Origin of the sequence: Micromonospora sp. WMMD737 (genome assembly GCF_049179055.1) — a bacterium.
Classification (GTDB): domain Bacteria; phylum Actinomycetota; class Actinomycetes; order Mycobacteriales; family Micromonosporaceae; genus Micromonospora; species Micromonospora reichwaldensis.
This window is the reverse complement of sequence record NZ_JBMHMH010000001.1, coordinates 2,601,762-2,714,596: the sequence shown is the minus strand read 5'-3', so window position 1 is coordinate 2,714,596 and position 112,835 is coordinate 2,601,762. Positions and strand designations below refer to the sequence as shown.

At 73.5% G+C, this 112,835-nt stretch carries 111 protein-coding genes, 1 tRNA gene and 2 pseudogenes (2 of these 114 cut by a window edge); 77 read left to right on the top strand and 37 right to left on the bottom strand.

The features are described from left to right. The 19 genes from ACN27A_RS10895 to ACN27A_RS10805 all read left to right on the top strand — a co-directional run. Positions 1 to 307, top strand: partial view of a UDP-N-acetylmuramoyl-tripeptide--D-alanyl-D-alanine ligase gene (locus ACN27A_RS10895; RefSeq protein ID WP_421452109.1) — the final stretch only. It extends 1,118 nt beyond the left edge of the window; 307 of the gene's 1,425 nt are visible here — the last part of the coding sequence; its start codon lies off the left edge, out of view; the stop codon is at positions 305 to 307. Next, positions 304 to 1,431 (top strand): phospho-N-acetylmuramoyl-pentapeptide-transferase, encoded by a 1,128-nt coding sequence (mraY, locus tag ACN27A_RS10890; protein WP_132236299.1) that lies wholly within the window; start codon positions 304 to 306, stop codon positions 1,429 to 1,431. The genes ACN27A_RS10895 and mraY overlap by 4 nt, the downstream gene beginning before the upstream one ends. Before the next feature lie 278 nt (positions 1,432 to 1,709). Then, positions 1,710 to 3,152, top strand: a complete 1,443-nt coding sequence (locus ACN27A_RS10885; RefSeq protein WP_421458435.1) for an FtsW/RodA/SpoVE family cell cycle protein — start codon at positions 1,710 to 1,712, stop codon at positions 3,150 to 3,152. Further along, positions 3,152 to 4,258 (top strand): undecaprenyldiphospho-muramoylpentapeptide beta-N-acetylglucosaminyltransferase, encoded by a 1,107-nt coding sequence (gene murG / locus ACN27A_RS10880; protein ID WP_132236301.1) that lies wholly within the window; start codon positions 3,152 to 3,154, stop codon positions 4,256 to 4,258. Before ACN27A_RS10885 ends, murG begins: the two co-directional genes overlap by 1 nt. A 199-nt stretch (positions 4,259 to 4,457) precedes the next feature. After that, positions 4,458 to 6,011: a UDP-N-acetylmuramate--L-alanine ligase gene (gene murC / locus ACN27A_RS10875; protein ID WP_421452106.1), complete on the top strand. Its 1,554-nt coding sequence runs from the start codon at positions 4,458 to 4,460 to the stop codon at positions 6,009 to 6,011. Next, positions 6,008 to 6,823, top strand: coding sequence for a cell division protein FtsQ/DivIB (locus ACN27A_RS10870; protein ID WP_421452104.1), 816 nt, complete (start codon positions 6,008 to 6,010; stop codon positions 6,821 to 6,823). The genes murC and ACN27A_RS10870 overlap by 4 nt, the downstream gene beginning before the upstream one ends. A 246-nt stretch (positions 6,824 to 7,069) precedes the next feature. After that, a complete protein-coding gene (gene ftsZ / locus ACN27A_RS10865; RefSeq protein ID WP_132236307.1) occupies positions 7,070 to 8,185 on the top strand; it encodes a cell division protein FtsZ in 1,116 nt (371 codons plus the stop codon). Between the two features lie 9 nt (positions 8,186 to 8,194). Continuing rightward, a complete protein-coding gene (locus tag ACN27A_RS10860; protein ID WP_421452100.1) occupies positions 8,195 to 8,941 on the top strand; it encodes a YggS family pyridoxal phosphate-dependent enzyme in 747 nt (248 codons plus the stop codon). A gap of 190 nt (positions 8,942 to 9,131) precedes the next feature. After that, on the top strand, positions 9,132 to 9,827 hold the full coding sequence (locus tag ACN27A_RS10855) for a cell division protein SepF (RefSeq protein ID WP_421452097.1): 696 nt from the start codon (positions 9,132 to 9,134) through the stop codon (positions 9,825 to 9,827). Positions 9,828 to 9,857: 30 nt separating this feature from the next. Then, on the top strand, positions 9,858 to 10,163 hold the full coding sequence (locus ACN27A_RS10850; RefSeq protein WP_088999245.1) for a YggT family protein: 306 nt from the start codon (positions 9,858 to 9,860) through the stop codon (positions 10,161 to 10,163). A gap of 44 nt (positions 10,164 to 10,207) precedes the next feature. Beyond that, positions 10,208 to 11,020 (top strand): DivIVA domain-containing protein, encoded by an 813-nt coding sequence (locus ACN27A_RS10845; protein WP_311411629.1) that lies wholly within the window; start codon positions 10,208 to 10,210, stop codon positions 11,018 to 11,020. Positions 11,021 to 11,096: 76 nt separating this feature from the next. Continuing rightward, complete coding sequence (locus tag ACN27A_RS10840) at positions 11,097 to 11,756, top strand: hypothetical protein (protein WP_421452094.1); 660 nt, start codon at positions 11,097 to 11,099, stop codon at positions 11,754 to 11,756. Between the two features lie 18 nt (positions 11,757 to 11,774). Further along, positions 11,775 to 12,074, top strand: coding sequence for a DUF167 domain-containing protein (locus ACN27A_RS10835; protein WP_421452091.1), 300 nt, complete (start codon positions 11,775 to 11,777; stop codon positions 12,072 to 12,074). 22 nt (positions 12,075 to 12,096) lie between these two features. Continuing rightward, complete coding sequence (locus ACN27A_RS10830; RefSeq protein WP_421458434.1) at positions 12,097 to 13,596, top strand: potassium/proton antiporter; 1,500 nt, start codon at positions 12,097 to 12,099, stop codon at positions 13,594 to 13,596. 222 nt (positions 13,597 to 13,818) lie between these two features. After that, positions 13,819 to 14,238 (top strand): TraR/DksA family transcriptional regulator, encoded by a 420-nt coding sequence (locus tag ACN27A_RS10825; protein WP_121400566.1) that lies wholly within the window; start codon positions 13,819 to 13,821, stop codon positions 14,236 to 14,238. A gap of 66 nt (positions 14,239 to 14,304) precedes the next feature. Continuing rightward, positions 14,305 to 14,940, top strand: coding sequence for a signal peptidase II (lspA, locus tag ACN27A_RS10820; protein ID WP_421452088.1), 636 nt, complete (start codon positions 14,305 to 14,307; stop codon positions 14,938 to 14,940). Beyond that, the gene (locus tag ACN27A_RS10815) at positions 14,937 to 15,881 is read left to right on the top strand and encodes an RluA family pseudouridine synthase (RefSeq protein ID WP_311411633.1); all 945 of its coding nucleotides are present in this window, start codon (positions 14,937 to 14,939) and stop codon (positions 15,879 to 15,881) included. The genes lspA and ACN27A_RS10815 overlap by 4 nt, the downstream gene beginning before the upstream one ends. Before the next feature lie 290 nt (positions 15,882 to 16,171). Beyond that, on the top strand, positions 16,172 to 17,971 hold the full coding sequence (locus ACN27A_RS10810; protein WP_421452085.1) for an AAA family ATPase: 1,800 nt from the start codon (positions 16,172 to 16,174) through the stop codon (positions 17,969 to 17,971). A 57-nt stretch (positions 17,972 to 18,028) separates the two neighbouring features. After that, on the top strand, positions 18,029 to 19,018 hold the full coding sequence (locus tag ACN27A_RS10805) for a DUF2567 domain-containing protein (RefSeq protein ID WP_421452084.1): 990 nt from the start codon (positions 18,029 to 18,031) through the stop codon (positions 19,016 to 19,018). On the opposite strand, the gene ACN27A_RS10800 is transcribed toward ACN27A_RS10805, so the two are convergent. Next, positions 18,933 to 19,637 carry an LON peptidase substrate-binding domain-containing protein gene (locus tag ACN27A_RS10800; RefSeq protein WP_421452082.1) on the bottom strand — a complete coding sequence of 235 codons (705 nt, stop codon included), beginning with the start codon at positions 19,635 to 19,637 and terminating at the stop codon, positions 18,933 to 18,935. The genes ACN27A_RS10805 and ACN27A_RS10800 overlap by 86 nt on opposite strands. 106 nt (positions 19,638 to 19,743) lie before the next feature. Between ACN27A_RS10800 and hisD the strand changes: the two genes are divergently transcribed. The 12 genes from hisD (at position 19,744) to hisF (ending at position 28,120) form a co-directional block, all read left to right on the top strand. Continuing rightward, positions 19,744 to 21,066: a histidinol dehydrogenase gene (gene hisD, locus ACN27A_RS10795; RefSeq protein ID WP_421452079.1), complete on the top strand. Its 1,323-nt coding sequence runs from the start codon at positions 19,744 to 19,746 to the stop codon at positions 21,064 to 21,066. A gap of 67 nt (positions 21,067 to 21,133) precedes the next feature. After that, positions 21,134 to 22,204, top strand: a complete 1,071-nt coding sequence (locus tag ACN27A_RS10790) for a histidinol-phosphate transaminase (protein WP_421452077.1) — start codon at positions 21,134 to 21,136, stop codon at positions 22,202 to 22,204. Beyond that, on the top strand, positions 22,204 to 22,815 hold the full coding sequence (gene hisB, locus ACN27A_RS10785) for an imidazoleglycerol-phosphate dehydratase HisB (RefSeq protein ID WP_132236332.1): 612 nt from the start codon (positions 22,204 to 22,206) through the stop codon (positions 22,813 to 22,815). The genes ACN27A_RS10790 and hisB overlap by 1 nt, the downstream gene beginning before the upstream one ends. A 120-nt stretch (positions 22,816 to 22,935) precedes the next feature. Beyond that, positions 22,936 to 23,109, top strand: coding sequence for a hypothetical protein (locus ACN27A_RS10780; RefSeq protein ID WP_421452075.1), 174 nt, complete (start codon positions 22,936 to 22,938; stop codon positions 23,107 to 23,109). Beyond that, the gene (gene hisH / locus ACN27A_RS10775) at positions 23,106 to 23,738 is read left to right on the top strand and encodes an imidazole glycerol phosphate synthase subunit HisH (RefSeq protein ID WP_421452072.1); all 633 of its coding nucleotides are present in this window, start codon (positions 23,106 to 23,108) and stop codon (positions 23,736 to 23,738) included. Before ACN27A_RS10780 ends, hisH begins: the two co-directional genes overlap by 4 nt. A 99-nt stretch (positions 23,739 to 23,837) precedes the next feature. Then, on the top strand, positions 23,838 to 24,161 hold the full coding sequence (locus ACN27A_RS10770) for a hypothetical protein (protein ID WP_421452070.1): 324 nt from the start codon (positions 23,838 to 23,840) through the stop codon (positions 24,159 to 24,161). Positions 24,162 to 24,178: 17 nt separating this feature from the next. After that, positions 24,179 to 24,904, top strand: a complete 726-nt coding sequence (gene priA, locus ACN27A_RS10765; protein ID WP_121400575.1) for a bifunctional 1-(5-phosphoribosyl)-5-((5-phosphoribosylamino)methylideneamino)imidazole-4-carboxamide isomerase/phosphoribosylanthranilate isomerase PriA — start codon at positions 24,179 to 24,181, stop codon at positions 24,902 to 24,904. Further along, positions 24,901 to 25,290, top strand: a complete 390-nt coding sequence (locus ACN27A_RS10760; RefSeq protein ID WP_132236340.1) for a RidA family protein — start codon at positions 24,901 to 24,903, stop codon at positions 25,288 to 25,290. Before priA ends, ACN27A_RS10760 begins: the two co-directional genes overlap by 4 nt. Before the next feature lie 83 nt (positions 25,291 to 25,373). Next, the gene (locus tag ACN27A_RS10755) at positions 25,374 to 25,817 is read left to right on the top strand and encodes a MarR family winged helix-turn-helix transcriptional regulator (RefSeq protein WP_421452067.1); all 444 of its coding nucleotides are present in this window, start codon (positions 25,374 to 25,376) and stop codon (positions 25,815 to 25,817) included. A 5-nt stretch (positions 25,818 to 25,822) separates the two neighbouring features. Next, positions 25,823 to 26,248, top strand: a complete 426-nt coding sequence (locus ACN27A_RS10750; protein WP_421458433.1) for an organic hydroperoxide resistance protein — start codon at positions 25,823 to 25,825, stop codon at positions 26,246 to 26,248. Continuing rightward, positions 26,245 to 27,246, top strand: coding sequence for an NADP-dependent oxidoreductase (locus tag ACN27A_RS10745; protein ID WP_421452065.1), 1,002 nt, complete (start codon positions 26,245 to 26,247; stop codon positions 27,244 to 27,246). The genes ACN27A_RS10750 and ACN27A_RS10745 overlap by 4 nt, the downstream gene beginning before the upstream one ends. A gap of 106 nt (positions 27,247 to 27,352) precedes the next feature. Further along, positions 27,353 to 28,120 carry an imidazole glycerol phosphate synthase subunit HisF gene (hisF, locus tag ACN27A_RS10740; RefSeq protein ID WP_421452062.1) on the top strand — a complete coding sequence of 256 codons (768 nt, stop codon included), beginning with the start codon at positions 27,353 to 27,355 and terminating at the stop codon, positions 28,118 to 28,120. A gap of 84 nt (positions 28,121 to 28,204) precedes the next feature. Here the strand turns inward: hisF and ACN27A_RS10735 are convergent, their stop codons facing one another. Together ACN27A_RS10735 and ACN27A_RS10730 are read right to left on the bottom strand one after the other, a co-directional pair. Then, positions 28,205 to 28,666 carry a hypothetical protein gene (locus ACN27A_RS10735; RefSeq protein WP_421452059.1) on the bottom strand — a complete coding sequence of 154 codons (462 nt, stop codon included), beginning with the start codon at positions 28,664 to 28,666 and terminating at the stop codon, positions 28,205 to 28,207. 55 nt (positions 28,667 to 28,721) lie between these two features. Then, positions 28,722 to 29,375, bottom strand: coding sequence for a YczE/YyaS/YitT family protein (locus ACN27A_RS10730; RefSeq protein WP_132236350.1), 654 nt, complete (start codon positions 29,373 to 29,375; stop codon positions 28,722 to 28,724). Between the two features lie 58 nt (positions 29,376 to 29,433). Between ACN27A_RS10730 and ACN27A_RS10725 the strand changes: the two genes are divergently transcribed. Both ACN27A_RS10725 and ACN27A_RS10720 read left to right on the top strand, forming a co-directional pair. Beyond that, positions 29,434 to 30,891: a PLP-dependent aminotransferase family protein gene (locus ACN27A_RS10725; protein WP_421452056.1), complete on the top strand. Its 1,458-nt coding sequence runs from the start codon at positions 29,434 to 29,436 to the stop codon at positions 30,889 to 30,891. 64 nt (positions 30,892 to 30,955) lie between these two features. Then, entirely contained in the window at positions 30,956 to 32,290 is a 1,335-nt protein-coding gene (locus ACN27A_RS10720) for a low temperature requirement protein A (protein ID WP_421452054.1), read from the top strand. Between the two features lie 66 nt (positions 32,291 to 32,356). On the opposite strand, the gene ACN27A_RS10715 is transcribed toward ACN27A_RS10720, so the two are convergent. The 3 genes from ACN27A_RS10715 to ACN27A_RS10705 form a co-directional block, all read right to left on the bottom strand. Next, positions 32,357 to 34,183: an AMP-dependent synthetase/ligase gene (locus ACN27A_RS10715; protein WP_421452051.1), complete on the bottom strand. Its 1,827-nt coding sequence runs from the start codon at positions 34,181 to 34,183 to the stop codon at positions 32,357 to 32,359. Positions 34,184 to 34,321: 138 nt separating this feature from the next. Then, the gene (locus ACN27A_RS10710) at positions 34,322 to 35,281 is read right to left on the bottom strand and encodes a terpene synthase family protein (protein ID WP_421452048.1); all 960 of its coding nucleotides are present in this window, start codon (positions 35,279 to 35,281) and stop codon (positions 34,322 to 34,324) included. 126 nt (positions 35,282 to 35,407) lie between these two features. Continuing rightward, a complete protein-coding gene (locus ACN27A_RS10705; RefSeq protein WP_421452047.1) occupies positions 35,408 to 36,037 on the bottom strand; it encodes a TIGR03085 family metal-binding protein in 630 nt (209 codons plus the stop codon). A gap of 145 nt (positions 36,038 to 36,182) precedes the next feature. Here ACN27A_RS10705 and ACN27A_RS10700 point away from each other — a divergent pair, with 145 nt between their 5' ends. Next, positions 36,183 to 38,063 (top strand): ABC transporter ATP-binding protein, encoded by a 1,881-nt coding sequence (locus ACN27A_RS10700; protein WP_421458432.1) that lies wholly within the window; start codon positions 36,183 to 36,185, stop codon positions 38,061 to 38,063. Positions 38,064 to 38,202: 139 nt separating this feature from the next. After that, positions 38,203 to 39,930, top strand: coding sequence for an ABC transporter ATP-binding protein (locus tag ACN27A_RS10695; protein WP_421458431.1), 1,728 nt, complete (start codon positions 38,203 to 38,205; stop codon positions 39,928 to 39,930). 93 nt (positions 39,931 to 40,023) lie between these two features. Here the strand turns inward: ACN27A_RS10695 and rpsD are convergent, their stop codons facing one another. Then, positions 40,024 to 40,635, bottom strand: a complete 612-nt coding sequence (rpsD, locus tag ACN27A_RS10690) for a 30S ribosomal protein S4 (protein WP_421452044.1) — start codon at positions 40,633 to 40,635, stop codon at positions 40,024 to 40,026. A 68-nt stretch (positions 40,636 to 40,703) separates the two neighbouring features. On the opposite strand from rpsD, the gene ACN27A_RS10685 reads away from it, so the two are divergent. Next, the gene (locus ACN27A_RS10685) at positions 40,704 to 41,462 is read left to right on the top strand and encodes a DUF2470 domain-containing protein (protein WP_421452041.1); all 759 of its coding nucleotides are present in this window, start codon (positions 40,704 to 40,706) and stop codon (positions 41,460 to 41,462) included. Between the two features lie 27 nt (positions 41,463 to 41,489). On the opposite strand, the gene ACN27A_RS10680 is transcribed toward ACN27A_RS10685, so the two are convergent. From ACN27A_RS10680 to ACN27A_RS10670, 3 genes are all read right to left on the bottom strand, one after another. Then, entirely contained in the window at positions 41,490 to 42,098 is a 609-nt protein-coding gene (locus tag ACN27A_RS10680; protein ID WP_421452038.1) for a TetR family transcriptional regulator, read from the bottom strand. A gap of 70 nt (positions 42,099 to 42,168) precedes the next feature. After that, positions 42,169 to 42,924, bottom strand: a complete 756-nt coding sequence (locus ACN27A_RS10675; protein WP_421452035.1) for an ABC transporter permease — start codon at positions 42,922 to 42,924, stop codon at positions 42,169 to 42,171. Next, complete coding sequence (locus tag ACN27A_RS10670) at positions 42,921 to 43,649, bottom strand: ABC transporter ATP-binding protein (protein ID WP_421452032.1); 729 nt, start codon at positions 43,647 to 43,649, stop codon at positions 42,921 to 42,923. Before ACN27A_RS10670 ends, ACN27A_RS10675 begins: the two co-directional genes overlap by 4 nt. A 308-nt stretch (positions 43,650 to 43,957) precedes the next feature. Between ACN27A_RS10670 and ACN27A_RS10665 the strand changes: the two are divergent. The 4 genes and pseudogenes from ACN27A_RS10665 to ACN27A_RS10650 form a co-directional block, all read left to right on the top strand. After that, a pseudogene (locus ACN27A_RS10665) lies at positions 43,958 to 44,554 on the top strand (phosphoribosyl-AMP cyclohydrolase); the annotation flags it as partial. Between the two features lie 180 nt (positions 44,555 to 44,734). Then, entirely contained in the window at positions 44,735 to 45,172 is a 438-nt protein-coding gene (hisI, locus tag ACN27A_RS10660; protein WP_421458430.1) for a phosphoribosyl-AMP cyclohydrolase, read from the top strand. Further along, positions 45,169 to 46,755, top strand: a complete 1,587-nt coding sequence (locus tag ACN27A_RS10655) for an anthranilate synthase component I (protein ID WP_421452030.1) — start codon at positions 45,169 to 45,171, stop codon at positions 46,753 to 46,755. The genes hisI and ACN27A_RS10655 overlap by 4 nt, the downstream gene beginning before the upstream one ends. Beyond that, positions 46,752 to 47,366 carry a Trp biosynthesis-associated membrane protein gene (locus tag ACN27A_RS10650; protein ID WP_421452027.1) on the top strand — a complete coding sequence of 205 codons (615 nt, stop codon included), beginning with the start codon at positions 46,752 to 46,754 and terminating at the stop codon, positions 47,364 to 47,366. Before ACN27A_RS10655 ends, ACN27A_RS10650 begins: the two co-directional genes overlap by 4 nt. Here the strand turns inward: ACN27A_RS10650 and ACN27A_RS10645 are convergent. Beyond that, the gene (locus ACN27A_RS10645) at positions 47,359 to 47,616 is read right to left on the bottom strand and encodes a hypothetical protein (protein ID WP_151454286.1); all 258 of its coding nucleotides are present in this window, start codon (positions 47,614 to 47,616) and stop codon (positions 47,359 to 47,361) included. The genes ACN27A_RS10650 and ACN27A_RS10645 overlap by 8 nt on opposite strands. Positions 47,617 to 48,105: 489 nt before the next feature. Here ACN27A_RS10645 and trpC point away from each other — a divergent pair, with 489 nt between their 5' ends. The 3 genes from trpC to trpA are packed head-to-tail and all read left to right on the top strand — an operon-like array spanning position 48,106 to position 50,993. Beyond that, a complete protein-coding gene (trpC, locus tag ACN27A_RS10640) occupies positions 48,106 to 48,909 on the top strand; it encodes an indole-3-glycerol phosphate synthase TrpC (protein WP_192581374.1) in 804 nt (267 codons plus the stop codon). Between the two features lie 37 nt (positions 48,910 to 48,946). Continuing rightward, a complete protein-coding gene (trpB, locus tag ACN27A_RS10635; RefSeq protein ID WP_421452024.1) occupies positions 48,947 to 50,185 on the top strand; it encodes a tryptophan synthase subunit beta in 1,239 nt (412 codons plus the stop codon). A gap of 4 nt (positions 50,186 to 50,189) precedes the next feature. Then, complete coding sequence (gene trpA / locus ACN27A_RS10630) at positions 50,190 to 50,993, top strand: tryptophan synthase subunit alpha (protein ID WP_421452021.1); 804 nt, start codon at positions 50,190 to 50,192, stop codon at positions 50,991 to 50,993. A 150-nt stretch (positions 50,994 to 51,143) separates the two neighbouring features. Here trpA and ACN27A_RS10625 read toward each other — a convergent pair whose 3' ends face one another. Then, positions 51,144 to 51,692 (bottom strand): NUDIX hydrolase, encoded by a 549-nt coding sequence (locus ACN27A_RS10625; RefSeq protein WP_421452018.1) that lies wholly within the window; start codon positions 51,690 to 51,692, stop codon positions 51,144 to 51,146. Positions 51,693 to 51,793: 101 nt separating this feature from the next. On the opposite strand from ACN27A_RS10625, the gene lgt reads away from it, so the two are divergent. Next, complete coding sequence (gene lgt, locus ACN27A_RS10620) at positions 51,794 to 52,981, top strand: prolipoprotein diacylglyceryl transferase (protein ID WP_421452016.1); 1,188 nt, start codon at positions 51,794 to 51,796, stop codon at positions 52,979 to 52,981. 13 nt (positions 52,982 to 52,994) lie between these two features. Then, a complete protein-coding gene (locus ACN27A_RS10615) occupies positions 52,995 to 54,182 on the top strand; it encodes an FAD-dependent oxidoreductase (protein WP_151456314.1) in 1,188 nt (395 codons plus the stop codon). 153 nt (positions 54,183 to 54,335) lie between these two features. Here the strand turns inward: ACN27A_RS10615 and ACN27A_RS10610 are convergent, their stop codons facing one another. Beyond that, a complete protein-coding gene (locus ACN27A_RS10610) occupies positions 54,336 to 55,181 on the bottom strand; it encodes a GNAT family N-acetyltransferase (protein WP_421452012.1) in 846 nt (281 codons plus the stop codon). 146 nt (positions 55,182 to 55,327) lie between these two features. Here ACN27A_RS10610 and gltB point away from each other — a divergent pair, with 146 nt between their 5' ends. Next, entirely contained in the window at positions 55,328 to 60,022 is a 4,695-nt protein-coding gene (gene gltB / locus ACN27A_RS10605; protein WP_421452009.1) for a glutamate synthase large subunit, read from the top strand. Next, on the top strand, positions 60,015 to 61,523 hold the full coding sequence (locus tag ACN27A_RS10600; RefSeq protein ID WP_421452007.1) for a glutamate synthase subunit beta: 1,509 nt from the start codon (positions 60,015 to 60,017) through the stop codon (positions 61,521 to 61,523). The genes gltB and ACN27A_RS10600 overlap by 8 nt, the downstream gene beginning before the upstream one ends. Before the next feature lie 60 nt (positions 61,524 to 61,583). On the opposite strand, the gene ACN27A_RS10595 is transcribed toward ACN27A_RS10600, so the two are convergent. Continuing rightward, complete coding sequence (locus ACN27A_RS10595) at positions 61,584 to 63,116, bottom strand: M1 family metallopeptidase (RefSeq protein ID WP_421452004.1); 1,533 nt, start codon at positions 63,114 to 63,116, stop codon at positions 61,584 to 61,586. Between the two features lie 198 nt (positions 63,117 to 63,314). Here ACN27A_RS10595 and ACN27A_RS10590 point away from each other — a divergent pair, with 198 nt between their 5' ends. The 7 genes from ACN27A_RS10590 (at position 63,315) to ACN27A_RS10560 (ending at position 70,039) form a co-directional block, all read left to right on the top strand. Further along, positions 63,315 to 64,115, top strand: coding sequence for an SGNH/GDSL hydrolase family protein (locus ACN27A_RS10590; protein WP_132236391.1), 801 nt, complete (start codon positions 63,315 to 63,317; stop codon positions 64,113 to 64,115). Between the two features lie 163 nt (positions 64,116 to 64,278). Next, on the top strand, positions 64,279 to 66,876 hold the full coding sequence (locus tag ACN27A_RS10585) for an FtsK/SpoIIIE domain-containing protein (protein WP_421452001.1): 2,598 nt from the start codon (positions 64,279 to 64,281) through the stop codon (positions 66,874 to 66,876). Beyond that, entirely contained in the window at positions 66,877 to 67,860 is a 984-nt protein-coding gene (locus ACN27A_RS10580; RefSeq protein ID WP_421451999.1) for a hypothetical protein, read from the top strand. It abuts the gene before it with no gap. Between the two features lie 247 nt (positions 67,861 to 68,107). After that, on the top strand, positions 68,108 to 68,326 hold the full coding sequence (locus tag ACN27A_RS10575; protein ID WP_421458429.1) for a GntR family transcriptional regulator: 219 nt from the start codon (positions 68,108 to 68,110) through the stop codon (positions 68,324 to 68,326). 241 nt (positions 68,327 to 68,567) lie between these two features. Next, positions 68,568 to 68,831, top strand: coding sequence for a DUF6244 family protein (locus tag ACN27A_RS10570; protein WP_091076450.1), 264 nt, complete (start codon positions 68,568 to 68,570; stop codon positions 68,829 to 68,831). A 306-nt stretch (positions 68,832 to 69,137) separates the two neighbouring features. Further along, a complete protein-coding gene (locus tag ACN27A_RS10565) occupies positions 69,138 to 69,584 on the top strand; it encodes a hypothetical protein (RefSeq protein ID WP_421451997.1) in 447 nt (148 codons plus the stop codon). Next, a complete protein-coding gene (locus ACN27A_RS10560) occupies positions 69,581 to 70,039 on the top strand; it encodes a hypothetical protein (RefSeq protein ID WP_421451995.1) in 459 nt (152 codons plus the stop codon). Before ACN27A_RS10565 ends, ACN27A_RS10560 begins: the two co-directional genes overlap by 4 nt. Before the next feature lie 108 nt (positions 70,040 to 70,147). Here the strand turns inward: ACN27A_RS10560 and ACN27A_RS10555 are convergent, their stop codons facing one another. The 7 genes from ACN27A_RS10555 to ACN27A_RS10525 all read right to left on the bottom strand — a co-directional run bounded on the left by ACN27A_RS10555 (position 70,148) and on the right by ACN27A_RS10525 (position 75,465). Then, positions 70,148 to 71,311 carry an RICIN domain-containing protein gene (locus tag ACN27A_RS10555; RefSeq protein WP_421451993.1) on the bottom strand — a complete coding sequence of 388 codons (1,164 nt, stop codon included), beginning with the start codon at positions 71,309 to 71,311 and terminating at the stop codon, positions 70,148 to 70,150. 35 nt (positions 71,312 to 71,346) lie between these two features. Further along, positions 71,347 to 72,246, bottom strand: a complete 900-nt coding sequence (locus ACN27A_RS10550) for an IS3 family transposase (RefSeq protein WP_421448771.1) — start codon at positions 72,244 to 72,246, stop codon at positions 71,347 to 71,349. Between the two features lie 11 nt (positions 72,247 to 72,257). After that, positions 72,258 to 72,551, bottom strand: a complete 294-nt coding sequence (locus ACN27A_RS10545) for a transposase (protein ID WP_013289208.1) — start codon at positions 72,549 to 72,551, stop codon at positions 72,258 to 72,260. Positions 72,552 to 72,612: 61 nt separating this feature from the next. Continuing rightward, positions 72,613 to 72,909 (bottom strand): RICIN domain-containing protein, encoded by a 297-nt coding sequence (locus tag ACN27A_RS10540; protein WP_421451991.1) that lies wholly within the window; start codon positions 72,907 to 72,909, stop codon positions 72,613 to 72,615. Positions 72,910 to 72,962: 53 nt separating this feature from the next. Beyond that, entirely contained in the window at positions 72,963 to 74,420 is a 1,458-nt protein-coding gene (locus ACN27A_RS10535; RefSeq protein WP_421451988.1) for a pectinesterase family protein, read from the bottom strand. Positions 74,421 to 74,851: 431 nt separating this feature from the next. Further along, positions 74,852 to 75,109 carry a flavin reductase gene (locus tag ACN27A_RS10530; RefSeq protein WP_421451987.1) on the bottom strand — a complete coding sequence of 86 codons (258 nt, stop codon included), beginning with the start codon at positions 75,107 to 75,109 and terminating at the stop codon, positions 74,852 to 74,854. After that, positions 75,106 to 75,465, bottom strand: coding sequence for a hypothetical protein (locus tag ACN27A_RS10525; RefSeq protein WP_421451985.1), 360 nt, complete (start codon positions 75,463 to 75,465; stop codon positions 75,106 to 75,108). Before ACN27A_RS10525 ends, ACN27A_RS10530 begins: the two co-directional genes overlap by 4 nt. A gap of 233 nt (positions 75,466 to 75,698) precedes the next feature. On the opposite strand from ACN27A_RS10525, the gene ACN27A_RS10520 reads away from it, so the two are divergent. Continuing rightward, positions 75,699 to 76,508, top strand: coding sequence for a helix-turn-helix domain-containing protein (locus ACN27A_RS10520; protein WP_421451983.1), 810 nt, complete (start codon positions 75,699 to 75,701; stop codon positions 76,506 to 76,508). After that, positions 76,496 to 76,690, top strand: coding sequence for a DUF397 domain-containing protein (locus tag ACN27A_RS10515; protein ID WP_421451981.1), 195 nt, complete (start codon positions 76,496 to 76,498; stop codon positions 76,688 to 76,690). Before ACN27A_RS10520 ends, ACN27A_RS10515 begins: the two co-directional genes overlap by 13 nt. 123 nt (positions 76,691 to 76,813) lie before the next feature. Here the strand turns inward: ACN27A_RS10515 and ACN27A_RS10510 are convergent, their stop codons facing one another. From ACN27A_RS10510 to ACN27A_RS10500, 3 genes are all read right to left on the bottom strand, one after another. Further along, a complete protein-coding gene (locus ACN27A_RS10510; RefSeq protein ID WP_421451978.1) occupies positions 76,814 to 77,530 on the bottom strand; it encodes a class I SAM-dependent methyltransferase in 717 nt (238 codons plus the stop codon). 73 nt (positions 77,531 to 77,603) lie between these two features. Beyond that, positions 77,604 to 78,032, bottom strand: a complete 429-nt coding sequence (locus ACN27A_RS10505; RefSeq protein ID WP_421451976.1) for a nitroreductase family deazaflavin-dependent oxidoreductase — start codon at positions 78,030 to 78,032, stop codon at positions 77,604 to 77,606. 52 nt (positions 78,033 to 78,084) lie between these two features. After that, the gene (locus ACN27A_RS10500) at positions 78,085 to 79,437 is read right to left on the bottom strand and encodes a pentapeptide repeat-containing protein (RefSeq protein WP_421451973.1); all 1,353 of its coding nucleotides are present in this window, start codon (positions 79,435 to 79,437) and stop codon (positions 78,085 to 78,087) included. Positions 79,438 to 79,628: 191 nt separating this feature from the next. Between ACN27A_RS10500 and ACN27A_RS10495 the strand changes: the two genes are divergently transcribed. After that, positions 79,629 to 80,417, top strand: a complete 789-nt coding sequence (locus ACN27A_RS10495) for a TerC family protein (RefSeq protein WP_421451970.1) — start codon at positions 79,629 to 79,631, stop codon at positions 80,415 to 80,417. A gap of 229 nt (positions 80,418 to 80,646) precedes the next feature. Continuing rightward, positions 80,647 to 81,477, top strand: a complete 831-nt coding sequence (locus ACN27A_RS10490; RefSeq protein ID WP_421451969.1) for an alpha/beta fold hydrolase — start codon at positions 80,647 to 80,649, stop codon at positions 81,475 to 81,477. A gap of 48 nt (positions 81,478 to 81,525) precedes the next feature. On the opposite strand, the gene ACN27A_RS10485 is transcribed toward ACN27A_RS10490, so the two are convergent. Both ACN27A_RS10485 and ACN27A_RS10480 read right to left on the bottom strand, forming a co-directional pair. Further along, positions 81,526 to 82,398, bottom strand: coding sequence for an aldo/keto reductase (locus ACN27A_RS10485; protein WP_421451966.1), 873 nt, complete (start codon positions 82,396 to 82,398; stop codon positions 81,526 to 81,528). Positions 82,399 to 82,511: 113 nt separating this feature from the next. Beyond that, entirely contained in the window at positions 82,512 to 83,144 is a 633-nt protein-coding gene (locus ACN27A_RS10480) for a hypothetical protein (protein ID WP_421451963.1), read from the bottom strand. Positions 83,145 to 83,439: 295 nt separating this feature from the next. Here ACN27A_RS10480 and ACN27A_RS10475 point away from each other — a divergent pair, with 295 nt between their 5' ends. From ACN27A_RS10475 to ACN27A_RS10455, 5 genes are all read left to right on the top strand, one after another. Continuing rightward, entirely contained in the window at positions 83,440 to 83,805 is a 366-nt protein-coding gene (locus ACN27A_RS10475) for a YciI family protein (RefSeq protein ID WP_151456957.1), read from the top strand. A gap of 770 nt (positions 83,806 to 84,575) precedes the next feature. After that, the gene (gene pyk / locus ACN27A_RS10470) at positions 84,576 to 86,024 is read left to right on the top strand and encodes a pyruvate kinase (protein ID WP_421451960.1); all 1,449 of its coding nucleotides are present in this window, start codon (positions 84,576 to 84,578) and stop codon (positions 86,022 to 86,024) included. Further along, positions 86,021 to 86,905 carry an acyl-CoA thioesterase gene (locus tag ACN27A_RS10465; RefSeq protein WP_132236419.1) on the top strand — a complete coding sequence of 295 codons (885 nt, stop codon included), beginning with the start codon at positions 86,021 to 86,023 and terminating at the stop codon, positions 86,903 to 86,905. Before pyk ends, ACN27A_RS10465 begins: the two co-directional genes overlap by 4 nt. Before the next feature lie 229 nt (positions 86,906 to 87,134). Continuing rightward, positions 87,135 to 87,605: an Rrf2 family transcriptional regulator gene (locus ACN27A_RS10460; RefSeq protein ID WP_311413602.1), complete on the top strand. Its 471-nt coding sequence runs from the start codon at positions 87,135 to 87,137 to the stop codon at positions 87,603 to 87,605. A gap of 146 nt (positions 87,606 to 87,751) precedes the next feature. Next, positions 87,752 to 88,759, top strand: a complete 1,008-nt coding sequence (locus ACN27A_RS10455; protein WP_421458428.1) for a sulfite exporter TauE/SafE family protein — start codon at positions 87,752 to 87,754, stop codon at positions 88,757 to 88,759. A 53-nt stretch (positions 88,760 to 88,812) separates the two neighbouring features. Here ACN27A_RS10455 and ACN27A_RS10450 read toward each other — a convergent pair whose 3' ends face one another. After that, entirely contained in the window at positions 88,813 to 90,246 is a 1,434-nt protein-coding gene (locus tag ACN27A_RS10450) for a pyridoxal-dependent decarboxylase (RefSeq protein ID WP_421451957.1), read from the bottom strand. 340 nt (positions 90,247 to 90,586) lie between these two features. On the opposite strand from ACN27A_RS10450, the gene ACN27A_RS10445 reads away from it, so the two are divergent. Further along, a complete protein-coding gene (locus ACN27A_RS10445; RefSeq protein WP_421451954.1) occupies positions 90,587 to 92,863 on the top strand; it encodes a cellulose binding domain-containing protein in 2,277 nt (758 codons plus the stop codon). 221 nt (positions 92,864 to 93,084) lie between these two features. On the opposite strand, the gene ACN27A_RS10440 is transcribed toward ACN27A_RS10445, so the two are convergent. Continuing rightward, positions 93,085 to 94,095 (bottom strand): LLM class flavin-dependent oxidoreductase, encoded by a 1,011-nt coding sequence (locus ACN27A_RS10440; RefSeq protein ID WP_421458427.1) that lies wholly within the window; start codon positions 94,093 to 94,095, stop codon positions 93,085 to 93,087. Positions 94,096 to 94,221: 126 nt separating this feature from the next. Further along, positions 94,222 to 94,701, bottom strand: a complete 480-nt coding sequence (locus tag ACN27A_RS10435; RefSeq protein WP_421451951.1) for an Lrp/AsnC family transcriptional regulator — start codon at positions 94,699 to 94,701, stop codon at positions 94,222 to 94,224. Positions 94,702 to 94,784: 83 nt separating this feature from the next. On the opposite strand from ACN27A_RS10435, the gene ACN27A_RS10430 reads away from it, so the two are divergent. Beyond that, positions 94,785 to 95,963, top strand: a complete 1,179-nt coding sequence (locus tag ACN27A_RS10430) for a trans-sulfuration enzyme family protein (protein WP_421451948.1) — start codon at positions 94,785 to 94,787, stop codon at positions 95,961 to 95,963. Positions 95,964 to 96,133: 170 nt separating this feature from the next. On the opposite strand, the gene ACN27A_RS10425 is transcribed toward ACN27A_RS10430, so the two are convergent. Together ACN27A_RS10425 and ACN27A_RS10420 are read right to left on the bottom strand one after the other, a co-directional pair. Beyond that, a complete protein-coding gene (locus ACN27A_RS10425; protein WP_421451945.1) occupies positions 96,134 to 96,883 on the bottom strand; it encodes a transcriptional regulator in 750 nt (249 codons plus the stop codon). Between the two features lie 32 nt (positions 96,884 to 96,915). Then, positions 96,916 to 96,998: transfer RNA gene (locus ACN27A_RS10420), tRNA-Leu, on the bottom strand. 81 nt (positions 96,999 to 97,079) lie between these two features. Between ACN27A_RS10420 and ACN27A_RS10415 the strand changes: the two genes are divergently transcribed. The 11 genes from ACN27A_RS10415 to polA all read left to right on the top strand — a co-directional run bounded on the left by ACN27A_RS10415 (position 97,080) and on the right by polA (position 109,590). Further along, positions 97,080 to 97,700 carry an ANTAR domain-containing response regulator gene (locus tag ACN27A_RS10415; RefSeq protein ID WP_421451942.1) on the top strand — a complete coding sequence of 207 codons (621 nt, stop codon included), beginning with the start codon at positions 97,080 to 97,082 and terminating at the stop codon, positions 97,698 to 97,700. Between the two features lie 81 nt (positions 97,701 to 97,781). Beyond that, complete coding sequence (locus ACN27A_RS10410; protein WP_421451940.1) at positions 97,782 to 98,948, top strand: hypothetical protein; 1,167 nt, start codon at positions 97,782 to 97,784, stop codon at positions 98,946 to 98,948. Positions 98,949 to 99,207: 259 nt separating this feature from the next. Beyond that, positions 99,208 to 100,365: a branched-chain amino acid ABC transporter substrate-binding protein gene (locus ACN27A_RS10405; RefSeq protein ID WP_421451937.1), complete on the top strand. Its 1,158-nt coding sequence runs from the start codon at positions 99,208 to 99,210 to the stop codon at positions 100,363 to 100,365. A gap of 108 nt (positions 100,366 to 100,473) precedes the next feature. Then, on the top strand, positions 100,474 to 101,424 hold the full coding sequence (locus ACN27A_RS10400) for a branched-chain amino acid ABC transporter permease (RefSeq protein ID WP_421451934.1): 951 nt from the start codon (positions 100,474 to 100,476) through the stop codon (positions 101,422 to 101,424). After that, a complete protein-coding gene (locus tag ACN27A_RS10395) occupies positions 101,421 to 102,530 on the top strand; it encodes a branched-chain amino acid ABC transporter permease (RefSeq protein ID WP_421451932.1) in 1,110 nt (369 codons plus the stop codon). The genes ACN27A_RS10400 and ACN27A_RS10395 overlap by 4 nt, the downstream gene beginning before the upstream one ends. Continuing rightward, positions 102,523 to 103,368: an ABC transporter ATP-binding protein gene (locus ACN27A_RS10390; protein ID WP_421451930.1), complete on the top strand. Its 846-nt coding sequence runs from the start codon at positions 102,523 to 102,525 to the stop codon at positions 103,366 to 103,368. The genes ACN27A_RS10395 and ACN27A_RS10390 overlap by 8 nt, the downstream gene beginning before the upstream one ends. Continuing rightward, the gene (locus tag ACN27A_RS10385; RefSeq protein WP_357579255.1) at positions 103,358 to 104,068 is read left to right on the top strand and encodes an ABC transporter ATP-binding protein; all 711 of its coding nucleotides are present in this window, start codon (positions 103,358 to 103,360) and stop codon (positions 104,066 to 104,068) included. The genes ACN27A_RS10390 and ACN27A_RS10385 overlap by 11 nt, the downstream gene beginning before the upstream one ends. A gap of 33 nt (positions 104,069 to 104,101) precedes the next feature. Continuing rightward, the gene (locus ACN27A_RS10380; RefSeq protein ID WP_151455511.1) at positions 104,102 to 105,013 is read left to right on the top strand and encodes an ABC transporter substrate-binding protein; all 912 of its coding nucleotides are present in this window, start codon (positions 104,102 to 104,104) and stop codon (positions 105,011 to 105,013) included. 2 nt (positions 105,014 to 105,015) lie between these two features. After that, positions 105,016 to 105,996 carry an amino acid ABC transporter permease gene (locus ACN27A_RS10375; RefSeq protein WP_421451927.1) on the top strand — a complete coding sequence of 327 codons (981 nt, stop codon included), beginning with the start codon at positions 105,016 to 105,018 and terminating at the stop codon, positions 105,994 to 105,996. Beyond that, positions 105,993 to 106,802, top strand: a complete 810-nt coding sequence (locus tag ACN27A_RS10370; protein WP_421451924.1) for an amino acid ABC transporter ATP-binding protein — start codon at positions 105,993 to 105,995, stop codon at positions 106,800 to 106,802. Before ACN27A_RS10375 ends, ACN27A_RS10370 begins: the two co-directional genes overlap by 4 nt. A gap of 88 nt (positions 106,803 to 106,890) precedes the next feature. After that, positions 106,891 to 109,590 carry a DNA polymerase I gene (polA, locus tag ACN27A_RS10365; protein WP_421451921.1) on the top strand — a complete coding sequence of 900 codons (2,700 nt, stop codon included), beginning with the start codon at positions 106,891 to 106,893 and terminating at the stop codon, positions 109,588 to 109,590. Positions 109,591 to 109,612: 22 nt separating this feature from the next. Here polA and ACN27A_RS10360 read toward each other — a convergent pair whose 3' ends face one another. From ACN27A_RS10360 to ACN27A_RS10335, 6 genes and pseudogenes are all read right to left on the bottom strand, one after another. Next, a complete protein-coding gene (locus ACN27A_RS10360; protein WP_421451918.1) occupies positions 109,613 to 109,978 on the bottom strand; it encodes a MerR family transcriptional regulator in 366 nt (121 codons plus the stop codon). Between the two features lie 47 nt (positions 109,979 to 110,025). Continuing rightward, entirely contained in the window at positions 110,026 to 110,775 is a 750-nt protein-coding gene (locus ACN27A_RS10355) for an SDR family NAD(P)-dependent oxidoreductase (RefSeq protein ID WP_421451915.1), read from the bottom strand. A 50-nt stretch (positions 110,776 to 110,825) separates the two neighbouring features. Next, a complete protein-coding gene (locus ACN27A_RS10350; RefSeq protein WP_151455505.1) occupies positions 110,826 to 111,176 on the bottom strand; it encodes a DUF3140 domain-containing protein in 351 nt (116 codons plus the stop codon). Continuing rightward, positions 111,163 to 111,384 (bottom strand): DUF2945 domain-containing protein, encoded by a 222-nt coding sequence (locus ACN27A_RS10345; protein WP_421451911.1) that lies wholly within the window; start codon positions 111,382 to 111,384, stop codon positions 111,163 to 111,165. Before ACN27A_RS10345 ends, ACN27A_RS10350 begins: the two co-directional genes overlap by 14 nt. Before the next feature lie 47 nt (positions 111,385 to 111,431). Continuing rightward, the gene (locus ACN27A_RS10340; protein WP_421451908.1) at positions 111,432 to 111,983 is read right to left on the bottom strand and encodes a Uma2 family endonuclease; all 552 of its coding nucleotides are present in this window, start codon (positions 111,981 to 111,983) and stop codon (positions 111,432 to 111,434) included. 105 nt (positions 111,984 to 112,088) lie between these two features. Next, positions 112,089 to 112,391: pseudogene (locus ACN27A_RS10335) on the bottom strand (SAM-dependent methyltransferase); the annotation flags it as partial. A 22-nt stretch (positions 112,392 to 112,413) separates the two neighbouring features. Here ACN27A_RS10335 and ACN27A_RS10330 point away from each other — a divergent pair. Continuing rightward, positions 112,414 to 112,835, top strand: partial view of a recombinase family protein gene (locus ACN27A_RS10330; RefSeq protein WP_421451906.1) — the beginning only. 997 nt of this gene lie beyond the right edge of the window; only the first 422 of its 1,419 coding nucleotides appear in the window; it begins with the start codon at positions 112,414 to 112,416; its stop codon lies off the right edge, out of view.

Here is a 112,835-nt window from a genome sequence, read left to right as displayed (position 1 = left end):
ACGCGACGGGCACGCCGAGGTCGGCCGGCTCGCGGCCGAACTGGGCGTCGACCGGCTGCTCGTGGTGGGCGAGCCGGCCGCGCCGATCCACGAAGGCGCGACATCGGTAGGTGACTGGGGAGGAGAGTCGGTGCTGCTCACCGATCAGGCGGCGGCCGTCGAGGTGCTGCGGAGCGAACTACGGCCGGGCGACGTCGTCCTGGTGAAGGGCTCCCGGTACCGCACCTGGGAGGTGGCCGACGCGCTGCGCGCGGACGCCGCCGGCAACGGATCCGATCCGACGGCGACGGGGGGCGGCGCCGCATGAGGGCGGTCATCGTCGCCATCGGGGTGGCCTTCCTGGTCTCGCTGCTCGCCACACCGATCGCGATCAAGGTGTTCGCCCGGCTGAAGGCCGGCCAGCCGATCCGATCGAACCTCGGGCTCGCCAGCAACGAGGGCAAGAAGGGCACGCCGACGATGGGCGGCGTGGTGTTCATCCTGGCCACGGTCATCGCGTACGTGGCCGGGCACCTGGCGCTGACGACCCTGCCGGACGCGCAGATCGCCCAGGTCGAGCCGACGATCACCGCGCTGGTGCTGCTGGGGCTGATGGTCTTCTCCGGCGCGGTCGGCTTCATCGACGACTTCCTCAAGGTGCGCAAGCGGCACAGCGGCGGGCTCAACAAGCGGGGCAAGCTGCTCGGCCAGATCCTGGTCGGCGCGGTCTTCGGCGTGGTGGCGCTCTACTTCCCGAGCACCATGACCGACGCCTCGGGCGCGGAGACCAACACCGAGACCGTGGGCAGCACGACGCTCAGCTTCATCCGGGACATTCCGGCGCTCGACCTCACCAAGATCGGCGCGGTGGTTCTCTTCATCTTCGTGGTGATGGCCGCGACCAACGGCGTCAACCTCACCGACGGCCTCGACGGCCTGGCCACCGGCGCCTCGGTGATGGTCCTCGCCGCGTACGCGCTGATCGCGTTCTGGCAGTACCGGCACTGGTGCGCCGACCCGAACTACACCCAGGACTACTGCTACGCCGTCCGGGACCCGCTGGAGATCGCGCTGATCGCCGGCGCGGCGGCCGGGGCCTGCGTGGGCTTCCTGTGGTGGAACACCTCGCCGGCGCGGATCTTCATGGGCGACACGGGCGCGCTGGGCCTCGGCGGCCTGATCGCCGGCATGGCGATGTCCACCCGGACGATCCTGCTGCTGCCGATCATCGGTGGCCTCTTCGTGATCATCACGATGTCCGTGGTGATCCAGATCATCTCTTTCCGCACCACCGGCAAGCGGGTGTTCCGGATGTCGCCGTTGCAGCACCACTTCGAGCTCGCGGGGTGGAGCGAGGTCAACATCGTGGTCCGGTTCTGGATCATCGCCGGCATCGGCGTGGCCATCGCGCTGGGCCTGTTCTACAGCGAGTTCCTCGCGAACATGACCTGAGCCGGCCGGCAGTTCCCGCCGCGGGGCCCGGGCGCGCGTCGCCCGGGCCCCGCGGCGTGTCCATCCGCCGCGACGGCGCGCGGCCCCCGGCGCAAGCCCGACACGCCGACCGGGCGGTTGCGCCGGTGGCGACCCGGCGGAACCGCCATGATGGTCGGGTGGGGGAGGGACGAGGCATCGAGGTCACGGCGGAGGGGACGTCCGGGCGGTCGGCGGGAGGCAGGCGTACGCGCGACGCGCCCGCCGTGACGCGGGGACCGGACGATCCCGGTGCCCAGGTGCCGCGCGGGCTGGACCCGGTGGGCGGGCTGGCCGCGCTGCGCGGGCTGCTGGACCGGCCGCTGGCCTCCTACTACCTACTGCTGTCCAGCGCCGGCCTGCTGCTGCTGATCGGCCTGACCATGGTCTTCTCGGCGACGAGCGTCCGGGACTATGCGGAGAACGGCAACGCCTCGACGTCGCTGGTCAAGCAGGCGATCTTCGCGGTGATCGGCATCGTCGCGTTCTGGGCGTGCCAGCGACTGCCGGCGACGACCTACCGGACGCTGGGCCGGCCGCTGCTGTTCACCGCCATCGGCCTGCTGCTGGTGCTCAACCTGCTGCTCGCGTACGCCCGGCTGACCAAGCAGGACTCGGCCCAGATCGGCCCGGTCGAGGCGCGGCTGCTGTGGCTCTTCGTCGGCGGCATCCAGGTGCAGCCCTCCGAGTTGGCGAAGTTCGCCCTGGTGCTCTGGGGCGCCCACGTGATCGCCCGCAAGGGCGCCGCGCTGGGCTGGTGGCGCGAGCTGGCCACCCCGCTCTTCCCGGTGGTCGGCCTGCTCTTCGTCCTGGTCGGCTACAACGACCTCGGCACCATGCTCTGCCTGCTCGCCGTCGTGGTCGGGCTGCTCTGGGCGGCCGGGGTGCGGATGCGCGTCTTCGGCACCCTCTCGGTGCTCGGGCTGATCGGCGTCGGCCTGCTGATCGCCGTGGCCTCGCTCGGCGCGGGCTCGGGTGCGCGCGGCGAGGAGAACTACCGCTTCGCCCGGCTGACGTCGTTCTTCAATCCACCCGACCCGCAGGACTGCAAGCTCGAGGGCTGCTACCAGATCTACCAGGGGCGGCTGGCCATCGAGCACGGTGGCTGGTTCGGCGTCGGGCTCGGCAAGAGCAGCTTCAAGTTCGGCTGGTTGCCCGAGGCGCACAACGACTTCATCTTCGCGATCCTCGCCGAGGAACTGGGCGTGGTCGGCTGCGCGGTGGTGCTCAGCCTGTTCGCCGTGTTGGCCTACACCGGGCTGCGGATCGCCCGCCGGGTGGACGACCCGTTCCGCCGGCTGGCCGCCGCGGCGGCGACCACCTGGCTGGTCAGCCAGGCTGTGATCAACATCGGTGGGGTGGTCGGGCTGCTGCCCATCACCGGCCTGCCGCTGCCGTTCATCTCCGACGGCGGCAGCGCGCTGGTCATCACGCTCGCCGCCATCGGGATGCTCGCCTCGTTCGCCCGCGCCGAACCCGACGCCGCCAGAGCACTGCATGCCCGTCCGCCGGCCCGATGGGTCCGACTACTCTGGGCCCCGTTGCCGCCGCTTCCCGGGCGGCGCCGCCGTCCGGCGGCGCCCCCGGCTGCCCGAGGGTCCGTGCCCCGGTCGCGGGAGCGGCGGCCGGACGATGTGGCCGCACCGCGCGGTGTCCGGCTGGCCCGGACCCGGCGCGGGTCGGCGGACGAGAGGAGACGTTGATGGGTCCGCTGCGTTCGGTGGTGCTCGCGGGAGGTGGCACCGGGGGGCACATCTACCCGCTGCTCGCCTTCGCCGACTGCCTGCGCCGACACGACCCCGGCGTCCGGATCACCTGCCTGGGGACACCGAAGGGCCTGGAGAACGAGCTGATCCCGCCGCAGGGCTACGACCTGCGGCAGATCCCGGCCTACCAGCTGCCCCGGTCGGTGAACATGAACCTGGTCAAGACCCCCGGCCGGATGTGGACCGCGGCCCGCGCCGCGGGCAAGGTCATCGACGAGGTGCGCGCCGACGTGGTGGTCGGCTTCGGCGGGTACGTCTCCGTGCCGGCCTATCTGGCCGCCTGGCGGCGCGAGCTGCCGATCGTGATCCACGAGGTCAACGTGCCGCCGGGGGTGGCCAACCGGCTGGGGATGAGGTTCACCCGCCACGTGGCGGTCGGCTTCCCGCACCAGCCCGCCCAGGCCGAGGCCCTGCGCGACGCGCGGGTCGTCGGCGTGCCGCTGCGCCGGGGCATCGCCGGGCTGGACCGGTTCGCCATGCGCAACGCCGCCAGGGCCCACTTCGGACTCCGCCCCGACCTGCCGGTGCTCTTCGTCGCCGGTGGCTCGCAGGGTGCCCGCTCGATCAACCTCGCGGTCGCCGGCGCGGCGAAGGAACTCGCCCGCAACGGGGTGCAGGTGCTGCACGTGATCGGCGCCCGCAACGAGCCGGTGCCGGTCCCCACCGACCTGCCGGTGCCGTACGTGACGCTGCCGTACCTGTCCGAGATGGAGGCCGGCTACGCCGCGGCGGACCTGATGCTCGGCCGGGGCGGGGCGATGACCTGCGCGGAGGTGGCCGCCATCGGGCTGCCCACCATCTACGTGCCGTACCCGCACAGCAACCAGGAGCAGAAGCGCAACGCGCTGCCCGTGGTGGAGGCCGGCGGCGGGCTGCTCGTCGACGACGCCGAGCTGACCCCGGACTGGGTCGAGCGGACCATCATCCCGCTGATCCGCGACCCGCACCGGCTGCACGCGATGGGCTCCGCCGCCGCCGCGTACGGCCGCCGCGACGGCGACGAGGCACTGCTCAACTTCGTCCTGGAGGCGGTGGCCCCGTGAGCGCGAGGAGTGAGCTTGCGAGCCCCGCAGTCGCGAACGAAAGGCAGGCGCCCGTGAGCGCGAGGAGTGAGCTTGCGAGCCCCGCAGTCGCGAACGAAAGGCAGGCGCCCGTGAGCGCGAGGAGTGAGCTTGCGAGCCCCGCAGTCGCGAACGACGGTGGCCCCGTGACTGGGTGCACCGCGACGGGAAGGTACTCGGCATGAACACCGCACAGTTCACCCCGGCCGGCACGCTCACCGCCGAGGACCTGGGCACGATCCACCTGATCGGGGTGGGCGGGGTCGGCATGAGCGGGCTGGCCCGGCTCTTCCTGACCCGGGGCCTCCGGGTCTCCGGCAGCGAGTTGCGGGAGTGGCCCTCCCTGGCCGGCATGCGCGCCCTCGGCGGCACGATCCACATGAGCCACGAGGCGTCCAACCTCGACGGCGTCGACACGGTCGTCTACTCCTCGGCGATCCCGCAGGACCACCTGGAGATGGTGGAGGCGCGTCGGCGCGGCCTGCGCGTGCTGCACCGCTCCGAGGCGCTGGCCGCCGCGATGACGGGCCGCCGGACGGTGGCGGTCGCGGGCACCCACGGCAAGACCACCACCACCTCGATGGTCACCATGGTGCTCCAGCAGGCCGGGCAGGACCCGTCCTTCGTGATCGGTGGGGAGATCTCCGAGGTCGGCTCGGGCGCCCACCACGGCACGGGCGAGCACTTCGTGGTCGAGGCGGACGAGAGCGACCGCTCCTTCCTCATCTACCGCCCGTACGTGTCGATCATCACCAACGTCGAGGCCGACCACCTGAACACCTACGGCGACCTCGCCACCCTGGAGGCGGCCTTCGCCGAGTTCGCCCGGCTCACCGACCCGGACGGCTTCATCATCACCTGCGCCGACGACCCGGGCGGGCGGCGGCTGGCCGAGACGCTGCGCGCGGAGGGCCGCCGGGTGCACACCTACGGCGCGGCGGCCGACGCCGACCTGCGGCTGACCGACATCGCCTCGTCGGCCCGGGGCGTGCGCTACCTGGCGAGCATCGACGGCCGGTCGCTCGGCGAGTTCCGGCTGCCGGTGCCCGGGCGGCACATGGGGCTCAACAGCGCCTCGGCCGTGCTGACCGCGTACCTGCTGGGGCTGCCGCTGGAGGCGGCGGAGGGCGCGCTCGCGGCGTTCCCCGGCGTGCGGCGGCGCTTCGAGCGCAAGGGCGTCGCGGACGACGTGCTGGTCTACGACGAGTACGCCTACCACCCGACCTCGATGACGCTGGCGTTGCAGACGCTGCGCGAGGTGGCCGGGGACGGCCGGCTGATCGTGGTCTTCCAGCCCTACCGGCTCTACCGCACCCGCGACCTCCAGGCGGAGATCGCCGAGTCGCTGGCCATCGCCGACGAGCTGGTGCTGCTGGAGGTCTTCGGCCCGGGCGAGCTGCGCGAGCCGGGGGAGGGATCGGCGGCGCTGATCGAGGCGGTGGCGTTGCCGGCGGAGCGGAAGGTCTTCGTGGACTCGTGGGAGGCCGCGCCGGTGGAGGTGGCCCGGCGGGCCCGCCCCGGCGACGTGGTGGTGACCATGGGCGCCCCACCGATCTCGTTGATGGGGGACCAGCTGCTGGCCGCGCTCTCGGCGCGTACCACCGATCCGGCGGCGCCGGCGGGCACGACGCCCGGCGGCGACGCCGGCGGCACGACGACCATCGGCGGCACCGTCCCCGGCGTCGGCGGTGCCGGCGGCGCGGTCGCGGACGGCGCGGCGCCCGCGGCCGGATGAGTCCCGGTCCGGCGCGGGGGCGCACCACCGGCGCGGACGGCGGCGGCCGGCGCGGGCCGCAGCGGCGGTGGCAGCTGGTCCGGGCCGGCAGCGACGCGGTCCCCGCCTCGACCCGCCGGTTCATGGCCCGGGCCCGGCAGCGTCGGATGCGCGCGGCCCTGCCGTGGGCGGTCGCCGCGGGCGTGCTCGCGGCGGCCGGGCTGGTCGCCTGGACCCTGCTCGGCACCGGCCTGTTCGGGGTGCGCGAGGTCCGCGTCGAGGGTGCCGCGCTGGTCACGACGGTGCAGGTCCGCGACGCCGCCGCGGTGCCCGACGACGCCCCGCTGGCCCGGGTGGACCTGGCCGCCACCGCGCGGCGGGTCGGCGAGCTGCCGGCGGTCCAGCGGGCGGTGGTGACCCGGGACTGGCCGGACACGCTTGTCGTCCGGGTGACGGAGCGCACCGGCGTGGCGGCGGTGCCGCGCGGGGAGCAGTTCGTGGTGCTCGACGGCGCGGGCGTGGTCTTCCGGACCGTGCCGCGGCCGCCGGACGGCCTGCCGGTGGTCCGGCTCGCCGACCCGGGTCCGGACGACGGGTCGACCCGGGCGGCGCTGGAGGTGCTCGGCGCGCTCACCCCGCAGCTGCGCGCCGAGCTGGTGGACGTGAGCGTCGAGGGGCTGGCCCGGATCACGCTGCGGCTGCGCGGCGACCGGGTGGTGGTCTGGGGGGACGCGACCCGGGGCGCGGACAAGGCCCGGGTGGCCGGCGCCCTGCTCGACCGGAAGGCCGACACCATCGACGTCAGCGCGCCCGACGTGGTCACCCTGCGGTGACCGCCCGCTCAACCGGCGACGTGACCCGTCCCGCTCCGGCGGCGACACGCCGAGCGGGTCCTTGGCTCATCGCGTGAGGGCGCTTACGTTGCCCCGAAGGGGATCAGTGGTTGACATAACAGTAAGCCTCTAGTAGAGGGTGAGGGTTCAACCCTGATCCTCGCTGGTGACAGCTGTCGTCGGCCGCTGGTCTGGCCAGGCCCTACCCGGTCGGCCCATGCCAATCTCGAAGGGAAAGGACCGGAGATGACACCTCCGCACAACTACCTGGCGGTCATCAAGGTCGTCGGCATCGGTGGCGGCGGCGTCAACGCCGTCAACCGGATGATCGAGGTTGGGCTCAAGGGCGTCGAGTTCATCGCGATCAACACCGACGCGCAGGCGCTGCTCATGAGCGACGCCGACGTGAAGCTCGACGTCGGCCGTGAGCTGACCCGCGGGCTTGGCGCCGGCGCCAACCCCGATGTCGGCAAGAACGCCGCCGAGGACCACCGCGACGAGATCGAGGAGGTGCTCAAGGGCGCCGACATGGTCTTCGTGACCTGCGGTGAGGGCGGCGGCACCGGCACCGGCGGCGCGCCCGTGGTGGCGAACATCGCCCGCAAGCTCGGCGCGCTGACCATCGGCGTGGTCACCCGGCCGTTCTCGTTCGAGGGCAAGCGCCGCCAGGTGCAGGCGGAGTCCGGAATAGACGAGCTGCGCAACCAGTGCGACACGCTGATCGTCATCCCCAACGACCGGCTGCTGGCGCTCGGCGACCGCAACATCAGCATGATGGACGCGTTCCGCACCGCCGACCAGGTGCTGCTCTCCGGTGTCCAGGGCATCACCGACCTGATCACCACGCCGGGTCTGATCAACCTGGACTTCGCCGACGTCAAGAGCGTGATGAGCGGCGCGGGCAGCGCGCTCATGGGCATCGGCAGCGCGCGGGGCGAGAACCGTGCCGTCGAGGCGGCCGAGGCGGCCATCTCCAGCCCGCTGCTGGAGCAGAGCATGGACGGCGCGCGCGGCGTGCTGCTCTCCATCGCCGGCGGGTCGGACCTGGGCCTGTTCGAGATCAACGACGCGGCCCAGCTCGTCACCGACGCGGCCCACCCCGACGCCAACATCATCTTCGGCGCCGTCATCGACGACGCCCTCGGCGACGAGGTGCGGGTCACCGTCATCGCGGCGGGCTTCGACGGCGGCACGCCGGCGTACAAGGCGGCCGAGCCGCCCCGCAAGAGCAACCAGAACCAGCCGGCGCAGCCGAGCGCCCCGGTCGCGCCGCCGGCCACCATGCCGGCCCCGCAGCAGTCGCCCCGCCGGGTGCTCTTCGACGACGTCGACGTGCCCGACTTCCTCAAGAACGGTTCCTGAGTACCGGCGATGACCGACAGCCCAGCCACGGTGCGCCCGGACCGGCGCGCCGAGATCGCGGCCGGCCTGGGCCGCGTACGGTCCCGGATCGCGGACGCCTGTGCCGCCGCGGGTCGGGACGACTCCGAGGTCACCATGATCGCGGTGACCAAGACCTACCCGGCCGGGGACGTGGTGGCCCTGGCCGGGCTCGGCGTCGTCGACATGGGGGAGAACCGCGACCAGGAGGCGTCCGTCAAGTCGGCCGAGGTGGCCGCGGCGGGGGTGACGCCCCGGTGGCACTTCATCGGGCAGTTGCAGCGCAACAAGGCCCGGTCGGTGGTCCGCTACGCCGACGTCGTGCACTCGGTCGACAGTGTCCGGCTGGCGCGGGCGCTGGACGCGGCGTCGGCGGCGGCGCGGGACCGGCCGCTGGACGTGCTGGTCCAGGTGAGCATCGACGGCGACGCGGCCCGTGGCGGGGCGCTGCCCGGCTCGGCCGACCCGGGCGCCGGGCTCGGCGCGGTGGCCGAGGCGGTGGCCGGCGCGGAGGCGCTGCGGCTGACCGGCCTGATGGCGGTGGCGCCGCTGGGCTGGGAGCCGGAGCGGGCGTTCGCCCGGCTGGCCGAGGTGGCCGCCGGTTTCCGGACGGTCCACCCGGGAGCCGCCGCGCTCTCCGCCGGGATGAGCGGCGACCTGGAAATCGCGATCCGGTACGGCGCGACACATGTCCGCGTCGGCAGCGCGTTGCTCGGAATGCGTCCCACGCTGCGGTAGCCTGACCGCGGGAAGCAAATTACATCTGTGTTGTTTGGGGGAGCGGCATCCCGTTGTCGGGGGTCGTGGCACGCGACGCGAATCGCGTGCCAGGGGATTGCCGATCCGCTCCGGTGGGCAAAGTGGTCCACTCGCGACAAGCGACACGGTACGGGGGCGCGTGCCGCACGGCGGACGGGAAGGGCGCGGGATGGGTGCACTGCGCAAGGCGGGGGTCTGGCTCGGTCTGGTCGAAGAGGACGACGAGCGGGCCTACGACGACGGTGGCTACGACAAGGGTGGCTACCGCGATTCGCGTTACCGGCAGAGCCGGTACTCGGAGGAGTTCGCCGACGACGACGAGGACGACTCCGAGGAGCCGCCGGCGCCCCGGTCCCGGCTGAGCGACCGTGGCCGGCTCTCCGAGCGCGCCGCCGGCCGGGTGGCCGACGCCGAGCGGGGCGACACCGACCGGCCGGAGCGGGCCGAGCGTTCCAGCGTCCGCTCCATCACCCGGCCGTCGGCCGGCGACACGTCGGGCGCGCTCACCTACCACACCCGCGACAACCTGGCCCTGGCGCCGCAGGCGCAGCCCCGGGAGCGGGCGGTGGTCGCCGAGGAGGAGCAGCGCTACCAGATCACCACGCTGCACCCCACCACGTACCGGGAGGCGCGCACCATCGGTGAGCACTTCCGCGACAACGTTCCGGTGATCATCAACCTCACCGAGATGGACGAGGCCGACGCGCGCCGACTTGTGGACTTCGCCGCCGGCCTCGCGTTCGGGCTGCGGGGTACGATCGAGCGCGTGACCAATCGGGTGTTCCTGCTCTCACCGGCCAATGTCCAGGTCACCGCGGAGGACAAGGCCAAGATCGCCGAGGGCGGCTTCTTCAGCCTGAGCTAGCCCCGCCCGACCCGAGGGACGTCGCCTGCCGTGTTGTCGATCGTGCTGCAAGTGCTGTATCTGGTGCTCTACTTCTTCCTGCTCGTCCTGCTGGCCCGGTTCGTCCTGAGCGCCGTCCTGCAGTACGGCCGTCGCTGGCAGCCGGGGCGTGGGGCATCGGTGGGGCTGGAAATCGTGTGGAGCGTCACTGATCCCCCTCTCAACGCGTTGAGGCGTGTGATCCCTCCGTTGCGAATTGGTACCGTGAGCATCGACCTGGCCTCACTTGTGCTCCTGGTTATCCTGTTCGTGCTGATGGAGTTCGTGTTGAGGCGGTCGATCATCGGCACCGTCTGATGACCGACGCGCTTTCGCGGCCGCAACTGACCCGAGGAGTTTCGATGCCGCTGACCCCGGCCGACGTCCACAACGTCGCCTTCAAAAAGCCGCCGATCGGCAAGCGGGGCTACGACGAGGAGGAGGTCGACGCTTTCCTGGACGAGGTCGAGCGCGAGCTTGCCCGTCTCATCGAGGAGAACAACGAGCTGCGCGCCCAGGTGGAGCGCGGCGGCCGTGGTGGCGCCCCCGCCGGCCCCGGCGGCGACGCCCGTCTCGCGGCGGAGCTCAACGACGTCAAGGCCCAGCTCGACCGGGTGCAGCGCGACAAGGCGGCGGCCGAGCAGGCCGCCCGCGCGATGCAGGCCGAGCTGGAGCAGGTCCGCTCCGCCGGTGGCCCGGCCGTCGGCGGCGCCGACGGTGAGCAGCAGGCGCTGCGGGTGCTGATGATGGCCCAGCGGACCGCCGACGACCACGTCTCCGACGCCCGTCGCGAGGCCGACCAGCTGCTCTCCGAGGCCCGTTCCAAGGCCGAGGAGGTCACCCGCGAGGCCCGCGCCAAGGCCGACGCCCTGGAGCGCGACGCCCGCCAGCGGCACCAGGAGGCCATGGGCGGCCTGGACGCCAAGCGCACGGCCCTGCAGAAGCACATCGAGGAGCTCAAGCAGTTCGAGCGTGAGTACCGCACCCGGCTCAAGGCCTACCTGGAGAGCCAGCTGCGTGACCTCGACGGCCGCGGCCAGGGCCTGGAGGTCGAGATGACCCGTGGTGGTGAGGGCACCCGGGCCGCCGGCGGCGGCAACGGGCTGGCCACCGCAGGGCTCGCCGGCTCCTACGGCGGCGGCGGTCGCTCCGGCGCTCTCGAGACCGGGCGCTGAACCATCGGTCGGCGGCCGTCGTCACGATGACGGTCGCCGACCTCGCCTCATCAGCACGACGCGGCGGGGGTGAGCCGTGATAGTCGCCAGTCTCCTGCTCATCCTCGTCGCGGTGGTGCTGCTGGTGCTCGGCCTGGCCGGTGGCTCCAGCGTTCTCCTGACCATCTCCATCGCGGCCAGCCTGCTGGCCGCCGTCGCGCTGGTCGCGGGCGCCCGCCAGGCGGCCGCGGACCGGGCGGCGGCGGACCACCCGGGCCGGCCGGGGTGGCGACCCCGTCGGGCGACCCGCCCGGCCGGACCGGCCTTCGCCGGTGGGCCGCCGGCGGAGCCGGAGATCCCCGTCCAGCACGTTCCTTCCACGGTCGACGCCGACGGCACCGGGTGGCGGCAACCGCCCGAGCCGCCGGTGACCGACGGCGCCGTACCGGCCGCCACCATGCCCGGTGCCGGCGCCGTCCCAGCCGCCACCACGCCAGGCGCCGGCCCCGCCGCACCGGACCACGACGAGCCGCCCGCGCAGGACGTCACGCCGGGCGAGGCCGCCCGGGTGGCCCGCCTCGCCGCCGAGGTGCGGGTGGTCGACGGGCGGCCCCGCTACCACCTGGCCGACTGCGCGTACCTGGTGGGGCGGGAGCACGAGCCGCTTCCGGTTGCGGAGGCCGTCGACCTCGGCTTCACCCCGTGCGCCCGCTGCGCGCCCGACACCGCCCTGCTCGCCGACGCCGGTCGGGTCTGAGCGGCGGGACGCTTCCTGATGGACGCCACGCTGACCGTCGCGGTCCGGGTGAAGCCCGGCTCCGCCCGGGCCCGCGTCGGCGGTCGCTTCGACGGGCCGCACGGGCCGGCCCTGGTGATCGCGGTGCACGCCCCCGCCGTGGACGGGCGGGCCACCGAGGCGGCCCGCCGGGCGCTGGCCGGGGCGCTGGGCGTACGGCCGGGCGTGGTGTCGTTGCGGGCCGGCGCGGCCAGCCGCGACAAGCTCTTCCTGGTCGAGGGGCCCGCCCCGGAGTTGACGGAGGCACTGCGCCGGCTGCGTGACGGGGCCGCCGGGTGACGGACGCCGGGGCCGGGCGGCGGTGACGCCGGGGCTGGATCTCGCGCTCCTGCTCGGTGCGGGTGTCCTGCTGGTCGCGGTCGGCGCGGTCCGGCTCTCCACCCGGCTCGGCGTGCCCAGCCTCCTGGCCTACCTGGCCCTCGGGGTGGCGATCGGGGAGGCGGGGCTGGGCATCCGCTTCGACGACGTCGAGCTGACCCGGACCCTGGGCTTCTGCGCGCTCATCGTGATCATCGCCGAGGGCGGGCTGACCGCCCGGTGGAGCACCCTGCGTCCGGTGCTCGGGCTGGCCGCGCTGCTCTCCACGGTCGGCGTGGTGGTCAGCATCCTGGTCGTCGGCCTCGTCGTGCACCTGCTGCTGGGACTGGACTGGCGGCTGGCCCTGCTCTACGGCGCGGTGCTCTCCTCCACCGACGCGGCGGCGGTCTTCGCCACGCTGCGCCGGCTGCGGCTGCCGCCCCGCCTGGTGGCCACCCTGGAGGCGGAGTCGGGGATGAACGACGCCCCGGTCGTGCTGCTGGTGGTGCTGCTGTCCCGGGAGGGCGTCACCCACCCGTGGTGGTACGAGATCTCCCTGGTCAGCTACGAGCTGGGCGCCGGCGCGGCGGTCGGTCTCGCGGCCGGCGTGGGCGGGCGGTGGGCGCTGCGCCGGGCGGCGCTGCCGTCGGCGGGGCTCTACCCGATCGCGGCGGTCGGGCTGACCGTGTTCGCCTACGCCGCCGGCGCGGTGCTGCACGCCTCGGGTTTCCTCGCCGTCTACGTGGCGGGGGTGATCCTCGGCAACGCCCGGCTGCCACACCGGCAGGCGATCCTCGGCTTCGCCGACGGCCTGGCGTGGCTGGCCCAGATCGGGCTCTTCGTGCTGCTCGGGCTGCTCGTCTCGCCGGGCCGGCTGGGCTCGGCGGTGCTGCCGGCGGTGGTCGCCGGGCTGGCGCTGGTGCTGCTGGCCCGGCCGCTGTCGGTGGCGGCGTCCGCACTGCCGTTCCGGTTCGGCCTGCGCGAGCAGGCGTTCCTGTCCTGGGCGGGGCTGCGCGGGGCGGTGCCGATCGTGCTCGCCACCATTCCGCTGTCGGAGCGGGTGCCGGGCGCCGACCGGCTCTTCGACTCGGTCTTCGTACTGGTGGTGATCTTCACGCTGCTGCAGACCGGGACGCTGGCCCCGGTGGCCCGCCGGCTGCGGGTGACCGCGCCGGCCGAGGCGACGGAGATCCGGGTGGAGACGGCGCCGCTGGAGCGGATGGGCGCGGACCTGCTCCAGCTGGAGGTGCCGCCCGGTTCCCGGCTGGCCGGGGTGCACGTCGACGAGCTGCGGCTGCCGCTGGGCGCCTCGGTGACCCTGGTGCTGCGCGACGGGGCGGGCGTCGTGCCCGGCCCGGACTTCCGGCTGAAGACCGGCGACACCATGTTGATCGTGGCCACGGCCGGGGTGCGCGACGAGGCGGAGCGGCGGCTGCGGGCGGTCAGCCGGCGGGGCCGGCTGGCCCGCTGGTTTGGCGAGTACGGCCGGGGTCCCGACGCGTGATCTGCTAGCGTTCCTTTTGCCCCGGTTAGGGATGACCAGGGGCCGAACGCCGGTACGTCGGAGCGGCACGTTGTCGTGCGCCTGTACGTTCCGTATTCTTGCGAATCTCCGGAGTGCGCGGCCCCGTCGCTGCGCGCCCCTTTTGTACCTGGGGGCGCCGATGCCGGCGGCCCCTGTCCAGGTGCCGCGGAAGACCGCGGTTCCGCGGCCGAGGGAGCGACGATGGCGAAGCCAGCCGACACCAGGACCGCCGGCCGGAAGCCGGTGGCGAAGGCCACCCGCAGCGCTGCGGAGACCGAGAAGATCCGGGCGGCCCTGGCGGCGCGGCGTGACGAGTTGCGCGCCGAGTACGATCGGACGCTGAGCGAGATCACCGAGCTGCAGCGCGACCGGCTGACCGACTCGGCCGGGGACGACCAGGCCGACACCGGGACCAAGACGTTCGAGCGTGAGCAGGAGATCTCACTCGCCAACAGCATCCTGGAACGGATCACGCAGGTCGAGCGGGCGCTGGAGCGGCTCGACGAGGGTGGCTACGGCTGGTGCGAGCGGTGCGGCAACCCCATCCCGGTGGAGCGGCTCGCCGCCTTCCCGTCGGCCACCCTCTGCGTGACGTGCAAGCAGCTGGAGGAGCGGCGCTGAGGCCCGCTCCCCGGCGGCCATGGGAGGCGGCGCGGACGCGTCGCCGCGAGCGTCGATGGGGAGCAGATGTCCGAAGCACCGCCCGCCGGGCCCGGCAGCGCTGAGCCGGGTGCCGGCAGCGCCGAGCCGAGGTCCGGCACGTCCCACCGCCGGGCCGCGGCCACCCTGTTCGGGCTCGCGCTCACGGTGCTCGCCGCCGACGCGGCGACCAAGCACCTCGCCCTGGGCGCCCTCGAGGACCGTGAGCCGGTCAGGCTGCTCGGCGGTGCGGTCTACCTCAGCCTCACCCGCAACAGCGGCGCGGCGTGGAGCATCGGCGCCGACTACACCTGGGTCTTCCCGCTGATCACCCTCGGGGTGGTCGGTTGGATCGTCTGGATGGCGCTGCGCCTGCGCTCGCTGCCCTGGGGGATCTCGCTGGGCCTGGTGCTGGGCGGGGCGCTGGGCAACTTCGCCGACCGGGTCTTCCGCGCCCCGGGCTGGTTCGTGGGGCACGTGGTGGACATGGTCAGCGTCTTCGCCCCGTACGGCCGGGTGTTCCCGGTGTTCAACCTGGCCGACAGCGCCCTCGTCTGCGGCGTGCTGCTCGCCCTCCTGCTGGAGTTGACCGGCCGGCAGCGTGACGGCAGCCGGATCGGCCACGGCGAGTCCACCGACGAGGCGGCGGCCCAGGCCGACGCCGGGCAGCGGGAGCGGGCATGACCGCCGCCTTCGCCGCCGGCGGCGACCACCGTTCCCTGCCCGTCCCCGACGGCCTCGACGGCACGCGGCTCGACCAGGCCGTGTCGCGGCTGTTCGGGCTGTCCCGCACCGCCGCCGCGGCCCTGGTCGACGCCGGCGACGCGCTTGTCGACGGGGCCGCCCGGCCGAACTCCTACCGCGTGAAGGCCGGCTCCTGGCTGGAGGTGACCCTGCCCGCGCCGGTCGCCCCGCCCACCGTGGTGCCGCAGGCGGTCCCCGGGCTGCGGGTGGTGTACGCCGACGACGACATCGTGGTGGTGGACAAGCCGGTCGGCGTCGCGGCCCACCCGAGCCCCGGCTGGACCGGCCCGACGGTGATCGGCGCGCTGGCCGCCATCGGGCACCGCATCTCGACCAGCGGCGCCGCCGAGCGGCAGGGCGTGGTGCACCGGCTCGACGTCGGCACCACGGGCATCATGGTGGTGGCCAAGAGCGAGCAGGCGTACACCGCGTTGAAGCGGGCGTTCAAGTACCGCGAGGTGGAGAAGCGCTACCACGCGGTGGTGCAGGGGCATCTGGACCCGCTGCGCGGCACCGTCGACGCCCCGATCGACCGGCACCCCACCCACGACTACCGCTGGGCGGTGGTCTCCGGCGGCAAGCCGAGCATCACCCACTACGACACGGTGGAGGCGTTCCCGGCGGCGAGCCTGGTCGACGTGCGGCTGGAGACCGGGCGCACCCACCAGATCCGGGTGCACTTCTCGACGCTGCGGCACCCGTGCGTGGGCGACCTCACGTACGGCGCCGACCCGACCCTGTCCGCCCGGCTCGGCCTGTCCAGGCAGTGGCTGCACGCCCGGTCGCTGAGCTTCCTGCACCCCCGCACGGGGGACGAGGTGCGCTTCGTCAGCGACTACCCTGACGACCTGGACCGGGCGCTCGAGATCCTCCGCGACTGAGCGTCGTCCCGCCCGTGACGATCCGACGAAGGGGGTCCCGCCGTGTGTGCCGGTGCCCCCGCCCCGACCGTGGGCGAAACGTCGGAACCCGCGCGGGGCGTGACGCCACCATCACCGACACCGGCCGGACCGGCTGGCGGCGGGTCGCCGCCGGCGGTCCCGTCGACCTCCCCGTACGCCGGCGCAACCGGCGTACCGGGGCCCGTGCCGTGACGGGACGAAGAACCGAAGGTGCGTAGACGGGTGTGGTCCGAATAGGGTTTCGTTCGTAGCCTGTCAGACGGGCATCGATGGCGCTGGGAGGGCGAGCCGTGGAGGGCAGCGAGACCGGCTGGGGGCGGCCGGCCGAACCAGCACCGCGGTGGCGGGCGCTGCTCGACCGGGCCCGGCACGGCAGCCGCACGGCCGAGCAGGCCGAGGCCGACCGACACGCCGATCCGCCGCCCCTCCCGCCGGAGCCGCTGCCCCGCCGCTCGTCGGGCAACGGCTATGCCGCGCGGGTGCCGGCCATCGGGCGGGCCCCCGAGCCGTACGCGCCGGAGCCCGGCCCACCGCCGTACGGCGCAGATGGCCCACCGCCGTACGGCGCGGACGGCCCACCGGCGTACGGCGCGGAGTACGGCCGCCCGGTCGACGCCGGCTACCGGGCCGAGGCCACCTACCGGGTGGAGCCGGCCTACCGGGTGGACCCGCTGGAGCCCGCCTACCGGGTGGAGCCGGAGCAGCCGCCCGAGCCGGGCTACCGGTCTGATCCGGTCGAGCCGTCCTACCGGGCGGATCCCATCGAGCCGTCCTACCGGTCCGATCCGGTCGAGCCGAGCTACCGGTCGGAACCGGTCGAGCCGTCCTACCGGGCGGATCCCATCGAGCCGAGCTACCGGTCGGGCTCCATCGAGCCGTCCTACCGGGCGGACCCGGGGTATCCGGCCGAGCCGGCGTACCGCGTGCCGGCCCAGCCCCCGCCGCCCCGCATCGAGACCGAGCCGCGCCGGGGCCCGGGTCCGGTCGAGTCGCGCTACGCGGTGCTGGACAACGGCTACCGGCACGAGCCGCCCCCGGTCGAGTCCCGCTACGCGGTGCTCGACAACGGCTATCGCTCCAGGCGCGCCCACCAGGCCCCACCCGCCGCGCCACCGCCGGCCGTGCCACCGCCGGTGGTACCGCCGCCCGCCGCGCCACCGCCCGTTGTGCCGCCGGTCGCCGCGCCACCGCCCACCGCACCGCCGCCCGCCGAGCGGGGCTACCCGGCGCGCGTCGAGTGGCGCCCGCGCGGCACGGAGAACGAGGTGGAGCGCGCCGTCGGGGTGCTCCGCCGCGACCTGGGCACCCCCCGGGTGCTCGCGTTCGCCAACCCGAAGGGCGGCGTGCACAAGACCACCGCCACCGTGCTGGCCGCGGCGACCGTCGGCAGCGTACGCGGGCGGGGTGTGCTGGCCTGGGACGACAACGAGCTGCGCGGCACGCTCGGGCTGCGCGCCGGCAGCGCCCGGCACGCCCGCACCATCCGGCACCTGGTCGGCGATCTCGCGCACGTCGAGATCAAGGAGGGCGCCGAGCTGCTGGCGCACCTGGACGACTACCTGCGCCACGCCTCCGACGGCTCGTACGACGTGCTGGCCGGCGAGGAGAGCCCCCGCTTCGCCCAGCGGCTCGACCAGTTCACCGTCCGGCGGGTGCTGGAGTTGCTGCGGCGCACCCACGACGTGGTCTGCGTGGACACGGGCAACAACGTGGAGAGCGCCAACTGGCGCACCGTCATGCAGGCGGCGGACCAGCTCGTGGTGACCACCGTGCCCCGCGAGGACGCCGCGTTCAGCGCCGACTGGATGCTGGACCTGCTGCACGAGGTCGGGATGGGGGAGCTGGCCGACAACGCGGTCACCCTGATCTCCTGCCCCACCCCGGGCCGCTCGCCGTTGCAGGACGACCTGGAGCGGCACTTCGCCACCCGTACCCGGGCCGTCGCCGTGGTGCCGTACGACCCGGCGCTGGAGACCGGCTCCTCGATCGAGTACCACCAGCTCCAGCAGGAGACCCGGCAGGCGTGGCTGAAGGCCGCCTCGGTGATGCTGGAGCCGTTCGCCCGGTGAGCGGGTTGTGCCGCCACCGACGGCCCACGGCGCCCACGGGCCTGAGAGGATCACCGGGTGAGCGCGGACACCCCCGAACCCGACCGGCCCGGCCGCCGGCCCGACGAGCCGGGGGCACCGGCCGCCTGGGCGGCACCCGACCGGCCGGCCCGCGTCGGCCCCGACGACCCGTACGCCGCGCGGGAACCTGCCCCGTCGTACGACGCGGGTACGACACCGCCGCACGTCCCGACCGACGCGCCGTGGCAGAGCACGACCGGCGCACCGGCGTACGCCCCGACCGGCGACGCGTGGCGGGCACCGGCCGGCGCGCCGCCGCACGACGGGCCGCTGGGGTACGTCGGCGGCAACACCGACCTCGGGTACGCCGCCGGCTATCCGCCCGTGCCCGTGGAGCCGGACCTGCCGCGCGGGCGGGCGGTGCGGCTCGCCCTGCTGGCGGTGCTCGCGACGACCGTGCTCGGGGTGCCGCTCGGGCTGCTCTGGGCCGCCCTCGCGCCGGACACGCCGGTGATCAAGGTCGCCGAGGGGGCGATCTACGCCGAGCCGCAGCCGGAGCAGCCGATCGCCGCCGACGGCTGGTTCAGCCTGCTGGGGCTGGGCTTCGGGGTGCTCACCGCCCTCGTGCTGTGGTTCCTGCTGCGCCGGCTCCGGGGACCGGTCGGGCTGTCCGTCGCCGTGCTCGGCGCCTTCGGCGCGGCGCTGGTCGCCTGGCAGGCGGGCCGGCGCACGGGGCTGGCCGGCTACGAGCGGCTGCTGGAGAGCGCGCCCGTCGGACAGGCCTTCGAGAAGCCGGCCGACCTGCGGGCCGGCGGGATCGAGTGGGTGTTCGGCGTGCTGCCGGTGCCGCACGGCAACCTGCTGCTGCCCGCGTTCGGCGCGGCCGTGACGTACACCCTGCTGGCCGGCTGGTCCCGCTGGCCGTCGTTGCGCCCGGAGCACGCGCCCGGCGTGCCTGGGCTCAGTTGGGGGTCGGCGGAGACGCCAGCTCCGTCAGCGGCACCGGAACCGCCCGCACCTGGCGCAGCAGCGCCGCCTCACGGTTGAGCAGGCGCAGCTCGGCGCGGAGCCGGGCGGCGGTGTCGTCGATGGCGAGCAGCCGCTGCCGGTCGGCCACGGTCAGCACGGCCGTCGCGGCCACCAGGTGCGACAGCACCGTCGGATCCTCCGGCAACTGCTCGGACAGCTCCTCGGGATCGGCCCGGATCAGGCCCAGGTACTGCCGGAAGACCGAGATCACCCGGGCGGCGAGCAGGTCGGCGACCTCGTCGGGCCCGCCCGGCTCGGGCAGCCACTCCACGTCGGCGGTCAGGTAGGGCTCGGTGTCCCGGTCGACGTCGGTGACGCGGAACCTGCGCTTGCCCACCGTGACGAGGTCGAAGCCACCGTCGGGGCGCTCGGTGACCTGCCGCAGCTCGGCGGTGCAGCCCACCTCGTGCAGGGTGACGTCGCCGCCACCGGGCAGCGGCTTGCCGTCCGGCCCGGTCGGGGCGACCTCCCAGCCGGCCCGGATGGCCACCACGCCGAACTCGCGCGGGGCGTCCTCGGGCAGCGCGACCAGGTGCCGGACCAGGGCGCGGTAGCGCTCCTCGAATATGTGCAGCGGCAGCACCAGACCGGGAAAGAGGACCATTCCGAGCGGAAACACCGGCAGCCGCGCAGTCACGCGTCGAGCGTAGCCCGATCCCGGCGCGACGGCGTGGCCCGGCTCACCGTCCCGGCGTACGGGCGGCGCCGGTCGCCGTCCGGGCGGGCCGCCTAGACTCGCAAGGGTGTTGAACCGGATCGACCTGCGCGGCGGCGTCCGTGACCCGCGCCGCCTGCTGCCCCGTGCCCAACTCGACGTCTCCGTGGCCGTCGAGCGGATCCGCCCCCTCGTGGAGGCGGTCCGGGAGCATGGTTACCCGGCGATCCGGGAGGCCAGTGAGCGCTTCGACGGGGTCTCGCCCGAGGTGCTGCGGGTGCCCGCCGAGGCGATCGCCGAGGCGGAGGGCACCCTCGCTCCCGAGGTGCGCGCCGCGCTGCTGGAGTCCATCGCCCGGGCCCGCAAGGTGCACGCCGACCAGCGCCGCACCGACCACACCACCCAGGTGGTGCCGGGCGGCACGGTGACCGAGCGCTGGGTGCCGGTCGACCGGGTCGGCCTCTACGTCCCCGGCGGCCTGGCGATGTATCCGTCGACCGTGGTGATGAACGTGGTGCCGGCCCAGGCGGCCGGGGTGCGTTCGCTGGTGGTGGCGAGTCCGCCGCAGAAGGAGAACGGCGGGCTGCCCGACGCCCGGGTGCTCGCCGCCTGCGCCCTGCTCGGTGTCGACGAGGTCTACGCCGTGGGCGGCGCCCAGGCCGTGGCGATGCTGGCGTACGGCGCGGCGGTCGACGCCGAGGGCGCCGCGCACTGCGACCCGGTCGACATGATCACCGGACCGGGCAACATCTGGGTCACCGCCGCCAAGCGGCTGCTGCGCGGCGTCGTCGGCATAGACGCCGAGGCCGGCCCGACCGAGATCGCCATCCTGGCCGACGACACCGCCGACCCGGCGCACGTCGCGGCCGACCTGGTCAGCCAGGCCGAGCACGACCCCCTCGCGGCCAGCGTGCTGGTGACCCCCTCGGTCGAGCTGGTGGAGGCCGTGGAGCGGGAGCTGGCCCGGCAGGTGCCGGCCACCAAGCACGCCGAGCGGGTCACCACCGCGCTCACCGGCGAGCAGAGCGGCGTCGTCCTGGTCGACGACCTCGACGCCGGGCTGCGGGTGGTCGACGCGTACGCGGCCGAGCACCTGGAGATCCAGACCCGGGACGCCCGCGAGTGGGCGCTGCGGGTGCGCAACGCCGGGGCGATCTTCGTCGGCGCCTGGTCGCCGGTGTCGCTCGGCGACTACTGCGCCGGCTCCAACCACGTGCTGCCCACCGGCGGCTGCGCCCGGCACTCCTCCGGGCTGTCGGTGCAGTCCTTCCTGCGCGGCATCCACCTGGTCGACTACTCGGAGCAGGCGCTGCGCGAGGTGGCCCCGCACGTGGTCACCCTGGCCGGCGTCGAGGACCTGCCGGCGCACGGCCGGGCCGTGCAGGTGCGCTTCCCGGGGGAGCTGGCGTGAGCGAGCGCAGCGAGCGAACCAGCAGGCTCAGCCCCGATGCCGTCGCCGAGCGAAGCGAGGTGGCGGCATGACCACCCTCGACGACCTGCCGATCCGCGACGACCTGCGCGGGCTGTCGCCGTACGGGGCGCCGCAGCTCGACGTGCCCGTGCGGCTGAACACCAACGAGAACTCCTACCCGGTGCCCGAGCCGGTGGTGGACGCGATCGGCAAGGCCCTCGCGGCGGAGCTGCGCGACCTCAACCGCTACCCGGACCGCGACGCCGTGGCGCTGCGCGCCGACCTGGCCGGCTACCTGGGCCACGGGCTCACCGCCGAGCAGGTGTGGGCGGCCAACGGCTCCAACGAGATCCAGCAGCAGCTGCTCCAGGCGTTCGGCGGCCCGGGGCGCAGCGCGCTCGGCTTCGTTCCCGCGTACTCGATGCACCCGCTGCTGGCCCTCGGCACCGGCACCCGGTGGGTGCCGGCCCGCCGCGGCGTCGACTTCGGGCTGACCGCCGACGAGGCGGTCGCCCAGGTCCGCGCGCACGCCCCGGACGTGGTCTTCCTCTGCTCGCCGAACAACCCCACCGGCACCGCCCTCGACCCGGCGGTGGTCGCCGCGGTGCTGGACGCCGCGCCCGGCATGGTGGTCGTCGACGAGGCGTACGCCGAGTTCGCCCGCCCCGGCACGGTCAGCGCCCTGGCGGTGCTGCCCGGCCACCCGCGGCTGGTGGTGACCCGGACGATGAGCAAGGCGTTCGGGTTCGCCGGTGGCCGGCTGGGCTACCTGGCGGCCGACCCGGCGGTGGTGGCGGCGGTGCAGCTGGTGCGGCTGCCGTACCATCTCTCGGCGCTCACCCAGGCCGCGGCCCGGGCGGCGCTGGCGCACCGCGACGCCCTCCTCGACACGGTGGCCGCGATCTGCGCGCAGCGGGACCGGATCGTGGCGCGGCTGCGCGAGCGGGGGGTGCAGGTGGCCGACAGCGACGCCAACTTCGTGCTGTTCGAGGTCGGCGGCGACCAGGCCGCCGCCTGGCGCACCCTGCTCGACGCCGGCGTGCTGGTGCGCGACGTGGGCCTGCCCGGCTGGCTGCGGGTCACCGCCGGCACCCCCGCCGAGACCGACGCCTTCCTGACCGCGATGGAGAAGATCTGATGAGTCGGACCGCCCGCGTGGAGCGGATCACCAAGGAGACGAAGGTCCTCGTCGAGATCGACCTCGACGGCACCGGCCGGGCCGAGATCGGCACCGGCGTCGGCTTCTACGACCACATGCTGCACCAGATCGCCCGGCACGGCGGCTTCGACCTGACCGTGCGCACCGTGGGTGACCTGGAGATCGACGCCCACCACACGATGGAGGACACCGCGCTCGCCCTGGGCGCCGCGTTCGACCAGGCGCTGGGGGACAAGGCCGGCATCCGGCGGTACGGCTCGGCCACCGTCCCGATGGACGAGGTCCTCGTCCGGGCCGCGGTCGACCTCTCCGGCCGTCCGTACGTGGTGCACGACGAGCCGGTGCTGGCCCCGTACATCGGGCCGGTCTATCCGACCAGCATGACCCGGCACATCTGGGAGTCCTTCGGCCAGGCGGCCCGGATCACCCTGCACGTGGACGTGCTGCGGGCTGCCCGCCCCGGCGGTCACCCGGACGCCCACCACGTGGTGGAGGCCCAGTTCAAGGCGGTCTCCCGCGCGCTGCGCGAGGCCACCGCCGTCGACCCGCGCGCGGCGGGCGCGATCCCCAGCACGAAGGGGGCCCTGTGAGTGTGAGCGCGAGGAACGCAGCGCAGCGGAGTCCCGCAGTCGCGAACGGAAGGTTGGCCCTGTGAGCGCGAGGAACGCAGCGCAGCGGAGTCCCGCAGTCGCGAACGGAAGGCGGTCCTGATGGGGGGGGTGCTGCCGACGTTGCTGCTGATCCTGGCCGGTGTGCTGGTCGGCGGGGCGTGGTCGCTGCACAAGCAGGGCGCCCCGCGTGCGGCGGTGGTCGTCACGGCGCTGCTCGCCGCGCTGGCCACGGTCGGCGGCGTGCTGTGGCTGCTGCCGGGGGAGGGCGCGTGAGCCGCGTGGTGGTGCTCGACTACGGGTCGGGCAACCTGCGTTCGGCCGAGCGGGCCCTGACCCACGCCGGTGCGGACGTGACGGTGACCGACGACCTGACCGCCGCCGCCGAGGCGGACGGCCTGGTGGTGCCGGGTGTGGGCGCGTACGCCGCCTGCATGGCCGGGATCGAGGCCCTCGGCGCCGGCCCGGTGATCGCCGAGCGCGTCGCCGCCGGCCGTCCGGTGCTGGGCATCTGCGTGGGCATGCAGGTGCTCTTCGAACACGGCGACGAGCACGGGGTGGTGACCAAGGGGCTCGGGCTGCTGCCCGGAGGGGTGACCAGGCTGGCCGCCCCCCGGCTGCCCCACATGGGCTGGAACACGGTCGCGGCGCCGGCGGGTTCGGTGCTCTTCGCCGGCCTGCCCGCCGACAGCCGGTTCTACTTCGTGCACTCGTACGGGGTCGGGGACCCGGGCGCGCTGGCGGAGGCCGGCGCCACGGTCACCACCGCCCACCACGGGACGGACTTCGTGGCGGCCGTGGAGCGGGGTCCGCTCTGCGCCGCGCAGTTCCACCCGGAGAAGTCCGCCGACACCGGTGCCGCGCTGCTGCGCAACTGGCTCGCCACGCTGTCCACCGGTGACTGAGCGCCTGCCCGGTGCGGCGGTCCCGCTCCGGCCCGCCACCGGGCGCCCTGTCGGGCGCCCACGACCAACCGGACGACCGCGCCCCCGGCGGGACACGCCGTGAGCAAGGAGCGGGCCCGGCGCCGGGCGGCCCGGGAGGCCGAGGCCGCCCGGGAACGGGCCGTCCGCGAGCGGCGGACCGCCCGGCGGTCGCGGCGGCGGGCACTGGTCCGCCGGTTGACGCCGTCGCTGCGCCGGGGGCGGACGGGCCGGCTGCCCCGGCACAGTCGCGGCGAGCGGGCCGCCATCGTGCTGTCGACCCTGGTGGCGATGGTCCTGATCTGGTCGCTCGTCGACGACCTGGCGCTGCGCATCGCGCTGGTCGTGCTGTTGCTGCTCGTACTGCCGGCGATCGTGGTGATCGCCCTGGACCGTCGTACCTGACTTCGAGGAGAAATACCGTGAGCCTCACCCTGTTGCCCGCCGTGGACGTCGCCGACGGTCAGGCCGTCCGACTCGTGCAGGGAGCCGCCGGCAGCGAGACGACGTACGGCGACCCGTTGGAGGCCGCGCTCGCCTGGCAGCGGGACGGCGCCGAGTGGATCCACCTGGTCGACCTCGACGCCGCGTTCGGTCGGGGGTCCAACGCGCACCTGCTGGCCGAGGTGGTGCGGCAGCTCGACGTGAAGGTGGAGCTGTCCGGCGGCATCCGCGACGACGAGTCGCTGCACGCCGCGCTCGGCACCGGCGCCGCCCGGGTGAACATCGGCACCGCCGCCCTGGAGGATCCCCTCTGGTGCGACCGGGTGTGCGGGGAGTACGGCGACCGGGTGGCGATCGGGCTGGACGTGCGGGGCCGTACCCTCTCCGCCCGGGGCTGGACGCGCGACGGCGGCGACCTCTTCGAGGTGCTGGAGCGGCTGGACAAGGCGGGCGCGGCGCGTTACGTCGTCACCGACATCACCAAGGACGGCACGATGCGCGGGCCGAACCTGGACCTGCTGCGTGAGGTCTGCGCCCGCACCGACGCCCCGGTGATCGCCTCCGGCGGCGTCTCCACCCTGGACGACCTGCGGGCGCTGGCCACCCTGGAGCCGATCGGGGTGGAGGGCGTGATCGCCGGCAAGGCGCTGTACGCGGGCGCCTTCACCGTGGCACAGGCGCTGGAAACCCTGGCGGCGGCGTGACCGTCACGCGGCTCGGCTCGGGCGGCCCCTGGGAGTCGGTGTACGGCTACTGCCGGGTCGTCCGGGCCGGCGACCTGGCCTGGACGGCCGGCTGCACCTCGACTGTGGACGGCGTGGTCACCCACGTCGGGGACGCGGCGGCGCAGACCGCGCAGGCCCTGCGGATCGGCCTGGACGCGCTCGCCGAGGTGGGCGCGGAGCCGGGGGACGTGGTGCGGACCCGGATGTACGTCACCGACCGGACGTACGCCGACGAGGTGGGCCGGGCGCACAACGTGGTCTTCGGCGCGGTCCGTCCGGCGGCCACCATGGTGGTGGTGGCCGGCCTGCTCGACCCGGACCATCTGGTCGAGGTGGAGTTGGAGGCGTACCTCGGCGAGCGCTGAGCCCCGGGAAGCGCGCCGAGACGGTGCCGCTGCGCGCGACCTGATCGGTTGCGCACAATCTAATCGCGCGCTACGGTTTCCCGGTGACCGACCATCTGGTACTGCGCCGGCAGGTGTGCTTCGCGCTCTACGCCGCGTCGCGCGCCCTCACCGACGTCTACCGGCCCGTCCTCGACGAGTTCGGCCTGACCTACCCGCAGTACCTGGTGCTGCTGGTGCTCTGGGAGCGCGACGACGCCCCCACGGTCTCCGAGCTCGGTGCCGCCCTGCGACTGGACTCCGGCACGCTCTCCCCGCTGCTCAAGCGGCTGGAGGGGGCGGGGCTGGTCGTCCGGACCCGGTCGGCGCGCGACGAGCGGCGGGTGGAGGTGGGCCTGACCGGCGACGGGCGGACCCTGCGGCAGCGGATGGACGAGGTGCCGCTGCGGGTCGCCCGCGCCACGGGCCTCACCGAGGGGGAGCTGGTCGCCCTGCGCGACACCCTCACCCGGGTCACCGAGACGATCCACCGACAGAAGGAGCAGTGACCACCATGCAGGTGCTCTACACCGCGTCCGCCCGGGCCACCGGGGACGGTCGGGACGGCCACGTCCGCACCTCCGACGGCACCGTCGAGCTCGACCTGGCCGTGCCGAAGGAGATGGGTGGCGCCGGCGGCGCCGCCAACCCCGAGCAGCTCTTCGCGGCCGGCTACGCCGCCTGCTTCCACTCGGCGCTTCGCCTGGTCGCCCGCAGGGCGAAGGTCGACGTCTCGGGCTCGGTCGTCGAGGCCGAGGTCGGCATCGGCGCCAACGGCAGCGGCGGCTTCGGGCTGGCGGTCACCCTCCTGGTCGACCTCCCGGCCGTCGAGCGGGCCGCCGCCGAGCAGGTCGTCGAGCAGGCCCACCAGGTCTGCCCGTACTCGAACGCCACCCGCGGCAACGTCGAGGTCGCCCTCACCGTGCGCGAGGCGCTGTGAGCGCCCGCAACCGGGAGATCCACCTGGCCTCCCGCCCGCAGGGCTGGCCGACCGCGGACAACTTCCGGCTCGTCGAGACCGAGGTGCCCACCCCGGGCGCGGGGCAGATCGTGGTCCGCAACCGGTACGTGTCGGTCGACCCGTACATGCGGGGGCGGATGAACGACGTCAGGTCCTACGTGCCGCCGTTCGCGCTGGACGCCCCGCTGGACGGTGGGGCGGTCGGCGAGGTGGTGGCCAGCGAGGTCGAGGGCCTCCAGCCCGGCGACACCGTGCTGCACGGCCTCGGCTGGCGCGAGTACGCGCTGCTCGACGCGCGGGCCGCCCGGAAGGTCGACCCCGACCTCGTCCCGGTCAGCGCGTACCTGAGCGTGCTCGGCATGACCGGCCTGACCGCGTACGCCGGGCTGCTGGACGTCGCCGGCATGAAGGCGGGGGAGACCGTCTTCGTCTCCGCCGCCGCCGGCGCGGTGGGCAGCCTGGTCGGCCAGATCGCCAAGCTGCGGGGCGCGGCGCGCGTGGTCGGCAGCGCGGGCTCGGCGGCCAAGGTCGAGCGGCTGCGCGCGCTCGGCTTCGACGCCGCCTTCGACTACCACGACGGGCCGGTGCGCGACTCGCTGAAGGCCGCCGCCCCGGACGGCGTCGACGTCTACTTCGACAACGTCGGCGGCGACCACCTGGAGGCGGCGATCTCCGCGATGAAGGTGCACGGCCGGGCCGCGATCTGCGGCATGATCGCGCAGTACAACGACACCGAGCCCCCGGCCGCGCCGCGCAACCTGGCGCTGGTCATCGGCAAGCGGCTCACGCTGCGCGGCTTCCTGGTCGGCGACCACGGCCACCTGCGCGACGAGTTCGTGCGCGAGATGGCCGGCTGGCTGCGCGACGGCAGGGTCTCGTACGACGAGACGGTCGTCGACGGCATCGAGAACGCCCCGGAGGCGTTCCTCGGCCTGCTGCGCGGCGAGAACCTGGGCAAGATGCTCGTCCGCGTGTAAGGAAGGGCCCCTTCCTAACTTCCGGGAGCGCGGCGGCGCACCGCGCCGGCGGTGGTCGGCCTCACAGGTCGGTCACCGCCGGTGCCGGGAAGGATAGGCTCGCGGCATGACGGTGGCGGTGCGGGTCATCCCGTGTCTCGACGTGGACGCCGGTCGGGTGGTCAAGGGGGTCAACTTCCTCGACCTGCGCGACGCCGGCGACCCGGTGGAACTGGCGGCGGCGTACGACCGGGCCGGCGCGGACGAGCTGACCTTCCTCGACGTCACCGCCTCCTCCAGCGACCGGGGCACCATGCTCGACGTGGTCCGCCGCACGGCGGAGTCGGTCTTCATCCCGCTGACCGTCGGCGGTGGCGTCCGGCAGGTCGCCGACGTCGACACCCTGCTGCGCGCCGGCGCGGACAAGGTCGGGGTGAACACCGCCGCCATCGCCCGCCCCGAGTTGATCGCCGAGATCGCCGACCGCTTCGGCCGACAGGTGCTGGTGCTCTCGCTCGACGTGCGGCGCTCGCCCGGCGGCGGCACGCCCAGCGGTTTCGAGGTGACCACCCACGGCGGTCGCCGCGGCACCGGGCTGGACGCGGTCGAGTGGGCCCGGCGCGGCGCCGAGCTGGGCGCGGGCGAGCTCCTGCTGAACTCGATGGACGCCGACGGCACCAAGGCCGGCTTCGACCTCGAACTCATCGGCGCGGTGCGCCGGGTGGTGGACGTGCCGGTGGTGGCCAGCGGCGGCGCGGGCGAGGTGGCGCACTTCGCGCCGGCGATCGGCGCCGGCGCCGACGCGGTGCTCGCCGCCAGCGTCTTCCACTTCGGCGAGCTGACCGTCGCCGAGGTCAAGGACGCGCTGCGCGGGGCCGGGCACCCCGTCCGCTGACCGCCCGCGCGATCCGCCCGGTCCCTCCGGCCCGCGTGATCCGGCCCGGTCCCTCCGGCCCGCGCCCGGCCCGTCGGGGCCCGTTCAGTCGCGGCGGGAACGGTTCTCGGGGGAGCGCCGGGGCGCCGGGATCGAGCGCACCACGTATTCCTGGACGGCGGCGGCGTGGTCGGCCTCGTCCAGCTGCCAGTCGGCGCTGACGGGGGCGTGCCGCCGGGCCAGGACGCCCTGCACGGTGTCCACCGTGGTGGCCAGCCCGGCGCTCGGCCTGGTGCGCCAGAGGCGCTCACCGTCGGAGGTGATCCGGAACCAGCCGTCGGTGACGCTGACCAGCCCGGCCCCGACGAGGCGACGGACCGCCGCCTCCACCTCGTGCCGCTCGGGGATCGCCTGGTTGAGATGGTCGGCGGTGGAGAGCACGTCGGCGAGGCGTACGCCCTCGGGGCGGCGGCTGCTCGCCGCGCGGCGGTGGCGTCCCGCACCGCTGGCGATCACCACCGAGACGAAGATCCAGGCATCGGTCCAGCGCCATCCGTTCTCCCCCATGCGAGGATTCTGCCGGGCGTGGCGTCCGAAGGGAACACCCGGCGTCCGGGTCGCGTCAGGTGGCGGGGAGCGGCGCGACCGGGCCCGGGGCGGGGTCCTGCGGCCCGGGGACCGTGAACAGCGGCAGGAAGACCTGGGTCAGCGGGCCGATGCCCAGCGCGTAGGCGATCGTGCCGACGCCCACCGTCCCGCCGAGCAGCCAGCCCAGCGCCAGCACCGTGACCTCAATGACGGTGCGGACGAGCCGGATCGAGCGGCCGGGCCGGCGGGCGACGTAGCCGGTCATGAGGCCGTCGCGGGGGCCGGGTCCGAGGCGGGCGCCGAGGTAGAGGCCCGTCGCCGCCCCGTTGGCCACGATGCCGGCGACGAGCATCCCGGCCCGTACGCCCAGCGACCCGCCGGCCGGCATCAGCGCGAGTGTCGCGTCGACCACCAGCCCGACCACCAGCGCGTTGCTGACCGTGCCGAGGCCGGGACGCTGGCGCAGTGGTATCCAGAGCAGCAGCACCAGCACGCCCACCGCGATGGTGACGGTGCCGATGGAGAGGCCGGTCAGCTCGGACAGGCCCTGGTGGAACACGTTCCACGGGTCCAGGCCCAGCTCCGAGTTGATCATCAGGGCCATGCTGACGCCGTAGAGGACGAGGCCCGCGTAGAGCTGGCTCAGCCGCCGCGCGGGGCGATGTCGGAGATTGCCAATCGGTGTCACCCATGCCACGCTAAAGGCCAATTGGCGCAGCGTAAGAGCCAATCCGGGGGGAGTGGCCATGACGAGTCAGGTCCGGGGTGTCCAATTGGCCCGGCTCCTCGGTCAGTGGCATGCGCTTCCCGGTCGCCGGCGCAGCCCCGACTACGCCGCCCTGGCCGGTGCCGTACGCGGCCTGCTGGCCGACGGTCGGCTGCCGCTGGGCGTGCGGCTGCCCGCCGAGCGGGAGCTGGCCGAGGCGTTGAAGATCAGCCGGACCACGGTCACGGCCGCGTACCGGGAGCTGCGGGAGAGCGGGCACCTCGCCAGCCGGCGGGGTGCGGGCAGCTGGACGATGCTCCCGGGCACCCACCGGGTGGCGAGCACCGGGCTCTGGACGCCGCTGGACGACCGCGACATGATCGACCTCGGGGTCGCCGCGCTCGCCGCGCCGCCCGAGCTGCTGCCGGCCGCCCGCGCGGCGGCCGAGGACCTGCCCCGCTACCTGGGCGGCGCCGGCTACCACCCGACCGGGATCATCGAGCTGCGCGAGGCGGTGGCCCGCGCGTACACCGACCGGGGCCTGCCCACCTCGCCCGACCAGATCATGGTCACCAACGGCACCCAGCACGCCCTCGACCTGGTGCTCCGGCTGGCCCTCGCCCCCGGCGGCAACGTGCTTGTCGAGGCGCCCAGCTATCCGAACGCGCTGGCCGCGCTGGCCGCCCGCCGGGCCCGGATCACCACCCACGGCCTGGCCGTCGAGGAGCCCGGGTGGGACGCCGACCTGCTGCTCGGCGCCCTCCGGCAGGCCCGGCCCAAGCTGGCGTACCTGATCCCGGACTTCCAGAACCCGACCGGCCACCTGATGCCGGCCGCGCTGCGCGAGCGGGTGGTGGCCACCGCCCACGCCGTCGGCACCGACCTGGTCGTCGACGAGTCCTTCGTGGACCTGCCGCTGGACGGGACGGTGCTGCCCCCGCCCACCGCCAGCTTCGACCGGCACTCCCGGGTGGTCAGCATCGGCGGGATGAGCAAGCCCTTCTGGGGCGGCCTGCGGATCGGCTGGGTGCGCGCCTCCGCCCCGCAGGTGCAGCGGCTCGCCGCCGCTCGGGTCGGCGTCGACATGGCCAGCCCGGTCCTGGACCAGCTGGTCGCGGTCCATTTGCTCGCCGACGCGCCGGCCATCGTCGCCGCGCGCCAGGCCCAGCTCACCGCCCAGCGCGACGCCCTGCTGGCGGCGCTCGCGCAGCGCCTGCCCGAGTGGCGGGTCACCGTCCCGCACGGCGGGGTGACCCTCTGGGCCGAACTCGACGGGCCGATCTCCAGCGCGCTGGCCCGGGCCGCCGAGGAGGTCGGCGTACGCCTGGCGCCCGGTCCCCGGTTCGGCCTGGACGGCACGTTGGAGCGCTTCCTGCGGCTGCCGTTCACCCTGCCGGCCGCCGACCTGGCCGAGGCAGTCGGCCGCATCGCCGCCGTCCGGTACGACCTGGACCGGGGCGGCCGGTCGCAGTGGCGGGAACCGGCGGTCATCGCCTGACGACGGGTCGGCGTGCCGGCCGGAAGTGGCGGCGCCGTCGGTCAATCGCGCCTACGCGGCGCCCGTGGGCTGGGAGACTGCGCAGGTGGGGGATGCGCGGGAGGTGCGGTGGCCGCGCGGGATCCTGCCGAACGCCCCCGGCTCCCGCACCACCCGCCTGGAGCTCTTCTACGACCTCGTCTTCGTCTTCGCCTTCCTCAACGTGACCACGGTGACGGCCGGCAGCCTGGACGCCCGCGGGCTGATCCGGTTCCTCGTGGTGCTGGCCCTGCTCTGGTGGTGCTGGAGCAGCTTCGCGGCGCTGGGCAACGTCGTCCGCACCGATCAGGGGCTGACGCCGCTTGTCGGGTTCGCGCTCTCCGCCGCCGTCTTCGTGCTCGCGCTGAGCCTGCCGAAGGCGTTCGTCGACCGCCCCGGCGGGCTGCCCGGCCCGGTGGTCTTCGCCGTCTGCTACTTCCTGGTCCGCGCGACCCAGGTGTCGGTCTTCCTCTGGGCCGTACGCTCCGACCGGGAGGTGCGTCGGCGGATGCCCGTGCTGGCCCTGCCGTTCCTGCTGGCGACGGGCTTCATCCTGACCGCCGCGCTGGTGCCGCAGCGGCTGCTCGACGACGGCGCCGAGTCGGCCGTTCGGCTGGCGTTGTGGGTCGCCGCGCTCGGCGTCGAGTACGGTTCCGGCCTGGCCCAGCACCGCGCGGGCTGGACGGTGCTCTCGGCGGGCCACTGGGCGGAACGGCACGCGCTGATCATCATGGTGGCGCTCGGCGAGTCGATCATCGCGCTCGGGCTCGGGCCCGGTCCCTTCACCGCGCTGCCGCTGACCTGGCCCGTGATCGTCGGGGCGCTGCTCGGCATCGCGGTGGTCGCGGCGCTGTGGTGGGCGTACTTCGACACCCTCGCCCTGGCCATGGAGCAGGTGCTGCACCGCACCAGGGAGCCCCGCACCCGTGCCGGGCTGGCCCGGGACGTGTACACGTACCTGCATCTGCCGCTGATCACGGGCGTGATCCTGTTCGCGCTTGGCCTCAAGGGGCTGATCCACGAGGGTGCCGACCCGGCGACCCCGAGCTGGGGGGTGCCGCTGCCCAGCTTCGACCTGCTGGCCCTCTTCGGCGGGGTCGCGCTCTACCTGCTCACGTTGATCCTGCTCGGCAGCCGGATGCTGGGCGCGGCGCGCTGGCCGACGATCTGCGGGGTCGTGCTGCTCGTCGCGCTGACCCCGGTGGCCGCGCAGGTGCCGGAGCTGGTTGCCCTGGCCATGCTGGCGGTGGCCGCCGTGCTGACGGTCGCGGTGCAGACGGTCGTCGACGCCCCACGGCGGCGGCGCGTGCGGCAGGTGGCGCTGGAGGAGCAGCTCGCCTCCGAGGCCGAGCAGACGCGGTGGCGGGGCGACCACCTGTGAGCCGGCGCTCCGCCCGCCCGACGTCGGCGACCCCGTGCGGAACGTGGGGCCGCCGACGTCGCGGGCTCAGAGCTCGGCCAGCGTGCCCGCGTACATCTTCTCGATCTCGCCGGCGAAGTTGCTCTCCACGCCGCGGCGCTTGATCTTGAGCGACGGGGTGATCTCGCCGTCCTCGATGGTCAGGTCGCGCGGGAGGATGGCGACCTTCTTGATCGTCTCCCAGCGGTTGAGCTTGGCGTTGAGCTCGGCGACGTAACCCTCGACCATGGCCTTCGCCTCCGGCGAGGTGACGATCTCGGTGTAGTCGCGGCCCTCCAGGGGGGTGCCGGCGGCCCAGCCCTTGATCGCCTCCGGGTCCAGCGTGACCAGCATCGTGCAGTAGTTGCGGGCCTGGCCGATCACCACCGCCTGCGAGGTGTACGGGCAGGTCGCCTTGAACATCCCCTCGATGTGCGAGGGCGCGATGTACTTGCCACCGGAGGTCTTGACCAGGTCCTTCTTCCGGTCGGTGATCCTCAGGTAGCCGTCGGAGTCCAGGGTGCCGATGTCACCGGTGCGGAAGAAACCGTCCTCGGTGAACGCGGCCGCGGTCTCCTCGGGCAGGTTGTGGTAGCCGCGCATCACCGGCCGGCCGCGCACCAGGATCTCGCCGTCGGTGTCGATCCGGCACTCCAGGTCGCCCATCGCCTTGCCGACGGTGCCGATCCGCAGCCCGTCCGGCGGGTTGACGAAGTTGCCGGCGCTGGTCTCGGTGAGGCCGTAGCCCTCGGAGATCGGCAGGTTCGCCGCGGCGAAGAAGGTGGCGATCTCCGGGCTGAGCGGGGCGGCGCCGGAGACGAGGACCCGGATCCGGCCACCGAGGCGGGCCTGGAGCTTGCTGAACACCAGCTTCTCGGCCACCGTGTACTTCAGCTTCAGCCCCGTCGGGAGCGGCCGGCCGGCCTGCTCCAGGGCGACCTTCTCCTTGCCGACCCGGACGCCCCAGCCGAAGATCTTCGCCTTCGCGCCGCCGCCGGCCTGCGCGGTGGTCACCGCCTTGTTGTAGACCTTCTCGAAGACCCGGGGCGCGCCGCACATCAGCGTCGGCCGGATCACCGAGAGCAGCTCGACCAGCTTGTCGACCCGGCCGTCGACGTACGTCGGCAGGCCCACGTGGATCGCGCCGCAGAGCAGGGTCTTGCCGAACGAGTGGGACAGCGGGAGCCAGAGGTACTGCAGGTCGTCGTCGCGGAGCAGCCCCACCTCGACCTGCGCCACGCCCTCCCAGCACCAGCCGCCGTGCAGCAGCTCGACGCCCTTCGGGCGCCCGGTGGTGCCGGAGGTGTAGATCAGCGTGGCCAGGTGCTCGGGACCGATCCCGGCGACCAGCATGTCGATCAGGTCGGGCTCGGCGGCCAGCGCGCGGGCGCCCTGCTCCTCCAGCTCGGCGAGGGTGAGCTGGGGGACGGCGGCGGCCGGGTCGGCGGCGCCGTCGAAGAGCACGACGTGGGTGAGCGCCGGCAGGTTCGCGCCGGCGATCTTGGCGGCCTGTGCCGGGTTCTCGGCGAACAGCACCCGCGAGCCGGAGTCGGCGATGATGTAGGTCGCGTCGTCGGGCTCCGTGGTGGGGTAGACGGTGGTGGTCGCGCCGCCGGCGCACATGATGCCGAGGTCGGCGATCACCCAGTCGAGCCGGGTGTTCGCCAGGATCGCGACCGGATCCTCCAGGCCGACACCGAGGCCGTGCAGCCCGGCGGCGACCGCCTTGGCGCGACGGGCCATCTGTTCCCAGGTCAGCCAGACCGGCCCGGAGTCGTCGGGGGCCGGGTGGGCGAAGGCGTCGCGGTCGGGGGACGCCGCCACGCGCTTGAGGAACATGTCGGGGATGGAACGGTACGGTACATCGAGAGCCATCGCTGTAGCCGCCTTCGGGGGTGGAGACGTGACCACGGTCACGTCGGCGTTCGTTACCGAAGGGTATTGCCTGCGCCCGGGGATCGGCTAGTTCTGTGGATCACGGCTGGGCCACGTCTCGGAGGATGGACGCCCCGCTCAGGCGTACCGGGCCGCCGCCAGCGACCAGTCGTAGGTGGCCCGGATCCAGTTGCGCCGGGCGGTGAGGGCCGGCCGTAGGCCGTCGTCGCCGGTGGCGAGCAGCGCCGCCTCCGTCGCCAGGTACGCCGAGAGGCCCTCGTTGAACCGGTCGGCCGCCGCCCGCAGGGCCGACGACTGGTCGCCGCCCGCCCGCCCCGCGGCGATCACCGCGACCAGGTTGTGCACGTCCGGCTGCGCGAGGTGCTCCTTGCCGTACGAGAAGACGTCGTTGCACCAGCAGACCAGGTCGGCGGCGAGCAGGTCGAGCGCGACCAGCGACGGCTCGGCGCGCTGGCTCGCGCCCGGCAGCGCCCCGGCGGCCAGCTCCGTGAGGGTGAAGCTGGGGTGGACCCCTCCGGTGTGCCGGCGCATCTGCACGTACTCGGCCAGCCCCGGCGCCCGCCCGTGCTCGCGGTTCGCCGCCTCCCAGAGCAGCGCCAGCAGGTACTCCCGCACCTCGCCGACGAAGCGCAGCAGCGCCACGGGCCCGCCGGCGGCGTGGGCCCGCCGGCACAGCTCGCCCAGCGCCTCGCCGAGCGGCCCGGCCACGGTCGCGGTCGCCGCAGCGTCGGTCCGTCCCCCGTGGCCGTCCAGCACGTCCAGCAGGGCGGCGACGGTCGGCGCCAGCCGGGTGGGGGAGTCGCCGAGGCCGTCCTCGTCGCAGGCGTCGTCCATCACGAACAGCCAGGAGATCAGGTCGGTGAGCAGCCGCAGCCCCTCCACCGGGCCCTCCGGGCAGGCCCGCCCGGCCAGCCCGGCGGCGTCGGCCCGGCGCAGCCGGTGCAGCCGGGGCCCGTCGCCGATCAGCCCGTGGCCGAGCGCCCACTCGATGCTCTCCCGCGCCACCCGTGCGGTGGCGTCGTGCCGGCGCGCGGGAAAGGGGGGTTCCCGTAGCGCCGAGATCGCGAAGGTCCGCACGGTGCCCCCCTGTCGCGCCGCCCCGCAGCGGGACGGCGCGGGACAGCGTACGGGAGCAGAAATCGGTGGCGGTCGCTGACCCGGTCGCCCCTCCGGAGCGGGCTGCGGCTGTCCGCCTGCGGGGCGTCACATGCCCAGGTCGGCGCCCCGGAGTCGCTCGGCCGGTGCCGCCGGTCCGTCGATCTGCACCCGGGAGATCCGCTGCCGGCCGCTGAGGAACAGGACCAGCTCGCCCGGCGCCCCCACCACCCGCACGGGTTCGCCGCCCCGACCGACGGAGAGCTCCCCGTAGCCGGGCGCCTGGACGAAGACGTCCGCCGGGAACCGGCGCAGCGCCAGCCGGGCCAGCCCGGTGCACCGCTTCCAGAGCGCCGCGTTCAGCCCCGCCCCCAGGTCGCGGGGGAGCCAGCCCGGGCTGGCGCGGCGCACGTCCTCGTGGTGGATGAAGAACTCCAGCGTGTTGGCCAGCTCGTCGGTGAGCGGGTTGCTGACCGGGCTCCACACCGGCGGCCGGCGCACCTCTTCGAGGAGGCGTGGCCAGGGGCGCGCGGCGACGCGCAGGCGCACCCGTTCGGCGTAGCCCCGCAGCGGCGGGAGCAGGATGCCGCCGGCGGCGTCGGGCCGGCGTTCGCGCAGCACCAGGTGGGCGGCGAGGTCGCGGGTGGTCCATCCCTCGTTGACCGTCGGCGCGTCCGGTCCGAGCGTCTGCATCAGGTCGACGAGCGCCTCGCGCTCCGTTCGGGCGTACCGCGGCATGCCCCGATCGTAGGCGCGCCCGGCCCACTCGGCGCGCCGAGCGGGCCGGGCGGCCGTGACGGTGGACATAGCGGTCCGGGGCGGCGGAGCTGGCTCGGAGCGGTAAGGATGAGGAGGATAGGTGCGGCTTACGGCAGGGGAGAGCGTGGCGAGCAGGACAAGTCGGGACGTGCTGGTGCGGGGGCTGGCCGTCCTCGGGCGGGCGATCCGGGAGCAGCCGCGCATCTTCGCGGTCGCGGTGAGCGGCAGCGTGCTCTTCGGCGCAATGACTGTGGCCAGCGCCTACGTGGTGGGTGCCGTGGTCGGCGACGTGGTGGTGCCGGCGATCGAGCGTGGCGAGGTCGGGGTCGGCGGGCTGGCCCTGGCGGCCGTCGCGCTGTTCGGCATCAGCGTGCTGCGGGTGGCCGGCATCTTCGGCCGCCGGCTCGGCGCGGGTTACATGCAGTACCGCCTCCAGGCCGCCTACCGCCGCCGGGTCACCCGCCGCTACCTGGAGCTGCCGCTGTCGTGGCACCACCGCAACGCCACCGGCACGCTGCTGTCCAACGCCAACTCCGACGTCGAGGCCGCCTGGTACCCGATCGCCCCGCTGCCGTTCGCGGTCGGCACCCTGGTGATGCTGGTCGGCGCGGTGACGTCGCTCTTCGCCACCGACTGGGCGCTGGCCCTGGTCGGCGTCGCGGTCTTCCCGGCGCTCTTCGCGCTCAACGTCGCCTACTCCCGCCGGATGGCCCCCCGCCAGGCCCGGGCCCAGCGGCTGCGCGCCGAGGTCAGCGGCATCGCGCACGAGAGCTTCGACGGCGCCCTGGTCGTCAAGACGATGGGCCGGGAGGCGCAGGAGACCCACCGGTTCGCCGCCCGCGCGGGCGAGCTGCGCGACTCGCTGGTGGCGGTGGGGCGGCTGCGCGGCGTCTTCGACCCGCTGCTGGAGGCCCTGCCCAGCCTCGGCACCCTCGCCGTGCTGGTGGTCGGCGCGATCCGGCTGCAACAGGGCGCGATCAGCGTCGCCGAGCTGATCAGCGTCGCCTTCCTCTTCACGGTGCTGGCGTTCCCCGTCCGGGCCATCGGCTGGGTGCTGGCCGAGCTGCCGCGCAGCGTCGCCGGCTGGGACCGGGTCCGCCGGGTGCTCGACGCGACCGGCGAGATGGCGTACGGCGACACGGCGCTCGACGTGACGGACCCCCGCCCGGCCACCCTCGCGTTCGCGGGCGTCCGGTTCGGCTACGAGCCCGCCGAGGCGCACCTGCCCGGCACCGAGGTGCTCGGCGAGGTCTCCTTCACCGTGCCCGCCGGGAAGACCGTCGCCCTGGTAGGGCCGACCGGCTCCGGCAAGTCGACGATCGCCGCGCTGGCCGTGCGGCTGGTTGACCCGCTGGCCGGCACGGTGTGCGTGGACGGGGTGGACGTCCGCCGGCTCACCGCCGCCTCGCTGGCGGGCACCGCCGCGCTGGTCGCCCAGGTGCCGTTCGTCTTCGACGACACGGTGCGGGCCAACGTCACGCTGGACCGGCCGGGCATCGGCGACGACGACGTCTGGGCCGCGCTGCGGCTGGCCGAGGCGGACGGCTTCGTCGCGGCCCTGCCCGACGGCCTCGACACGAAGGTCGGCGAGCGGGGCACCTCGCTCTCCGGCGGCCAGCGCCAGCGGCTCACCCTGGCCCGCGCGCTCGCCGGCCGGCCCCGCCTGCTGGTCCTCGACGACGCGACCAGCGCCGTCGACCCGCGGGTGGAGGCGGCCATCCTGGCCGGGCTGCGCTCCTCGGCGGGGCAGGCCGGGGCGCCGGCCGCGTCGATCCTGGTGGTCGCCTACCGGCGGGCCACCATCGCGTTGGCCGACGAGGTGGTCTACCTGGAACAGGGCCGGGTGCTCGCCCGCGGCCCGCACGCCGAGCTGCTGGCCACTGTGCCGGGCTACGCCGACCTGGTCACCGCCTACGAGCAGGCCGAGGTCGACCACGCGAAGGACGAGACGTACGACGAGGTCGCCCCGCTGACGTCGGGCCTGGAAATCGAGGTGGACCGGTGAGCGCGAGGAGTGCAGCGCAGCGGAGCCCCGCAGTCGCGAACGAAAGGCCAGTACGGTGACCACTGCCACGGACACGGCACGGAAGGCCGAGGCCGAGGCCGCCGACGTTCCGGAGACGCCCGAGACGACGTGGCAGACGCTGCGCCGCGGTCTGGCGCTCTCCCCGGAGCTGCGGGTCGGCCTGGCCGGCACGCTCGGCCTGGCCCTGGTCTACATGGTCGGCCGGGCGGCCGTCCCGGTGGCGGTGCAGCAGGGCATCGACAACGGCATCGTCGGCGGCCTGGACCTGGGCGTGGTCTGGACGGTGGTCGCCGCCACCGCCGCGGTGCTCGTGGTGACCACGATCTGCGGCTACCTGATGATGCGCCGGCTCTTCACGGTCAGCGAGACCGCGCTGGCCAACGTGCGGATCCGGGCGTTCCGGCACGTGCACGACCTGTCGATGCTGCACCAGCAGTCGGAGCGGCGCGGCTCGCTGGTCTCCCGGGTGACCAGCGACGTCGACCAGATCACCCAGTTCCTCCAGTGGGGCGGCGTGATCCTGGTGATCAACCTCGGTCAGCTGGCGGTCACCACGCTCGTCATGTTCGCGTACTCCTGGCAGCTGACCCTGGTGGTCTTCGCCGCCTTCCTGCCCGCCGTGTTCGTGATCCGGCTGCTCCAGCGCCGCCTCGCCGGGGCGTACGGGGTGGTCCGGCAGCGTACGGGGACGCTCCTCGGCGCGATCGGGGAGAGCGTGGTCGGCGCGCCGGTGATCCGGGCCTACGGGATCGCCGGCCGGACGGCCCGCCGGCTCGACGAGGCGATCGACGGCCAGCGCCGGGCCCAGCAGCGGGCGATCAGGATCAGCATCATGGGCAGCTCGGTCGGGGAGCTGGCGGCCGGCCTGGCGCTGGCCGGCGTGGTGGTGCTCGGGGTGACCCTCGGCGCCGACCGCACCCTGAGCATCGGCGAGGTGACCGCCTTCCTCTTCCTGGTCACGCTCTTCATCCAGCCGGTGCAGATCGCCACCGAGGTGCTCAACGAGGCGCAGAACGCCATCGCCGGCTGGCGCCGGGTGCTGGACGTGCTGGACGTCGAGCCGGACGTCGCCGACCCGGGCGAGCAGGGCCGCGAGCTGCCGTCCGGCCCGCTGGACATCCGCTTCGCGGGGGTGCGCTTCGCGTACCCCGGGGGTCCGCCCGTGCTGCACGACGTCAGCCTGGAGATCCCGGCGAAGAGCCGGGTGGCGGTGGTGGGCGAGACGGGCAGCGGCAAGACCACCTTCGCCAAGCTGCTCACCCGCCTGATGGACCCGACCGCCGGCCAGGTGCTGCTCTCGGGCGTGCCGCTGGAGCGGGTCCGCTTCGGCTCGCTGCGCTCGCGGGTGGTGATGGTGCCACAGGACGGCTTCCTCTTCGACGCCACGGTGGCGGAGAACGTCCGCTTCGCCCGCCCGGAGCTGACCGACGCGCAGCTCTCGGCGGCCTTCACCGAGCTGGGGCTGGCGGACTGGCTGGACGGGCTCCCGTCGGGCCTGCACACGCCGGTGGGGGAGCGTGGCGAGGCGCTGAGCGTGGGGGAGCGGCAGCTGGTGGCGTTGGCCCGCGCGTACGTGGCCGACCCGGATCTGCTGGTGCTGGACGAGGCGACCAGCGCGGTCGACCCGGCGACGGAGGTGCGGCTGCAACGCACCCTGGACGCGGTGACCCGGGGGCGCACCACCCTCGCGATCGCGCACCGGCTCTCCACGGCGCAGGCCGCCGACGAGGTGATCGTGGTGGACAAGGGCCGGATCGTGCAGCGCGGTCCGCACGACGAGCTGGTCCGCGACCCGGAGTCGGTCTACGGCCTGCTCTACGCCTCCTGGCTGGAGCAGACCCGCTGAGCAGGCCCGCCGGGCCGGCCCGCTGAGCAGATCCGGCGCGGGCGTCGGGCCGCTGCGGCGCGCGGCCCGGCGTTGTGCCGGGCCGCGCGGTGGTCAGCGGGAGTAGAACTCCACCACCAGCTGCTCGTCGCAGATCACCGGCACCTCGTGCCGGGCGGGCTCGCGCAGCAACGTGGCCCGCAACTCGGCCAGCTCCACCGACAGGTACGGCTGGCCGGGTCCCTCGGTGGCGTTGGCGCCCGCGGCGGCGAGCTGGAACGGCACGGTCGTGCGGCTGCGTTCGCGGACGGCCACCACCTGGCCCGGACGCAGCCGGTACGACGGCCGGTCGACCTTGCGCCCGTCGACGGTGAAGTGGCCGTGCGCGACGAGCTGCCGGGCCTGGTAGATGCTGCGGGTCAGGCCGGCCCGGTGCACCACCGCGTCGAGCCGTCGCTCCAGGAGCGCGACCAGGCTCTCGCCGGTCTTGCCCGCGCTCCGGGCGGCCTCGTCGAAGGCGCGCCGTAGCTGGGTCTCGCTGACGTTGTACTGGTGGCGTAGGCGCTGCTTCTCCAGTAGCCGCACCTGGTAGTCCGAGGTCTTGCGGCGCTGCCGGCCGTGCACTCCGGGCGGGAAGGGGCGCCGCTCGAAGTACCGCACGCACTTGCGGGTGAGGGGGATGCCGAGGGCGCGGGAGAGGCGGGCCTTGGGCCTGGGTTGGTTCACGCTGGACGTCTCCGATCCGGTGCTCTAGTCTCCGAGTTAGGTAAGGCTAACCTACGAAGGAGTCGTTCATGCGGCCCAGCCCGGCGGAGATCGTCCGCACCCTCGTCGCGGGCCGGCTGCCCGGCATCGCCCACGTCGCGCACCGGCCCGGCCCGCACCAGGTCCGGCACGTGACCGACCCGGACGGCCGGGTGCTGCTGCTCGTGCCGGTCGTCAGCGACCTCGCCGCCGCGCTGCGCCCCGCCGACGGCGACTCCGACGTCGCGCTGGTGCTGGACGTGCTGGACCTGCCGCCCGCCGCCGGCGCGCCGAGCCTCGGCCGGGCCTGGGTCTCCGGCTGGGCGGCCCGGCTGGACGGCGACGAGGAGCGCCGCGCCGCGCTGGACTTCGCGGCCGTGGAGCCGGCCGGTGACCTGCTCGATGTCGGCACCCGGTTCCGGCTGCACCGCTTCGAGGTGGTCGAGGCCCGCTGGGAACGCGGCGACACCGTCCGCCGGATCGACCCCGAGGCGTACGCCGAGGCGGAGCCCGACCCGCTGCACGCCGTCGAGGCCGAGCTCCTGGCCGACCTCGCCGACCACCACGCCGCCGAGGTGGCCGGGTACCTGCGCCGCCAGCTCGGCCTCGCCGACGGCGGCACCGACACCGCGCCCCGGGTGGTCCGGATCGACCGGTACGGCCTGCTGGTCGCCCACGGCCGACCCGGTGCCCGCCGGCGCGTCCGGCTGGCGTTCCCGCGTCCGCTGGACTGCCAGGCGGAGCTGACCCGGCTCCTGCATCCGCTGGTCTGCCGGCACGCCCCGTCCCGGCACGCCGACCACGCCTGACCGGGCGCCGCCGCCCCGGCCGTCAGGTCAGCCGGCGAAGACCTCGGCGAGGTCGCCCGTCAGGTAGCGCTGCACGGTGGGGCCGACCGCCGCGACGAGGGTCTCCGGGGCGGCCGAGGCGACCGGTTCCAGCCGGACCACGTGCCGCATCATGGCCAGCCCGATCAGCTGGCTGGCCACCAGCGAGCCGCGCAGCGGCAGCTCGGCCGGGTCGACGTCGAGCTGGTCGAGGATCCTGCGCAGCACCTGGGTGACCAGGAACTCCCGCAGCAGCCGGGCGGTCCACTCGTTGCTCACCGCCGAGCGCAGCAGGGCCACGCCAGCGGTGCCGGCCGGGGAGTCCCAGACGCCGAGGAAGGTGCGCACCAGCCGCTCCCCGAGACCCGCGCGGTCGCCCGCGAGCACCCTCGGCAGCAGCTCGGCCGGGTCGACCGGCGCGTGCATCGCGGCCAGGAAGAGCCGGTCCTTGCTGCCGAAGTAGTGGTGCACCAGCGCCGGGTCCACCTGCGCGGCGGCGGCGACGGCCCTGATCGAGGCCCCGTCGAAGCCCCGCTCGGCGAAGGCGGCGCGGGCCGCGTCGAGGATGGCCTGCCGGGTGTCCGGGTTGCCGGGTCGTCGTCCGGTCCGCCGCGCCATCGTCGCCCTTCGCTCCCACCGTCGTCCCGCCGCCGCCGGCCGCGTCGCGCCCCGCCGGCCGGGCGGCGGCTCAGCCGCTGCGCCGCCGGAGGGTGGCCGCGGCGAGCACCAGCGCCAGCGCCGCCGCACCGGCGACCACTGCCACGTCCCGCCACATCGTGCCGGTCGGCTCCGCGTGGGCGCCGACCTCCTGGAGCGCCTCGACGGCGTACGACAGGGGCAGCACGTCGCTGACCGCCTGCAACCAGCCCGCCATCTCGCCCCGGGGCACGAAGAGCCCGCAGAGCAGCAACTGGGGCACGACCACGACCGGCATGAACTGTACGGCCTGGAACTCGGTGCGGGCGAAGGCGCTGCAGAACAGCCCGAGCGCGACGGCGAGCACGGCGTTCAGCGCGGCGACCAGCACCACCAGCCCGCTGTGCCCGGCGGTGTCCAGCCCGAAGACGCCGTACGCGACCACGGACGCGACGGCCGCCTGGACCACCGCGGCCAGCCCGAACGCGATGCCGTAGCCGAAGAGCAGGTCGAGCTTGCCCAGCGGGGTGGTGAGCAGCCGCTCCAGCGTGCCCGTGGTGCGCTCGCGCAGCATCGCGATGCTGGTCACCAGGAACATGATCACGAAGGGGAAGAAGCCGAGCATCACCAGGGCGACCCGGTCGAAGGTCGACGGCTGCCCCGGCGGGGCGGGCTGGTCGACGTACATGGCGTGGACCAGGGCGAGCAGCACCGACGGGACCACCAGCAGCAGCGCCACGGTGCGCCGGTCGTGCCGCAGTTGGCGCAGGATGCGGCCGGTGGTGGCAGCCAGGATCCGGGGGTTCACGACGCCTCCCGTCCGGCGGCGCCCGCCCTGATCAACCGCAGGAACGCCTCGTCCAGGTCGTCGGTGCCGGCGGCGGCGCGGACCGCGTCGGGGATGTCGTCGGCGATCAGCCGCCCCTCGCGGATCAGCAGCAGCCGGTCGCAGCGGGCCGCCTCGTCCATGACGTGGCTGGAGACCAACAGGGTGGCGCCGGCGGCGGCCATGGCGTGGAACCGGGCCCACAGGTCGGCCCGCAGCACCGGGTCCTGGCCGACGGTCGGTTCGTCGAGGACGAGCAGTTCCGGCTCCCCGACCAGGGCGCAGGCCAGCGACGCCCGGCTGCGCTGCCCGCCGGAGAGGGTGCCAACCAGTTGGCCGGCGGCCGACCCGAGCCCGACGTCGGCGACCGCCCGGTCGGCTTCGGCCCGCCCCCGGCCGTGCAGGGCGGCGAAGTAGCGCGCGTTCTCGCGCACCGTCAGGTCGGCGTAGACGCTGGGCGCCTGGGTGAGGTAGCCGACCCGGCGGCGCAGCTCCGGCGACCCGGCGGGGCGCCCCAGCACGGTCACCGAGCCGGCGCCGAGCACCTGCACGCCGACCACCGCCCGCAGCAGCGTGGTCTTGCCGCTGCCGCTCGGGCCGAGCAGCCCGGTGACCGAACCGCGCGGCACGTCCGCGCTGATGCCGTGCAGCACCCGCCGCCCGCCCCGTTCGACGACCAGGTCGCGTACGGCGATCGCCTCGTCCACCGGCGCCTCCCGGAGAAACTCATCATCCGTTGAACTCGACGCTAACGGAGACGCCCGGCGGGCCGCAACGGTCGACCCCGGTCCACCCGCACGGACCCCGGAGCGGCGGGCGGATCGGTCGGGCATTAGCCTTCGGACCCGGACAGCGGGTCCGCCAACGGGCATCAGGCGCGGCATCGGGCATTGCGCCCTGATCGGACGTACGGCACGATGGCGCCGTGGGTCACGCTGCGTCACCGGACGAGAGGTTCCTCGGCGAATGGGCGGCCCGGTTGCGGGCCGGAGCCGAGCAGCCCGTGGTGGGCATCATGCTGCGCGGCAGCCACGCCCGGCGGGCCGCCACCGCGCACAGCGACGTCGACGTCGACGTGCTGCTCGACGGCGCCCCGTACGCTGCCCGCCGGGCGTTCCTGGCCGAGCACGGGGGCCGGCTGACCCACGTGTCGGTGGCCGCCCGCGACGTGAACTCCTGGCTGACCCGCCTCGGCGAGCCCGCCGACTGGGCGTTCGGGCTGCCCGTGACGGCGCCGGCCCGACTGCTGTGGGCGGACCCGCACTGGCGGCCCCGGATCGACCTGCCGGTGCTCTGCCATCCCGCCGGCGAGCCGCAGCTGGAGGAGCTGATCGCGACGCTCGGTAAGGTGGCCGGCGCGCGGGACGCCGACGACCACCTCGGCGTCCGGCTGGCCGCCGCCGATCTGGCCCGGCTCTGCCCGTCCGTGCTGCGGCTGGCCAACCCCACGGTCCGGGTGACGTCCCGGCGGGCGGCGTTCTCCGCCGCCCTCGACCTGCCGGTGGCGCCCCCGCACTACCGGGAGGACCTGCTGCTCTGCCTCGGCCTGCGGCCCGGCTCCGTCGGCCAGCTCTGCGCCGCCGCGGCCCGCCTCGTCACCGGCGTCCTGCCGCTGGTCCGCCCGTACGCCGCCGAGGTCGCGCGGGCCGCCGGCGCGGACCTGGCCGACGCTCTGACCGACGGCCGGCTGGACCGCTACGTCGACCAGCTCACCCGGCCCGCCCACCGGCCGCCGCGGCCCCGGCGGGAGCCGTCACCCGTGCCCGCCCCGCGTGCGGGACAATGGGTCACTGTGCCCGTACCTGACGCGCCCGTGACCGGCGCCCACCCCAGTCCGCAGGAGCCCGCGGCCGACGGCGCGGTCCGTCCGTCCCGGCTCGACCCGGCCATCGCCGCCCGGCTACGCCGCACCCCCGACGGGCTGGTGGCCGCCGTGGTCCGCCAGCACGACTCGGGTGAGGTGCTGATGGTCGCCTGGATGGACGACGAGGCGCTGCACCGCACCCTGACCACCGGCCGGGCCACCTACTGGTCGCGCAGCCGCCGGGAGTACTGGGTCAAGGGCGCCACCTCCGGGCACCACCAGCACGTCCGCGCGGTGGCCCTGGACTGCGACGGCGACGCGCTGCTGGTCGACGTCGACCAGGTCGGCGCGGCCTGCCACACGGGGCACCGCAGCTGCTTCTTCACCGAGCTGCCGGTCGGCGGGGACGGGGCGGGCGCCCGGTGAGCACGCAGCGCGTCACGCCCGGCGGCTCCCGCACCGACGGCGCGGTCAGCCCCGACCCGGCCACCTTCGCCGAGCTGGCCGCCCGTTGGCGGGTCGTGCCGGTCACCCGCCGGCTGCTCGCCGACGCGGAGACCCCCGTCGGCGTCTACCGCAAGCTCGCCGGCGGCCCGGGGACGTTCCTGCTGGAGTCGGCCGAGCAGGGCGTCGGCTCGGCCGGCCTGGCCTGGTCGCGCTATTCGTTCATCGGCGTACGCAGCAGCGCCACGCTGACCGAGCGGGACGGCGCCGCGGTGTGGACGGGCCACCCACCGGCCGGGCTGCCCACCTCCGGTGACCCGGTCCAGGTGCTGCGCGAGACCGTCGAGGCGCTCGCCGGCCCGGCGTTCGACGCGGCCAGCGGCATGCCCCCGCTGACCGGCGGCATGGTCGGCTACCTGGGCTACGAGCTGATCCGGCGCTTCGAACGGCTGCCCGAGCTGACCGAGGACGACCTGGGCGTGCCCGAGCTGGGCATGATGCTCGCCACCGACCTGGTGGTGCTCGACCACTACGACGGCTCGGCGATCCTCGTCGCCAACGCCATCCTGCCGCCGCTGGAGGAGCTGGACCGGGATGCCCAGGTCACGGCGGCCTACCACCACGCGGTCGGGCGGCTCGACGCGATGACCACCGCGCTGTCCCGGCCGATCCCGCCGATGGTCTCGACCGTCGGGCGGCCCCCGGCCGGCGAGGTGCGCAGCCGTACGCCCGAGGGCGGCTACCCGAAGGCCGTCGAGGCGGCCAAGGAGGCGATCCGGGCCGGCGAGTGCTTCCAGATCGTGCTGGCCCAGCGGTTCGAGCGGGACACGCACGCCGACCCGCTGGACGTCTACCGCGTGCTGCGCACGACGAACCCCAGCCCGTACATGTACCTGCTGCGCTTCGACGGCTTCGACATCGTCGGGTCCTCGCCGGAGGCGCACCTGAAGGTGACCGGCGACGCCGAGGGGCGGCAGCGGGCGCTGCTGCACCCGATCGCCGGCACCCGGCCGCGCGGCGGCACCCCCGAGGCCGACGCCCGCCTCGCCGCGGAGCTGCTCGCCGACCCGAAGGAGCGCGCCGAGCACGTGATGCTCGTCGACCTGGGGCGCAACGACCTGGGCCGGGTCTGCCGCCCGGGCACGGTGGAGGTGCCGGAGTTCGCCACCATCGAGCGCTACAGCCACGTCATGCACATCGTCTCGACCGTGGTCGGCACGCTGCGCGAGGACCGCACGGCCTTCGACGCGCTGGCCGCGACCTTCCCCGCCGGCACCCTCTCCGGCGCGCCCAAGGTGCGGGCCATGGAGATCATCGAGGAGCTGGAACCGGTCCGGCGCGGCATCTACGGCGGCACCGTGGGCTACTTCGGCTTCGGCGGCGACCTGGACATGGCGATCGCGATCCGCACCGCGCTGATGCGCGACGGCCGGGCGTACGTGCAGGCCGGGGCGGGGGTGGTGGCCGACTCCGACCCGGCCGCCGAGGACCAGGAGACCCGGAACAAGGCCGCCGCCGTGCTCGCCGCCATCGCCGCCGCCGAGACCCTGCGGCCCGCCCGATGACGGCCGCCGAGCCGGGGACGACTCCGGCCACCGATGCGGGCGGGGGCGCGCGGCCCGGCACGCAGCGGCGCGAGCTGACGTACGCCGTGCTGCTCTGCGTGGCCGGCGCGGGCCTGGCGCTGTGGGCGTCGACCCGCACCTGGGCGGTCGAGCTGACCGCCCGGCCCACCCCGCTGCCGCCGGTACGCGACGCCCGCACGGGCGCTGGCCTGCTGCCCTGGCTGCCGGCGCTGGCCCTGGTGGGGCTGGCCGGCGGCGGGGCCGTGCTCGCCACCCGGGGACGGGCGCGGCGGCTGCTGGGTGGGCTGCTGTGCGTGCTCGGCGCGGCCGTGGCGGCCGGCGGCGGCTACGGCCTGGTCGCGGCGTTCGACGGCGAGGTCGCCCGGCAGTGGCCGGCCCTCTGCCTGCTCGGCGGGGTGCTCGCCACGGCGGGCGGGCTGCTGACGGCGCTGCGGGGGCGGCGCTGGCCGGCGATGGGCGCCCGCTACGAGCGGCGGCCCGCGGGTGACGCGGCGCCGGCCGCCCGGGGCGAGGGCGACCGGGTCACCGGCCGGCACACCACCGAGGCGTGGGACGCGCTGGACCGGGGCGAGGATCCGACGGTCAGCTGACCGGCTGGTGCTCGCGGGCGGCGGCCCGGGCCGCCGCCAACTCCGCCACCAGGCGGTCCAGCTCGGCCCGCTGCTCGGCCCGGGCCCGGTCGGCGCAGACGGCCTCCCAGGCGTTGCCCCGCGCGGTCCGCATGCGGGCCTCGCCCACCACGGCGCGCTCGAGGGTGTGTACCACGCCGACGGCGAGCGATGCGACCGTGCGCGAGACGGTCGTCAGTCCGATGGGCTGGTGCGGCTCGACAGTGCTCATGATCACCCCGCGAGGATCGTTGGTGACGGTGGGGCAGGCGCGTCATCGAGTCTGCCCGAGGACGATGCTGGCTGGTTCACGTTTCGCCGTGGTGACCGACACGTCAACACTGCTCGCAGGGCCGCCACCAGGCAAAGGGCCGTTCGACCTTGAGGTAGGTCACACCATCGACCGGCGTCCCCGGCGGTCGGCGGACCGGGCGGCCGACCGCGCCCTCAGATAGGATCACGTCGATGACCCGGGGGGCGGAGGCGGGAATGTCGGGTGTCGTTCGTCGCGGGGTGCGGTCGCCCTGCGTGACATTCCGTTCACCAGAGGTCGGCCATTATGCCCCAGCCCATCTCGTGAGGCACGCCATACCCCCGGCGGCCGTCGCCAGGTGGCGCCCCCTAGCATCGGCCCATGACACCCGGAGAGGGGAGTCCGTTGGTGACTGCTGAGCATGCGCACGCGGAGGGGGACGACGCCGGTACGGCAGCGTCCGTAGGCGTGCTCGACGAGATCCTGGCCGGCGTGCGCGAGGACGTCGCCCGACGCCAGGAGCAGGTTCCGCTGGAGCGGATCCGCGAACTGGCCGCCGCCGCGCCGCCGCCGCTGGACGCGTACGCGGCCCTGCGCAAGCCGGGCGTCGCGGTGATCGCCGAGGTGAAGCGCTCGTCGCCGTCCAAGGGGCGGCTGGCCGAGATCGCCGACCCGGCCGACCTGGCCGGCGACTACGCCGCCGGCGGGGCGCGGGCGATCAGCGTGCTCACCGAGGGGCGCTGGTTCGGCGGCTCGCTCGACGACCTGGCCGCCGTCCGCGCCGCCGTCCGCATCCCGGTGCTGCGCAAGGACTTCGTCGTCTCCAGCTACCAGGTGCACGAGGCCCGCGCGCACGGTGCCGACCTGGTGCTGCTGATCGTCGCCGCGCTGGAGCAGAACGCCCTCGTCGGCCTGCTGGAGCGGATCGAGTCGCTGGGCATGACCGCGCTGGTCGAGGTCCACGACGAGGAGGAGGCCGACCGCGCCCTGGAGGCCGGCGCCCAGGTCATCGGGGTCAACGCCCGCAACCTGCGTACCCTGGAGGTCGACCGCTCGGTGTTCGAGCGGATCGCGCCCGGCCTGCCCAGCAGCGTCGTCAAGATCGCGGAGTCGGGGGTGCGCGGCCCGCACGACCTCATCCGGTACGCCTCGGCGGGCGCCGACGCGGTCCTGGTCGGCGAGGGCCTGGTCACCCAGAAGAGCCCCCGCGAGGCGGTGGCCGAGCTGGTCAACGCCGGCAACCACCCGGCCACGCCCCGCCCGGTGCGCTGACCCCGCGCCGGTTCGTCAGCACCGAGAGGACAAGCTCATGAGCGCCGACGTGACGGCCGCCGCGGCCGGTCCGCTGCCCGACCCCGCCGGTCACTTCGGCCGGTTCGGCGGCCGGTTCGTACCGGAGGCGCTGGTCGCGGCGCTCGACGAGCTGGACGCGGCGCACCGCGCGGCGATGGCCGACGAGTCGTTCCGGGCCGAGTTCGGCGCCCTGCTGCGCGACTACGCCGGCACCCCCTCGCTGCTCTACGCGGCCCAGCGGTTCTCCGCCAAGCTGGGCGCGCGGGTGCTGCTCAAGCGGGAGGACCTCAACCACACGGGGGCGCACAAGGTGCGCAACGTGCTCGGCCAGGCCCTGCTGACCAGGCGGATGGGCAAGCGCCGGGTGATCGCGGAGACCGGGGCCGGCCAGCACGGCGTCGCCACCGCCACCGCCGCCGCCCTGTTCGACCTCGACTGCGTGGTCTACATGGGGCAGGTCGACACCGAGCGGCAGGCGCTCAACGTGGCCCGGATGCGGATGCTCGGCGCCACCGTCGTCCCCGTCACCAACGGCTCGCGCACCCTCAAGGACGCGATGAACGAGGCGATGCGCGACTGGGTCGCCAACGTCGACGACACCCACTACCTGATCGGCACCGCCGCCGGGCCGCACCCCTTCCCGGCCATGGTCCGCGACTTCGTCCGGGGCATCGGCGACGAGGCGCGCCAGCAGTGCCTCGACCTCACCGGCGCGCTGCCGGACGCGGTCACCGCCTGCGTCGGCGGCGGCTCCAACGCGCTGGGCATCTTCCACGCCTTCGTCGGCGACCCCGACGTGCGGCTCTACGGCTTCGAGGCCGGCGGCGACGGGGTGGAGACCGGCCGGCACGCGGCCAGCATCACCGGCGGGTCCGCCGGGGTGCTGCACGGCACCCGGACGTACGTGCTCCAGGACGCCGACGGGCAGACGTGCGAGTCGCACTCGATCTCCGCCGGGCTGGACTACCCGGGCGTCGGGCCGGAGCACGCCTGGCTGCACGACAGCGGCCGGGCGACGTACCTGCCGGTCACCGACGAGGAGGCGATGGCCGCGTTCGAGCTGCTCTGCCGCACCGAGGGCATCATCCCGGCGATCGAGAGCGCGCACGCGCTCGCCGGCACCCTCAAGGTCGCGCCGAAGCTGGCCGCGGAGCTGGGCCGGGAGCCGACGATCGTGGTCAACCTCTCCGGGCGGGGCGACAAGGACGTGCACACCGCCGGCGACTACTTCGGCATCCTCGACAAGGAGCAGTGAGAACGTGAGCCGGATCGGGGTGGCCTTCGACAAGGCCCGCGCCGACGGGCGGGCCGTGCTGGTCGGCTGCATGCCGGCCGGCTTCCCGACCGTCGAGGGCAGCATCGCCGCGATGACCGCGATGGTCGAGGCAGGCGTCGACGTCATCGAGGTGGAGATCCCGTACTCCGATCCGGTGATGGACGGTCCGGTGATCCAGAAGGCCAGCGACATCGCCCTCGCAGGCGGCGTACGCACCCGCGACACGCTGCGCGTGATCGAGGCCGTCGCGGCCACCGGGGCGCCCGTGGTCACCATGACCTACTGGAACCCGGTCGAGCGCTACGGCGTCGACGCCTTCGCCCGGGACCTCGCCTCGGCCGGGGGCACCGGGCTGGTCACCCCGGACCTGATCCCGGAGGAGGCCGGCGAGTGGCTCGCCGCCTCGGACGCGTACGGGCTGGACCGCACGTTCCTGGTCTCGCCGTCCTCGACCGACGCGCGGCTGGCGATGACCGTCGGGCACTGCCGGGGCTTCGTCTACGCCACCGCGATCATGGGTGTCACCGGCGCCCGGGCGAAGACCTCCGACGCGGCCCCGATCCTGGTCTCCCGCACGCGGGAGGTCACCGACCTGCCGGTCGGCGTCGGGCTGGGCGTCGGCACGGGCGCGCAGGCCGGCACGGTCGCCGGCTACGCCGACGGCGTCATCGTCGGCAGCGCGCTGATCCGCTGCCTGCTCGACGCGCCCGACGAGGCGTCCGGGCTGGCCGCCCTGCGCGCGCTGAGCGCGGAACTCGCCGAGGGCGTCCGCAACCCGACCCGCTGACCCCGACCGCCCCTGCCGCCCGCCCGCTCGCCCCCGGCCAGTGGTGCGCTGCCCGGCCTCCTGTCCCGCCCCGGTGAGTGGTGCGCTGCCCGGCCTCCCGGCCCGCACCGGGGCGGGTGCTGCGCTGCCCGGCCTCCTGGCCCGCACCGGTCAGTGGTGCGGTGCCCGGTCGGCCGGCGGGGTGCTCCGCTGCCCCGGTGGGTGGCCCGCCGTCGGCGCCGGGGTGCCCGGGGCGGTGTCCCGCAGCACGCCGGAGCGGCCAGCCAGGGCGTCGGTGAGCGCCGCCCGGGTGGTCGGGGTGAGTGCCTCGGGCAGCGCCGAGGGGTGGTGCCAGGACGGCCGGCAGCCGCCCACCGGGTCGCCGGCCGGCCCCGACCCCCGCGTACGCGCCCGGAAGACGTGCACCAGGACGTCGGGCAGCGGCCCGGCTCGCCCGGCCGCCGGGGCCGAACCGACCCGCGCCGCCGGCGACGCCCCGTGCCGCCCGGCGAGGTGGTAGAGGCCGACCAGGTCGACGACCTCGACCTCCCACCCCGTCTCGGCCCGGATGTCGCGCGTGACCGCGTGCACGGGGCTCTCGGCCGGGCGCAGCCGCCCACCGGGCAGCCCGTGGCGCTCGCCCCGGCCCTGCCGGCACAGCAGCACCCGGCCGGCGTCGTCGGTGACGACCGCGGCGACCGCCCAGGTGAGCGCGCTCATGGACAAAGAGCCTACGGCGGCGCAAACCAGAAGTCACCGGGACCGGCGGACGGTGGACCGGGGTGCCGCCGGAGGGGGCCACGGCGGTAGCGTGTGCACCCGTGACTCTCGCCTCGCTGACTCCCCAGGCGGCCCTGCCCAGCCCCAGCACCGCCGTCTGGCAGCTCGGACCGGTGCCGATCCGGGCGTACGCGCTGTGCATCATCGTCGGCATCGTGGTGGCCTGCTGGGTCACCGAGCGGCGGCTGCGCCAGCGCGGCGTCGCCCCCGGTGCGGTCCTCGACATCGCCGTCTGGGCGGTGCCGGCCGGCATCGTCGGCGCCCGCATCTACCACGTGATCACCTCTCCGGAGAAGTACTTCGGCACCGGCGGCGACCCGATGAAGGCGTTCGCCATCTGGGAGGGCGGTCTCGGCATCTGGGGCGCGGTGGCCGGCGGGGCCGTCGGCGCGTGGTTCGCGGCCCGGCAGCTCGGCATCCCGTTCGGGGTGGTCGCCGACGCGCTGGCCCCCGGCCTGCCGCTGGCCCAGGCGATCGGCCGGCTCGGCAACTGGTTCAACAACGAGCTCTACGGCGGCCGGACCACCCTGCCCTGGGGGCTGGAGATCCACCGGATGGACCCGGACAACCCGGGCCACGCGCTGCGCGACGACGCCGGCGAGCCGATCCTCGAACCGGGCCTCTACCACCCGACGTTCGCCTACGAGCTGCTGTGGAACGTCGGCGTGGCCGCGCTCGTCCTCGTCCTCGACCGCAAGCTGCGCCTCGGCCGGGGACGGGCGTTCGCGCTCTACGTCATGGGCTACACGGCCGGGCGGTTCTGGATCGAGCTGATGCGCACCGACGAGGCGAACACCATCCTCGGCGTACGCCTGAACGTCTGGACCGCCGGCCTGGTCTTCCTCGGCGCCCTCGCCTACTTCGTGCGGGTGCGCGGCCCCCGGGAGTACGTCATCCCCATCGGCGCCGCCGCGACCGCGGAGCCGGCCGTCGGCTCCGACGTCTCGCAGGTCGACCTGTCCGCGCAGGAGGCCGGCGCCCGGCCGGCGGCCCCGCAGGGCTACCGGGTGGTGAGCGAGGAGCAGTACCGGCACTGGCAGGAGACCGGCGAGACGCCGGCCCAGCCGGACGCTGAGGCCCCGTCCGACGGGCCGTCAAGCACGCCGGACACCGACGACGCCCTGCCCACCCGGTCGACCGCCGCCGGGGACGACGGCCCGCCCGCCGGGGAGACCCCGCAGGACCGGGCCGGGGCCACGGGCACCCGGCCCGCCGAGCGCGACAGCTGAGGAGGAGCACCCGATGCGTAGCGCGGTCGTGGTCGGCGCCGGGATCGGCGGCCTCGCGGTCGCCGGCGCGCTGGCCCGCTCCGGCTGGCGGGTCACCCTGCTGGAGCGTGCCGACCGCGTCCGCCCCGAGCCGACCGCCGTGGCGCTCTGGCCCAACGGCGTACGCGCGCTGCGCGCCCTGGGCCTCGGCGCCGGCCTGGAGGCGATCGCCACGGGGCTGCCCGACGGCGGGGTGCGCCGCCCGGACGGGCACTGGCTGGTGCAGCCCCGCCCCACGCCGGCCGACCGGATGCCGGTGGTGGTGCACCGGGAGGACCTGCACGACGCGCTCATCGCCGGCCTGGGCGACGAGGTCGAGCTGCGCACCGGGGTGACCGTGCGGACGGTGCGCGCCGTCTCCGGGGAACGCCCCTCGGTCGGCGACGGCCGGCACACCATCGAAGCCGACCTGGTCGTCGCCGCCGACGGCACCGACAGTGCGCTGCGCCGGCAACTCGCCCCCGAGTCCGGCGTGGTCAGCTCCGGCTGCGCCGCCTGGCGGGCGGTGATCCCCTGGTACCGGGCCCCGAAGCTGCCCGCCGACCGGCCCGTCGGCGGCGAGGTGCTCGGTGCCGGCTACCGCTTCGTGTCGGCCTCGCTCGGCGAGCGCGGCTCCTCCGGCGGCTCCAGCCGGGGCGGCATCTACTGGGTCGCCACCGCCGTCGGCGCGCCCCGCCCGGAGCCGCCGGAGACCCAGCTCGCCCTGCTCCGCCGCTGGTACGCGGGCTGGCCGGCGCCGATCGCCGACCTGCTCGACGCCACCGACCCGGCGGACCTGGTGCAGCAGGAGATCCGCGAGCTGCGGCCGCTGCCGAGGTCGTACGGCTTCCCGACCGGCCCGGGCGGGGTGGTGCTGCTCGGCGACGCCGCCCACGCCATGCCGCCGCACCTCGGGCAGGGCGCCTGCCTCGCCTTCGAGGACGCCGCCACCCTCGCCTCGCTGCTGCGCGAGTCCCGCCTGCCCGACGCGGTGGTCGCGTACGACCGGGTGCGCCGGCCCCGGGCGGCGACGGTGGTCCGGCAGACCCGCCGGATGTCGGCGGTGCTGAAGGCCCGGGGCCCCCTCGCGCTGCGCGCCCGCGACGTGGCCCTGGGCGCCCTGAGCCCTCGCCTGCTCTCCACGGCCGCCACCACGGCCGCCCAGTGGCGCCCCCCAACCTGACCCCCCACCCCCCCACCCCCCACCCCGCTGCCGATCATGCAGTTGTGGTGGGGGATAAAAGCCGTTAAGCGGGTTGAACCGGGCGCCACAACTGCATGATCGACGCGCCCGAGGGCGGGGGCGGGGGCGGGGGGCAGGGTGGGGCGGGGTGGGTCAGGGGGTTACCGGGGTGGGTTCGGCGATGCAGGCGGTGCCGATGCGGCGGAAGCCGACGCGCAGGTAGACCCGGGCGATGTCCTCGCTGCCCGCCGAGAGGAAGACCAGGTCGGTGCCGGCGGCCAGCAGCTCGCGGGCCAGCGTGGCGGTGACCGCCGCGCCCAGGCCCCGGCGGCGGGCGGCCGGCAGGGTGGCCACGCCGGCGATCTCGGCGACGTCGCCGACGCGCATCGCCATCCCACTGGCCAGCGCGCCCTCGGCGGGCGTCTCCGCCAGCACGGACAGGCGCCGGCCGTCCGCGACGCGGGTCCGTTCCTCGTCGAGCGCCGCCTCGTCCAACTCGGCCATCGCGGCGTCGCGCTGCGCGGTGCCGGCCTCGCCGGGTTCGGTGCCGGCCGCGGAGAACCCGACGGCGGCGACCGCCCGCCGCGCCGCCACGTCCGCCGCGAAGTCGGGCGCCGCCGGGTCGAGCATCCGCAGCGGTACGTCCGTGAGGGTGCCCGGGTCGGGCAGGGCGGCCGGGTCGAGCACCATCAGCGGCGCCTCCAGCACCGCCAGCCCCGCCGAGCGGGCCACGGCCAGCAGGTCGGGGGTGGTCTCGTGCACCCATTCGACGGCCTCGGGCAGGCCGAGTTCGCGCTGCCGCTCGCGTACGGCAGTGATGTCCGCCAGCGACGGCGCATTGGTGGCGTCGAGCCGGGGCCGGGCGTAGAACGGCCAGCCGGCGCCTTCCCTGACGAACAGTACGAGCGGGCCGTACTCCTCCGTACGCGCCGCGTCCCGGGGCACCGCGTCGTAGAAATGCTCCAACCGGCCGAACAGGTCCCTGTCAAGAGAATCCACCGCGCGAGACTACACGTCCCAGAGTCTGGAAGGTGTGATCAATCTGCACTGGCCTTGCGCTCCGGACCCTAACGTAGACTCAATAGACCCTTGAGGGCCGACGTCGTCCCGATCGAGATCCACCCTGAGCGACGACAGGAGGCCCGGTGGCCTTTCCGTACCCTCACAGCAGCCCGAAGCAGGCCCCGCACCTCGGCCCGGGAGCGCCCGCGGCCGGGCTCTACGACCCCGCGCAGGAGCACGACGCCTGCGGTGTGGCCTTCGTGGCGGACCTGCACGGGCGGCGCTCGCACGCGGTCGTGGTCAACGGCCTCGACGCGCTCTGCCGGCTGGACCACCGGGGAGCCCGAGGCGCGGAACCCAACACCGGCGACGGCGCGGGCATCATGATCCAGATTCCGGACGCGTTCCTGCGCGCGGTGGTGGACTTCCCGCTGCCGCCCGCCGGCGAGTACGCCACCGGCCTGGTCTTCCTTCCCGACGACGACGACGCCGAGGCCCGCGCGCGCCGCGTGGTGGAGAAGTACGCGCTGGTCGAGGGGGCCGACGTGCTCGGCTGGCGGGACGTGCCGGTCGACCCGGGCGGCCTCGGCGAGACCGCCCTCGCGGCGATGCCCCGGGTGCGGCAGCTCTTCCTCGCCGCGCGCCGGCTCACGGGCTCGGCTGCCGGGCCGGCCGGGTCGCCGCTGGGCGGTGTCGAGCTGGAGCGGGTCGCGTTCTGCGTGCGCAAGCAGGCCGAGCGGGAGAGCGCCGAGCGGGGCGTGCCGGCCTACTTCCCGTCGCTGTCCGGGCGGACCATGGTGTTCAAGGGCATGCTCACCCCCGACCAGCTCCCGGCGTTCTATCCGGAGCTGTCCGACGCGCGGGTGGAGAGCGCGATCGCGCTGGTGCACTCCCGGTTCTCCACCAACACGTTCCCGTCCTGGCCGCTGGCGCACCCGTACCGGCTCATCGCGCACAACGGCGAGATCAACACGATCCGGGGCAACCGGAACTGGATGCAGGCCCGCGAGGCGCTGCTGCGTACCCCGAACCTGCCGGGCAACATCCGCCGGGTCTTCCCGGTCTGCACCCCGGCCGCCTCCGACTCGGCGAACTTCGACGAGGTCCTCGAACTGCTGCACCTGGCCGGGCGGAGCCTGCCGCACGCGGTGCTGATGATGATCCCGGAGGCGTGGGAGAACGACCCCGACATGGCGGCCGACAAGCGCGCCTTCTACCGCTTCCACGCGAGCCTGATGGAGCCGTGGGACGGGCCGGCCTCGGTCGCCTTCACCGACGGCGAGGTCGTCGGCGCCGTGCTGGACCGCAACGGGCTGCGCCCCGGCCGCTGGTGGCGTACGGACGACGGGCTCGTGGTGCTCGGCAGCGAGGCGGGCGTGCTCGACCTCGACCCGGCCCGGGTGGTCGCCAAGGGCCGCCTCCAGCCGGGCAAGATGTTCCTGGTCGACACCGTCGCCGGCCGCATCGTGCACGACGAGGAGATCAAGGCGGAGCTGGCGGCCGAGCAGCCGTACGCCGACTGGCTGCACGCCGGCCTGATCGAGCTGACCGACCTGCCCCCGCGCCGGCACACCGTCTACACCCACGACTCCGTACGCCGCCGCCAGCAGACCTTCGGCTACACCGAGGAGGAGCTGAAGATCCTGCTCGCGCCGATGGCGCGCACGGGCGCCGAGCCGCTCGGCTCGATGGGCACCGACACCCCGATCGCCCCGCTCTCCACCCGGCCGCGGCTGCTCTACGACTACTTCCACCAGCTCTTCGCGCAGGTCACCAACCCGCCGCTGGACGCCATCCGCGAGGAGCTGGTGACCAGCCTGGCGTCCACCATCGGGCCGGAGGGCAACCTGCTCGACCCGGGCCCGGCGAGCTGCCGGCAGATCGTGCTGCCGTACCCGGTGATCGACAACGACGAGCTGGCGAAGATCCTCAGCATCGACGAGGACGGCAACCTGCCCGGGTTCAAGGCGGTCCGGGTCTCCGGGCTCTACCGGGTCCGGGAGGGCGGCGCCGGGATCAAGGCCCGCCTGACGGAGATCTGCCGGCACGTCTCCGAGGCGATCGAGGACGGCGTACGCATCCTGGTGCTGTCGGACCGGGACTCCAACGCCGACCTCGCCCCCATCCCGTCGCTGCTGCTCACCGCCGCCGTGCACCAGCACCTCGTGCGCGAGCAGACCCGCACCCAGGTGGCGTTGATCGTCGAGTCCGGCGACTGCCGCGAGGTGCACCACGCGGCGGTGCTGATCGGCTACGGCGCGGCGGCGGTGAATCCGTACCTGGCGTTCGAGTCGGTGGAGGACATGATCTCCACCGGGGCGCTGGTCGGCGTGGAACCCGCGAAGGCCGTGCGCAACTACGTCAAGGGCCTCGGCAAGGGCGTCCTGAAGATCATGTCCAAGATGGGCATCTCGACGGTGTCGTCGTACTGCGGGGCGCAGGTCTTCGAGGCCGTCGGGCTGGACGCCAAGCTGGTCCAGCGCTACTTCCGGGGCACCCCGAGCAAGATCGGCGGGATCGGGCTGGACGGCATCCACGCCGAGGTCGCCGCCCGGCACGCCGTGGCCTGGCCGGCGCCGGGCGCCGTGGCGTCCGACCGGCTGGAGGTCGGCGGCGAGTACCAGTGGCGCCGCGAGGGCGAGCTGCACCTGTTCAACCCGGAGACGGTCTTCCTGCTCCAGCACGCCACCCGCAGCCGCCAGTACGACGTCTTCCGCCAGTACACGGCCAAGGTCGACGAGCTGGCCGCGGCGGCCGGCTCGCTGCGCGGGCTGTTCACCCTGCGTACGGGCGTGCGGCCCCCGGTGCCCCTCGACGAGGTCGAGCCGGCCACCGAGATCGTCAAGCGGTTCGCCACCGGCGCCATGTCGTACGGGTCGATCTCGGCGGAGGCGCACGAGACCCTCGCCATCGCGATGAATCGCCTCGGCGGCAAGTCCAACACCGGCGAGGGCGGCGAGGACGTCGACCGGCTGCACGACCCGGCCCGCCGCTCCGCCGTGAAGCAGATCGCCAGCGGCCGGTTCGGGGTGACCAGCGAATACCTGGTCAACGCCGACGACCTCCAGATCAAGATGGCGCAGGGCGCCAAGCCGGGCGAGGGCGGGCAGCTGCCCGGCAACAAGGTCTGGCCGTGGATCGCCCGTACCCGGCACGCCACCCCGGGCGTCGGCCTGATCTCCCCGCCGCCGCACCACGACATCTACTCCATCGAGGACCTCGCGCAGCTCGTCCACGACCTGAAGTGCGTCAACCCGTCCGCCCGGGTGCACGTCAAGCTCGTCAGCGAGGTCGGCGTCGGCACCGTCGCGGCGGGCGTGGCGAAGCTCAAGGCCGACGTCATCCTGATCTCGGGCCACGACGGCGGCACCGGCGCGTCCCCGCTGAACTCGCTCAAGCACGCCGGCACCCCGTGGGAGCTGGGCCTGGCCGAGGCGCAGCAGACGCTGCTGCTCAACAAGCTGCGCGACCGGGTGACCGTGCAGGTCGACGGGCAGCTCAAGACCGGCCGCGACGTGCTGGTCGCCGCGCTGCTCGGCGCCGAGGAGTTCGGCTTCGCCACCGCGCCGCTGATCGTCGAGGGCTGCGTCATGATGCGCGTCTGCCACCTCGACACCTGCCCGGTCGGCATCGCCACCCAGAACCCGGTGCTGCGGGAACGCTTCACCGGCCGGCCGGAGTTCGTGGAGAACTTCTTCCTCTTCCTCGCCGAGGAGGTCCGCGGCTACCTGGCCGAGCTGGGCCTGCGGTCGATCGAGGAGGCCATCGGGCAGGCCGAGCTGCTCGACGTGGCCCCGGCGATCGCGCACTGGAAGGCCGGCGGGCTGGACCTGACGCCCGTGCTGCACCTGCCGGAGCTGCCGGCCGGGGCCGCGCGCCGGGGCGTACGGGCCCAGGACCACGGGTTGGAGCTGGCGCTGGACAACGAGCTGATCGCCCTGGCCGGGCCCGCGCTGGCCGACGGTACGCCGGTGCGGGTGGAGGTGGCGGTGCGCAACGAGCACCGCAGCGTCGGCGCGATGCTCGGCGGCGAGGTGACCCGCCGCTTCGGCGGGGTCGGCCTGCCCGCCGACACGATCGAGTTCACGCTGCGTGGCACCGCCGGCCAGTCGTTCGGCGCGTTCCTGCCGGGCGGGGTCACCCTCCGGCTGCACGGCGACGCCAACGACTACGTGGGCAAGGGCCTCTCCGGCGGCCGGCTCGTCGTGCGGCCCGACGCCGCCGCCCCCTTCCTCGACGGCGAGGCCGAGCCGGGGCAGCGGGCCGAGGACCAGACCATCGCCGGCAACACCATCCTCTACGGGGCCACCGCGGGCGAGCTGTTCCTGCGCGGCCGGGTGGGGGAGCGGTTCGCCGTACGCAACTCGGGCGCGGTGGCCGTCGTCGAGGGCGTCGGTGACCACGGCTGCGAGTACATGACCGGCGGGACCGTGGTGGTGCTGGGCCCGACCGGCCGCAACTTCGCCGCCGGCATGTCCGGCGGCATGGCCTTCGTGCACCGGCTGGACCGCCGCCGGGTCAACGCGGAGCTGGTCGACCTGGCGCCGCTGTCCGGGGAGGAGCAGGCGGTGCTGCACGAGCTGGTGCAGCGGCACTTCGCCGAGACCGACTCGGCGGTCGCCGAGGGGCTGCTCAAGCGCTGGCCGGAAGCGGTGGCGGAGTTCACCGCCGTGGTGCCCCGGGACTACCGCCGGGTGCTGGAGATCATGCGGGCCGCCGAAGCCGCCGGCCGCGACGTCGACGACGCGGTGATGAGCGCACTCTCCGTGCCCGCCGCGAAGTCCGTGCCGACCCTGCCCGCCCCGCGGGTGACGGTCCAGGAGGTGGCTCGTGCCTGACCCGAACGGTTTCCTGCGCTACGACCGGCGGCTGCCCGCGCGCCGCCCGGTGCCGGTGCGGATCAGCGACTGGCGCGAGGTGTACCCGCCGGCAGGCGAGGAGCTCATCCGCGAGCAGGCCACCCGCTGCATGGACTGCGGCATCCCGTTCTGCCACGACGGCTGCCCGCTGGGCAACCGCATCCCGGACTGGAACGACCTGGTCCGCACCGGGACCTGGGACGCCGCTGTCGAGTCGCTGCACGCCACCAACAACTTCCCCGAGTTCACCGGCCGGCTCTGCCCGGCGCCCTGCGAGGCGGCCTGCGTGCTCGGCATCGGTGGCGGGCAGCCGGTCACCATCAAGCAGGTCGAGGTGGAGATCGCCGACGCGGCCGTCGCCCGGGGCGGCCTGCAGCCGCGTCCGGCGCCGGCGCCGACGGGCCGCTCGGTCGCCGTGGTCGGCTCCGGGCCCGCCGGTCTCGCCGCCGCGCAGCAGCTCGCCCGCGCCGGTCACGCCGTCACGGTGTACGAGCGCGACGACGCGATCGGCGGCCTCCTGCGGTACGGCATCCCCGACTTCAAGCTGGAGAAGGTCCACATCGACCGGCGCCTGGCCCAGCTCACCGCCGAGGGGGTGCGCTTCCGCACCGGGGTGAACGTCGGCGTCGACGTCACCGCCGAGCAGTTGCGCGCCGAGCACGACGCGGTGCTGCTCGCCTGCGGCGCGCTGCGGGGCCGCGACACCCCCGAGACGCCGGGTCGCGGGCTGCGCGGCGTACACCAGGCGATGGACCACCTCGTCGCGGCCAACCGGGTGGTCGCCGCGGCGGCCGGCGGCCGACCCGACACGGCGGTGCTGCCCGACGGCGACCCGATCGACGCGGCCGGCAAGCACATCGTGATCATCGGTGGCGGCGACACGGCGGCGGACTGCCTGGGCGTGGCGCACCGCCAGGGCGCGGCCGGCGTACACCAGTTGGACCTCTACCCGCAGCCGCCGCAGGCGCGCGACGAGGCCCGGGACCCGTGGCCCACGTGGCCGTGGCTGCTGCGCAGCTACCCGGCGCACGAGGAGGGCGGCGAGCGGGTCTTCGCCGTCGCGGTCCAGGAGTTCGTCGACGACGGCACCGGCCAGGTGCGGGCGGTGCGGATCGCCGAGGTGACCGTGGAGAAGCGCGACGGCCGGCGCATCGTCACCCCGCTGCCCGGCTCGGAGCGGGAGTTGCCGGCCGACCTGGTGCTGCTGGCGATCGGCTTCGAGGGCACCGAGGAGCAGCCGCTGCTCGACCAGCTCGGGGTCGGCCGCAACGCCCGTGGCGCGATCGACGCCCGGCCCGACTGGCAGACCGGCACCGACGGCGTCTTCGTCGCCGGCGACATGCACCGGGGGGCCTCGCTGATCGTCTGGGCGATCGCCGAGGGCCGCGCCGCGGCCGCCGCCATCCACGCCCACCTGGGCGGGACGGGCGCCCTGCCGGCCCCGGTGGACCCGGCCCGCCAACCCCTGGCCGCGCGCTGAGCCCATCGCCCGCGACCGCCGGTGCCCGCCCGGAGACCCGGGCGGGCACCGGCGTACCGCTCAGCGGGTCAGGAGCTGGTGCGACTCGCGGAGCTTGGTCCAGGACTTCGGCTCGGCCGGCGGGCCGGCCTTGCGGGCCGCGCCGGCCACCTCCGGCCGACCGGGGGTGAGCAGCCAGGTGGTGAAGAAGTCGTCCAGGTCCAGACCGGAGATCCGTTCGGCCAGGGCCTGGAACTGGGCGGTGGTGGCGTTGCCGTGCCGGTGCGCGGCCGTCCAGGCCGGCAGGAGCGCGAAGAACGCCTCGTCGCCGATGGCCAGCCGCAGCTGGTGCACGGTCATCGCGCCCCGGTCGTAGACCGCGGCGTCGAAGATCCTGCCCGGTCCGGGCGCGCCGGGCGGCACCTGCCAGAACCCGTCGTCGGCCGGGTAGCTGGCGTACGTGAAGTCGAACAGCTCCTGCGCGGTGCCCTCGCCCTGCTCCTCCGACCAGAGCCACTCCGCGTACGAGGCGAAGCCCTCGTTCAGCCAGATGTCGCTCCAGTCCGTCAGCGAGACCGAGTTGCCGAACCACTGGTGGGCCTGCTCGTGCACCACCACGTAGGTGTTGGCGCCCCGGCGCCAGAAGCCCGGCCCGTACACCGGGCGGGTCTGCGTCTCCAGGGCGAAGCCGATGCCGTCGACGGGCCCGGCCACGCCGCCCTGCGCCTCGAAGGGGTACGGCCCGAAGATCCCGCTGCACCACTCGACGACCTCGGCCGTGCGCCCGATGCTGGCCCGCGCGGCCGGCCCCAGCTCGCCGAGGCCGGCGCTGTACGCGTTGACCACCGGCTGCCCGTTCGGCGCCGTGTCGGTGACGATGTCGTACTGGCCGATGGCGAGGAAGGACAGGTAGGTGGCGGTGGGTGAGGTGGTCCGCCAGCTCCACCGGGTGCGGTCGCCCGCCTCGGCCAGCGGCGGGCGCGGCTGGACGCCGTTGCTGATCACCTCGACGCCGGTCGGCACCGAGACGGAGACGTCGAAGGTGGCCTTGTCCTGCGGGTGGTCGTTGCTGGGGTACCACCACCAGGCCGACTCCGGCTCGTTGACCACCATCGCCCCGTCGGCGGTGCGGGTCCAGCCGGTGTAGCCGCCGACCAGCGTCTCCGACGGCACGCCCGAATAGCGCACCACGATGGTGAGCTGCCTGCCGGCCGGGATCGCGCGGCGCGGGGTGACCGCCAGCTCGTGCACGCCCTCCCGGGTGGCCGTGGCCTGCCAGCCGTCGACCCGCACCGACTCGACGTCGAGCAGGAAGTCCAGGTTGAACCGGGACAGGTCCTCGGTGGCCCGGGCCAGGATCGTGGTGGTGCCGGTGAGCAGGTCTTTGGCCGGGTCGTAGCGCAGCCGGACGTCGTAGTGCTGGACGTCGTAGCCGCCGTTGCCGTAGTCGGGGAAGTAGCTGTCGCCCAGTCCCGGGCCGCCGGGTTGCGGTGCGGCGGCGGGGACGGGTCGGCCCAGGGCCGGTGGGGCGGCCTGGCCGGGGGTGCCGGCGACCAGGCCGCCGGCGGTGGTGACGGTCAGGGCGGCGATGGCCGCCGTGAGAGCGCGTCGCACGGGGTGGACTCCCTCCGTCGGGGTGTACGCACCGGCCAACCTAATCGACGATCGTGAACATGTTGGTCCCGTCGCCCGATCTGACCCATTCCATTGATCTGAATGTTTCGATAGCCTTACCGTCTGGTAACAAGCCCCGTCCCTGGCCACGCGCGCGGTCACCGGGCCCACCACCCCCTGTCCCGTGGAGGTCCCCTCATGCCCCACCGCCCGCTGGCCCGTGCCCTCGCCGCGCTGGTCGCCCTGTCCACCGCCGCCCTCGGCGCGCTGCTCGCCCCCGGCACCGCCCAGGCCGCCGCAGCCGTCAACTACGTGGCCCTCGGCGACTCCTACTCCTCCGGCGTCGGCGCCGGCCCGTACGACCCGTCCACCTGCCTGCGCAGCCAGAAGTCGTACGCCCCGCTGTGGGCCGCCGCCAACGCGGTGACCAGCTTCACGTTCCCCGCCTGCGGCGGCGCCGTCACCTCCGACGTCATCAACAACCAGGTCGGCTCCCTGAGCGCCAGCACCACCTTGGTCACCATCACCATCGGCGGCAACGACGCCGGCTTCGCCGACGTGATCACCAGCTGCCGCTTCGGCAGCACGTCGAGCTGCACCAACGCCGTCAACGAGTCGAAGGCGTTCGCCACCACCACGCTGCCGGGCCGGCTGGACGCCACGTACGCGGCCATCCGGAACCGGGCCCCGAACGCGCGGCTGATCGTGCTCGGCTACCCGCGCCTGTTCGAGACCGGCTCCTGCGGGCTGCTGGCGATGAGCACCTACAAGCGGACCATCCTCAACGAGGCCGCCGACGTGCTCGCCACCGTCATCTCCGGCCGGGCCGCCGCGGCCGGCGCCACGTTCGCCGACACCCGCCCCTACTTCGCCGGGCACGGGGTCTGCGCGGCCGACCCGTGGATCCGTGACGTCAGCGGCGTCATCGAGGCGTACCACCCCGACGCCGACGGCTACCGGTACGGCTACCTCCCGGCCCTCAACGCCGTCACCCGCTGACCGCCCCGCATGTGAGGAAGGTGCCCTTCCTATCGCCTCAGCGATAGGAAGGGCACCTTCCTCACACCTCAGCCGACGCGCCCGGCTTCGTCACTGTCCGGTGTCGCCGGTGTCCGTTAGGGTCCTTGTGGATCAGGTGGGACGACGGCGACGGGAGCGAGAAGTGGGCAGGCTCGCGTCGGCGTACGGGCAGGCGGTCGCCGCCCACCGGGCCGCCCGCGTCCACCTCGAGAACGCCCGCGCCGCGTGGCGTGCCGCGCCACCGCCCGCCCCACCGACGGCCGACCCCGACCTGGTCGCGCGGCTGGCCCGCGTCGGCGGCGCGCTCGCCGCCCCCGCCCCGGGCACCCCACTTACCGGTGCGCCCCGGCCGGTCCGCCTCGGTGAGGCGATCACCGCTGGCGGCGGATTCCCCGTGCTGGTGCCCCTCGGCGGCGGTCACCACCTGTCCGTCGACGTCGACGCCCGTGACCCGCGTGCCGCAGCGCTGCTGCGGGCCGTCGTCCTGCGGATGCTGGCCACCGCGCCGCCCGGTGGGCTGCGGGTCGCCGGGCTCGACGCCGCCGCCCTCGGGGCCACCTTCGGGCCGCTGCGCCCGCTGGTCGACGCCGGGGTGCTCGACCCGCCCGCCACCACCGAGGCGGAGGTGGCCGCGCTGCTCGACGACGCGGAGCGGCACGCCCGCGCCGCCCGCAACGGCGACCGCGTCGACCAGGAGCTGTTGCTGGTGGTGGCCGCGTCCGCCCCGTCGCCCCGGGAGGCCGCCCGGCTCGCCGCGCTCACCCACGCCGGCCCGGCCGCCGCCGTCTGCGTCCTGGTCGGCGGCTGGTCGTCCGGGCCGTCGGCCACCCCACCGCCGCCGCTGGGCACCACCACCGCGCTGCGCCTGACCCCCGACGGGTACGCCCACGTCGGCGACCCGCCCGGCGCGCCGTTCAGCGCCGACGGCAGCGGGCTGGCCGTGCCGGTGCTGCTCGACGGCGATCCGCCGCCGGCGGCCGTGTCGGCCCTCGCGGAGCACCTCGACGCCGCCGTCCGCCGCCAGGCCGCCGTGGGCTTCGCCGAGCTGCTGCCCCCGCACCGGTGGACGGAGTCCGGCCGGGCCGGCCTGCGTACCGTGGTCGGGCGCGCCGGCCGGGACGCCGTCGCGGTCGCCTTCGACGACGCCACCCCGCACTGGCTCGTCGGCGGGCGCACCGGCGGCGGCAAGACGGTCTTCCTGCTCGACGTCCTCTACGGGCTGGCCGCCCGCTACTCCCCGGCCGAGCTTCAGCTCTACCTGCTCGACTTCAAGGAGGGCGTGAGTTTCACGGAGTTCGTGCCGACCGAGCGCGACCCCGCCTGGCTGCCGCACGCCCGCGCGGTGGGCATCGAGAGCGACCGCGAGTACGGCGTCGCCGTGCTGCGCGAGCTGCGCCGCGAGCTGAACCGCCGGGCCACCCTGCTCAAGCGGCACGGCGTCACGAAGCTCGCCGACCTGCCCGCCGACGTCGCGGCCCCCCGGGTCGTGGCGGTGGTCGACGAGTTCCAGGTGCTGCTGGCCGGCCGGGACGCCATCGCCCGGGAGTCGGTGGACCTGCTGGAGGAGTTGGCCCGCAAGGGCCGCTCCTACGGGGTGCACCTGGTGCTGGCCAGCCAGAGCACGACCGGCATCGAGGCCCTCTACGGGCGGGCCGAGGCCGTCTTCGGGCAGTTCGCCCTGCGGGTGGCGCTGCCCGGCGGCGGCGGCGTGCTCGACCGCGACAACCCCTCCGCCGCCACCCTGAGCGTCGGCACGGCCGTGCTCAACACCGCCGCCGGGGCCACCGGCGCCGACACGCTCGTCCGCTTTCCCGACGCGCATGCCGAATCCGGCGTGCTGGCCCGGCTGCGCCACGAGCTGTGGCAGGCCCGCCCGGCGGGTGCCCGCCCGCCGTCGGTGTTCCGGGGCTACGAGGGGGCCCGCGTCGAGGACGACACCACGTTCGCCGGTCTGCGCCCCGGCGGCCGGCGTCCCCTGGCGCTGGTCGGCCGCACCGTCGACATGGACGGCACGTCCGCGCTGTTCATGATGGACACCAGCCCCGGCCGGCACCTGGCCGTCGTGGGCACCGCCGTCACCGCCGCCGAGGTGCTGCGCGCGGCCACCCTCAGCCTCGCCCGCCAGCACGGCCCCGGCGAGGCGCAGTTCCTGCTCGCACCCCTCGTGGCCGCCGCCGACCCGGCCGTCGACGACACCGCCGCCGCGCTCGTGGCCGCCGGCCACACCGTGGAACGCCTCGACGCGCACGCCCTGCGCGACCGGATCGTGGCGCTGGCCGCGCCCGCCGCCGCCCCGCACGCGGCGCCCGGCCCGGACACGACGGCCGGCGCGGCGGGATCCACGGGCGCGGGATCGGCCCGCAGCTATCTGGTCGTGTTCGGGATGGACGTCGCCTCCGCCGTGCTCGCCGCCGCTGATCCGGTGACGTTCCGTTCCGCCCACGAGGATCTGCGTGCCCTGCTGCGTCAGGGGCCGGGGCGGGGCGTGCACCTGCTGGGCTGGTGGCGCGGCCTGCGCCGGCTCGCCGACGACCTCGGTGGCACCCAGAACCGGGACGACGTGGCCTGTCTGGTCGCGCTGAACGTGACCGGCGCCGAGCTGGGGCTGCACCTGGGCGTGCACGATCTGGCCTACGAGCCGCGCGCCGACCGGGCGCTGCTGGTCGACCGGCACGACCAGCGGGTACGCCTCATCGTGCCGTTCACCCGCGACGGGCACCCGCCGGACGGAGAGAGCTGAGTGTCCACCTTCGAGGACTACGCGGCGCTGGCCCGCCATCTCGCCGCTCAGCGGCAGGCCGGCGAGCAGGGCGCCGCCGCCGAGTCGGCCCGCCAGCGGGACCTGCACGCCGCCGTCGACTACCTCGACCGCCGGCTCACCGCGCAGGGGCAGCGCCTCGACCAGATCGGCCACACGATCGGCAGTCCACCCCCGCCCCCCGGCCAGCCCGCCCCCGGCACCCCACCGGGCGGCCCGGTTCCGGGCGCGCCGACGTCGGGCGGGCCGGTGCCGGGCTCGCCGACGTCGGGTGGGCCGGTGGCGGCTGCGCCCACGTCGGGTGGGCCGGTGGCGGCTGCGCCCACCTTGGGCGGGCCGGTGGCGGCTGCGCCGACGTCGGGCGGCCCGTCGGCCGTCGGGGTGCCGTCGGCCGGGCGGCCCCACGGGTTGCCGCCCCCGGGGACGGGGTCGGTCGGCGGCGCAGCCGCCGTGCCGGGGCGGCCGGGGGTCGGGGCGTACCCCCAGGGGAGCCCGGGGGAGACGGCGCTGGCGGTGCCGGGCGGGGTGCCCACGCCGCGCGCCGGGGAGCTGGACCCGGTGGCGGAGCTGGAGTCGGCGCGGCGCTGGGCCGACGAGGCCGACCGGCTGGGCCAGCAGGTCGAGCTGCTGGCCCAGCGGCCGGCGCTGCTGCCGAGCTGGTCACCGATGGCCCGGGCGCTCGCCGTCTATCTCGGCTGTGCCGGCGTCGGCGTGCTGCTGATGCTGGTCATGGTGCTCGCCTCCGGCATCGGGGCGCTCGGTCTCGGCACGCTCTACACGTGGATGTGCGCCGGGTTGCCCGCCATGTCGCTGATCGCCGGGTGGCTCATCCTCGGTCGCTGGGGCACTCCCGCCGTGGTCGTCGGCACGCCGCCGCGCTACCCCCTGCTGGGCATCCTGGTCTGCTTCCTGGCCGTCCCGCTGGCCTACTGCGGCTACCTGCTGATCTTCCGCGCCCTGCGCTGACGCCGCGCCGTCGCGCCGGGCGGCGGTCTCGGTGGCGGCGAGGAAGGCGTCCAGCTCGGCGGAGGTGAGCCCCTCGTCCTCCAGCAGCGCCAGGAGCAGCACCGTGCCGGCGGTCACCGCTGCCGCGGTGCCGGGCGGCGGCGGGCGCTCGCCCAAAGCCGCGCCGAGCAGCGTCTCCGCCAGCGTCGGGTCGACATCCACGCCGGCTTCCTCGGTGCTGTCGGCTGCGCGGCAGGCCCGCTCTGGCCTGTCGGTCGTGCCGCCTGGTGTCGGCGACGACCAGGTCGGCGGCGGCCAGATCGCCTCAGGCGAGTTGCCGCCAGGCGAGAAGTTGCTGTCCACGTCGGAGCTCTGCCAGATCCACGGCGTATCCGCGATCGTGGTGCGCAACGCGATGCTGACGCTGAAGGCCGAAGGGCTGGTCGTCGGTGTTCCCGGGGTGGGCGTCTTCGTCGTAGACGAGTGACGTCCGAACGTGTGGTGCCGCACTGCCACCGCTGAACGATCCGGGCCGCATTGTGGGAATCCCTGTAGATCTTGGCAGCTTTCGGCCCTCAGGAGGGCGACGCATTTCCAAGATCTAATCGTCGGTGTTGTCTTCAGGTGATCACGCGGTCGCGCTCAGTGCGCTGATCTCGTACTCTCCTCTGTGGTCGTGGCTCGTGCGGGGACGCGACGGTCATTCGTGGTGGATCGGGGGAGGGCACGTGAGCGCAGCGGAGATGATCGCCAGACTGGCGGCGGCGTCGCAGAAGCTGGACGAGGCCAAAGCCAAGACGGCGGCGGCTGCCCAGGATGCGGCCGAGGCGCGGCAACTCGTCGCGGGCGCGTTGCAGGGCATCGGCGCCGGACCACTGATCGGCATGATCGACTCGTATCGGGAAGCGCTCATGAGGGCTGCTCAGGGCAGTGAGCCGGCCAAGCAGCAGGTGCAGGAGACAATCGCCAAGGTGCACGCACTGGGAAACTGAGTTCGGGTGGTGGCGGCGGCACCAGTCAGCCACCCGTTGTCGCGAGACCAGTGATTCGACCGGCCATTCCCCGAAGGCTTGACGCCGGTGCTCGCGGGCAGGCCGCTCCTCCCGCTCGCCCACGCGAGCGTGTCTCCAGCGAGTCGATCGCCTGGTGGACATCAGCAACGGCGGCGGCGTATGCGACGTTCCAAGAGTTCCTGCCGCCTGTGGTGAAGGCGCTCGCCGGCACTGTCCTGGCTGCCGCCACAACTGTCGGCTCGTACAAGGCATGGCAAGCAAAGCGGAGAGATCGGAGTAGTGTCGATGAAGATCGATGACCATGTCGAGGCGCTGGTCAGATCTGTCCTAGATGCGGCGGTCCACAAGGATGCCGACCGTCTGGCTGCGGCAACGGCATCGCTCGGGGACGAGGCGACTGTGACGAAGGCTGTGGAACTCAGCCTCGCGGTGGCGGCTGCCGTGCTCTTCGAGGTGCATGAGGGGATGCCCTCGGCCGACCAGGTGACGAAGATTTCCCGCACGATCGCGGAGCAGGAACGGTGGAGCGGGATCCGAACTGCCGAGGTCGATTCCCTGCTGCGAGCGATATCGACCGGAAGCCCGGTGGTGACGGGGAATGGTCCGGATTCGGCTGCCGTTCCGTTTGTGGTCACGGCGAACCTGCTCGCCGCTGCTTCCCAGCCGAATGAGGGCGAGTGGTGGTTCAACTATCTGGACAAGGTGGAGGCGGCGATCGAGGCGGCGGGATGAGCGGGGTGTCCGAGCCGGTGACGCGTGACGGTGGGGTGCTGGACGGGTTCCACATCCGGCAGGTGCCGGGTGACATCGGCACCGAGGTTTCCGACTTCGCCAGCGAATGGGACGACGTCCGGTTCGCCACGCGGGTCTGGGAGCGGCAGACCGACGACGGTCATCAGGTCGACCTGCGCGTTCATGTCATGCGAGGCGAGCGGCTGACCGACCTCGCCGCGTTGCGCGACTTTCTCACCGAGTATCACGAGCGCGACCCTGACGACTGGCCGTTGATCGACTTCGCGCACGGTGAGTCTGCGGGACTTCGTGACGGCTCCCAGGCATTCTGGCTCGCTGAGCCTGGCGTCGCCGTCAACATGGTGTTCGCCACCGACCTGGCGGACGGAAGGCAGCTTCTGGCGGTGGCGCTCGGAGTCGTGGCGGTATCGGATCGGGATGGGCCAGTCAGCTAAGGCGTCGAACGACCGGCCGCAGCACGTCCACCGGCATCACAACCGGCCCGGCAGACGTGTGCAGGCGGCCCGCCCCGACCAGCCGGGCGGGCCGCCTGCACGGTCTCGTCAGAGACCGATCGCGGACTGCGGCCCGGCGTAGGTCTTCACGATGGTGGGGACCTGCGAGGCCGGGTCGAGCCGGTACGAGTAGAAGCTCGACGGGTTGAACGCGTCCCCGCCGGTCTGCTGCTTGCCGCTGCTGTTGACCACGATGCTGCCGCTCTGCCGCAGCTGCGCGGCGGAGTCCTTGTAGTAGGGGTCGGTCACCTTGTCGAAGTAGGTGTTCTCCAGGACCATCCGGGTCGCGCCCCGGGAGTAGTTTCCCTGCCCGGTGTTCTGCATGTAGTTGTTGTAGAGGTGGGCGTACGCCACGTTGTCCGTGCTGGGCATCCGCACCCGGTTGTCCCTGATCCAGTTGTGGTGGATGGTCATCCGGGCGGTGACGTTGGTCGTCCAGCCGATGCCGAAGGTCTTGTTGTTCTCGGCGAGGACGTTCCATGACACGGTGAGGTTCGTGGTGTCCTTGCGGCTGTCGATGAGGCCGTCGTTCATCCGGGCGATGTGGTTGTGGTCGATCCAGATCCGGTCGGCGGTGTCCATCTGGATGCCGTCGTAGTCGAAGTCCTTGTCGTCCGGGTCGTCGGACGCCATCCGGGTGTCCCGGATGGTCAGGTTCCGGATGATCACGTTGCTGGTCCCGACGCCCAGGAAGAACCCGCCGCCGACGATGTTGCCGTTCTTTCCGACCCCGACGACCGTCTTGTTGGACTTGATCGGGATCTCCTTGCCGTACGGCGTCACGTTGATCGTGCCGTTGACCCGGATGATGTGCGGGGCGCTCGCGGAGGCGTACCGCTCCAGGTCGGCCTGGGTGGTCACGGTGACGGTCGTGCCACCCGCCCCACCGGTCGTGCCGGCGGCGCCGGCGAACCCGTCCGGGCTGTTCGGGTAGGGCACCGTCGGCGGCGGGGTGGTGGGCGGCGGGGTGGAGCCGACGGGGTTGAACCGCCACTGCATCCGGGAGATGTCCGAGCAGGGCTCCTGCACGATCGGGTTGCCACCGGAGGTGGACCCGTCCTTGTTGCTGACACACAGCCCACTGGACGCACTACGGATCAGGTAGCGGTCCGTGGAAGCGGTGGACGCGGTGAACGTCCACGTCTGGTTGGGCTGCGCATGGCAACCCCACTGCCACAACTGCTCACCCGATACCGTCGACGAGTACGGCACGTCGACACACTTACCGCTGTTGCCTGAAGTGACCCCTATCGGCCGGACACCTCGATGTCTGTCAGGGACTCTTGGTGGAGCTTCTCGTAGGTGTCGGGGCTGACGTTACCCAGACGGCTGTGCCGACGGCGAGGGTTGTAGAAGCCCTCGATGTAGGAGAACACCTCCATCTCCAGTTCATGCCGCGATGGCCAGGCCCGGGTATAGACCAACTCGGTCTTGAGGGTGGCGAAGAACGACTCGGCCATGGCGTTGTCGTAGCAGTCGGCGACCGAACCCATTGAGGCCAGGACGCCGCAGGAGCGCAGGATGCGGCCGAACTCGAACGAGGTGTACTGGGCTCCGCGGTCGGAGTGGTGAACCAGCTGCTCGCGGGCGGGTCGGCGGTGCTGGATGGCCATGCCGACGGCGTCGAGGATCAGCTCGGTGCGCAGGTGATCGGCCATTGCCCACCCGACGACGCGGCGGGAGTAGGCGTCGACCACGACCGCGAGGTAGAGGAAGCCTTCCCAGGTGCGCAGGTAAGAGATGTCGGCGACCCAGAGCCGGTTCGGTGCGGTCGTGCTGAACTGCCGCTGGACCAGGTCCGGGGCGGTCGCGGTCGAGGCGGCTTTGCGGCGGGGCTTGCCGCGTCGGCGCCGGTGGGCGCCCTCGATGCCGGCCAGGCGCATCAGCCTCGCTACCGCTTTGCGGTTCCAGCGGTGGCCGCGCTCGTGCAGCTCTGCGGTCAGCCGGCGGGCGCCGTAGACGCCGCGGTGCTCCGACCAGGCCTGCCGGGTCAGCTCGACCCGGGCGTGGTCGTGGCGTTCTCTGTCGGTGGCGCGTTGCCGGCCGGCGCGTAACCACTGGTAGAAGGCGCTGTGGCCGACGCCGAGGAGCCGGCAGAGCAGACGGACCGGGTAGGTGGTCTTCTCCGCGTCGATGAACCGGTACACGTCGGCACGGTTCACCGCTCCGTCTCGCGTGCGAAGAAGACCGCGGCTTTTTTCAGGATCTCCTTCTCCAGTTCCAGCTGGGCGACCTGGCGCCGCAACCGGATCAGCTCGGCCCGCTCGTCAGCGGCCAGGTCGCTGGGCCGGCCGCCGTCGCGCTCCTGCCGCAGCCGGTCGACCCAGTTGCGCAGCGTCTCGTGGTTGACGCCCAACTCCCGACCGACGTCACGGATCGGGCGACCGGAGTCGAGCACCAATGCCGCGGCCTGGCGCCGGAACTCCTCGGGGTACTTGCTCTGTCGAGCCACAGCGTTTCCTCCTCCTCGGCAGAATGCCAAGTCAGGAGGTGTCCGGCTTCAGGGGGTCACTTCAGCCGTTGACCAGACCGAACCCACCGCTCTGCGCCACCACCCGGAACTGCTGCGCACCGACAGCCGGATCACACGCGATCTGACCCAACAACCCTCCATTGGCCGTCGACGCACCGATGACGTTCACGCACTTGCCACTCGACGCACTCGCCAACGTGTAGACACCGTTGCTGACCGGCGCCGCCGCCGACGAGGCCGACGCTCCGATGACGACGACGCCGACGAGGGCCACGGGAACTGCCGTCAGGGCCGTCATGGCGGCGGCCAGCCTGGGACGCTTGACGATCCGTTTCATGTTCACTTCTGCTCCGTTGGATGGTGGTGGTGTGGGAATGGCCGTGGGGGCGCTCACATCGGGTTCCAGCCGTCGGTGCCGGCCAGGTACCGCTGCGGTGTGTAGCTCGCGGCCTGCGCGTCGGTGAGCTGGGGACGGTTGCTGTTGATCACCGCGCCGGATCCGGTGTTCCGGTACTCCCGGAACCGGGCGTTCTGCCAGGTGGAGTCGCCCATGTTGGTCCACGGCTGGGAGTTCTTGATCGTCGAGCCCAGGTTCGACTCGCGGTACAGGACCTGGGCGCCCTGCCGCCACGGTCGGCCGAGGTTGGTGTTGTTGCTCCCGGTGCCCGTGATCGTCGACCGGTAGAAGAGGAAGCCGTAGGCCTTCTCGACGGGCGTGCTGGCCGCGGTGATGGTGCCGCCGGTGGAGCGCTTCTCGTGGACCGTGGAGCGGTCGATGACGATCGTGCCGCCACCGAAGATGAAGTCGACGGTCCCCTCGACGTAGGAGTTGACCATGTACGCCCGCGTCCGATCGTTGACCAGGAACGTGTCCTGGTCACCGAGGAGCCGGACGTTGCGCAGCACCGCACGGTCCGCGTTGAGGTGCAACGCGACGGCCTGGTGACCGCTGCTGGTCGAGTTCTCGTCGAAGTCGTTGGAGATCGTCAGGTTCTCGGCGACGAAGTTGGCCCCGTCGACGAACATGCTCGCGCTGCCGGAGGTGCCGTGGCTGTTGGCGGAGTTGTTGTAGACCAGCACCGTGTTCGACGGGCCGGATCCCAGGCCCCGCAGGGTGATGTGCGGCTTGTTCGAGGGCACCCGGACGACCTGCCGGTAGCTGCCCGGCTTGATGGTGATCGTCACCCGCTGGGTGTTGTTGGTCGGCACGGCGTCGATCGCGGCCTGGACCGTGCGGTACCGGCCGGTGCCGTCCGCCGCCACCGTCGGGGTTTCGCCTGGCGGCGGGGTGGTGGGCGGCGGGGTGGAGCCGACGGGGTTGAACCGCCACTGCATCCGGGAGATGTCCGAGCAGGGCTCCTGCACGATCGGGTTGCCACCGGAGGTGGACCCGTCCTTGTTGCTGACACACAGCCCACTGGACGCACTACGGATCAGGTAGCGGTCCGTGGAAGCGGTGGACGCGGTGAACGTCCACGTCTGGTTGGGCTGCGCATGGCAACCCCACTGCCACAACTGCTCACCCGATACCGTCGACGAGTACGGCACGTCGACACACTTACCGCTGTTGCCGTTGACCAGACCGAACCCACCGCTCTGCGCCACCACCCGGAACTGCTGCGCACCGACAGCCGGATCACACGCGATCTGACCCAACAACCCTCCATTGGCCGTCGACGCACCGATGACGTTCACGCACTTGCCACTCGACGCACTCGCCAACGTGTAGACACCGTTGCTGACCGGCGCCGCCGCCGACGAGGCCGACGGGATGCTCAGGATGCCCGCGACGGTGACCGGCACCGCGCCGAGCTCGGCCAGTCGAAGCCACGTCCTTGTCCGCTGCATGTTGTCGCTTCCCTACCTTCTCTGTCCCTGTTCGGCGGCTGTCCACTGCGCCCGCGTCCGTGCTTTCACGCGGGCTGCCTCCATGGATCGGGATCACCGCACGGATGGTCGTGGCGCGAGTGCGCTGCCCAGGCGACACCCCCACCACGGAAGTGGCGACCACATCGCGTGGGTGCGCTGCCCGGACAGCACCCACGGCCGTGGCGTCGAACAGGAGATGCCGCAGCCGGCCGTTCGACAACGAAAAGTCAGAGAAATGTTTCCGGACGGTCACGTGACGGTGCGCCACGAACCCCTGCTGGGCGGCGGGCTTCCGGACGATCTCCAGGGTGGTGCGCAGCACGTCACGGGCCCGGTCGACCAGACGGCCGGCGAACACGTCCGGGATCGGGGTCGCCGCGTACGTGGCGAGCACCCATCCCGGGCAGACGTCAGTGAGAGCGGACCGGCACCCAGTCCGTGAACCGCCTGTGCAGGTCCCCCGACTGCGCGCCGGGGTAGTGCTGCGCGAACTGGTCGGCGGCGGCTTCCTCGCGCAGCGTCACGAGGTGGAGCATGAGCCCCGGCATGTCGCCCCGGTACCTCGCGAGGAGCAGCAGCTTCGCCGGGGAACAGGGCCAGGCGATCCCGCAGGCCCGGCAGCGCCACGTCGGGCGGGACGGTACGTGGTCGCGGACGGGCGTCCTCACCTGCTGGTCCTCGCGTTGCGCCGGGCCGGAGCGCGCCGCTGCGCCGAGGGCGCCTGAGTGGGGCGCATCCCGTCGGGCCGCACGTACAACTCGCGTTGCTCGACTGCGTCGCCGCGCGCGTCGAGCTGGTACACCTCGATCCACGTCCAGCCGTGGTAGGTGACGAGGTCGGTGCGCTCGCGGATCACCCGCACGGTGATCGGCGTGGCGAACTGCGGCGACGCCTCGCGCGTCAGCAGGTACACGCCGGGGCTGACCCGGGGCGTCCCGTCCTCGCGGGTGCTGGCCGTCGCGGCGGCGGGGCGCGTCGCCCAGCGCGACGCCGGTACGGCATTCGCGGGCCTCGGCACGGGCACGGACGCCTCCTTCCATCGGTGAGGGGGAACGGGGGTCGCTGCGGATGCTCGCCAGCAGCGACCCCCGTGACGTGCGCGCCCACAGGGTCGGGGGGACCGATTCCACCGGGCGCGCCGTCCTCCTTCCACCCTGGAAGCACGGCCCCTAGGCTCGGAACAGTCACCGCTCAATCGCGGAACGTAACGCGCGGTTTCGGGCGGGGAGAGAACGGTGCGGAGACTCGTGGAAGGGTGTGGAAGCCGTGGGAATCTCGCCGTCGGAGTACCTGCTTCGTGAGCTGAGGCGGCGCCGGATGGCCGCCGGGTTGACCCAGGGGCAGCTCGGTGAGCTGGTCTTCTGCTCGGACTCCCAGGTGAGCGCGATCGAGACCGGAACGAAGCCACCCACCCCGCCCTACCTGACGGCCGTCGACAGGGCGCTGGACACCGGCGGATACTTCACGACGCTCTGGAACGAACTGGTCAAGGGCGACGGCGCGCCGGTCTGGCTACGCGAGTGGATACAGATCGAGCGGGAGGCGACCGCCCTGCGCTGGTACGAGCACGCGTTCGTGCCGGGACTACTCCAGACCGAGGCGTACGCCCGAGCGACCTTCCGGGCGGCGCGGACGCCTGTCGCCGAGTTGGACCAGCGGATCGCGGCGCGGATGGAACGGCAGGCGGTGCTCGCCCGCCTGCCGAGCCCACAGCTCTTCGTGGTGCTCGACGAGATGGTCGTCCGGCGGGCGTGCGGCGGTCCCGACGTGATGGCCGAGCAGCTAGAACACCTGCTGACCTGCGCCGAACAGCCGCATATCCAGTTGCAGGTCGTGCCGCTGTCTGCTGGCATCTACTCAGGATTGGCCGGAGCCTTTATCCTGGCCGATCTTCCCGATGGCTCGCGGGCGGGCTGCGTGGACCACCAGTTGGAGTCACAGACCACCGGGCAGCCTGACGCGATTGCTCGCGTGGGGCTGGCGTGGGACGCTGTCCGAGGCGAAGCCCTCCCGCTCAGGCAATCACTCGACGTGCTCAAGGAAGCGGCGAAGACATGGACATCCTGACCGGTGCGCGGTGGCGTAAATCGTCCCGCTCGTCGACGAACGGCGGGACCTGCGTCGAGGTTGCCGACAACCTGCCCGGCGTCGTCGGCGTACGGGATTCGAAGGACCCGGCCGGTCCCGCGCTGGTCTTCACGCCGACCGCCTGGCGGGCCTTCGTCGCCCGGCTCACCGACCGCGCCTGACAGCCGGCTCGCCCGGGGCCTGTCCTGCCGCTCGTGTGGTGGTCGATCTTCGGCGATGTGCTGGTGGTGCGTCGTGGCGAACCACGGCACGCGCCCGTCCTCGTCGCCGCCGTCATTCGGCTTTCATGATCGACAAGGCGGCCCCTGGGCGGATTCGAGGACGAAGAAGAGGAAGCAGATGAAGGACCCGGAGTTCATGTCGGGTGGAAGCAGCTCGGCGGGAGTGTCCGGAGCAGGGGGCGGTTCGCTGATCGTCGCGATGCGGAACCCGGCGGCGGCGAAAGCATCCGCGATGGCGTGCAGCGGCCGGTGCCAGTAGGTCAGCCACACGGTCCGACCGCCCATGACGTAGTCCTCGGAGTACTTCGTCAGCGCGAAGTAGTCGGCCTTGGGGTACGCGATCGCATAGACGGCGGGGTGGATGACCGAGAGGATCAGGCGACCGCCCGGCTTCAGCACGCGACGCAGCTCGGCGAGGGGACCGGACCAGTCCTCCAGGTAGTGCAGGACCAGGGACGCGACGACGTCATCGAACTCGGCGTCCGCGAATGGCAGGGGCGCGCCCAGGTCCGCCACGTGCAGGTCGGCGTCTTCACCCAGCCTCTGGCGGGCCAGGTCGACCATGGCCGCACTCACGTCGAAGCCGGTGACCACGGCTCCCTTGGCGCGCAGCTCAGCTGACAACGGGCCGGAACCGCACCCCGCGTCGAGGATCCGGCGACCCCGCACGTCGCCGGCGAGACGGAGCATCTCAGGCCGCTCGTAGTACGCGTTGAAGAGGTTGGACTCGTTCTCCGCCGCATAGGCGTTCGCAAAGCTGTCGTAGTCACCTGTTGTCACCGTGACCCCATTCCCGTGAGAGGCGAGGATGCGCTCCTGCACACCGCGTGCGCCGTAGCTGCCAGCCGGGCGGTCAGGCGCGCTCGACGACGACCACCGGGATCTCCCGCTCGGTCTCCTGCTGGTAGCGGGCGTACGTCGGGAAGACCTCCGTCATCGCCTGCCACAGCCGGGGCCGCTCCTCGGCGGTGGCGGTGCGCGCCGTGCCCCGGAACTTCTCGGCCCCGACCTGCACCTCCACCTGCGGGTCGGCGCACAGGTTGAGATACCAGGCGGGGTGCCGTGCCGCCCCGCCGTTCGAGGCCACCAGCAGGTAGCGGTCGCCGTCGCGGCCGTAGATGAGCGCGGTGCGGCGCAGCGTGCCGGACCGGCGCCCCCGGGTGGTGATCAGCAGGCTGTCGTAGCCGTGGTACTTCCCGCCGTCGGCGCCGTCGGTCGCCAGGTAGCGTTGCACGTGGCTGGCCACCCACTCCACCGGACTGTCCTGAATGGTTTCCCCCATCGGCCCAGCCTAGCGGTCGCGCCGCGACGGCGAGGGCCCCGCGCCGGGACGGTCAGGGGTCCGTGAGCAGCAGCCAGTCGTCGTCGAGCGGGGCGACGGTCGTGCCCTCGGGCCAGGCGTGCGAGCCGGCGGCCGTCGCCCGCGCCTGGTCCACCAGGGGACGGCGGGCGAACGTCGCCCCGTCGAAGGTCACCGGGCCGTGGAAGCGGGCCCGGCCGAAGTTCGCCGCCCCCTCGAAGCGGGCCCGCTCGAACCAGGTCTGGTCGCCGAACTCGGTCCACCGGAACAGGGCCAGGTCCGCGAAGCGGGTCTGGCGGAACCCGGCGTAGCCGGTGAACGTGGCGTGGTCCATCGAGACCCCGCTCAGGAAGATCGCCTCGCGGAAGGTCGCGCTGTCGGTGAAGCGGGACGCGTCGAAGCTCGCCGTCCGGTGGAAGGTGACGCCCCGGAAGGAGGCCCGGGCGACGGTGGCGTGCCGGCACGACAGCCCGCCGGCGAGGTCGGCGCGGTCGAAGCTGACCCGACCGGCGATCCGGGCGCGGTCGAGGACGATCTCGGCGTCGCCGCGCAGGTCGTCGCAGGCCAGGTCCGCGAAGGTCGCGCCGAGGGAGAGCCGCCCGCGCACGGTCGCGCCGGCCAGGCTGGTGGTGCCGGCGCAGACCGCGCCCGTCAGGTCCGCGTCCTCCAGCGTGCAGCCGGCGGCGTCGAACCCGTCGAGCCGGGCGCCGGTCAGGTCCAGCCTGACCCCGGGCCAGTAGGCGTCGTCGTCCGCGCGCAGGTGCCGGGTCAGGACCCGCTGGGCGGTGCGGCGCACCTCCGCCTCGCGCGCGTCGTCCTCCGGCGCCGGCATCCGCAGGTACGCGCAGAGCACCGCCACGATCGTCTCCCGCTGGGCGGGATTGTCCTGCCCGAGCCGCTCCAGGGCGTGCAGGCCGCCCAGGCGTACGGCCGCGTTGTCGTTGCCGAGCAGGGCGACGGCGCTGGTGTACAGCTCGGTCAGCCGGCGCTCGGCGGCGTCGTGCTCGGCGGCCTCGGCCTGCCGTTCCTGGTGGTGCTGCCCGGCCTCGGCGACCGCCTCCGCGTGCGCCTGCACCCGTTCCCGGTGCGTCTGGTCCTGCGCGGCGACGGCCTCCTGGTGCCGCTGGGCGCGTTCGCCGATCCACTGTCGCCGGGCGGCCAGCAGCAGGGCGAGCCCGCCGCCGGTGCCGGCGACCACGGTCAGCCCGGTGCGGATGGCGTCGATGCGCAGCGTCGCGCGGGTGTCCGGCTGGGCGGCGCGGTCGGCCTCGCCGAGCAGCCAGTCGAGCACCAGCCAGCCGAGCAGCGCGGCGACCAGCAGCCCGACGAGCACCAGCCACCACGGCATCACCCGCAGCGGCTCTTCGCGGGGCGGTGTCGGGCGCACGGGTCACAGCATGCCACCGCGCCGGGGCCGACGCGGGGCACCGTCCCACCTGGACTCGCCGGGCGGGTACGTAGGCGATACGTGATCCGCTCCGTGTTGCGGTGACGGGCCGCGCGGGGTACTCCATGCGGTGACGATTGGTTGTGGGACCGGGCGACGACCCGGCGACGGTCGCGAAAGACGAGGATGACATGGAGTTTCTCGCCAGTCCCGAGCTGTGGATCGCGTTCGCGACGCTGCTCCTGCTGGAGATCGTGCTGGGCGTTGACAACGTGGTGTTCATCTCGATCCTGGCCGGGCGGCTGCCCGAGCACCAGCAGGCCCGCGCCCGCACGATCGGGCTCTCGCTGGCCCTGGTGACGCGGCTGATCCTGCTGGCGTCGCTGTCCTGGGTGATCGGGCTGACCGCACCGCTGTTCACTGTGCTGGGTCAGGAGATCTCCGGGCGGGACCTGATCCTGCTACTGGGCGGATTGTTCCTTCTGGGCAAGGCTACCTACGAGATCCACGAGCACCTGGAGGGGGAGGAGCACGCCAAGTCGGGCAAGGTCGCCTCGTTCGGCGCGGTGATCGCCCAGATCCTCGTCCTCGACGTGGTGTTCTCCCTCGACTCGGTGATCACCGCCGTCGGCATGGTCGACCAGCTGTTCATCATGGTCGCTGCGGTGATCATCGCCATGATCGTCATGTTGGTGTCGGCCGGCGCCATCAGCCGGTTCGTCAACGAGCACCCGACGGTGAAGATGCTGGCCCTGTCGTTCCTGCTGCTCATCGGGGCCAGCCTGGTCGCCGAGGGCTTCGACCAGCACATCCCGAAGGGCTACGTGTACGGTCCGATCGCCTTCTCGATCTTCGTCGAGTTCCTCAACCTGCGGGCCCGCAAGAAGCGCCAGGAGGCGAAGCCGGTGCACCTGCACCCGACGTACGTCAAGAACGGCCAGGCCCACCCTGAGCCGGAGTCGACGACGCCGGTCGGCTGACCGACGGGGCTCCGACGCCGCTCCCGCCCATCCGGGCGGGGGCGGCGTTCGTCGTGGGTGGACGGAGGGCGGGGGCGGCGCGGGATGTTTCGGGGGCCACGCGGGAGCTACCCGCGCGTAACTTTCCATTGACGTTTCCGGATTGTGGCGGGCATCATCGTGTCCACGATCGATCGGACCACCCCCGCCCCGCCCGGTGCCACCGGGTTCCTCCATGGGAGGTGCAGCTTTGCTGCTCCGAAAGATCGCCCCCGCCCTCGCCGTCACGGTCGCCGCCGTCCTCGCCGCCCCCGCCGCCGCCGTCGCGGCCCCCGACCGGCCCGCAGCCAGCGCAAGCGCCACCGCAGCCGTATCCGGGGAACGCGTCACCAGCACCGCCGCCGAGATCGCCGCCGCCGCGGCAGGTAACCCCGTCATCGTCGTCGGTGGCCTCAGCGGCATCGCCTCCGCGTACGAGCCGTTGGCCTCCCGGCTGCGCGTCGACGGGTACCGGGTCTGGGTCTACCAGCTGCCCAACCTCGGGCTCGGCGACATCCCCACCTCGGCCCGCGCGTTCAGCAGCTTCGTCGGGCAGGTCCGCGCGTCGACCGGCGCGGCCAAGGTCGACGTCGTCGCCCACTCCGAGGGCGGCCTGGTGTCCCGGTACTTCATCAAGAGCCTGGGCGGGACCAGCAGCGTCGACCGCTACGTCAGCCTCGGCACCCCGCAGTACGGCACGTACGTGGCCAACATCGTGAAGTTCCTCGGCCTGGGCAGCTGCGCCGGCATCGTCGCCTGCCAGCAGATGTCGATCGGCTCGTCGTTCCTCGCCGGCCTCAACGCAGGCGACGACACCCCCGGCACGGTCCGCTGGACGGCGGTGCGCACCCTCCAGGACGAGCTGGTGCGCCCCGTCGACAACGCCACACTGGCCGACGGAGTGACAAACGTGCTGATCCAGTCGGCGTGCCCCCTGCGGGTCGTCGGGCACCTCGGCCTGGTGCTCGACGGCACCACCTACACGGTGATCCGGCAGGCTTTGCGCGATCAGCCGATCCGCCCCAACTGCTTCGCCCTGTAGCGCTCGCGTGGGGCGGCCGGCCGTGTGCCGCCCGCCCCGCGCGCCGCGTCAGGCCGCCTTGGCCAGGGCCGCGTACTCGTCGTCGGTCAGCCGCACCCCGGCGGCGGCCACGTTCTCCTCCAGGTGCGCCACCGACGACGTGCCCGGGATCGGCAGCATCACCGGCGACCGGCGCAGCAGCCAGGCGAGCGCGAGCTGGGCGGGCGTCGCGCCGTGCCCGGTGCTGATCGCGTCCAGCGGACCGCCCGGCCGCGCCAGGTTGCCGGTGGCGATCGGGAACCAGGGGATGAACGCGAGGTCGTTGCGCTCGCAGTGCTCCAGGACGGCCTCCGCGCTGCGGTCCGCCAGGTTGTAGAGGTTCTGCACCGATACGATCGGGGTGACGGCGCGGGCCGCCTCGATCTGCTCGACGGTCACCTCGGACAGGCCGATGTGCCGGATCTTGCCCTCCTGCTTGAGCAGCGCCAGCTCCCCGAGCTGGTCGGCGAGCGGCACCTGCGGGTCGATCCGGTGCAGCTGGTAGAGCCCGATGGCCTCCAGGCCGAGGTGCCGCAGGCTCAGCTCGCACTGCTGGCGCAGGTACTCCGGGCGCCCCACCGGACGCCAGTCGCCCGGGCCGGAGCGGGTCAGGCCGGCCTTGGTCGCGATGACCAGGTCGTCGGCGTACGGGTGCAGGGCCTCCCGGATCAGCAGCTCGCTGACGAAGGGCCCGTAGGAGTCGGCCGTGTCGATGAACGTCACGCCCAGCTCGTACGCCCGTCGCAGCACCCGCACGGCCTCGGCCGGGTCCTTCGGGTCGCCCCACACGCCGGGGCCGGTGAGCTGCATCGCCCCGTAGCCGAGCCGGTCGACCTGGAGGTCGCCCCCGATCCGGTACGTCCCCGAGGCCTTCGCGGGCTGCTTGCCGGCGTCATTCGCCATGCGTGGATTCCCCATCCTGTTCGTCCGTCTCCAGCGGCCAATCTAGCCACCACAGGTGGGGCTTTCCCGCCGATCGTCGCCCGCACCACCACTGGGGCGGATCGAGACCGGGATCACCCGCCGTCCGGTCGGATGTGCACCGGGGTCGGCACGTGGTCGAGGTGCACGTTGCGGAAGGCCCGGGTCAGCGGGCACGGGTCCAGCCCCAGCGCGTCGAGGATCGTCCGGTGCCGGCGCTCGGCGAACAGCCGGGGCGCGTCGCCGAGCGGCACCTCCCCGCGCAGCGCCGCGCCGAGCGCGGAGACGTCGACCGCGCCGACGCCCAGCGGCGCGAACACGGTCGGGTCGTCCCCGCTCGGGCCGGGCGGCGGTGGGGCGTCCAGTGGGTAGATCGTGCCGTCGAAGCCGGCGAGGACCTCGTTGTCGTCGTCGTCCCAGAATTCCGTCACCCAGCCCCGGTCGGAGAGGTACCGGTGCGCCTCGTGGCCGTCGACGTGCAGGGTGGCCGTCATGACGTCGGAGTCGAAGACGTCGAAGGTGACCGCCGGCTCGCGCGTGAGCAGGGTGATCAGCTGCGCCAGGTCGTCGACCTCGGCGTAGCCGCTCTCCTCCTCCTCGCGGGGGACGACCGCCCACCGGCGCTCGCCGACCTGCGTCACGTACGCCTCGGTGCCGACGTCGGTCAGCACCCTTCGGATCTCCGCCAGCCCGCCCACGGCCAGGATCGTCTGATAACTCGTGCCCACGCCGGCAGCGTAGGACGGGGGTCGGACAGCGCCCGGCCGCCGCGTTCCGTGTGCACCGCACGCGCTCTGCCCCGCGCCGCCGGTACCCTGCCCGCCGCGTCCGCTGGGCTGCGGAAACGGCGCGAGTGGGCTGCAACCGGGCCGGGTGGCCAGCGAAGTTGACCGGAGCGCCCGTGCCGGCCGGCTGCCCGTGCGACGCTGGGCCGTGCCGGCTCGACGTCGACCCCGGGCGTACGCCCCGCCGGTCGACCGAGCGCACGTCGCCGCGTGCGGCGCGACGCGGGAGGGGAGCGCCATGACGGGAGTGCCGCAGGTCGACTTCGCGCTCGACACGTACGAGTGCATCGTGCTGTATCCCGGCGCGGCCGGGCGGGCGCTGCCTGCGGAGACGGTGCAGCGGTTGCAGGCCGAGCACCTGGCGCACATGCAGGCCCTGCAACGGCGGGGGATCATCCTGGTCGCCGGCTCGGTGGACGGCCCGGCCCGCGAACCGGACCCGCCGATCGGCTTCGGCCTGGCCCGCACCGGCTCCGTGGACGACGTGCGCAGTGTGATGGAGGCCGACCCGGCCGTCCAGGCGGGGCTCTACCGGGTGGACGTGCTGACCTTCCTCTGCCCGGAGGGCTCGCTGGAGTTCCCGCTGGTCAAGACGCAGAGCTGAGCCGCTGGGCGGCCAGGACGCGGAACCGGCGGCGCGGCCGGGCGCACCCGTGCGCGAAGCCGTCCGCTGGCACGCCGTCGAGCCGCGTGGACGGGCAGACGCCACACCACCACCCCCTGCCGCGACAGTCACACAGGGTGGGCAGCCTCAGCCGCTCCACCCTCCCGCCGCTTCCCCTTTGCTCTGCAGCTACATAGGCACCAGACACGTTGCGTAAGCGGTGCGTATGTGGCTGCAGAGCAAAGGGGGCAGGAGGGGTGGGTGACGCGATCGAGGCATTCCACAAAGCCGCTGTCCAGGGGCGCCTGTCGGCGGCGGGTGGGCGAAAGGGTGCGCTACGCGGCCGGCGGATGGTTACGCAGAGCAACTTCGAGGCCGCAGCAGGAGGCGATTACCGGACGTTACCGAAGCTGCCCGGGTTGGGACGCTCGCATCGGGGTGTCCGGTTGCCCGGTGCCCGGGTGCGCGCGGCGCTCCTCCACCGTCCAGCGTGACGCGGTCCGTGGCGGATCCCGGCCATCGCGCGCGTCGATCGGGCGGCGACGAGTGGGCGGCTGCTTCCCGTCGCCGGCCGATCGGCGGGGAGCACCCGGCTGTCCGTTCGCGCCGGGGGCGTACGATTTCCCGCGCGCGGTCGCCGATGCCCGCCGCCTCAACGTTCCGGCGTGGGTTCCGCCCGCCGGCTGCGCGCGTGACGCGCGTCGTTGGACAATGTTCCGCAGTCCGCAAGGGGTCGGCCCACAGCCAGACCCGGAGGAGAGACTAGCCTGATGGGCGTGACACGCCGCGCGAAGATCGTCTGCACTCTTGGTCCTGCCACCTCGTCGCCGGAGCGCATCCGGGGCCTCGTCGAGGCCGGCATGAACGTGGCGAGACTCAACTTCAGCCACGGCAGCCACGAGGATCACGAGGCGGTGTACCGGCTGGTCCGCGAGGCCGCGGAAGCCGCCGGACGGCCGGTGGCCGTGCTCGCCGACCTCCAGGGCCCGAAGATCCGGCTCGGCCGGTTCGCCGACGGCCCGCACGAGTGGCGCACCGGCGACTCGGTCGTCATCACCGGTGACGACGTCCTCGGCACCAAGGAGCGGGTCTCCTGCACCTACCGCAAGCTTCCGCAGGAGGTCAAGCCCGGCGACCGGCTGCTGATCGACGACGGCCGGGTCGCCGTCGAGGTCACCGACGTCAGCGGCAACGACATCCGCTGCCTGGTCACCGAGGGCGGCCCGGTCTCCAACAACAAGGGCGTCTCGCTGCCGAACGTGGCGGTCAGCGTGCCGGCGATGTCCGACAAGGACGCCGAGGACCTGCGTTTCGCCCTCGGCCTGGGCGTCGACCTGATCGCGCTTTCCTTCGTCCGCTCGGCGGACGACATCAAGCTGGTGCACGGCATCATGGCCGAGGAGGGCGTGCACCGGCCGGTGCTGGCCAAGGTGGAGAAGCCCGAGGCGGTCGACTGCCTGGAGCAGATCGTGCTGGCCTTCGACGGCGTCATGGTCGCCCGCGGCGACCTCGGCGTGGAGCTGCCGCTCGACCAGGTGCCCCTGGTGCAGAAGCGCGCCGTGCAGCTCTGCCGGGAGAACGCCAAGCCGGTCATCGTGGCCACCCAGATGCTCGACTCGATGATCGAGAACTCCCGGCCGACCCGCGCCGAGGCCTCCGACGTCGCCAACGCCGTGCTCGACGGCGCGGACGCGGTGATGCTCTCCGGCGAGACCAGCGTCGGCAAGTACCCGGTGCTCACCGTCAGCACCATGGCGAAGATCATCACCACCACCGAGGCCGGCTCGATCGGCGTGCCGCGCCTCCAGCACGACCCCCGTACGCACGGTGGCGCGCTCACCGTCGCCGCCTCCTCGATCGCCCGGGCCATCGGCGCGAAGGCGATGGTCGCCTTCTCGCAGACCGGCGACACCGTCAAGCGGCTCTCCCGGCTGCACTGCGACCTGCCGCTGCTGGCCTTCACCCCGGTGCCCGAGGTGCGCAACCAGCTCGCCCTCTGCTGGGGCGTGGAGACGTTCCTGATGCCGTTCGTCGAGCACACCGACGACATGTTCCGCCAGGTCGACCAGGCGCTGCTCGGGCTCGACCGGGGCAACCCCGGCGACTACGTGGTCATCGTCGCCGGCAGCCCGCCCGGCACCCCCGGCTCGACCAACACGCTGCGCGTACACCAGCTCGGATCGCTGGTCGACGCGGCGTCGGCGCGGGCCTTGCAGTGAGCGACGCGGACGTCGCGGTCGGGCAGGCCGCGGTCGACCAGCTCCTGGAGGTGCTCGACCTGGAGCACACCGGCGGGATGACCTTCCGGGGGATGAGCCCCCCGGTCGGTCCCCAGCGGGTGTACGGCGGCCAGGTCGCCGGCCAGGCGCTGGTCGCCGCCGGACGCACCGTCGACCCGGCCCGCTTCGTGCACTCCCTGCACGGCTACTTCGTGCGGCCCGGCGACCCGGCCGAGCCGATCGTCTACGAGGTGGAGAACGTCCGCGACGGCCGCTCCTTCTCGGTGCGCCGCTCGGTGGCGCTCCAGCACGACAAGCCGATCTTCTTCATGTCGGCGTCCTTCCAGCGGACGGAGGAGGGCCTGGACCACCAGGCTCCCACCCCGCCCGACGTGCCGGGGCCGGACGAGGTCCCGACGATGGCCGACCGGCTCGCCCGCTACCCGGAGCGGCTCGGCATCTGGGCGCAGATCCCGCGCCCGATCGACGTCCGCTACGTCGGCGAGCCCGGCTGGGTACGCCCCGGCGACCGCCCCGCCGACCCCCACCAGCGGGTCTGGATGCGCATCGACGGCAAGCTGCCCGAGGATCCGCTGCTGCACGCCTGCGCGCTCACGTACGCCTCCGACCTGACGCTGCTCGACTCGGTGCTCTCCGTGCACGGCGAGGTCTGGGGCCCGGGCGGCGTGGTCGGGGCCAGCCTCGACCACGCGCTCTGGTTCCACCGGCCGTTCCGCGCCGACGAGTGGTTCCTCTACGACTGTTGGAGCCCGTCGGCCTCCGGCGCCCGGGGGCTCGCCACCGGCCGCATGTTCACCACCGACGGGCACCACATCGCCAGCGCCGTGCAGGAGGGACTGCTGCGCCGCGTCGGCGACTGACCGTCCGACGGCGGGGTGCGACCTCGGGCCGCTGCTGGCCGTCGTGAAGCGGCCCGGTCCCGTCGGGTGCTCGCGGCCCGGTTCCGTCGGGTGCTGGCCGTCGTGGCGCGGCCCGGTTCCGTCGGGTTCGCCACCAGGGGCGTCTCCGACGCTGCCGGCGCATCGCTGCTGGCCGATCGGTCGAGGGGTGATCGTCCGCGCGGGTCGGTCAGGCGACTAACCTTGCCGCATGCGCCTCTCCGCCCGGGTCGACTACGCCCTCCGCGCGGTCGCCGAGCTCGCCTCGGTGACCGCCGACGCCGGGCCCGGGCGAAGCCGGCCCGTGACCGCCGACCAGATCGCCCGCGCCCAGGAGATCCCGCCGAAGTTCCTGGAGAGCATCCTGCTGCAACTGCGCCGGGGCGGCATCGTCCAGGCCCAGCGCGGCCCGGAGGGCGGCTACTGGCTGGCGCGACCGGCCGGGGAGATCTCGCTGGCCGAGGTGATCCGGGTGATCGACGGCCCGCTCGCGCACGTGCGCGGGCAGCGGCCCGAGGAACTCGGCTACCACGGGGCGGCGCGGGCCCTCCAGGAGGTCTGGATCGCCCTGCGGGCCAGCGAACGCGAGATCCTGGAACTGGTCACCGTCGCCGACGTGGCCGGCGGCACCCTGCCGGGCCGGGTCGTCGAGCTGGCCGCCGACCCCCGCGCCTGGACCTGACCCGCGCCGCTTCCGGATCGCGCTCGTCGTCGCCCGGCCGGGCGCGTCTGTCGTCTCACTGACCGGTTGGAGGCTTGACCGGGGCACGCCCCGTGCCGCATTGTCGACCAAGTCGATAGGAGATGCCGAAAAGTCAGGGGGCGCTCGTGCGCAAGCTGCTGGTCCTCGCGCTGGTCGGGCTCGCCGCGCAACTCGTCGACGGCGCGCTCGGCATGGCGTACGGGCTGACCTCCTCCACGTTGCTGCTGCTCGTCGGGGTGGCACCGGCCGCCGCGTCGGCGTCCGTGCACCTGGCCGAGATCGGCACCACGCTCGCCGCCGGGGTGTCGCACTGGCGGTTCGGCAACGTCGACTGGCGGGTGGTCGGCCGGATCGCCCTGCCCGGTGCCGTGGGTGCGTTCGCCGGCGCGACCTTCCTCAGCTCGATCTCCACCGAGTCGGCCGCCCCGTGGATGGCCGGCATCCTGTTCACCCTCGGGGCGTACCTGCTGGTGCGCTTCTCCCGGCCGCTGCGCACCGATCGGCGCGGCGGCCGGCTGCGCAGCCGCTTCCTCGGCCCGCTCGGCCTGGTGGCCGGCTTCGTCGACGCCACCGGCGGAGGCGGGTGGGGCCCGGTCGCCACGCCGGCCCTGCTGGTCAGCGGGCGGATGGAGCCGCGCAAGGTGATCGGCTCGGTGGACACGTCCGAGTTCGTGGTCGCCGGCGCCGCCAGCCTCGGCTTCCTGATCGGCCTCGGCTCCGAGGGCTTCCTGCTGCCCATGGTGGCCGCGCTGCTCATCGGCGGTCTGATCGCCGCGCCGATCGCGGCCTGGCTGGTGCGCATCGTCCCCGCCCAACTGCTCGGCGCGGCGATCGGCGGCGTGATCGTGCTGACCAACGCCCGTACGCTGATGCGCTCGGCCGACCTCGGCGGCCCGGCCCGGCCGGCCGTCTACGCGCTGCTGGCCGTCGCCTGGGCCGCCGCCCTGGCACTGGCCGTACGGGCGCTGCTGCGCACCCGCCGCCAGCGCGCCGTCGCCGCCACCGCCCTCGCGGCCGGCCCCACGCTCCCGTTGGCCGAGCGCCCGTTCTCGGCCGACGCCCCCTCGACGGAGTCCCCGGCCGGGGACCCTCTCCCGACCGTGGCGGCGGTCCCCTCGCTCAACAACCGCTGACCCTCGCCCCGACGCCGCCCCGCATCCGCACCCACAGCACCCGCACCGGGCGGTCAGCGGGGGAGGAGGGCGGTCGCGGCCTCGGTGAGGAGGGTCCACGCCTCGTCGACGTGGACCTCGGTGCTCTGCGGGGAGCCGACGGCCAGGCGCAGCGTGTAGCGGCCGTTCACCCGGGTGTGCGTCAGGTGCACCCGGCCCGTGGCGTTCACCCGGGCCAGCAGCTCCGCGTTGACCTCGTCGTCCGCCGCCAGCCGGAAGCACACCAGCGAGTACGGGTGCGCCCCCACCAGCGCGAACCGGTCGTCGGCGCGGACCCGGTCGGCGAACCGGGCGGCGAGCGCCACGCCGGAGCGGATGTGCGCGCGCAGCCCCTCGGCGCCGTACCAGCGCAGCACGAACCAGAGCTTCAGCGCCCGGAACCGGCGGCCCAGCGGCACCTGCCAGTCCCGGTAGTCGATCACCGCGCCGGACTCGGTGGCGGCGTTGCGCAGGTATTCCGGCAGCACGCTGAGCGCCTCGATCAGCTCCGCCGTGTCGGCCACCCAGAACGCGTCGCAGTCGAAGCCGGTGAGCAGCCACTTGTGCGGGTCGAAGCAGTACGAGTCGGCGTACTCCAGGCCGGCGTGCCCGAACCGCAGCTCCGGGCAGACCGCCGCCGCTCCCGCGTACGCGGCGTCGACGTGCAGGAAGACCCCGTACTCGGCGCAGATCGCGCCGATCTGCGGCAGCGGGTCGATCGCGGTCGTGGAGGTGGTGCCGACGGTGGCCACCACGATCGCCGGCACGACTCCGGCCGCCAGGTCCGCCTCGATCGCCGCGCGCAGTGCCGCCGGGGACATCGCCTGCGTCTCGGGGTCGACCTCGACCGGCCGTACGCCGTCGGCGCCCAGCCCGGCGATCCGGGCGGCCTTCTCGATGGACGAGTGGCCCTGGGTGGAGGCGTAGGCGCGGTAGCGACGGTCGACGCCGACCTCGCGCCACCGGCCGCCGCCGGCGCGGTGCAGCGCGACCAGGGTCGCCACCAGCGTCGCCGAGGACGCCGAGTCCTGGATCACCCCGCCGCCCCCGGAGCCGGAGCGGAACCGCTTCGGCAGGTCCAGCAGGTCGGCGAGCCAGTCCAGCAGCACCGTCTCCAGCTCGGTGCACGCCGGCCCGGTCGCCCAGAGCATCCCCTGCACGCCCAGCCCGGCGCTGACCAGGTCGCCGAGCACGCTGGGCCCCGAGGTGTTGGCCGGGAAGTAGCCGAAGAAACCCGGGTGCTGCCAGTGCGTCAGCCCCGGCGTGATCAGGGTGTCCAGGTCGGCCAGGACGGCCTCCACCGGCTCGCCGTGCTCCGGCGGGCCGGCGGGCAGCCGGGCGGCCACCGTCCCGGGCGGGTCCTGCGAGGTCACCGGACGCTGCTCCAGCGTCGCCCAGTAGTCGGCGATCCAGTCCACCACGGCGTGCCCGGCGCGTCGGAACTCGTCCGGGGTCATGTGCTCAGCCACGCCCTGAGTCGATCAAGAATCCGGGCCGGGGGCAAGGGAAGTGGCTGGTGCCCCCCGCCACGGGGGACACCCGAAGCAGGGCGGCGGGGGGACGGATTGTCCGCTGAAAGCGCTTGCCCTAGCATCGCAGGTGCGCGGAGCCACCCCTCGACGCCGCCCGCCGGAGCACCGACGCCGCACCGACGGCGCCGGGGTGCCGACACCGGAGCGGCGGCGACGACACCGACGCCGCACCGACGGCATCGGACCACCGCCGCAAGCGCGGCGTCTCCTCCCGCCGGCCCGGGCAGGCCGACGGCGACGGTCGTCGCGCGCCCAACCTCCCCGGAGGACACTCCCCATGCCCCTCACCCACCGCCGCGTCGCGCTGCTCGCCGCGGCCGCCGCGGCCGCACTCGCCGCCGGTACGCTCCCGACCCTCACCGCCTCGGCCGCCGCCGCCGGCTGCCGCGTCGAGCACCGGATCACCAACCAGTGGCCCGGCGGCTTCGGCGCCGACGTCACCGTCACCAACCTGGGCGACCCGGTGAACGGCTGGACCCTCACCTGGTCGTACACCGCCGGCCAGCGGGTCACCCAGGCGTGGAGCGCCGTCGTCGAGCAGTCCGGCGCCCAGGTGACCGCCCGCAACGTCGACTACAACGCGGTGATCGCCACCGGCGCCAGTGCCGCGTTCGGCTTCACCGGCTCCTGGGACGGCAGCAACCCGGCGCCGACCAGCTTCGCCCTCAACGGCACCGTCTGCACCGGCGCCGTGCCCACCGGCGGCCCGACCACCCCACCGCCGCCGAGCACCCCGCCGCCCACGACCCCGCCACCCACCACGCCGCCGCCGACCACCCCGCCCCCGGCCGGGGCGGTGCAGATGGAGGACCTCGACCGGGGACTGGTCAGCGTCCGCTCCGGCAGCGGCAACCTGGTCTCCTGGCGGCTGCTCGGCACCGAGACGACCGGGGTGGCCTTCAACCTCTACCGCGGCGCCACCAGGGTCAACGGCAGCCCGATCACCGGGGCGACCAACTACCTCGACAACGGCGCGGCGGCCGACGCGACCTACACCGTGCGCGCCGTCGTCGGCGGCACCGAACAGGCCGCCTCCGCGGCGGCGCTCCGGTTCCCCGCCGGCTACCTCGACGTGCCGTTGCAGGTGCCGGCCGGCGCGAGCACGCCCAGCGGCGAGAGCTACACGTACTCCGCCAGCGACGCCTCCGTGGGTGACCTCGACGGCGACGGCGACTACGAGTTCGTGGTCAAGTGGGAGCCGTCCAACGCCAAGGACAACTCCCAGTCCGGCTACACCGGCAACGTGTACGTCGACGCGTACACCCTCGCCGGCACCCGGCTGTGGCGCGTCGACCTGGGCCGCAACATCCGCGCCGGGGCCCACTACACCCAGTTCCAGGTGTACGACTACGACGGCGACGGCCGCGCCGAGGTGGCCATGAAGACCGCCGACGGCACCCGCTCCGGCACCGGCCAGGTGATCGGCTCCGCCACCGCCGACCACCGCAACTCCAGCGGGTACGTCCTCGCCGGCCCCGAGTACCTGACCATGTTCGACGGCCGTACCGGCGCGGTCCTCTCCACCGTCAACTACGACCCGCCGCGGGGCACGGTCTCCTCCTGGGGCGACAACTACGGCAACCGGGTCGACCGCTTCCTCGCCGCCACCGCCTACCTCGACGGGCAGCGCCCCTCCCTGGTGATGGCCCGCGGCTACTACACCCGGGCGGTCGTGGCGGCCTGGGACTTCCGCGACGGCACCCTGCGTAAACGGTGGACCTTCGACTCCAACGCCTCGGGCAACGGCGCCGCCTACGGCCAGGGCAACCACAACCTCTCCGTCGCCGACGTCGACGCCGACGGCCGCCAGGAGATCGTGTACGGGTCGGCCACCATCAACGACGACGGCCGCCTGATGTACGCCACCGGCTTCGGCCACGGCGACGCCCTGCACGTCGGCGACCTCGTCCCCGGCCGCGCCGGCCTGGAGGTCTTCACGATCCACGAGTCCGGCAACCAGCCGGCGGCCGACCTGCACGACGCCCGCACCGGCCAGGTCGTCTGGCAGCGGCCGAACAACGGGGGAGCCGAGGGCCCCGGCCGGGGCGTCGCCGCCGACATCCACGCCGGCAGCCCCGGCGCCGAGGTCTGGGGCGCCGGCACCCACATGGGCGACCTCTACAGCGCGAGCGGGACCGTCGTCGGGCGGCGGCCGTCCTCGGCGAACTTCCTCGCCTGGTGGGACGGCGACCCCGTGCGGGAGTTGCTCGACGGCACCCGCATCGACAAGTACGGCACCGGCGGCGACACCCGCCTGCTGACCGGCAGCGGCGTGGCGGCGAACAACGGCACCAAGTCCACCCCGGCGCTCTCCGCCGACCTGTTCGGCGACTGGCGCGAGGAGGTCGTCTGGCGCACCAGCGACAGCCGGGCCCTGCGGATCTACAGCACGCCCACGCCCACCGGCACCCGGATCCACACGCTCATGCACGACCCGCAGTACCGGGTGGCGGTCGCCTGGCAGAACACCGCCTACAACCAGCCCCCGCACCCGGGCTTCTTCCTCGGCGACGGCATGGCCGCCCCGCCCACGCCCAACGTCTACCTGCGGTGAACCGGCGACCGGCCGGCGGTGGTGCGCTCGGGGCGCACGGTCGGCCGGTCGCGGGACGGAAAAGGCACCGGGCCGCAGCCGCGGAATCCGCACAGCTCCGGCCCGGTGCCCCACACCGCGGCATCCCCGACCCGTCCCGACCAGGAATGCCGTACCACCACCGAGGTCAAAACTAGGCGGGCCACGCGTCGCCCCGGTGACGCCGACGTGAAGATCGTGTTTCAGCCCTCGCGGCGCAGGCCACCGGCCACGTGCTCGGCGATCAGCTCGTACGAGCGCACCCGGTCGGCCACGTCGTACACCAGCGTGGTCAGCATCAGCTCGTCCGCACCGGTGCGCGCCAGCAGCTCGCCGAGCTGCCGCCGTACCGTCTCCGGGGAGCCCGTCGCCTGCCCGTCGCGGCGCTGCCGCACGAACTCGCGCTCGGCCTCCGTGTACGGGTACGCCGCCGCCTCGTCGGGCGTCGACAGGGGCTCGGGCCGCCCCGAGCGCAGCCGCAGGAACGACAGCGCCGCCGGCCCCGCCAGCCACTCCGCCCGCTCGTCGGTGTCCGCGCAGACCGCGTTGACGGCCACCATCGCGCACGGCTTCTCCAGCCACTTCGACGGCCGGAAGTGCTGCCGGTACAGCGCCAGCGCGGGCACCGTGTTCTGCGCGCTGAAGTGGTGCGCGAAGGAGAACGGCAGGCCCAGCAGCCCGGCCAGCTGGGCGCTGAACCCGCTGGAGCCGAGCAGCCAGACGGCCGGCTGCTCGCCGAGGCCCGGGGTGGCGGTGATCGGTCCCGGCCGTTCCCCGCTGAAGTAGTTCATCAGGTCCGCCAGCTCCCGGGGGAAGCCCTCCGCCGACAGCCCTTCCATCGTCCGGCGCAGCGCCAGCGCGGTCACCTGGTCGGTGCCGGGGGCGCGGCCGATGCCCAGGTCGATGCGGCCCGGGTGCAGCGCTTCGAGGGTGCCGAACTGCTCGGCCACCACCAGCGGCGCGTGGTTGGGCAGCATCACCCCGCCCGAGCCCACCCGGATCGTCGACGTGTGCGCCGCCAGGTGCGCGAGCAGCACCGCCGGCGCGGAACTCGCGATCGCCGGCATGTTGTGGTGCTCGGCCACCCAGAACCGGCGGTACCCGAGTTCCTCCGTGCGCCGGGCCAGCTCGGTGGTGTGCCGCAGCGCCGCGCCGGCGGTGGCGCCGGCCGCGACCGGGGCAAGATCGAGAACAGACAGCGGTACGTTGATCACAAGGGTGGCCAACCCGTCCCACCTCGGGTTTGTTCCCCGGGGCGATCCGGCTCACGCGCCTGTCGCGGGCCCGTGGCGCGCTCAGCCCATGCCGCGCGCCTCCGCCCGTCCCCTGCGCGGGCGCGCTCAGCCCATGCCGCGGGCCTGCTCGAAGATCAGGCTCGTCTGGGTGTGCTGCACCGCCGGGTCCACGGCCAGGTGGTCCAGCACGAAGTCCCGCAGGGCGTCCGCCGAGGCCGCCCGCACGTGCAGCACGTAGTCCTCCGCGCCCGCCACGTGGAACACCGCGACCACCCCCGGCAGCCGCACCGACCGGGCCCGGAACGCGTCCACCGCCGCCCGCTCGTGCGCGGTCAGCCGCACCGACACCAGCGCCTGCAACGGCAGCCCCACCGCCGCCGGATCGACCTCCGCGTGGAACCCGCGGATCGCCCCGCGCTCCCGCAGGGCGCGGGTGCGGGTCAGGCACGTCGAGGGGGCCACCCCGACCCGCTCGGCGAGGGCGTTGTTCGGCAGGCGGCCGTCGACGGCCAGCTCCGACAGGATCGCGCGGTCGGTGTCGTCCAGGTCGGCGAACCGCCGCACATCATTCGTAGCAAGGGGCATGGAGGCATCTTCCACCGAACCAGCCCGCGCTTCCAAGGGCAATTGCCGAATCATGTTCGGAACTATTGCCGCCCGTTGGCGCTATGTTCGATCCTTCCAGCATGACGACCGTGGACACCAGAGCCGTGCACGCCGGCCGCGACGACCTCGCCGCCCTCGGCGTCCACGTGCCGCCCATCGACTTCTCCACCACCAACCCGCTGCCGTCCGTCGACGCCGGCGGCGACGCGTACGAGGCCCTCGCCACCGGAGGCACCCTCCCCGCCGGCGGCAGCGCCGTCTACCAGCGCCTGTGGAACCCCACCGTGGCCCGCTTCGAGACCGCCCTCGCCGACCTCGAAGACACCACCGACGCCGTCGCCTTCGCCAGCGGAATGGCCGCCCTCACCGCCACCCTGCTCGCCGCCACCCGGGACGGCAGGCGGCACCTCGTCGCCGTCCGCCCCCTCTACGGCGGCACCGACCACGTGCTCGCCACCGGCCTGCTCGGCACCACCGTCACCTGGGCCCGCGCGGGCGAGGTCGCCGCCGCCGTCCGCCCCGACACCGCCCTGGTGATCGCCGAGACCCCGGCCAACCCCACCCTCGACCTGGTCGACATCGCCGCCCTCGCCCGCGCCGCCGGCGACGTGCCGCTGCTCGTCGACAACACCGTCGCCACCCCCGTGCTCCAGCAACCCACCCGGCACGGCGCCACGCTCGTGCTGCACAGCGCCACCAAGAGCATCGGCGGGCACGGCGACGTCCTCGCCGGCGTGGTCGCCTGCGACGCCGACTGGGCCGCCCGGCTGCGCCAGGTCCGCGCGCTCACCGGCGCGATCCTGCACCCCCTCGGCGCGTACCTGCTGCACCGCGGACTGCAGACCCTGCCGGTGCGGGTGCGTGCCCAGCAGGCCGGCGCCGAGAAGCTCGCCGCCTGGCTCGCCGCCCACCCCGCCGTCGCGCGGGTGCACCACCCGTCGCTGCACGACCCCGCCGGGCTCGTCGGACGGCAGATGAGCGGCCCGGGCAGCCTCCTCGCCTTCGAGGTACGCGGCGGCGCGCCCGCCGCGGCCGCCGTGGCGAACGCCTGCCGGCTGATCACCCACGCGGTCTCGCTGGGCGGCGTCGACACCCTCATCCAGCACCCGGCCTCGCTGACCCACCGCCCCGTAGAGGGGGAGGCCAAGCCGTGCGGGGGCCTGCTGCGCGTCTCCGTCGGCCTGGAGGACGCCGAGGACCTGCGCGCCGACCTGGCCCAGGCCCTCGCCGAACTCGGCTGACCGGACCGACGCCGTCGCCCCGCCCTCGCTTGCGCGAGTCGGTCGCCTCCGTTGCCGCGAGTCGCCCCGCCGCGGGCGTCGTGGCGCGCGGGAGTGGAACACCATGGGTGCCAACGGGCTCGGGTGACACCCGTGGCGTTCCACCCGTGGGAGCTGACCGGGCGACACGCTCAGGACTTCGGTCCGACGTGGCGGTCGAGGGCGGCGACGGCCTCGCGGCGGGCCACCGAGAGGCAGTTGCGGCGGTTCATCCGCCAGGCGATGCCGAGCAGGTCCAGCGCCCACTGGCAGAGGCCCATGATGTCGGCCGACTCGTTGACGAACATGTAGCGCGGGTAGACGTAGCTCCTGCCGCGCGTCGTCACCCGGTTGCTGACGCGGCACCCGTCGGAGTGGAACAGGCCCCGCAGGAAGTCGCCGGGTCGCGTCGTGAGGATCTCCCGCTGCCAGTCGGCGAGGGCGATCTGACGATCGTGCTTCTTGCCGGGACCGTGCTGCGGGAACAGGCACGGCCAGTGCTTGCCGGTGCTCTGGACCGCCACGCAGCCCTGCTTCTGGATCCGCTGGACTTTGTTGGCGAGCACCGCCTTCATCGCGACGTCGCAGGCGTCGATGAGATCAGGCCATGCGTCGGCGCAGTAGACGCGCAGGACGGGAACCCGGTCGGTGGTGACCAGGTGGCCGTCCCCGAGATAGAGGCCCAGCAGGTAGGGATAGGCCGTCGGGTCGGTCGGATTGCCGACATCGGGAAAGCAGCGGAAGCAGCGAGCGGCGGTGCCGGCCATGACCGGCTCGGGTCGGTCCACGCACCAGTGCCATACGGTGCTGTAGGGCAGGGACAGGTCCCGGGCGACCGACCGGATGTTGCTGCCGCGAGCGCGGAGCGCGCGGGCTCGGGCCCGCATCTCGGGTGGGTGCACCCACGCATCATCGAACAGGTGTATGACAGGTGTGCCGGGAGCGGGATTCGAACCCGCAAGCCCTTTCGGGCAGAAGTGTTTGAGACTTCCGTGTATGCCGTTCCACCATCCCGGCGAGTGCGGCTTACTGTACCCGACTACGCTCGTGCGGGAGCATGGGTGGTAGCCGTGCCGGGAACGATGGTGGGAGTGGCTCGTGGCCGAGACGCAGACGGATGTCGAGCGCAGGCGCGTTCTGATCGCCGAGGACGAGGCGCTGATCCGGCTGGACCTGGCCGAGATGCTCGTCGAGGAGGGCTACGAGGTCGTCGGGGAGGCCGGTGACGGCGAGACCGCCGTCCGGCTCGCCGAGGAGCTCAAGCCGGATCTGGTCATCCTCGACATCAAGATGCCGATCATGGACGGGCTGGCCGCCGCCGAGCGGATCGCGGGCGCCCGGATCGCCCCGGTGATCATTTTGACCGCGTTCAGCCAGCGTGACCTGGTGGAGCGGGCGCGGACGGCCGGCGCGATGGCGTACCTCGTGAAGCCCTTCCAGAAGAGCGACCTGGTGCCGGCGGTGGAGATCGCGCTGTCACGCTACTCGGAGATCGCCGCCCTGGAGTCGGAGGTCGCGGGGCTGACCGACCGGCTGGAGATCCGCAAGACGGTCGAGCGCGCCAAGGGCGCGCTGATGACGACGTACGGGATGACCGAGCCACAGGCGTTCAAGTGGATCCAGCGCACGGCGATGGACCACCGGATGACCATGAAGGAGGTCGCCGAGCGGATCCTCGCCGAGACCGCCGGCGGCGAGGTCGCCCAGCCCGCGTCCTGAGATGCCGCCGGGGCGACGCGACACGCCGGGGAGCGCTCCGGGGGCTCCTCGCGGGGCCGGTTGATCGATAACATCTGATCCATGCGGACCCGACGGCTGGTGGCGGTGCTCGGTGTCCTCGCGGTGCTGCCGGCCGGCTGCGACCGGGCCCCGGCGGAGCCCGCCGACGAGCCGCTGCGCCCGCGGTGGCAGCCGCTGACCCTGCCGGCGCCGCCGGACGCCCCGGGTCGGCCGCTGCTGCGCGACGCCGTGGCCTGCGCCGGCACGTGGTACGTGGTCGGTGGGCTGGCCGACGCGGCGGGGGAGACCCGGCCGGCGGCCTGGCGCAGCACCGACGGCGTGTCGTGGACGGCGCTGCCGGTCTCGCCGTCGAGCCACTACGGCCGCCAGCACGTGCTCTACGCGGCCGCGTGTCGCGACGGCCGGCTGGCGGCGCTCGGGGCGAAGAACGGCGGCGCGCACGGCAACCCGCGCACGGGCACCTGGTCGCAGTCGCCGGGCGGGCAGCTCCGGGAGGCGCCGGCGCCCTTCGAGCTGTACGCGGGCCCGCGTGCGGTGAGCGTGGCGCGGCTCGCGGCGGGTCCGGCCGGATGGCTGATCGCGGGGGCGCGGGTCGACGGGGCGGCGGTCTGGACGTCGCCGGACGGCGAGCGCTTCGCGATCCGGGAGGGCGTCGCGGAACTCGCCGGTGACGGGCGGGGCCGGACGGTCGCGTACGACGCGGTGGCCGTGCCGTCGGGCTGGTGGGTGGTGGGCGCAGTGCTGCCGCCCGGCGCGACGGCGCTGACGCCGCTGGCCTGGAGCTCGGCCGACGGGCGCGCCTGGCGGCGGGTGGCGCTGCCGGTGCCGGACGGGCGGGGCCAGGCGCAGCGGGTGGCCCCGGTCGAGGGTGCGGTGGTGGCCGTCGGCCCGGTGCGCGACGGGTTCGCGACCTGGCGGCTGGCGGGCGACGAGTGGCGGCGGGCCGGCGGGTTCGGCGCGCCCGGTCCGGGGGTGTCCACGGTCGACGCCCTGGTGCCGGCCGGGCGGGAGCTGGTCGCGGTGACGGGGGACGGCGGTGGTCACGGACTGTGGCTTTCCGCCGATGCGGGGGATTCGTGGCGACTGATGGACATGCCGGCCCCTGTGCCGGATGGTGGGAACACGGCCGTGGCGGTCGCGTCGCAGGGTGATCGACTGGTGTTGGTGTCTGACGACGGGGAGGCGTCCCGTGCCTGGTCAGTCGGGTTGCCGACCATCGATCGGTAAAGGGTGGACGAGCTCCGACCCGTTACCGACGAAACGAAGGCGAAGGCCTTTCGCCGTCGACGGTTCTTACAGCGATCGTTTCGAACCCGCCACGCCGTGTAACGGTTCGGTCAACCCGCTCCCCTGGGGCTTTCGTCACAGCTCAAAGGTGGGATAGCGTCCGGCCCCAGACCGGCGACGACGGTCTGGTTCGTCCGCCCCCGCAAGGGCCAATCGGCAGCGGGTGGTTCGGACCATGGGACGGAGGAGGGTTCGGGCCTTGAGGCAGAAGCTCGCGCGCGTTATCGGTGGGGTCGCCATGCTGGCGCTCGTCGCCGGCGGCACGGCATGCTCCAGTAGCGACGACGCGGCGTCCGGTGGCGACGCCTGCGGCAACAAGATCGCGTTCTTCGGCGCGCTGACCGGCCCGTCGGCGGCGCTCGGCATCAACGAGAACAACGGCGTCAAGCTGGCGGTCGACAAGTACAACAAGGAGAACGCCGACTGCAAGGTCGAGCTGGTTCCCCTGGACTCGCAGGGCAGCCCGGACCAGGCGCCTGGTCTGGCGCAGAAGGCCATCGACGACGAGAAGATTCTCGGCATCGTCGGCCCGGCCTACTCGGGTGAGTCGGAGGCCGCCGGCCCGCTCTTCAACGAGGCCGGCCTGGTCACCATCACCCCCTCCGCGACCCGGCCGAGCCTCTCGGAGCAGAACTGGAAGACCTTCTTCCGCGCGGTCGGCAACGACTTCAGCCAGGGCCCGGCGGCCGGCAACTACATCAAGAACGTGCTGAAGGCCGACAAGGTCTTCGTCATCGACGACCAGTCCGCGTACGGCGCCGGTCTGGCCGACGAGGTCAAGAAGCTGCTCGGCCCGGCGGTCGTCGCCTCGGACAAGGTCCAGGGCGAGGGCAAGCAGACCGAGTTCTCGGCCGTGGTCACCAAGGTCAAGGCCGCCAACGTCAAGGCGGTCTTCTACGGCGGCTACTACCAGGAGGCCGGCCTGATCCGCAAGCAGCTCACCGCTGCCGGGGTCACCGCTCCGATGATCGCCGGCGACGGCGTGAACGACGCCGCGTACATCACCTCCGCGGGTGCGGCGGCGGCCGAGGGCACCATCCTCACCTGCCCGTGCCAGCCGGCGGCCGAGGCGCGCGGCACCTTCGTTCAGGAGTACAAGGCGCTCAACGGGGCCGAGCCGGGCACCTACAGCGACACGGCCTACGACGCCGCGAACATCCTGCTGGCCGGCATCAAGGCGGGCAAGACCACCCGTGAGGGCCTGCTGGAGTTCGTGAAGGGCTACAGCGGCGAGGGCGTCGCGGCGAGCTACAAGTTCGTCGAGGGCGGCGAGCTCGACCCGGCGCAGGTCAAGGTCTGGGCCTTCAAGGTCAAGGACGGCAAGGTCGTTCCGGACCAGGAGATCCCCAAGTCCTGACGTCGGTCGCTGCTACGGCGATTGAGTGGTGATCGCGGGCGCGGCCGGGAGCTGTGCTCCCGGCCGCGCCCCACTTTTCTCTCCAGACCCTGATGGAGTGTCCCTTCATTGAACTTCGACGACCTGTTCTCCAACTTCGGGACATACACGACGACCGGCCTGACGCAGGGTGCGATCTACGCCCTGGTCGCGCTCGGCTACACGCTGGTCTACGGCGTGCTGAGACTCATCAACTTCGCCCACTCCGAGGTCTTCATCGCCGGTGCGTTCGCGGCGATCTGGACCTGGAACGGTTTCGGGCTCGACCAGAACTCGCAGGTCAGCGGCATCGGGTCGATCATGTTCTACCTGCTGGTGGCGATGATCGTCGCGGCGATCGCCTCCGCCGGCACGGCCACCGTGATCGAGCGGGTGGCGTACCGGCCGCTGCGTAAGCGCAACGCGCCGCCGCTGGCCTTCCTGATCACGGCGATCGGCGCGTCCATCGCCATCTCCGAGGCGTTCGGCATCTGGACCCGCCGCCGCCCGGAGGGCGCCCCGATCCTGGTCAGCCAGGATCCGCTGTTCCACATCTTCGGCGTGCCGATCGACGGGGTGCAGCTGCTCACCCTCGGCGCCGCGCTGGTGATGATGATCGCGCTGGACCTGTTCATCAACCGCAGCCGGGTCGGTCGCGGCATCCGGGCGGTCGCCCAGGACGCCAACACCGCCGCGCTGATGGGCGTGAACAAGGACCGGATCATCCTGATCGTCTTCATCGCCGGCGGCAGCATGGCCGGCGTCGCCGGCCTGCTCTACGACGTACGGATCCAGACCCTCACCTACAGCGTCGGCTTCCTGCTCGGCCTGAAGGCCTTCACCGCCGCGGTGCTCGGCGGCATCGGCAACCTGCGCGGCGCGCTCGTCGGCGGCCTACTGCTGGGCTTGATCGAGAACTACGCCTCCGGTCTGTTCGGCAGCGAGTGGAAGGACTTCGCCGCCTTCGCGCTGCTGGTGGTACTGCTGATGTTCCGGCCGACCGGTCTGCTGGGTGAGTCGCTGGGGAGGGCACGGGCATGACGACCGTCTTGGAGAAGGTGCGCTCCGGCCGCGAGGCGGTCGGCGAACGGTGGCACCACGCGCCGCGCTGGGTGCGTTGGGCGCTGCTGGCCGCGGTGATCGTGTTCTTCTACGCGCTGCCGAACAAGGAGTTCTACCAGTACCTCGGGCCGATCCCGACCCCCGGTGCGAACTTCACGCAGGTGATGTTCACCGTCTCGATCTACGTGCTGCTGGCCGTCGGTCTGAACATCGTGGTCGGCTTCGCCGGCCTGCTCGACCTCGGCTACTTCGGCTTCTTCGCCGTCGGCGCGTACACCGTGGCGGTGCTGACCTCGCCGAGCAGCGACCTCAAGACGCTGTGGCCGTGGCTGCTGGCGGTGCCGGTGGCGATCGCCCTGACGATGGTCTCCGGTGTGATGCTCGGTACGCCGACCCTGCGGCTGCGGGGCGACTACCTGGCGCTGGTGACGCTCGGCTTCGCCGAGATGATCCGCATCGGCGCGGTCAGCTCGGAGTTCCTCAAGGGCCAGCGGGGCTTCAACCAGATCCCGCACCCGCCGGGCCAGTACGCCGACGGCAAGCCGGTCTTCGGCGTGCTCGACGCCCGCCCGTACTACTGGCTGGTCCTCACGGTGATCATCCTGGTGGTCATCGGGGTGCGGAACCTGACCCACAGCCGGGTCGGGCGCGCCTGGATCTCCATCCGGGAGGACGAGGACGCGGCGCAGCTCATGGGCGTGCCGACGTTCAAGTTCAAGCTGTGGGCGTTCGCCGCGGGTGCCGCGATCGCGGGCCTCGCCGGTGCGCTCTTCGCGGGCAAGCAGAACTTCGTCAACTCGCAGAACTTCGAGCTGCTGAACTCGATCATCATCCTGGCCGCGGTCATCTTCGGCGGCTCGGGCAACATCGTCGGCGCGATCGTCGGCGGTGGCCTGGTGGCGTACATGATCGAGCGGTTCCGTGGCATCGAGCTGCTGGGCGTCGAGCTGTACGAGTACCGGTTCCTGTTCTTCGGCCTGGTGCTGGTGGTCATGATGATCTTCCGGCCGGAGGGCCTGATCCCCAACCGACGACGTGCGGCGGAGTTCAAGGATCGTCGCAAGGAGGTGACCGTCGGTGAGTGACACCGAGCAGACGCCGGTCGTTCCGGCGCAGGCCGGCGCGCCGGCCGTGGAGGCGGTGCCCACCCGGGAGCCGCTGCTGGAGGTCGACAAGGTCACGCTGCGCTTCGGCGGCGTGGTCGCCCTGAACGAGGTGGACTTCACCCTCTACAAGGGCGAGATCCTCGGCCTGATCGGCCCGAACGGCGCCGGCAAGACCACCTGCTTCAACGCCATGACCGGCATCTACCAGCCCACCGAGGGGCAGATCCGGTTCCGTGGCCAGAAGGTCAGCGGCAAGAAGCGGCACCAGATCACCCAGATGGGCATGGCGCGGACGTTCCAGAACATCCGCCTCTTCCCGGAGATGACGGCGCTGGAGAACGTCCTGGTGGGCGCGGACGCGCACAACAAGACGAGCGTCATCTCCGCGCTGTTCCGCCTGCCGCGTTACTGGAAGGAGGAGCGCGAGAGCCGGGAGAAGGCCGAGCGCCTGCTGGAGTTCGTCGGCGTCCGCAAGCGGATGCACGAGTTCGCCCGCAACCTCTCCTACGGCGAGCAGCGGCGCCTCGAGATCGCCCGCGCGCTGGCCACCGACCCGGTGCTGCTCTGCCTGGACGAGCCGGCCGCCGGCTTCAACCCGGCGGAGAAGGAGGAACTGCTCCAGCTCATCCGGCAGATCCGGGACACCGGCGTGACCGTGCTGCTCATCGAGCACGACATGCGCCTGGTCATGGGCGTCACCGACCGGATCGTGGTGCTGGAGTTCGGAAAGAAGATCGCCGAGGGGCTGCCCGCCGAGGTGCGGGAGAACCCGAAGGTGATCGCGGCGTACCTGGGGGTGCCGGACGATGCTGCTTGAGATCGACGATGTGAGCCTGCTCTACGGGCGGATCCAGGCGCTGCACGGCATCAGCCTGACGGTGGACGAGGGCGAGATCGTCGCCCTGATCGGCGCCAACGGCGCCGGCAAGTCGACCACGATGCGGGCGATCTCCGGGATCCGGCCGGTCGCCAGCGGCAGCATCCGGTTCGACGGTGAGGACATCACCAAGCTCCGGGCGGACCTGCGGGTCCGGCGGGGGCTGTGCCAGGCACCCGAGGGCCGCGGGATCTTCCCGGGCATGACGGTGCTGGAGAACCTCGACATGGGCGCGTACACCCGGCGTGACCGGGCCGGCATCGCCCAGGACCTCGACCGGGTGCTGGGCCTCTTCCCGCGCCTGGCCGAGCGGCGCAAGCAGCAGGGCGGCACCCTCTCCGGCGGCGAGCAGCAGATGCTGGCCGTCGGGCGGGCGCTGATGAGCCGGCCGAAGCTGCTGCTGCTCGACGAGCCCTCGATGGGTCTGGCGCCGATGCTGATCCAGCAGATCTTCGACATCATCGTCGAGATCAACCAGCAGGGCACCACCGTCCTGCTGGTCGAGCAGAACGCCCAGCAGGCGCTGGCCCGGGCCCACCGGGCGTACGTGCTGGAGACCGGCGTGATCGTCAAGAGCGGCACCGGTGCCGAGCTGCTGCACGACCCGGCGGTCAAAGAGGCCTACCTCGGCGTGGCCTGACCGGCCGTCACCCCTCATCGCAAGGAGTACCCCATGTTCCGCATCAGTGGTGGCCGCCGGGCCGCCCTCGGCGTCACCGGCGCCGCCCTGCTCGCCCTCTCGCTGGCCGGCTGCGGCGAGAAGGAGAGCACCGAGCAGCCCGGCGCCGGCCCCAGCGTCACCGCCGCCGCCGACTCGGCGCTTGCCGCGAAGGTGCCCGACGCCATCAAGGCCGACGGCGTGATCAAGGTCGGCACCGACTCGACGTACGCCCCGGCGGAGTTCCTCGACGCCGACGGCAAGACGGTGGTCGGCTTCGACATCGAGCTGTTCAACGCGGTCGCGCAGAAGCTCGGCCTGAAGGCCGAGTACGAGTCGGCGCCGTTCGACGCGATCCTGCCCGGCGTCGACTCGGGCAAGTACGAGGTCGGCGTCTCCTCGTTCACCATCAACGCCGAGCGGATGAAGACCGTCAACATGGTCAGCTACTTCTCCGCCGGCACCCAGTGGGCGACCAAGGCCGGCAACCCGGCCAAGGTCGACACCGAGAACGCCTGCGGCAAGAAGATCGCCGTGCAGGTCGGCACCGTGCAGCTCGACGACATCACCGCCCGGTCGAAGAAGTGCACCGACGCCGGCAAGCCGGCCATCACCATCGACCAGTACCAGGCGCAGAGCGACGCCACGGCCGCCGTGGTCAGCGGCAAGAACGACGCCATGCTGGCCGACTCCCCGGTCGGCGCGTACGCGGTGAAGCAGAGCAGCGGCCAGCTGGAGCTGCTCGGCGACATCTACGAGTCGGCCCCGTACGGCTACGCGGTGAAGAAGGACCAGGCCGCGTTCGCCGAGGTGCTCAAGGAGGCCGTCACCGCGGTCATCGCCGACGGCACGTACGAGGGCGCGCTGAAGAAGTGGGGCGTCGAGGGCGGCGCCATCACGACCCCGGCGCTGAACCCGACCAGCTGACCATGTCTGTCGAGACGGACACACCCGAACGGGCACGGCCGGAACCCATCCGGGCCGTGCCCGTACGGCATCCCGGGCGGTGGGTCGCCGTCGGCGTGATCGGGGTGCTGGTGGCCATGTTCGTGCACCTCTTGGTGACGAACAAGGCGTTCAACTGGTCGTTCATGATCGACGAGATGTTCCGCCCGCCGATCGTCGAGGGGCTGCGCGGCACGATCGCGCTGCTGGTGACCTCCATGCTGATCGGTGTCGGGCTGGGCGTCGTCATCGCCATCATGCGGCTGTCGGAGAACCCGATCCTGCGCGGCGTCGCCTTCGCGTACACCTGGTTCTTCCGGGCGGTGCCCCGGCTGGTGCTGGCGATCCTCTTCGGCAACCTGGGCATCCTCTGGGCGCGCGTCGAGTTCGGGCTGCCGTTCGACCGGCAGATCGGCGCCCTGTTCGGGGTCGACGACTTCGAGGCGCGGCTGTTCGGCTTCTCCGCAGTGGAGATCCTGACCGGCTTCGTCGCCGGCATGCTGGCGCTGGGCCTGTCCGAGGCCGCCTACATGGCGGAGATCGTCCGGGCCGGCATCCAGTCGGTCGACGAGGGGCAGACCGAGGCCGCGCAGGCGCTCGGCCTGCGCCGGGGGCAGATCCTGCGTCGGATCGTGCTGCCGCAGGCCATGCGGGTGATCGTCCCGCCGACCGGCAACGAGACCATCGCCATGCTCAAGGACACCTCGCTGGTGGCCTTCGTGCCGGTCTCCACCGAGCTGTTCTTCCAACTCCGGGCCGTCGGTAGCCGGACCTTCCAGGTCTTCCCGATGCTGGTCGCGGCGACCATCTGGTACCTGCTGCTGACCAGCGTGCTGCTGGTCGGGCAGTACTACCTGGAGCGGCACTTCTCCAAGGGCGTCGGGCGCAGCGGACGGGCGAAGACCAGGCTGCGGGCGATCGCGGCGGAGAACGGCGGCACGACCGGGAAGGCGGACGGCGCATGACCGAGCTGACGGTGCCGGCAGCGGCCGGCGGGGCGGCGGTGGAGTCCACGCCGATGGTCCGGGCCGAGCAGGTGCACAAGTCGTTCGGGTCGATCGAGGTGCTCAAGGGCATCGACCTGGAGGTCCGCAGCGGCGAGGTGTGCTGCCTGCTGGGTCCCTCCGGCTCCGGCAAGTCGACGTTCCTGCGCTGCATCAACCACCTGGAGAAGATCAACGCCGGTCGGATCTGGGTGGACGGCGACCTGATCGGCTACCGCGAGCGCGGCGGCAAGCTGCACGAGATGCGGGAGTCCGACGTCGCCGCCCAGCGCCGGGTGATCGGCATGGTGTTCCAGCGGTTCAACCTCTTCCCGCACATGACCGCCCTGGAGAACGTCGCCGAGGCGCCGGTGCTGGTGGGCGGGGAGAAGAAGGCCACCGCCAGGGACCGGGCCGCCGCGCTGCTGGAGCGGGTGGGGCTGGGCGACAAGCTCGGCAACTACCCGGGTCAGCTCTCCGGCGGGCAGCAGCAGCGGGTGGCGATCGCCCGGGCGTTGGCGATGCAGCCGAAGCTGATGCTCTTCGACGAGCCCACCAGCGCGCTCGACCCGGAACTGGTCGGCGAGGTGCTCGACGTGATGAAGGACCTGGCGCGCGACGGCATGACGATGATCGTGGTCACCCACGAGATCGGCTTCGCCCGCGAGGTCGGCGACTCGCTGGTCTTCATGGACGGCGGCGTCGTGGTCGAGTCCGGCGTGCCCCGCGAGGTGATCGCCAACCCCCGGCACGACCGGACGAAGGCGTTCCTGGCCAAGGTGCTCTGAGCGGTACGCCGGCGCGGTCCACCCCGGGCCGCGCCGGCGTCCGTGCCGGTGTCCCGGAGTGTCGGAGCGGGCGGCTAGAGTCGCTGCCGTGACAGCTACGATGCCGCGCCTGCTTCTCGTCGACGGACATTCCATGGCATACCGGGCGTTCTTCGCCCTGCCGGTGGAGAACTTCTCCACCACGACGGGGCAGCCGACCAACGCGGTCTACGGCTTCACGTCCATGCTGATCAACGTGCTGCGCGACGAGCAGCCCACGCACATCGTGGTCGCCTTCGACGTTTCCCGCCGCTCCTTCCGCACCGAGAAGTACGCGGAGTACAAGGCCGGCCGCAGCGAGACCCCGACCGACTTCAAGGGCCAGGTGAGCCTGGTCAAGGAGGTCCTCGCGGCGCTGCGCATCCCGGTGGTGGAGAAGGAGGGCTTCGAGGCCGACGACATCATCGCCACCCTCGCCTGCCAGGCCCGCGACCAGGGCATGTCGGTCCTGATCAGCAGCGGCGACCGCGACGCGTTCCAGCTCGTCGGCGACCAGATCACGGTCCTCTACCCGCGCAAGGGCGTCTCGGACCTGGCCCGGATGGACCCGGCGGCGATCGAGGCGAAGTACGGCGTCCCCCCGCAGCGCTACCGCGACCTGGCGGCCCTGGTCGGCGAGACCAGCGACAACCTGCCCGGCGTGCCCGGCGTCGGGCCGAAGACCGCCGCGAAGTGGATCAACACGTACGGCGGGGTCGACGGGGTCGTCGCGCGGGCCGACGAGATCAAGGGCAAGGCCGGCGACAGCCTGCGCGAGCGGCTCGCCGACGTGATCCGCAACTACGAGATCAACTGCCTCGTCTCCGACCTGGAGCTGCCGCTGCGACCCGAGGACGCGCGGTGGGAGGGGTGGGACCGCGAGGCCGTCCACCAGGTCTTCGACACCCTCGAGTTCCGCATCCTGCGCGACCGGCTCTACCAGTACCTGGAGGCGGTGGAGCCGGAGGCCGAGTCCGGGTTCGACCTGACCGGCGAGGTGCTCACCGAGCCCGGGGCGCTCGCCGGGTGGCTGGAGACGCACGCGCCGGCCGACACCCCGGTGGGCGTGGCGGCGAAGCTGGACACGGGCCCCAACCGCCGGCACACCGCCTCAGTGACCGGGTTGGCGCTGGCCACCGCCGGCGGCGCGGCGGCCTGGTGCGATCCCGCCACCCTGGAGCCGACCGACGAGGCGGCCCTGGCGGCCTGGCTGGCCGACGCCGGGCGACCCAAGGTGCTGCACGACAGCAAGCCGGCGGTGCTGGCGTTCGCCGCGCACGGCTGGCGCCTGGAGGGCATCCTGCGCGACACCCAGATCGCCGCCTACCTGGCCCGCCCCGACCAGCGCTCCTACGACCTGACCGACCTGGCCCTGCGCTACCTGCACCGCGAGCTGCGGGTGGACGCCCCGGAGGCCGGCCAGCTCACCCTGAAGGGGCTCGGCAACGACGGCGAGGCGGAGCAGAACCTCATGCTCCAGGCCCGCGCCACCCTCGACCTGGCCGACGCGATCGACGCCGAGCTGTCCCGCGACGGCGAGCAGTCGGCGCGGCTGATGGCCGGGGTGGAGCTGCCGCTGATGCGGGTGCTCGCCGGCATGGAACGCACCGGCATCGCCGCCGACACGCACTACCTCTCCGAGCTGGAGGCGCACTTCGCCGCCGAGGTGAAGGCCGCCGCCCAGGGGGCCTACGAGTCGGTCGGCCGGGAGTTCAACCTCGGCTCGCCGAAGCAGTTGCAGGAGATCCTCTTCGGCGAGCTGGGCCTGCCCAAGACCAAGAAGATCAAGACCGGCTACACCACCGACGCCGACGCCCTCCAGTGGCTGCACGCGCAGAACCCGCACCCGGTGCTGGCCCACCTGCTGCGCCACCGGGACGTGGCGAAGCTCAAGACGACCGTCGACGGGCTGCTCAAGTCGGTCTCCGACGACGGTCGCATCCACACCACGTTCAACCAGACGGTGGCGGCCACGGGGCGGCTCTCCTCCACCGAGCCCAACCTGCAGAACATCCCGATCCGCACCGAGGAGGGGCGCCGGATCCGGCGCGCCTTCGTGGTGGGGGAGGGCTACGAGTGCCTGCTCACCGCCGACTACAGCCAGATCGAGATGCGGATCATGGCGCACCTGTCGTCGGACGACGCGCTCATCGACGCGTTCAACTCCGGTGCCGACTTCCACGCCGCCACCGCCTCGTCGGTCTTCGAGGTGCCGGTCGACGAGGTCACCGCCGACCAGCGGCGCAAGATCAAGGCGATGAACTACGGCCTGGCGTACGGGCTGAGCGCGTTCGGCCTCTCCCAGCAGCTCGGGATCACCGCCGAGGAGGCGCGCGGGCTGATGGAGAACTACTTCGCCGGTTTCGGGGGCGTGCGCGACTACCTCCAGGAAGTCGTCGCCCGCGCCCGGCACGACGGCTACACCTCCACCATCCTGGGCCGCCGCCGCTACCTGCCCGACCTGGTCAGCGACAACCGGCAGCGCCGGGAGATGGCGGAGCGGATGGCGCTCAACGCCCCCATCCAGGGCTCGGCGGCCGACATCATCAAGGTCGCCATGCTGCACGTCGACACGGCGCTGCGCGAGGCGGGCCTGCGCTCGCGGATGCTGCTCCAGGTGCACGACGAGCTGGTCTTCGAGGTCGCCCCGGGCGAACGGGAGACCCTGGAGGCGCTGGTGCGGCGGGAGATGGGCGGGGCGCACCCGCTGTCGGTGCCGCTGGAGGTCTCCGTCGGCGAGGGCCGGGACTGGAACAGCGCCGACCACTGACCGGCGCCGTCCCGCGTCGTCGTCAGGCGTCTGGGACTGCCGTGCCCGCCGCGCGCAGGGCCGCCGCCAGCCGGTTGCGTACCGCCGTCTGTGCCGCGATGCGGGCGTCGAGCACCGCGAGGCGGTCCAGGGCGACCCGGACGCCGGCCGGCGCGGGCGGGGCGGCGGCCACGTCCCCGTCCAGGCAGGGCAGGAACGTCCGCACGTCGTCCAGCGTCAGGCCGGCGGCCAGCAGGTGACGGATGTTGCGCACGCGGCCCACCGACCGCTCGTCGTAGATCCGGTAGCCGTTGTGGGCCCGCCGGGAGTCGAGCAGCCCGTGCCGCTCGTAGTGCCGCAGCGCGCGTGGGGTGGCGCCGGTGGCCTCCGCCAGCTCGCCGATCAGCATGGTCCGTACCTCCGGGCACCGTTCTACCAGTGCGACGGGCGACACCGTCACGCGATCACGGCGCCACCGTCGACCGGCAGCACGACGCCGGTGACGAAGCCGGCCGCCCGGTCGGCGAGGCGCAGGATCGCCCACGCGACCTCCTCGGGACGCCCGATGCGCCCCAGCGGCGTCCGCGCCACCTGCCACCGGCACACGTCGGCCCGCTGCTGCGGCGTCAGCCCCTGGTGCGCGCCGATCGGGGTGTCGACGGCACCGGGTGCCACCGCCACCACCCTGATCCCGGACGGCGCGAGCTCCACCGCCCAGCTGCGGGTCAGCGAGTCCAGGGCGGACTTCCCCGCGGCGTACAGCGAGCTGCCCGGCCAGGCCCGCGATCCGACCGACGTGGTGACGTTGACGACGACGCCCCGGCTGTCGGTCAGCGCCGGCACCGCCGCCTGGGTGAGCAGGAGCGGCGCGACCAGGTTCGTCGCCAGGTGGCGCTCGACGGTCTCGGGGGCGAGCGAACCGAGTGGACCGCCGCCGGCCACGCCCGCGTTGTTGACCAGCACGTCGAGGCGGCCGTGCCGCTGCGTGGCGGTGCCGACGATCAGCTCCGCGGCGCCGGGAGCGGTGACGTCGGCGACCAGCGGTTCGATGCCGGGGTGACCGGCGGCGGTCTCCGCCAGGGGCGCGGCCCGTCGGCCCACCGCGACGACGTGTGCCCCCTGGGCGCTGAAGCCACGGGCGGTGGCCCGTCCGATCCCGGTGCCCGCACCGGTGACGACGACGATCCTGCGTTGCGCTCGACTCATGGTGCGGATCGTTGGACCCTGCCGTCAGTGGCAGGGTCAAGCGGACGGGCTCAGCGCTTCAGGGGGTCGTGGCCCCAGTTCATCAGGGACCAGCGCCACTTCGTGTCGCGGACGTCGCCGGAGGGGCGCTGCGCCATGTGCCGGCGGACGTAGCCGACGACCTTGCGCATGTGCCGGTAGTCGCCCTCGGAAAGCTCGGCACGCTTGCGCCGCAGCAGCTCGATGATCTTGCGGCCCGACTCGTGCCCGACCGACTCGCCGCCGCCGGAGCGCCCACCCTTGTGCCAGCCGACCTGCTTCGACTCGTCGGTCTCCAGCCACGTCGACAGCTCGGCCGGCTTCATGTTCACCGCCTCGGTGAACTCCCGGTAGGTGTCCCGGCCCTCGTCACCCCTGCTCATGGCGCAGCACCTCCGGTCGGTGTGCGACGTCCCGGCCCGAGTCGTCGTTGCGGATCCGGTACTGCGGCTCGTCCGGCGACGCGTTCACGGCGTGCCCGCGTACGTGCGTCCGTTCGGTGATCTTCTCCTTGACCACGCCGTACGCCCGGCCGCTGTGGCTGGCCCAGGAGACGTGGTCGCCTCTGCGGAACTCGCTCTGCTCGGCCATGCGACGCGGGTACCCGGCGTCGGTGCCCCGAAACGACGACCCGCGGGCTACGGCGTGATGTCGGCGATCGGCAGCTTGATCTCGAATGGCTCGACCAGCTCGATCAGCTCCGCGCTGTCGGCGATCAGTTCGTACTGTCGCTCACCGCCCGGCCCGAGCCGATCGCCCCGCCGGTAGGCGTAGAGGTGGACGGGGTCCTGTTCGATCCGCCAGTAGAAGGGGATGCCGGCGGCGGCGTACTCGCCGGGCCTGGCGAACCGGTCGGTGCGGCCGGTGCCGGGCGAGACGATCTCCACCGCGAGTACCACGTCCTCCGGCCGCAGCAGGGACCGGCCGGACGGCACCTCGGCCTTTCGCAGCAACACGTCCGGCTGGCGGCTGGTGTTCGTGTTCAGCGCGACGCCGACCGCCTGGGCGACCCGCAGGTGCCCGGGCGTGTGCTGCAGCAGCCAGTGCGCGAGCAACAGAGAGATGTCCTGGTGGCCCAGGGTGGGGGAGGGCGTCACCTGGATGACTCCGTCGACGAGTTCGACGCGGGGGGCGTCGTCCGGCAGGTTGAGCAGGTCCTCCAGCGTGTAGTCGGCACGCTGCTGCCGCATCGGGTCCGGACACCATGGGCCAGGTGGTGTCGCGATCGGCTCGGCGCTCACCGGCCCAGCGTAATCCCGCCGGCCGTGGCGGACGTCGCACCGGCTGTCCGTCGCTCAGGCGGGTTTCTCGGCGACGAAGATGGCGGTGCCGGGGAAGAGGCGGCCGCGCAGCGGGCTCCACTGTCCCCAGATCCCCTCGTGCCCCTCGGGCCACTCCGGTTCCACCAGGTCGAGCAGGCGGAACCCGGCGCCCACGAGCTCGCGGATCCGGTCGCCGAGCGTGCGGTGCTGCTCGACGTAGGTGGCGTCGCCGGCCTCGTCCTGCTCCACGTAGGGGGAGCGGTCGAAGTACGAGTGCACGGCGGTCAGCCCGCCCTCGCCGGGGTCGTCGAGGAAGATCCACCGCATCGGGTGGGTATGATCTTGCTAGTATTGACGTATGACGTTGTTGAGCAGCCGGGACCGGCGGGCCGCGATCTGTCTTCGCCTCTCTGACGACCCGCACAAGGGCACCAGTCGCGAGGGTGAGGGCATCGCTCGGCAGGGTGAGGACTGCGATGCCCACGCGGAGTACAACAGGTGGCGGGTAGCGCATCGCCTCGTTGACAACGACAAGACCGCACTTCGCCGCCGGCCCGGCTTCGAGAGCCTGTTGAAGCTCATCGCCGCCGGTGAAGTCAACGTGGTCGTCGCGTGGTCGAGCGAGCGGCTGTTGAAGACGAAGACGGATGAGTATCGGTTCTACGAGACGTGTCTTGCCGCACCTGAGCCCGTGATCGTCTCCTACGCTCGCGGGATGACCTTCGACCTCTCGACTCCGCAGGGGCGCAAGTTCTTCGACAACGCCGCGAGTGACGCCCG

What these genes read in the sequence shown, in the direction of transcription:
- ACN27A_RS10495 (WP_421451970.1), top strand. Translation starts at nt 79,629, where the DNA reads ATGGAGTTTCTCGCCAGTCCCGAGCTGTGGATCGCGTTCGCGACGCTG.
- ACN27A_RS10350 (WP_151455505.1), bottom strand. Translation starts at nt 111,176, where the DNA reads ATGAGCAGGGGTGACGAGGGCCGGGACACCTACCGGGAGTTCACCGAG.
- ACN27A_RS10735 (WP_421452059.1), bottom strand. Translation starts at nt 28,666, where the DNA reads ATGGGGGAGAACGGATGGCGCTGGACCGATGCCTGGATCTTCGTCTCG.
- ACN27A_RS10750 (WP_421458433.1), top strand. Translation starts at nt 25,823, where the DNA reads ATGCAGGTGCTCTACACCGCGTCCGCCCGGGCCACCGGGGACGGTCGG.
- ACN27A_RS10860 (WP_421452100.1), top strand. Translation starts at nt 8,195, where the DNA reads ATGACCGACAGCCCAGCCACGGTGCGCCCGGACCGGCGCGCCGAGATC.
- ACN27A_RS10505 (WP_421451976.1), bottom strand. Translation starts at nt 78,032, where the DNA reads ATGGGGGAAACCATTCAGGACAGTCCGGTGGAGTGGGTGGCCAGCCAC.
- ACN27A_RS10810 (WP_421452085.1), top strand. Translation starts at nt 16,172, where the DNA reads ATGGCGCTGGGAGGGCGAGCCGTGGAGGGCAGCGAGACCGGCTGGGGG.
- ACN27A_RS10395 (WP_421451932.1), top strand. Translation starts at nt 101,421, where the DNA reads ATGACGACCGTCTTGGAGAAGGTGCGCTCCGGCCGCGAGGCGGTCGGC.
- ACN27A_RS10540 (WP_421451991.1), bottom strand. Translation starts at nt 72,909, where the DNA reads ATGAAACGGATCGTCAAGCGTCCCAGGCTGGCCGCCGCCATGACGGCC.
- ftsZ (WP_132236307.1), top strand. Translation starts at nt 7,070, where the DNA reads ATGACACCTCCGCACAACTACCTGGCGGTCATCAAGGTCGTCGGCATC.
- ACN27A_RS10705 (WP_421452047.1), bottom strand. Translation starts at nt 36,037, where the DNA reads ATGCCGCGGTACGCCCGAACGGAGCGCGAGGCGCTCGTCGACCTGATG.
- ACN27A_RS10815 (WP_311411633.1), top strand. Translation starts at nt 14,937, where the DNA reads ATGACCGCCGCCTTCGCCGCCGGCGGCGACCACCGTTCCCTGCCCGTC.
- ACN27A_RS10485 (WP_421451966.1), bottom strand. Translation starts at nt 82,398, where the DNA reads ATGGCGAATGACGCCGGCAAGCAGCCCGCGAAGGCCTCGGGGACGTAC.
- ACN27A_RS10385 (WP_357579255.1), top strand. Translation starts at nt 103,358, where the DNA reads ATGCTGCTTGAGATCGACGATGTGAGCCTGCTCTACGGGCGGATCCAG.
- ACN27A_RS10855 (WP_421452097.1), top strand. Translation starts at nt 9,132, where the DNA reads ATGGGTGCACTGCGCAAGGCGGGGGTCTGGCTCGGTCTGGTCGAAGAG.
- ACN27A_RS10680 (WP_421452038.1), bottom strand. Translation starts at nt 42,098, where the DNA reads ATGGCGCGGCGGACCGGACGACGACCCGGCAACCCGGACACCCGGCAG.
- ACN27A_RS10725 (WP_421452056.1), top strand. Translation starts at nt 29,434, where the DNA reads ATGACGAGTCAGGTCCGGGGTGTCCAATTGGCCCGGCTCCTCGGTCAG.
- ACN27A_RS10590 (WP_132236391.1), top strand. Translation starts at nt 63,315, where the DNA reads ATGCCCCACCGCCCGCTGGCCCGTGCCCTCGCCGCGCTGGTCGCCCTG.
- ACN27A_RS10380 (WP_151455511.1), top strand. Translation starts at nt 104,102, where the DNA reads ATGTTCCGCATCAGTGGTGGCCGCCGGGCCGCCCTCGGCGTCACCGGC.
- ACN27A_RS10340 (WP_421451908.1), bottom strand. Translation starts at nt 111,983, where the DNA reads ATGCGGCAGCAGCGTGCCGACTACACGCTGGAGGACCTGCTCAACCTG.
- ACN27A_RS10435 (WP_421451951.1), bottom strand. Translation starts at nt 94,701, where the DNA reads ATGCCCCTTGCTACGAATGATGTGCGGCGGTTCGCCGACCTGGACGAC.
- ACN27A_RS10345 (WP_421451911.1), bottom strand. Translation starts at nt 111,384, where the DNA reads ATGGCCGAGCAGAGCGAGTTCCGCAGAGGCGACCACGTCTCCTGGGCC.
- ACN27A_RS10780 (WP_421452075.1), top strand. Translation starts at nt 22,936, where the DNA reads ATGGGGGGGGTGCTGCCGACGTTGCTGCTGATCCTGGCCGGTGTGCTG.
- ACN27A_RS10625 (WP_421452018.1), bottom strand. Translation starts at nt 51,692, where the DNA reads ATGAGCGCGCTCACCTGGGCGGTCGCCGCGGTCGTCACCGACGACGCC.
- ACN27A_RS10650 (WP_421452027.1), top strand. Translation starts at nt 46,752, where the DNA reads ATGACGGCCGCCGAGCCGGGGACGACTCCGGCCACCGATGCGGGCGGG.
- ACN27A_RS10825 (WP_121400566.1), top strand. Translation starts at nt 13,819, where the DNA reads ATGGCGAAGCCAGCCGACACCAGGACCGCCGGCCGGAAGCCGGTGGCG.
- ACN27A_RS10430 (WP_421451948.1), top strand. Translation starts at nt 94,785, where the DNA reads ATGTTCGATCCTTCCAGCATGACGACCGTGGACACCAGAGCCGTGCAC.
- ACN27A_RS10845 (WP_311411629.1), top strand. Translation starts at nt 10,208, where the DNA reads ATGCCGCTGACCCCGGCCGACGTCCACAACGTCGCCTTCAAAAAGCCG.
- ACN27A_RS10790 (WP_421452077.1), top strand. Translation starts at nt 21,134, where the DNA reads ATGACCACCCTCGACGACCTGCCGATCCGCGACGACCTGCGCGGGCTG.
- ACN27A_RS10515 (WP_421451981.1), top strand. Translation starts at nt 76,496, where the DNA reads ATGGACATCCTGACCGGTGCGCGGTGGCGTAAATCGTCCCGCTCGTCG.
- ACN27A_RS10560 (WP_421451995.1), top strand. Translation starts at nt 69,581, where the DNA reads ATGAGCGGGGTGTCCGAGCCGGTGACGCGTGACGGTGGGGTGCTGGAC.
- ACN27A_RS10475 (WP_151456957.1), top strand. Translation starts at nt 83,440, where the DNA reads ATGACGGGAGTGCCGCAGGTCGACTTCGCGCTCGACACGTACGAGTGC.
- ACN27A_RS10565 (WP_421451997.1), top strand. Translation starts at nt 69,138, where the DNA reads ATGAAGATCGATGACCATGTCGAGGCGCTGGTCAGATCTGTCCTAGAT.
- hisB (WP_132236332.1), top strand. Translation starts at nt 22,204, where the DNA reads ATGAGTCGGACCGCCCGCGTGGAGCGGATCACCAAGGAGACGAAGGTC.
- ACN27A_RS10535 (WP_421451988.1), bottom strand. Translation starts at nt 74,420, where the DNA reads ATGCAGCGGACAAGGACGTGGCTTCGACTGGCCGAGCTCGGCGCGGTG.
- ACN27A_RS10645 (WP_151454286.1), bottom strand. Translation starts at nt 47,616, where the DNA reads ATGAGCACTGTCGAGCCGCACCAGCCCATCGGACTGACGACCGTCTCG.
- ACN27A_RS10410 (WP_421451940.1), top strand. Translation starts at nt 97,782, where the DNA reads ATGCGGACCCGACGGCTGGTGGCGGTGCTCGGTGTCCTCGCGGTGCTG.
- ACN27A_RS10715 (WP_421452051.1), bottom strand. Translation starts at nt 34,183, where the DNA reads ATGGCTCTCGATGTACCGTACCGTTCCATCCCCGACATGTTCCTCAAG.
- ACN27A_RS10835 (WP_421452091.1), top strand. Translation starts at nt 11,775, where the DNA reads ATGGACGCCACGCTGACCGTCGCGGTCCGGGTGAAGCCCGGCTCCGCC.
- ACN27A_RS10870 (WP_421452104.1), top strand. Translation starts at nt 6,008, where the DNA reads ATGAGTCCCGGTCCGGCGCGGGGGCGCACCACCGGCGCGGACGGCGGC.
- ACN27A_RS10615 (WP_151456314.1), top strand. Translation starts at nt 52,995, where the DNA reads ATGCGTAGCGCGGTCGTGGTCGGCGCCGGGATCGGCGGCCTCGCGGTC.
- ACN27A_RS10460 (WP_311413602.1), top strand. Translation starts at nt 87,135, where the DNA reads ATGCGCCTCTCCGCCCGGGTCGACTACGCCCTCCGCGCGGTCGCCGAG.
- ACN27A_RS10375 (WP_421451927.1), top strand. Translation starts at nt 105,016, where the DNA reads ATGTCTGTCGAGACGGACACACCCGAACGGGCACGGCCGGAACCCATC.
- murG (WP_132236301.1), top strand. Translation starts at nt 3,152, where the DNA reads ATGGGTCCGCTGCGTTCGGTGGTGCTCGCGGGAGGTGGCACCGGGGGG.
- ACN27A_RS10360 (WP_421451918.1), bottom strand. Translation starts at nt 109,978, where the DNA reads ATGCTGATCGGCGAGCTGGCGGAGGCCACCGGCGCCACCCCACGCGCG.
- trpB (WP_421452024.1), top strand. Translation starts at nt 48,947, where the DNA reads ATGAGCGCCGACGTGACGGCCGCCGCGGCCGGTCCGCTGCCCGACCCC.
- lspA (WP_421452088.1), top strand. Translation starts at nt 14,305, where the DNA reads ATGTCCGAAGCACCGCCCGCCGGGCCCGGCAGCGCTGAGCCGGGTGCC.
- hisF (WP_421452062.1), top strand. Translation starts at nt 27,353, where the DNA reads ATGACGGTGGCGGTGCGGGTCATCCCGTGTCTCGACGTGGACGCCGGT.
- ACN27A_RS10355 (WP_421451915.1), bottom strand. Translation starts at nt 110,775, where the DNA reads ATGAGTCGAGCGCAACGCAGGATCGTCGTCGTCACCGGTGCGGGCACC.
- ACN27A_RS10370 (WP_421451924.1), top strand. Translation starts at nt 105,993, where the DNA reads ATGACCGAGCTGACGGTGCCGGCAGCGGCCGGCGGGGCGGCGGTGGAG.
- mraY (WP_132236299.1), top strand. Translation starts at nt 304, where the DNA reads ATGAGGGCGGTCATCGTCGCCATCGGGGTGGCCTTCCTGGTCTCGCTG.
- murC (WP_421452106.1), top strand. Translation starts at nt 4,458, where the DNA reads ATGAACACCGCACAGTTCACCCCGGCCGGCACGCTCACCGCCGAGGAC.
- ACN27A_RS10685 (WP_421452041.1), top strand. Translation starts at nt 40,704, where the DNA reads ATGCGGCCCAGCCCGGCGGAGATCGTCCGCACCCTCGTCGCGGGCCGG.
- ACN27A_RS10445 (WP_421451954.1), top strand. Translation starts at nt 90,587, where the DNA reads ATGCCCCTCACCCACCGCCGCGTCGCGCTGCTCGCCGCGGCCGCCGCG.
- pyk (WP_421451960.1), top strand. Translation starts at nt 84,576, where the DNA reads ATGGGCGTGACACGCCGCGCGAAGATCGTCTGCACTCTTGGTCCTGCC.